A 110,921-nucleotide genomic window follows, 5' to 3' on the forward strand; every position below is an offset into this window, starting at 1 on the left:
CCCGCGGCCGTGGGACATGGCGGCCGTGGTGATCGTCACGAACGGGACCACCCACCGCAGCCTCACCCCGCACCTCCCTCAGGACCTTCCAGTATCGAATGCCGCCTTCGCCGAGGCGAGAGGCGAACGGCCCAGCGGCGCTCCGCCCTCCGAGGCGGTGCGGAGCAGGACCACCGCGGACGCGCTGATCAGCAGGCCCAGCAGGGTGGTGGGGTGGACCGGCTGGTCGAACATCGGGGCTGCCCACAGGGCCGTGGTGGCCGGGGTCAGGTAGAGCAGGGTGCTGGCTCGGGTCGCGCCGTCGCGGGTCGCGACGAGGTAGTACAGGCCGTAGCTGCCGATGCCCGCGACGACCGCCCACGCCACGGCTGCCCAGAAGGCGGTGCTCGACGGGGGCGTGAGGTGGCCCGCGGTCGCGGTGGACGCGGTGAAGAAGACGGCCGTGAAGAGCGCCTGCACGGCCAGGGTCTGCCCGAGCGGCGGTGTGGGCCACCGCTGCTGGAACAGGGTGCCCGCGGTCAGGGCCAGCATCGCTCCCAGCGGCAGGAGCAGGGCCGCCGCGGTGACGCCCGCGCGCAGGTCGCCCACCGCGGTCAGCGCGACCCCGGCCGTGCCGAGCGCCAAGCCCACCAGGTGGCTCACCCGCAGGCGCCGTGCGTCGAGCAGCACGGCCGCGACGAGCACCAGCGCGGGTTGCAGCGAGGCGATGAGGGCGGAGGTGCCCGCGGGCACCCCGGCGGCAGCGGCCCAGAACACGCCGCCCAGGTAGAGGCACTGGCACAGCAGCGCCAGCACGGCCTGGCGCGCCCACTCCCGCCGGTCCGACCGGGCGGCGGCGCGGACGGCCCACGGGAGCAGGACGACGGCGGTGACCAGGCACCGCCACGCCAGGACGGTGTCCGGTGCCGCGTGCCGGGCACCGAGTTCGGCGCCGATGAAGCCCGAACTCCACACCACGACCAGGGCGGCGGCGCTGATCGTCGACACGGCCCTGGGACTGGGGAACTTGGTGACCATCGAGCCAGGTAACCATACCGGTTGGTATACTCGCAGTGCACCAACCCAGGAGGCGAACCGTGCTGCCCACGCTCACCAGGCTCGACGAGTCCACCCCCGCCGCGCTGCGCCCGGTGCTCCAACCGCTGCCACCGCTGACCAGCGCGGGAACGCGGCTGCTGGAGGCCGCCAGCACCCTGTTCTACGACCGCGGGGTGCGCGCCGTGGGCGTGGACCTGATCGCGGAGTCCGCGGGCACGACGAAGAAGACCCTCTACGACCGGTTCGGCTCCAAGGACGCCCTCGTCGCGCTGTACCTGCTGCGGCGGGCCCACCGCTGGCGCGAGCACCTGCTGGCCCGGCTCGCCGAGGTGGACGGGCCGGACCAGCGGGTGCTGCTGGTCTTCGACGTGCTGGAGACGTGGATGGGCACCCAGCGGCGCGGCTGCGCCTTCGTCAACGCCTACGCCGAACTCGGGGACGGCGACCACCCGGCCGTGCCCGTCGTCCGCGCGGAGAAGGCGTGGATGCGCACCCTCTTCGACACCCTCACCGGCGACCCGGCCCTGGGCGCCCACCTGCACCTGCTCTACGAGGGCACCCTCGTCGTCCTCACCGCGGGCGCCAACCCCCTGGCGGCGGAGGAGGCGCGCGGCGCGGTCCGGGTCGCGCTCGGCCGCGGCGCGTGACGCGCGGCGTCCGGGGCGGGGTCGCGCGGTGGGGTCACCGCACGTGCGGGGCGACCTCCCGCTGCCAGAAGGCGAAGAACTCCTCCTGCTCCGGGCCGATCTGCTGCACGTACACCTCGTCGTAGCCCGCGTCCGCGTACTCGCGCACGCTCTCCACGTACCGCTTCGGGTCCGGGCCCGCGGGCAGCACGTCGGCCACCATCCGCTCGGTCACGAGGGTCGACGCCTGCTCGAAGTGGCGGGGTGTCGGGAGGACCTGCGCGAGTTCGCCGGGCAGGTGCTCGTTGGGCCACAGGCGCAGCGCCGTCCGCACGCCCTCGGCCTCGGTCGCGGCGTGGCAGACCTTGAACCCGCCCTGCGCGGGCCCCTTCCCACCCGCCGCGCGGTACCGCCCGATCAGGTCGCCGTCGGGCTTGGTGCTGCACAGCCCGTCGCCGATCCGGGCGGCCACGTCCACGGCCTTCGGCCCGAACGCCGACACGTAGATCGGCACGGGCTGCTCGGGCAGCGTGTAGAGGCGCGCGTTCTCAACGGTGTAGTGCTTGCCGTGGTGGTCGACCTCCTCGCCGGTGTGCAGGGCGCGGATGACCTCGACGGCCTCCTCCAGCATCTCCAGCCGCACCGGCGCGGGCGGCCAGGCGTCGCCGAGCACGTGCTCGTTCAGCGCCTCCCCCGAGCCGACGCCGAGCGTGAACCGGCCCTCGCACTGGACGGCCGCGGTGGCGGCGGCGTGGGCGACGACGGCCGGGTGCAGGCGCACGGTCGGGCACGTGACCGCCGTCGTGATCGGCAGGCGGGTCACCTCCGACAGCGCGCCGATGACCGACCACACGAACGGGCTCTGGCCCTGCTCGTCGTTCCACGGGTGGAAGTGGTCGGAGATCCACAGCCGCTCGAACCCGGCCTCCTCCGCCCACCTGGCTTGGCGGACCAGCTCACGCGGCCCGAACTCCTCGCAAGACAGGAAATATCCGATGCTGACCATGGTGGACGGCTACCCACCGGCGGTCCGTCGAACCCTCCGTCGACCGGGGCCGTGGATGTCATGCCGAAACGGGTACCCGTGCCCCGAACGGGAAACCCGATCGAGGAGGAGACATGCCCGGACGCCAGGAGCTGCCCAGCACCGTCGAGCGCTCGTCGAAGAAGGCGCAGCGCACGTGGATCAAGGCGCACGACTCGGCGGTCGAGACCTACGGCGAGGGCGAGCGCGCGCACCGCACCGCGTTCTCGGCGTTGAAGCACTCGTTCGAGAAGGTCGGCGACCACTGGGAGGCCAAGCGGGAGAAGGGCCCGTCGGACGCAGGGACCGGGAAGACCCACGGCGGTGTGGACACCAACGCCAGCAAGGCGCACCTGTACGACGTGGCGAAGAAGCTCGACGTGCCGGGCCGGTCGTCGATGACCAAGCAGCAGCTCGTGGAGGCGATCGGGAAGGCGAACGACCGGAAGACCGCGAAGGCGCGGTCCTGAGCGCCGCGGCTGACGACCCAAGGGGATCGGGGAGGAGCCGCGGCTCCTCCCCGATCCCGTTCCGCCGTCAGCCGCGCGCGTCCCGCGCGACCGCCTGGCCCGAGTCGCGGGCGTGGCCCGCCACGTCGGCCGAGGCGTCCTTCGCCTGCTCCGTCGTGGCGCGGGCGGCCTCGCCCGCCGTCTGCTTGACCTCCTGGACGGCCTCCTGCACGGTGCCGCCCACCTCCTCCTTGAGCCTCTGACCGGTGTCGGCCAGGGCTTCCTTGAGCGGTTCCACGTACTCCGAGGCGCGGTCGCCGACCTGGCGCACCGCGTCCTGCTCGACGCGCGTGGCGGGCAGCAGCGACGCGGCGAGCAGGCCCGCCCCGAAGGCCACCAGCCCGGCGGCGAGGGGGTTGCCCTGCGCCTGCCGCCTCGCCTGCTCGGGAGCTTCCCGAACGGCCTGCGCCGCCTGACCAGCGGCGTCCGACACAGTCTCGGCGGCGCTGTGCGCCCTCTCCTGCACGGCCTGCGCCGCGTCCTGAGCGGTGTCCCGCACGCCGGTGGTGGCGTGGTGCGTCGCCTGCGGCACGGTGCCCATCACTTTCTCCCTGAGGGTGGTCAGGCTTCGCCGCACGGTCCTCGTGCGGCGCTGCGCGATGCGCTTCGGGCTCGTGCGGTCCACGATCCGGTTGGTGTCGGCCACCAGTTCGGCGCGCGTCCGGTCGATCTCCTGCCTCAGCCGGTCGGGTGACGTGCCCATTCCGCGTCCTCCTTCAGGGTGTCGATGGTGCGTTCGGGTTTCGGGGACACGGTCTTCAGCCGGGAGCGGCCCGCGCTGAACAGCACCGCGCCCGCGATGCCCCACAGCACGGCGACGATCAGGGTCGCCCAGGCGAGGCCGACGGCGTGCGCGAGGCCGAACGCCAGGGCGAAGCTGAGCAGCACCGCGGTCATGTACCCCGCGAAGCCTGCCGCGCCGAGCATCCCGGCGGCCTTCCCCGCCTTGGCCGCCTCCTCGCGGATCTCGGCCTTGGCCAGTTCCAACTCCTGGCGCAGCAGCCGCGACAGGTCGTTCGCCAGCTCGCCGACCAGGTCACCGAGCGAGGCTCGGTCGTCGTCGACCGGTGGTGTCCCGAGGTGATCAGGGCTGGACATGCGCGGCACCCCCACCCGTGGCGGGCTGCGGCGTCCGCGGCACCGCCGGGTCCTCGTAGGGGGTGACGGTGGGCGGCACCACGGCACCGGCCGGGCCCGGCGCGGTCGCGGGCGTCGGCAGCGGCGAGTCGTACGGCGTGCCCGTCGGGGTGACGGCGGGCGGCGTGCTCCGCCACGTCTCCGCCTGCGCGGTACCGGCGCGTTCGGTCGTGCCGTCCGACGACCCGTTCGCGCTCTTCACCACGCGGCCCACCAGGAACCCGGCCAGGGCGGCGCCGACGAGGAACGTGCCGGGCTTGCGGCGGGCGAAGTCCTGGGCGGAGTCCAGGAGACCACCCGCTCCGCGCTCGTCGAGGAACCGCGCGGCCTGGCGGCCGGTGTCCGCGACCTGGCGCAGCGCGCCCGCCGCCTGCGACCCCTCGGAGGAGTGCTCGGCCATGGCGGACAGCTCGTCGGCGAGCCTGGTGATGCCCTGCGACACGCGTCGCGCCTGGTCGTCGGCCTCCCGGCCGATGCGCTGCCGCACGTCGTCCACGACCTTGCCGGTCTGCTGCTTGGCCTCGTGCGCGACCTGCTGGACCTGGTCCTTCGCGGTGGACGCCACATCCGCCGCCGCGTCCTTCGCGTGGTGGGCGACGGCGGTGCCCTCCTGCGACGCCGTGGAGGCCACCGCCCCCACCGTGCTGTCCGGCCCAGTGGACCGGCCTTGGATGTCAGTCACCGGTTGCTCCTTCAGTAGTTTCTCTCGGTCCCGCATGCGTCTACCCGCCGTCCGGCGCGGGACAACCGATCCCGACGACATCGCCGCAACCGGTTGAGCCGCCGCAGAACGGGCACCCTCCGCGGTCGTGCGCACTCAGGGACGGCACGCCGAGCACGAACACCGAGCCGCCCTCCCGGCAGTCGGGGACCGCCTCGCGGACGACAACCGGCCGGTCGGTCTCCGGGCCGACCGCGCCGCTGCCCCGCGAGCTTCCTGGACCGGGTCGGGTGGGAGGTGCGGGTCATCGCGGGCGTCCTCCGGGCAGGCGATCGGGTCTCGTTCGGACGGTGTGCCGCGGTCCGCGTTTGGGGGTGTGGCGGCGAGGCAACTCACGCCGCATGTCCACGACAGGGATCTTCACGCGCGTCCGGTCGAACTACTCGGGGGACGAGGTGCGCCCGCTGGGCGGCTACCTCCGGGCGATGGGTGGGTTCTCCGGCCTCGTCGGGCTCGCGGCGCTGGTGGGAGGGGCGCGCGGCGCGCGGCTGCCGGAGCGCTTCTCGTGGAGCGACACCGTCCTGGTGTCCGTGGCCGTCCACAAGGCGAGCAGGCTGCTGACCAAGAGTTCGGTCGCGGGAGCGCTCCGGGCGCCGTTCACCCGGTTCGAGGGCTCCACCGGTGAGGGCGAGGTCGCCGAGTCGGTGCCGCCGTCGGGAACCCACCGGCACGCCGTCGGCGAACTGCTGACGTGCCCCTTCTGCTCCGACGTCTGGCTGGCGACGGCCTTCACCGCCGGGCTGGTGCTGGCTCCGCGCGCGACCCGCCTGGTCGCCACGGCCCTGGCCGCCGTCGCGGGGTCGGACTCCCTGCACCTCGCCTACGACGCCGCCAAGTCCGCCGTCGCACGGGCTTCGGAGGGCTGAGCGGTCCGCCCCGAAGGCGCGTCCCGCGAACGGGACGCGCCTTCGTCGTGGTCACGACAGCGCGGGACCGGACTCGTCGGTGCCCGACAGCCGCGCCGGGAACCGGTGGCACTGCTCGGCGCGCTCCGAGCCCTCCTCCATCACGCGGCGGAAGAACTCCGCGATGTGCGGCTGCCCGCCGGTGGGGTGGTTCCCCGGACCCTCGACCCGTCCCACCGCCGCTGCGCCCCTGGGTGTCCACCAGCGGGCGGGCCGGGGCTGATCCGCGGAGCTGGGACGTCGTGCGCGCTGGTAGGTTGACGGCCGTGTCCAGCCCCGAGGCAGCCAGTAGGTAGCCACCGGCTCTCCCCGGTGGCGCACCCACCAGTCGCGCGCGTTCCGCGTCTCCCCGCGTGAACCCTCCCCCGCCCGTCGTGCGGGGTTCTTCGGCGACTCGTGCCACCGTCCGGGAACCGTTCTGACGTCCGGCCTCCGCGCCGGACAGCGTCGCGCCCGGCGCCCGCCGCGGTGCGCACCACCGAACGCACACCTCTCGACCCCTCGCGGAGTCCTCCCATGCCCTTCGCCGTCTACGTCCTCGCCCTCGCCGTCTTCGCCCAGGGGACGTCGGAGTTCATGCTGTCCGGCCTGGTGCCGGGCATCGCGCACGACCTGGCCGTGTCCATCCCCGCCGCGGGATCGCTGACGTCGGCCTTCGCCCTCGGCATGGTCGTCGGCGCACCGCTGGTGGCGCTGCTGAGCCTGCGGTGGCCCCGGCGCACCGCCCTGCTGGTGTTCCTGGTGGTGTTCCTGCTGACGCACGTGGTCGGCGCCCTCACCACCAGCTTCCCGCTGCTGCTGGCCACCAGGGTGCTCGCCGCGCTGGCGAGCGCGGGGTTCCTGGCCGTGGGCCTGGCCACCGCCACCGGCCTGGTCGCGCCCGACGCCAAGGGCAGGGCCACCTCGGTGCTGCTGAGCGGCGTGACGATCGCCTGCGTCGCGGGTGTGCCCCTCGGCGCGGTCATCGGCGACCTCTGGGGTTGGCGCGCGGCGTTCTGGGCCGTGGCCGCCCTCTCCGTGCCGCCGTTCACCGCGGTCCTGCGCGCCGTGCCCGCCGCCGCACCGGACCCGAACGCCCCGAGCGCGCGCCACGAGCTGCGCGCGCTGCGCACCCCGCGCCTGCTGGTGGTGCTGGTCCTCGGCGCACTGGTGAACGGCGCCACGTTCTGCACGTTCACCTACCTCGCGCCGGTGGTCACCGACGTGGCCGCGGTGTCACCCGACCTGGTGCCGGTGGCGCTGCTGCTGTTCGGCGTCGGGTCGTTCGCGGGCGTGGCGCTCGGCGGTCGGTTCGCCGACACCGCGCCGACGCGGCTGCTGGGAGCGGGCTCCGTCGCGCTGCTGGTGGGCTGGGTGCTGTTCGCCCTCACCGCGGGCGACCCGGTCGTGGTGTTCGTGTTCGCGTTCGTCCAGGGCGCGCTCTCGTTCGCGGTCGGGTCGACGCTCATCGCCCAGGCCTTCTACTCCGCCTCCGCCGCCCCGATGCTGGCGGGCGGGTTCGCCACCGCCGCGCTCAACGTCGGCGCGGCGGCGGGCCCCGCGCTCGGTGGTCTGGCCATCGACGCCGGGGTGGGCTTCCGGGCGCCGATGCTGGTGAGCGCGGCGCTGGTCGCCACCGCGCTGGTGGTCGGCGGTGCGGCGCTGCTGGTGGCCCGGACCCGGAAGGCGGTGCGGGCCACCACGACCTGACGGCAGGTGGTCAGCGCGGCAGCGGTATCTCCCCCGGTAGCGGAGCCAGGTCGGATTCCGCCCTGTCCAGCAGGGCCCACGCCTCCGCGAGCCCGGCGGCGACGCGGTCGCGGTGCCCGCGCAGCTCGTCGACGCGCTTCCGGGCGGCCGTGATCATCGCTTCCGAGCGTTCGGCGGCCTCCCGCAGCAGGGCGTCGGCGCGAGCCCGTGCCTCCGCCTCCTGGCGGGCGAGGGCGCGGGCCGCGTCGGCGCGCCTGCCCGCCATGGCCAGCTCGAAGTCGGTCCGCACGCGCTCCCGCTCCGCGGCGGCCTGCTCGTCCAGCTCACGACGGCGGCGGGCCGCCTCGCGGACCGTCGCCTCGACGTGCTCGCGAGCCCGACGCATCAGGGCGCGGTGCTCGACCTCGGCCTCCCCGCGGCGGGCGTCCAGTCCGGCGACGAGTTCCTCGTACCGCAGGCGCAACCGGGTCGCGGCCTCGTCCGCCGCCGCCCAGGTGCGGTCGGCGGCGGCCTCGGCGCGCGTGGTGATCTCGGTGGCCTCGGCCTCGGCGAGTTCGACCCTGCGGCGCGAACGCTCGTCCAGGGTGGCGGGGTCGACGGGTGTCCGGCACAGCCGGTCGAGGCGGTCGTGCAGCTCCCGCACCTCCGCGCGGGCGGACTCCAGTGCGCGGGCCAGGCCGTCGGCACGGGCGACCGCCGCGTCGCGGTCGACGGCGAGCACCCCCAGGTCCGCCTCCACCGCCTGCACGAACCGCATGACCTGCCCAGGGTCGAACCCCCGCCACACCACGTCGAAATCGGTCCGCAACGGCACCAGTTCTTCTCGGCTGTCGACCGCCGTCACCGTTCCTCCTCCTTGCACCGCACCGCATCGCCACCGTGATGACGAACGCGGGCAGGCCGGAGTTCCCGGCTCGGGGATCGTTCCGGCGGAGCACGGGCACCAGTCCTCAAAGGACTCGAACTACCTCGGTGGACTCACTCCCGAAGATCGTCCGCGGCGCTCGGCGTGCGCACGGCCTCGGCGACCGAACCGCCGGGCTCGTCCGCGAGCTGGCCCCGTTCGACGGCCTCGCGGTGGACCTCCTCGCCGTAGACGTCGCGCGCGTCGGAGCTGATGACGTCGTCGCGGGACAGCTCCTCGGCGTCCGGCTCGCCCGCGGGCGGCTGGACGTCGGGCTGCTCCTCCTCCAGCCGGTCCTCCAGAGGACGCGGGTGGGCCTGCTCGTAGGCCGTCATCCCGTACTTGTCGGCCGCGGTCCACCGCTCGGGCGGGTCCATGCCCGCTTCCAGCGGGTCGAGCTTGAGCCGGTCCTCGTCGAGGTCCTCGGCGCTGTTCAGCGCCGCCGGATCCATCTCCGCGGAATCCGGCGACCCCGTGTCGTGGGGTGCGGTCGGGCTCTCCCGGTCGTCGGCCATCGGTGTTCTCCTCCTCGTGCGGCGGACGTGATCACGCCCGAGGGCGCGGACCCTGGGGTGTCCACAACGGCCGGACCCAAAACGCCCGGCCTGCGCGGGTCCGCGTTTCACCGGCCCTTCGCCGGGCACCCCGGACACCATGCGAGATCACCGCGGCACGCTCCTCGACCAGACCGTCCCACTGGCGCTCAAGGGCTACGGCTGGTTGCCCGACCTGCGCCGCGCGACGCCCGGCGAGACCGTCCGCACCCGCGTGGCGGGTCGGCGGGCGATCGGCCTGTGCGGCCCGGACGCCACGCGCTTCTTCTACGACGAGGACCACGTGCGGCGGCACGGCGCCCTGCCCGGTCCCGTGCGGAGCACGCTGTTCGGGCACGGCGCGGTGCACACGCTCGACGGCGACGCCCACCGCCACCGCAAGGACCTCTTCCTGTCCCTCATGACGCCGGGGAGCGTGGCGTACCTGGTCGAGCACGTCACGGCGGCGTGGGACGACGCGGTCGCGTCCTGGACCCCCGACCGGCCCGTGGTGCTGTTCGACGAGGCGAGCCGCGTCCTGACCCGAGGGGTGTGCCGGTGGGCCGGTGTCCCGCTGGCCGACGAGGACGTGCCCGCCGTGGCGAGCGACCTCACGGCGATGGTGGACGGCTTCGCGACGGCGGGTCCGCGCCACTGGCGGGCCCGGCGGGCGCGGGCGCGCCAGGAGGCCTCGTTCGCCGACCTGGTCCAGCGGGTGCGCCGGGGCACCACGACGGTGGCGACCCGCTCGGCGGTCGACGTGGTCTCCCGCCACCGGGATTCCGGTGGAACGCCGCTCGAACCACGCGTGGCCGCGGTGGAGCTGCTCAACGTGGTCCGCCCGACGGTGGCCGTCGCCTGGTTCGTCGCGTTCGCGGCGCACGCCCTGCACCGGTGGCCCGACCACCGCGAGGCGCTGCGCTCCGGTGACGCCGGGTTCGCGACGGCGTTCACGCACGAGGTCCGCCGGTTCTACCCGTTCGCCCCGTTCCTCGGCGGTCGCGCCGTCCGAGACCTCTCGTGGCGCGGCGAACCGATCCCGGAGGGGTCGCTCGTGCTGCTGGACGTCTTCGGGCAGAACCACGACGCCGCCGTGTGGGGCGATCCCTACGCGTTCCGCCCGCAGCGGTTCCTCGACCGGCCCGCGAGCGCGTTCGACCTGATCCCGCAGGGTGGCGGCGATCCGGCCGCCGGTCACCGGTGCCCCGGCGAACCCGCCACGATCGGCCTGCTGGAGGCGCTGTCGGCGCGCCTGGCCCGCCTCGACCACACCGTTCCCGAGCAGGACCTGACGATCTCGCTGTCCCGTGTGCCCGCACGGGTGCGCAGCGGTTTCGTCCTCACCCCGACCGGCTCGACCGCGCCGCGGCGCGCCGACGTCCTCGCCGCTTCCCGCGACCACGGGTGACACCGGCCGATCACGACCTGGCGACCACCCGGATGGAGTCGAGCGCCGCGTCGACGGGGTCGGGGAGCTGCACGCCGGCGGCGAGACCGCTGCGCGGGTAGTCCACCACCGGCCTGCTGACGACCTCGCCGGGCAGCACCGCTGGTGCGCCCGGCGGGTACGGCGTGATCATCTCGGCCGCGATCCGGCCGACCGCCGCGTCCACGTCCACCTGCTCGGTCTCGCCGGAGAACGCGTCCCTGGGCGGCATCGCCGTCTCCAGCTCCACCCGCTCGGGCGACGGGAGGTCGACGGGCTTCGGCGCGGGCAGGCTTCGGCGCGGGCAGGCTCCGGCCCGCCCGGCACAGGGCGTCCAGCGCCGCGACCAGGATCGCGCCGGTCTCCTCGTCGTCGGCGGTGGTGAGCTGCGCGACGACCCTCCGGTGGTCGGACAGGCCGACGGCGACCCGCTGGTGCTCGCGCAGCCAGTCGGCGGCCTGGTAGCCGCTGATGCCGAGCGGGGACACGTCGACCACCACCTTCAGCGGGTCGATCGACGACGAGAGGTCGAGCAGCTCCTCCCGCATGACCCTCAGCCCCGGTACCCGGTCCACGCGTGCCCGCACGGACTCCGCCAGCGCGAGCGTCGCGTCGAGCAGCCCGTGCCCGTGCCGCGCCATCTGCCTGCGCCAGCCGTCCAGGGTCGCGTGCACCAGCGACGTGGCGCTGGTCGTGCCCAGCAGGTCCTCGCGCGCCTTGAGCACCGCCGGTCCACGCGGTCGCCCTGGAGGTGGAACACCGAGCTCTGCTCGACCGCCGAACCGGCCTTGTGCACGCTGGTCACGCAGAGGTCCGCGCCCGCGTCCACCGCCCACGGCGGCAGGTCGGGGTGGAACGGCAGGTGCGCGCCACGCCTCGTCCTCGATCAGCGGCTCGCCGAACTCGTGGCGCACCTCCGCCACGGCCGCGATGTCGCCGCACGTGCCGTGGTCGGTCGGCGTGACCAGGAGCGTCCGGTTCGGCCTCGAAGGCCTCGCGCACGTCCTCCGCGGCGGGCGGGTTGGACAGGTGCAGGTCGGCGTCCCAGCGGGGGCGCACCCGCACGGCCGCGACACCGCTGAGGATCAGCCCGGACACGACGGACTTGTGGGACTGGCGGGCCACCAAGAGCTTCTCGTGCGGGCCCGCGACCGGCAGCACGGCGCTCCTGACCGACAGCGAACTGCCGCAGGTGGAGAAGAACGCGTGCTCGGCGCCGACCGCGTCGGCCATCAGCTCCTGCGCGTGCTCGATCACGCCGCGGCTCACCCGCCGGTCGTCCAGGCCGTTCGACGAGATGACGTCGGCCTCGAAGACCTGCCGTCCACCACCTCGGAGTCGCCTGGCGCGGATCGGGCCGAACACCCTCCCGGAGCCGCGACGTTTGCCCACCTCCCGCGGGGGAATCCCACCGGACCGGGCATCGGTGCCCGACCGGAGCGAGGAGCGAACGTGGTCGAACAGGCGCGGGACGTCGACACCGCGGGCATGGAGGAGCGGCTCGCCGAGTCGCAGCACGCGATCGACGAGGCCAAGGCGACGGCCGAGGAGCTGGCCGAGACGAACCCCGACCCGTACGAGACGGAGGCCGAGGACGACGAGCCCTCCGGGTTCGAGTCGCCGGAGGACGGTGGGCGCGGCGAAGCGCCGGGTGCCGTGCGGGCCACGCCCGAGAGCTGACCGGAGCCCTGGGCCCGCCGGTCCCCACCGGTGGGCCCAGGGCCGGTCGTGGCGGTACTACGGGTTGCGCCACTTCTCGTCGGTGAGGCGGTCGCTCGCCTGCGGTCCCATGAGGAGCATGCCGCCGTCCACGACGTAGGACGCGCCGGTCACGTAGCTCGCCGCGGGCGACGCCAGGAACGCGACCACGGCGGCGACCTCCGCGGCGTGGCCGGTGCGTCCCAGCGGCACGCCGGGGCGGCGCTGCTCGCGGGGGTCCTCGTCGGTCTGGCCGGTCATCGGCGTGGAGATCTCCCCCGGTGCCACCGAGTTCACCGTGATGCCGTGCTCGGCCAGCTCCAGCGCGAGCACCTTCGTCAGCATCCCCAGGCCCGCCTTGGCCGCGCAGTACGGCCCGGCACCGACGCGCGGCGCGTGCTCGTGGACGCTGGTGATGTTGACGATCCGGCCACCGCGCCCGGCCTCGACCATGTGCCGGGCCGCGCGCTGGGAGCACAGGAACGCACCGTCCAGGTCGACCGACAGCACGGACCGCCACGAGTCGAAGTCCATGTCCAGCAGCTTCTCCGCGCTGCCCGTCCCCGCGCAGTTGACCAGGACGTCGATGCCGCCGAGGTCGGCCACCAGGTCGTCGACGACGGTGGCCGCGGCGGGCAGGTCGGTGAGGTCCAGGTGGCGGACCGCGGCACGGGCACCCGCCTCGCGCACCTCGGCGGCGGTCCGCTCGGCCCCGTCGGCGTCCCGGTGGTAGGTGACTCCGACGTCCGCCCCCGCGCGGGCCAGCGCCACGGCGACGGCCCGGCCGATGCCGGAGTCCGAACCGGTCACGACGGCGCGCAGGGGCGTGTCCGCGCGGTCCTCGGGCAGTGGGGCGATGGTCGCCATGGGCGGTCCTCCGGGGGTCTCTGGGGTCCGGGGGTACCCGTGGCCGCCGCGCCGACACACCGGGTCGCGCGGTCGTTCACGGCTGGGCGGGCACCAGCACGCCGTCCTTGAGCAGCCTGCGCACGAGCACCCGCTGGTCCTCGACGGGCAGGCCGGGCAGGGTCCCCAGCACGACGACACCGCCCGCCGCGAGCAGGTCGAGCGCGGCGGCCGTGCCCGCGGGCAGGGTCATCCGGTCGTGCGGCAGGTCCAGCACCACGCGGTCGCCGTCGGTGCGCAGCCGGAACCGCAGGCCCGGACGCCAGCGCACGGCGTCGCCCGCGTCGGCGTTCCGCGCGGCCGTGGCCTGCGCGAGCGGGGCCAGCGGTCGTGGCGCGTTCCCGGACCACACGCGTCGCCGCACCCGCTCGGCCACGTCGCGGGGGTCGGCGTCGGCGAGCACGTCCCCGAGCAGGCCGACCACGGCGGTGAGGTGCGGCGCGAGCTGGTCCGGGTCGGCGACGTCGATCCCGAGCGGCAGCGACGCGCGCAGGTCGGTGTCCCGGCCCGCCAGCGCCAGCAGCGCCTCCACGAGCGCGTACCGCGTCAGGACGTGCACGCCGACCGTGAGGTGCGCGCTGATCTCGCCCTGCGCCACGGCCGAGTGGAGGTAGCCGCGGGGCAGGTAGAGGGCGTCACCGGGGGCGAGGACCTCGTCGAGCAGCGGTTCCCGCGCCGCGCGCTCGGCGACGGCGTCGGCGTGGTCGGCCCACGGCTGGTCGCGCAGCGGGTCCTGGTGCACCGGCTCGTGCACGCGCCACCGCTTGCGCCCCGCGACCTGGAGCACGAACACGTCGTGCACGTCGTAGTGCGCGGAGAACCCCTGCGACTGCGGCGGGGTGAGGTAGGCGTTCACCTGGACCGGGTGGCCGAGGTCCGCGCCGAGGTCGGTCGCGAAGTCGACCAGCGGGGGCCACAGCCGGTGCAGCCCCTGGAACACCAGCGTGCAGCCCTCGGCGAACAGGGAGGCGACCCGGTCGTCCGCGACCTGGTCTGCGATCTCCGCGCCCACCCCTCCGCCTCGGGTGAACTGGGACGACCCGAGCACGGCCCCGTCGCGCGCCACCCGCAGGAACGGGGTGCGCAGGCCGCGCCGGGACAGCAGTTCGTCGGCCCGCTCCAGGTCGAACAGGTCGTCGAACGGCCGGGGCAGGTCGGCCGAGGGGGTCAGCAGCGGGCGGCGGCCCCAGTGCTCGTCGGCGAACCGGTCCGGGTCGACGCCCACGCAGCGGCGCAGCGCCTCCCGGTCCGCGGACCGGGAGGCGCTGCGCTCAGGTGGAACCGCCATCAGGCCCGACCGCTGCCGGCACCGCCGTCGGCACCGCCGTCCTGCTCGGCGGGCACCCCTTCGGCGCCGCCGTCGGCCGGGCCCTCGGGGTCGGCACCCCCGTCAGCGCCGCCGTCCTGCTCGTTCGGCACCGCGTCCGCTCCGCCGTCGGCGGGACCCTCGGGGCCGCCCGTGCCGCTGGTGATGTCGTCGTCGGTGAGTCCCATGACTGTCTCCTGTGGATCGAAGGTGGTCCCGGATGCCCGTTCCGGGCGGTGTCAAACCGCACGTCATCCGTTGGTGGCGTCCGCACCCGGCCGCGAGCGGCTCCTCCTCGCCGGTGGAGGACCCCACCGGCTCGATCCCGCCCACCCCTGGGCAGGCGTCGCGGCGGACCACCTGCGCGCAGCGCGGGAACCCCGGCCCTAACGGCCCAGCGCGCCCCGGATGAGGTCGCGGACCTTGTCCACGACGGCCGTGGGCGGTCCCAGCAGCAGGTTCGCCACGGGCGACTCGACACCGGGGTGCGGGCGGGTGGGGGCGATCAGCTGCGCCGCGCGCAACGCCCCGCCGAGGGCCTTGAGCTGCTCGTCGTCGTACTGGGAGCGCAGCCGGGGGAACTCCTCCCGCTCCTCGTGGCCCGCGTGCGCGAGCACGTCCTCGCGCAGCTGCACCAGCAGCGTGTCGAAGCCCTCGGCGTCGGGGCCGATGCGGTCCAGCGTCACGAGCAGCTCCTTGGCGCGGCGCTCCTCCGCGACCCTGGCGTCCACCACGGCGTCACCGCCCTCGGAGCGGCGGGCGGCGGGGTGCACCAGCTCCTCCTCCGCGGTCTCGTGCACGGACAGGAGCCGGACCAGTTCGCGGAACGCGGTCGTGCGGTCCTTCCCGGTCGTGGTCTCCACCCGCTCGAACAGGGCTCGGATCTCCTCGTGCTGCCGGATGAGCAGGGTGAGGACGTCTTCGTCTTCGCGCGCGGTCGTCATGACCGACGGGATGCCCGTTCCACGCCGAGTCATGCACCCGGTTTGCCGGACGTCCGAGGGGCAACAACCGTCCTATGTGGCTATTGCGACCGCCGGGCGTGTACCGGCCCCAGGACGACACCCGGCTCCTGGCCGGGGCATTGGCGAAGGCGGCCGTTCCGGCGGGCGGGAGAGCCCTGGACATCTGCGCGGGCACGGGCGCGCTGGCCATCGCGGCGGCCCGCGCCGGTGCGGCGAGCGTGGTCGCGACCGACGTGTCCCGGCGCGCCGTCGTGGCGACCGCGCTCAACGCGCGGCTGCACCGGGTCCCGGTGCGCGCGCAGCACGGCGACTTCGCCGACCTGGTCGGCGGGCGGCCGTTCGACCTCGTGCTGGCGAACCCGCCCTACGTGCCGTGCGGCGATCCCGCCGAACCGCGCGGCCGGGACCGGGCGTGGGACGCCGGGCCTCGGGGGCGGGCGGTGCTGGACCGGTTGTGCGCGGTGCTGCCGCTGCTGCTCGCCGAGGGCGGGACGGCGCTGGTCGTGCACTCCGGGCTGTGCGGGACGGCCACCACGCTGGACCAGCTCAGGGGCGGCGGTCTGAAGGCGTCGGTGGTCGAGCGGCGGACCGTTCCCTTCGGACCGGTCCTGCGCGGCCGCGCGGCCTGGCTGGAGGACAGTGGACTCGTCGAACCCGGACAGCGGACCGAGGAACTGGTGGTGATCCGTGCCGACCGAAGCGCACGCCCGTCCTGACCGACCCCGCAGGGTCGTCGTCGTGCCCGGTGGGCCCGTCCTGGTGGACGGGCCCGTGGAGCTGGTCGGGGACGACGGCACCGCCGTCGTCTCCGACCGGTTCGTCGTGGCGGTGTGCGCCTGCCGCCGCAGCAAGCGCTACCCGTTCTGCGACACCAGCCACCGGCGGCGCGTCCGGACCGCTCAGAGCGGTCCGGACGAGTCCGGCAACGGCTGACGCAGCGAACTCCGGCCCGCCGACCACGCCCCGAGCAGGTGGTCGGCGAGCCGCTGTTCGAGCAGTTCGGTGGCCTGGACCCCGAAGACGACGTCGGCGGTCAGCTCGGGCTCGCGCTCCAGCAGGTCGCCGATGACGTCGCGGCGCATGACCTGCTCGTGCACGGCGTCCGCCTCGACGTGCTCGGTGAAGAACCGGGTGCAGGCCTCCCCCGCCCCCAGCCGCTCCAGCGCCTTCGCCATCCGCTGCGCGCTGGGGGCGGTGGTGATCTCGGCCGCGGCGAAGTGGCCCACGAGCGCGCCGCGCAGCCTCCGGTGCAGACCGAACATCGACATCAGGTTCACCGCGGCGGGCACGTGGGCCGTCACCCGGTCGAGGTAGTGCAGGTAGCCGGATGACAGGTCCGCGGCCTCCAGGAGGTCGGCGAACAGCCTGGAGTGCATGTCCTCCGCCCGCCCGCCGCCGAACTCGTCGAACTCCACGGCCACGAGCGCCGCCTTGGCCCTGCCCTGCAACCGCGGGATCACCCAGGCGTGCGGGTCGGCCTCCTTGAGGTGGTAGATCGACCGGTGGACCAGGTACTCGCGAAGCTGCCACCACTCACCCGCGTCCCGCAGGTGGTGGCTCACGCCCGCGCCGTCCACCGGCTCCACCAGCAGCGCGTCCAGCACCCCCGCGAGGTCGTCACCGCCCTCGACACCGGCCCTCAGCTCGCGCTCGAAGCCGCTCTCCAGCACCGATCGCAGCCGCAGCAGCTCCGGGTCCCACTCCCACCCCGGCGGCACCGCGTCGAAGCCGCGGTAGTGCAGCTCGTAGCAGACGTGCAGCGCGAGCTGGGCGTCGTCGCCGAGCGGGTCGGCGGCGCGGGCCCGCTCCAGCGGGAACGGCCGGTCGGACGGCTCACCCCGCAGCGCGGACACGACCGCGTCCGACAGCGGTCCTCTGGGCTCGGGCAGGACGGCCTGGCCCGAGCTGATCACGACGGTCTCGCCCACGGTGCCTCCGGGTTGTGCGGGTCAACGGCCCGCCGGGTACCCGGTCCGGTCCGGGTCATGCGGGCGACGCCGTGCGCCCCGCCACGTCGGGGTCATGCGGGTGACGCCGTGCGCCCGGCCACGAGGTCGACCGCGGCGGGCAGCCCGTGGACGGCCGCGGCCCGCTGCCGCTCGGCCCCGGTGCCGTCGGCGAGGACCTCCTTCACCAGCCTCCGCAGCGGCACGTCGTCACCGGTGTCCTCCATCGCCTCCGCGACGTGGTCCAGCAGCGCCGACACCAGGTCCTCGGCGGGCACGGCACGGGCCTCCAGCACGTCGACGCCCGGCCCGGTCGTCCCGTACCGCGCCGCCGACCACACGGCGGACGCCGCGACCTGGGGATCGATCTCGGGGCCCTCCACGCCGCGGTCCAGGTCGGCCAGCGCGGTGCGCACCAGCGCACGGGTCAGCCCGGCCTGGAGCACGGCCGCGCCGACCGTCGGCGCGGTGTCGGCCGCGCGCACCTCGACCGTGGGGAACGCGGGCGACGGGCGGGCGAGCCAGAAGCTCATGCGCGGGTCGACCAGCACCCCGCAGTCGACCAGCCGCGCGACCTCGGCGTCGTGGTCGGCGGCCGACGCGAACCGCGGCGGCAGGCCGGAGCCGGGGAACGCCGCCTGGCGGACCATCCGCCAGCTCCCGTACCCGGTGTCGCGCCCGCCGCCGAACGGGGAGTTCACCGACAGCGCCAGCAGCGTCGGCAGCCACGGCCGCAGGTGCCCGATCACGGCGACCGCGGTGTCGCGGTCGGGCACCCCCACGTGCACGTGGCAGCCGCACGACTCGTAGCCGTCGACCACGCCGCGGTACCGGTCCGCGACGGCGGTGAAGCGGGCTCCGGGGGTGATCAGGACGTCGGGTCCGGGCAGGGGCGGTGTCCCCGCCGCGAGGAGCAGGGCGTCCTCCTCGCGGGCGGCGAGCCCGAGGCGCTCCCGGCCCGACAGCAGGTGCCCCCGCAGCTCGCCCAGGTCGCGGCAGACCCCCGTGGAGGCCTCCACCTGGGAGTTCAGCAGCTCGGCGTGCACCAGGCCCGGTCCGTCGCGGCGGACCCGGCCCAGCACGGCGGGTGCCCTCGGCACGGTCCACCGGGACACCCGGTCCGCGAGCAGGAACTCCTCCTCGACGCCGATCGTGACGCCACCGCGGTCGGTCACTCCGGCACCCGGTCCGGGTCGGGGTACTGGCCCCTCGACCGCTCGGCCGCCGTGCCCGCGACGCCGAGCAGCACCATGCCGGCGCCGAGCCCGAGGTGCAGCCAGTTGTCGGCGACGTTGAACGGGACGACGTTGGCGGCCATGTGCTCGCCGACGGCCGAGCCGTAGACCCACAGCAGCAGGTAGACGCCTCCGCCGACCACCAGGTAGGCCCGCGCGGGGCCGCGGGTCCTGGCTGCGAGCAGCCCGAGGACGCCGAACAGCAGGTGCACCAGGTTGTGCAGGACCGACACGGCGAACACGCCGAACAGCAGCGCGCCGGAGTGGGGTCCCGCGAAGGTCATCTCGCCGAAGTCCGCCGTGACGCCGGGCACGAAGCCCAGCACGCCGACCAGGAGGAAGACGGCCCCGACGAACAGGGCGAACGACTGGACGGGGCGGCGGCGCTCGCGCGTGGCCGCCGCCACGCGCGCGTGGGGTGTGCGGTTCTGGTCCATGGTCCGGGGATAACCCGGAGCGGCGGCTCGGAACCCGGCGGGCGACCTGTTTGTGCCGACGCGATCGGGGTAGCCGCCCGCCGTGCGCACCGAACGGGATCGAGACCCGGAGCAGGCCTGCCGCAACGCGGGCCGGGCCGCGCCCCGCCCGCGGAGGAGGGCACGAGCACCGACGACGACGCGCCGCCGGGCCGCGCCGACACCGGGTCGACGCGCTCGGAGGCCGGCCCCACCGGGACCGTCGGCGCCTCCGACCACCCGGTCGCCGACGACGCCGACCGCGGGTGACGGCGGCGCACCCGGCTCCGGGCACAGGCGGACGTCACCCCCGGTCACCGACGACCCCGAACGCCGGTGACGCCCTGGAGCACCCGGCTCCGGGCACGCGCGGACGTCACCCCCGGTCACCGACGATCCCGACCGCGAGCGACGGCGGCGCACCCGGCTTCAGGCACGCGCGGGCGTCACCCCCGGTCGGCGGTGAGCAGCTCCAGCATGTCCGGCAGGTCGAAGAACCGAGCGATGTCGAGCGCCGACCGACCGCCGAGGGCCGGGTCTGCGCCCGCGGCCAGCAGCGCGGTCACGCTCTCCGTGGACCGGCGGAACACCGCGGCGCCGAGCGCGGTCTGGCCGCGGTCGTTCACCCGCGCGGTGTCCGCGCCGCGGTCGAGCAGCGCCCGGACCGACTCGGGGTGGTCGTGGTAGGCGGCGAGGATCAGCAGGGAGTCCCCCGCGCCGCTGGTGAGGTTGACCGGAACGCCCCCGTCCACGGCCTCGGCCAGCCGGGCGGTGTCGCCCTCGCGCGCGAGGTCGAGGATGGAGCGCAGGAAGTCGAGTTCGGCGTCCGTCAGTGCTTCTGCCACGGGGAAACCTTACTGGACAACGACATTCGGCGCCGCTTGAGTTGCACGATTCCAGTTCTTGCGTTTCCATCGGGGTATGCCGGAAAGGACACCGGACTCCCGATTGCGCACAGCGGGCCTGCGCGTCACCAAGCCGCGCACGGCCATCCTGCTCGTGCTCGACGGAGCTGCGGTCGAGCACGAGCACCTGACCGCCGCGCAGGTGGCGGAACGGGCCAGAACCCTGCTGGGGCGGGGTTTGTCGGTCCAGGCCGTCTACGACTGCCTGGACGCGCTGACCGGCAGGGGCGTCATCCGCCGGATCGAACCGGCGGGGCACCCGATGCGGTACGAGGCGAGGGTCGGTGACAACCACCACCACCTGGTCTGCCGGGATTGCGGCAGGACGACCGACGTGGACTGCGCCATCGGTGCCGCACCGTGCCTGTCCCCGTCGCAGCACTCCGGTTTCGTCGTCGACGAGGCGGAGATCACGTTCTGGGGCTCCTGCCCCGACTGCGCGCAGTCGGCCGGTGAACGACACCGGTGACCACCGAGAATCTCCACGAGAGGCGCACGATGACCACCGCATCCTCGCAACAACCCCGGTCCGGTGCTGATCGGCCGGTGCTGACCAACCGCCAGGGGCACGCGGTCCACGACAACCAGAACTCGCGCACCATCGGCGCCCGCGGACCCGCGACCCTGGAGAACTACCAGTTCCTGGAGAAGATCAGCCACTTCGACCGCGAACGCATCCCGGAGCGCGTCGTGCACGCGCGCGGTGCGACGGCGTTCGGCTTCTTCGAGGCCTACGGGACCGTCGGCGACGAGCCGATCTCCCGCTACACCAGGGCGAAGCTGTTCCAGGAGAAGGGCAAGCGCACGGACGTGGCGGTGCGGTTCTCCACCGTCGCGGGTGGCCGCGACTCCTCCGAGGTCGCCCGCGACCCGCGCGGCTTCGCGGTGAAGTTCTACACCGAGGACGGCAACTGGGACCTCGTCGGCAACAACCTCGGGGTCTTCTTCATCCGCGACGCCGTCAAGTTCCCGGACTTCATCCACTCGCAGAAGCCCGACCCGGTGACGTTCGAGCGCCAGGACCCGAACCGCGCGTTCGACTTCCTCAGCCAGACGCCGGAAGCGCTGCACATGGTCACGCTGGTGTTCAGCCCCAGGGGGATCCCGGCGAGCTACCGCACCCAGCAGGGCTTCGGCGTGAACACCTACCGCTGGGTGAACGCGGCGGGCGACACCAAGCTGGTGAAGTACCACTGGACGCCCGCGCTGGGCGTCAAGTCCTACACGGCGCAGGACGCGGCGAACGTCCAGGCGACCGACCTCGGCTCGCACACCCGCGACCTGTACGAGGCGATCGAGCGCGGCGAGCACCCCGAGTGGGAGCTGTCCGTGCAGCTGATGGACGACCACGACCACCCCGAACTCGACTTCGACCCGTTGGACGACACCAAGGTGTGGCCGGAGGAGGTGTTCCCGCTGCGCAAGGTCGGCCGCATGGTCCTCGACCGGGCACCGGAGAACTTCTTCACCGACAACGAGCAGATCGCGTTCGGCACCGGTGTCCTGGTCGACGGGCTGGACTTCTCCGACGACAAGATGCTGGTGGGCCGCACGTTCAGCTACAGCGACACCCAGCGCTACCGCGTCGGTCCGAACTACCTGCAACTGCCGGTCAACGCCCCGAGGACCAGGGTCGCGACGAACCAGCGCGACGGGCAGATGGCCTACGGCGTGGACCTCGGCGAGGGCCAGAACCCGCACGTGAACTACGAACCGTCCATCCTGGGTGGACTCCGCGAGTCGGAGCGCCCCGCCCACGACGAGATCGGCCCGGAGATCAGCGGCAGGCTCACCCGCGCGCGCATCCCGCGCACCAACGACTACCAGCAGGCGGGCGAGCGCTACCTGCTGTCCGAGCAGTGGGAGCGCGACGACCTGGTGGCCAACCTGGTCGACGCGCTCGGCCAGTGCGACCGACCCATCCAGGAGCGCATGGTGTGGCACCTGCTGATGGCGGAGGACGAGCTCGGCCTGCGCGTGGGCGAGGGCCTCGGCATCACCCCGGACGACGTCCGGGGGCTGGAGCCGCTGGCCACGCAGGTGCTGTCCGAGGAGGAGCGGAACCGCGCGGCCAACCTCGGCAAGAACGGCCCGCGTGACGTGACGGGCCGGGAGATGACGCACTGCGTGCCGAACGAGCACGTCGAGGTGACCCGCTAGCGGCGGAGGACGCGGTCGCCGTGCGGGGAGGGTGGTCCTCCCCGCACGGCGCCCTCACGCGTCCCGGCTCTCGTCGATCGCGACCGCTCCCAGCACCTCGTCGAACGACCCGTAGACACCGTCCGGAACGGACCTCAGCGCGTGCACGGTGTCCTCGTCGCCGTTGTTGCGCGAGGCGTGGTCCGTCAGGTGGTCCTTGGCCGCCGGGTAGGTGACGTCGGCGAGCACCGTGCGCAGCCGGTCCACCGTGGTCGTGTCCTGCATCGCTGCCTCCTCGTCGTCGGGCTTGCCGGTCGCACCCCGCTCACCCGCGACCGCGGTTCCACCGTGCGGTCCAGCGCCAGCGAGGGGCGCACACCGAGTTCACCGCGCGGCGGCTTCTCAAACAGGCGGAGCGCCTCCGCCGGACCAGGTGCGGCGCGACCAGCCCGCGGTGCGCGCTCGCGCTCGGCGGTCCCGTAGACAGCGCCACCAGCCCGACCCGCGGCGGGCGTGGAGTATTCCCGGCCGCCGGTGGTGAGCGCACAGCGCGTCCAGCGGGTCCCGTTCGTGACGGGCTGACCGGTTCGCAGGTCCGTTCGGTCGTTTGTCCGCTTTCGCGGCGGGTAGCCGGACGTCAGCCGTTCAACACCTTCGACGCAGAACGAGGTGACGGGCCATGGCCCAGCGCAACCCCACTCCCACCACCCGCGACCGCAGTCCCGTGCGCACTGCCGCACAGGCGGTGGCAGCGGTGTTCCTGCTGGTCGGTGTCCTCGGGTTCATCCCGGGCATCACCACCGACTACGACACCATGACGTTCGCGGGCCACCACTCCGACGCCATGCTCCTCGGCATCTTCAAGGTGTCGGTCCTGCACAACATCGTGCACCTGCTCTTCGGCGCGGCGGGCTTCGCCCTCGCCCGCACGGCGGGCGGCGCCAAGGCCTACCTGATCGGCGGTGGAGCCGTCTACCTGGTGCTCTGGCTCTACGGTCTGATCATCGACAAGGAGAGCGCCGCCAACTTCGTCCCGCTGAACGCCGCCGACGACTGGCTGCACCTCGTCCTGGGCGTCGGCATGGTCGGGCTCGGCGTCCTGCTCGGCAAGCGGGTCGCGGCGACCCCGCGCTGACCCGGTGAGGGGCACCGTCCGTCCACCGCGGGACGTCCGCGGTGGACGGACGGTCCGTCAGGACCGCAGCCGTCGCGCGGCCAGCCGCCCGGAGATGAGCACGGGCGGGATGCCGACGCCGGGCGTGGTGCCGCTGCCCGCCAGGACGACGTTGCCGTTGCGGAACGGCAGGTTGCGCGGGCGGAACGGGCCGGTCTGCGCGAACGTGTGGGCCGCGGAGAACGGGGTGCCCGCCGCCTGGCCCGCGGCGGCCCAGTCGGCCGGGGTCGCCAGTGCCAGCCGGGTGACGTCCGAGGTCGACCCGATCAGCTTGCGGGACACCAGTTCCCCGACCAGCTCGTCGGCGTAGCGCGGGCCGACGGCGGCCCAGTCGAGCGGGGCGGCGTCGAGGTTGGGGCAGGGCGCGAGCAGGAACTGCGTGTGCCTGCCCGGCGGCGCCAGGTCGGGGTCGGTGAGCGAGGGGGTCGTCAGCAGCAGCGACGGGTCGCTCATCAGCGACCCCCGGTGGATGATCTCGTCGAACGTGCGGTCCCACGCGCCGCCGAAGGAGATGGTGTGGTGCGCGACCTCGTCGGTGACGCGGTCCGCGCCCAGGTGGACCACCACCGCGGACGGCGACCAGCGCAGCGCGACGGGGCGGCGGGGCCGGCCGCGCAGCAGCCGGGCGCTCTGGCCGGGGCCGGTGGCCAGGACCACGGCGTCGCACGGGAAGCGGTCGGTGCCGGTGCGCACGGCGGTGACGCGGTCGCCGGAGCGTTCGAGCCCGACGACCTCGGCGCCGTGGACGAACCTGACACCGGCGGCCTCGGCGGCGGCGGCGAGCGCCCTGGGGACGGCGTGCATCCCGCCGCGCGGGAACCAGACCCCGGCGACGGTGTCCATGTACGCGATGACGGCGTAGGCCGCGAGGGCGTCGCGGGGCGCGACCCCGGCGTAGAGCGACTGGAACGTGAAGACCCGGCGCAGCCGGGGGTCGTGGAGGTACCTGCCCACGGCGCTGTCGAGCCTGCCGAAGCCGCCCATGGTGGCGAGGGCGACGAGGTCGCGGCCCACCAGGTCGAGGGGGCTGTCGAAGTTCGCGCCGATGAACCGGTCCCGCTGCACCTCGTGCAGGCGGGTGAGCCACGCGCGCAGCCGCCGGTAGCCGTCGGCCTCGGCCCCGCCCGCGAACTCGTGGACGGCCTGCTCCATCGCGGCCTGGTCGGTGTGCACGTCCAGCGAGCTGCCGTCGGCGAACGCCGCGCGGTAGGCCGGGTGCAGCGGCAGCAGCTCCAGGCGGTCGGCGAGGCGTTCGCCGACCGCGCCGAGGGCTTCGTCGAGCAGCTCGGGCATCGTGAGGACCGTGGGCCCGGTGTCGAGGTGGTGCCCGGCCACGTCGAGCCTGCCCGCGAGACCACCCGGCCGCTCGGCCTTCTCCAGCACGGTCACCTCGTGACCGTCGCCGCGCAGGTGCAGGGCGGCGGACAGCCCCGCCAACCCCGCGCCCACCACGACGACCGAGTCGGTCCGGCCGCGGACCACGTGGACCAAGGGGTTCTCCTACCGTCGGCGCGCGGTGACCTGCGTGGCCAGCCGTCGCAGGGTGGTTCGGGCGGACGCGGTCATGGTGGTCTGGTCGAGGGCGTGCAGGGCGCTCGTGGTCAGCACCGCGATCTGCTCCTCCACGGCGCCCACCGCGCCCAGGTCGTGCAGCAGTTCGCGGACCTCGGCCAGCGCCCCGTCGGTGAGGTTCCGGCCCTCCAGGCACGACCTGAGCCGCCGCACGGCGTCGTCGCGGCCGGACGCGCGGGCCAGTCCGATCGCGACGGCCATCAGCGGTGTGCGCTTGCCCTCCCGCACGTCGTCGCCGACCGGTTTGCCCGTGACGGTGCTGTCGCCGAACACGCCGAGCAGGTCGTCCCGGAGCTGGAACGCCACCCCGATGTCGCGGCCGAACTCCCGCAGGGCGTCGACGAGGTCGGGCGGGGAGTCGGCGAGCGCGGCGCCCAGGTGCAGGGGCCGTTCCACGGTGTAGGCGGCCGTCTTGTAGCGCGCCACGCGCAGCGCCTGCTCCAGCGACTCCTCGCGGCGGGCACCGGCGAGCAGGTCGAGGTGCTGCCCGGCCATCATCTCCGTGCGCATCGCCTGCCAGGGCACCCAGGCCCGTGCGAGGGCGGGACCGTCGAGGCCCGCGGTGACGAGCGCGTCGTCGGCCCAGGCCAGCGCGAGGTCACCGACGAGGATCGCGGCGGAGTCGCCGTAGAGGCGGCTCTCGCCCGCCCAGCGCGCGCGCTGGTGGCGGGTCGCGAACACGACGTGCGCCGTGGGGCTGCCCCGCCGGGTCGTCGACCGGTCCATCACGTCGTCGTGCACCAGCGCGCAGCCCTGGAGCAGTTCCAGCGCCACGAGGGCCCGCACGGTCGTCCTGGCGCGGGGACCGTCGGCGTCGCCGCCCGCGGCCCGCCAGCCCCACCACGCGAACGCGGGCCGCAGCCGCTTCCCGCCGCGCAGGACGAGCGCGCTCAGCTCTCCGACCAGCTCCGGCGCGAGGTCGGCGTTCGGCCTGCCGTCGAGGAACGACACCAGCTCGGCGTGCAGCGAGCGGAACGCGCCGACGTCGGCAGGCGCGCCGCCTCGGACCCCTGGCGGGAGGCCCGCTGGAGCGTCGGGGGCCAGCGACATCATCGCCTCCTGGGATCGACGGGTGGCCCGTCGAGCTAAGCAGTGCCGCACCGGATCCGCACGACGACGACGTCCGTCGTGCGGAGAAGCCCCACGGGCCATACGGTGGCTCCCGACGTCTTCGGAAGGATTCGCGCCCCCATGTCGGTCCACCGGGAACTCGACGCCGCCGGGATCACCGATCCCCGGCTGCGCCTGGCCTACGAGCGCTGCCGCAGGCTCAACGCCGAGCACGGCCGCACGTACTTCCTCGCCACCAGGCTGCTCCAGCGCGAGCAGCGGCCCGCCGTCCACGCGCTGTACGGGTTCGCGCGGTGGGCGGACGACATCGTGGACGAGGTCCACGACGGCCGCTCCCCCGCCGAGCGCGCGGCGGAGCTGTCCGCCGTGCAGGACCGGCTGACCAGCGGGCTGGCGGCGGGCACCAGCGACGACCCGGTGATCGCCGCGGTGGTGGACACCGCGCGCCGCTACGACATCGACCACCAGCACTTCGCGGACTTCACCGCGTCCATGCGGATGGACCTCACGGTGACGGAGTACCCGACCTACGCCGACCTCGCCCGGTACGTGCACGGGTCGGCCGCCGTCATCGGCCTCCAGGTGCTGCCGGTGCTGGGCACCAGCGTGCCGCGCGAGGAGGCCGAACCGGCCGCCGCGGCGCTGGGCGTGGCGTTCCAGCTGACGAACTTCCTCCGCGACGTGGGCGAGGACCTGGACCGGGGCCGGGTCTACCTGCCGCTGGACGAGCTGGCGGCGTTCGACGTGGACCGGCCGATGCTCGAACACGCCCGCCGGACCGGCAGGACCGATCCCCGCATCCGGCGCGCGCTGGCCCACCAGGTCGCGCGCACCCGTGCGGTGTACCGCGAGGCGGAGCCGGGCATCGCCATGCTGGCACCGCGGTCGAGGCCCTGCGTGAGCACCGCTTTCCGCCTGTACGGCCGGATCCTGGACCTGATCGAGGAGGCCGACCACGACGTGCTGTCCGGCCGCGTCGTCGTGTCCGGCCGCAGCAGGCTGGCGATAGCCCTGCCCGCACTGGCCAGGTCCGTCCTGGCCCGGTCCGCCTGAGCCCCCTGGAGCCCTGCATGGCCGTTCGCATCCCCCTGCGCCTGTTCGACAGCCGCCCGTGGCCGGAGCAGGAGCCGACGTGGCGGGCCGCGAAGCCCGCGCTGATCGAGGCCTCGCTCAAGCGCGCGCTGGCGCGGCCGTCGGGCAACTGGTTCGTGATCGGGGCCAGCCGCGAGGTGACGGCGGACAAACCGTTCGGGCGCACCGTCTCCGGCCGCGAGGTGGTCGTCTGGCGCGGTGCCGACGGCGAGCTGCTCGCCGGGCCGGGGGCGTGCCCGCACCTGGGCGCGCCGCTGTGCGAGGGGGCCGTGCACCGCGGCGAGGTCGTCTGCCGGTGGCACGGATTGGCCTTGAACGGCCGGAGGTTCGGCTCCTGGAGCCCGTACCCCGCGCACGACGACGGGGTGCTGGCGTGGGTGCGGCTGGACGAGGTCGGCGGCGAGGAGCCGCTGCCGGAACCCGTGCTGCCCGTGCGACCGCCCTCGGGGTCGGTCGAGGCGGTCGCGACCGTCGTCGGCCGCTGCGAGCCGGAGGACGTGGTGGCGAACCGGCTCGACCCGTGGCACGGCGCGTGGTTCCACCCCTACTCGTTCGCGAACCTGAGCGTGCTGGAGACCCCGACCGAGGAGGACGACACGTTCCTGGTCGAGGTGGTGTTCCGGCTGGCCGGTCGGGTCGGCGTGCCGGTGGTGGCCGCGTTCACCTGCCCCGAGCCGCGCACGATCGTGATGCACATCGTCGAGGGTGAGGGGAAGGGCAGCGTGGTGGAGACCCACGCCACTCCCCTGGCTCCCGGTCCGGACGGCGCCGCGCGCACCGCCGTGGTCGAGGCGACGATCGCCCACTCCTCCCGCCGCGGCTTCGCCGTGGCCCGCTCCACCGCACCCGCGCTGCGACCGCTCATGCGCTGGGCCGCGAAACGCCTGTGGCGCGACGACATGGCCTACGCCGAACGCCGCTACGCGTTGCGCGCCACCGGACACCTCCCCGGCTGACCCCGCCCACGGGCACCCGGCACCGCCCCGGCGAGCCACCGGACACGTCCGGGCTGACCCCACCGACGGCAGACCGGCACGGCCCCGGCCAACCACCCCGGCTGACCCACCAGCGGGCACCAGACACCGTCCGGGGAGCCACCGGACACCTCCCGCTGACCCCACCCACGGCACACCGACACGGCCGGCTTCAGCGAACCAACCTCCGACTGACCCAGCCACAGGCACCCGACACCGCCCGGGGAGCCACCGAACACCTCCCGCTGACCCCACCCACGGCACACCGACACGGCCGGCTTCAGCGAACCACCCCCGGCCAACCACCAGCGGGCACCCGAGCCCCAGCGGGCCACCGAACACCTCTGGGCTGACCTACCAGCGGGCACCCGGGCCCCAACGGGCCACCGAACACCTCCCCGCCATCCCACCAGCGGGCGCCCGACACCGTCTCGGCGCGCCACCGGCTGTCCCCGCAGGCGGCGCGCCGACACCGCTCCGGCGGCTACCCCTCTCGCACCACCGCACGTCCGCCCGACCGAGCGGGCACCGGGTCCCGGCCCCACCGCCGCGCCGCGGCCCGCAGCAGCGGCCCCCGGCCGGAGGTCGGCACCGTCCACAGTGGAGTCCCGGCCACACCCCACCGGCTGAGCAGCTCGTTGGCCGCGGTGAAGCCCGTCGTCGCCGCGCGCTCCATGAGCGCCACCGGCAGGTCGACGCGGACCAGGTCACCCGCCAGCACCAGGAAGTCGTCCGGGGTGCGCACGGTCGGCCGGTCGGCGAACCCGCCCGGCGGGAACAGCGGGCAGTCCGCCCGCAGCTCGTGGCGCTCGTCCACGATCCCCGCGCCCCTGGTCTCCGGGTAGACCACGTGCAGCTGCTCCAGCAGCCGCGCGCGGGCCGTGCCCTGGTCGACGTCGGCGGGCAGCGCGTACCCGTGCAGCTCCACCACGGAACCGCCGGTGCGCGCCGCCCAGGCCCGTGCCTCGTGCTCGTAGTGGTTGAGCACGGACACGTTGTCGAGCAGGTCGTACCCGCTGGTGCCGAGGAACCCCGGCCGGTCGGCCCGCACGGGCCGGTCCAGCCAGTAGCGCGACACCAGGAAGGGCGGTGTGGTCTCCAGCGCCGCGATGGACCTCCGCCACCCGGCGTCGCCCAGCGGCGCCGAGTCGGCGACGATCCGGCGCAGCCCCGCCACGTCAGCGGCGAGCACGAGCGCGTCCACCTCGACGGACTCGCCCGGCACCCGGACGCTGAACCGCTTGTGCCGCCCCGGTTCCACGCCCTCCACCGGGGTCCCGGTGCGCACCGAGGCGCCGAACCCGGCGAGGTGGCGGCCGAGCGGGTTCCACAGCGCGTGCGGGAACGGGTCGGCCGCCACGTCGAAGAGCAGGCCCTCGGCCGAACCGAGGAAGTAGATGTGGAACATCGTCGCCAGCTCCGCGGCCGACATCCGGCTGGGGTGGGCGAAGAAGCTGCGGGAGAACACCTCGAACGCCAGCGCGTGCGCCGCGCGCGGGAACCGCACGTGCCCGAGGTAGGTCGCCGCGTCGATGTCGTCCAGCTCGTCGTACGTGCGCGGCACCGACACGTCGAGCAGCCGCAGGGCCGCGCGCGTGTTCACCGACGGCAGGTCGCTCCACGCGAAGGTGGGGCTGCGCCAGAGGAACGCGGTCGCGTTCCACGGCACCGCGCGGGGCAGCCCGGCGAAGCCCTCGCGGTGCCCGCTCGCGTGCCACAGCGGGTAGTCCGGCAGCCCGACCAGCGCGGTCCCCGCCGGGTCGACCCTGTTCAGCAGCGACCGCAGGTTGTAGTACTGCCGGAAGAACGCGTGGAAGCCGCGGGTCATCGTGGCGCTGCTGCCGTCGGCCAGTTCCGTCGCCCACCCGCCGACCCGGCCGCCGAGGTAGTCCTCGCGCTCCCACAGCACGACCCGCGCCCCGCGCTCGGCGAGGATGGTCGCGGCGGCCAGGCCCGCGATGCCGCCGCCGACGACACCGACCACCGGCGCGTCGTGCTCGAACGCGAACCGGCCTGCCGGCCCCGGCACGCGCACCGCCTTGCGGTCACGTCCGATCATCGTCCCCGCTCCTCAGGGGTAGTGGTCTCCCGCGCCCGCTCCCACAGCAGCAGGGTGAGGGTGACCATGGCGAACCCGAACAGGAAGTCCTCGACCGGGATGTCCCAGGGCACGCGGACCCCGCTGATGGCCCAGTCGGCGTACAGCACGATCGGCGCGTACAGCTTGGTCAGCCACCCGTCCACCAGCACCTGGAAGGCGAACACGATCCCCATGCTGGTCCAGTACGCCTTGCGGCGGAACAACCCGGTGCGCAGCACCACCAACTCCACGAGCACGGTCAGGACCGCGGCGACCAGCGCCGCTACCAGGTACTCCCTGCCCACGGGCGTCCTCTCACGTTCGCTCCACCTCGACGCTCCGGTCCACCGCGGGCCGCTCACCGTGCAGCGCCGTGACGGCCTCGTAGGTCAGCACGGCGCAGATCGGGATCACGACGAAGAACACCAGCTCCTCCAGCGGCAACGCCCCCGGCAGCCGCACCCCCGTGACGAACTCGGGGTTGTAGTCCCAGTGCTGCCTGGCGATGGCCGCGAGGTCCCACGCGGTGAAGACGGCCACCACGGGCAGGACCGCGCGGGCCAGCCGGGCGGGGCGGCGGTACACCCCGGCACCGCGGAACTCCAGCGGCGCGGTCACGAGCAGGCAGGCGAGCAGCAGGGCCAAGTATTCCCAACGACTGTCCAACGACGAACCTCCCGTGCTGTCCTCCCACCGTAGAGCCGCGCCGGGGTGTTCGCTTGGTGGCCGACGACCTCAGACCTCCACGTCCGGGTCCTCGGACACCGAGCGCAGCGGCGTGAGGGTGGGGTGGCCCGCGGCCAGCAGGGCGGCGTCGCTGCCGGGTTGCAACTCCTCCTCCACGAACACGGCGGCGAGGCTGATCGACCCGTCGTCGGTGTCGTGGAGCTTGCTCCGCACGGCGCCGAAGTCGGCGAGGCCCGCCCTCTCCGGCGGACCGACCTCGGGGCGGTTGGGAACGTTGAGGTTGAGCACGCTGCCCGGTGGCAGCGCGGCGAGCCGGTCGAACAGCTCGGACGCCACCGCGACGGCCGTGGCCCAGTGGTGCTCGACATCGGCGTCCAGCCCCACGTCCAGCGACACGGCCATGGCGCGCGCGCCGTTGATGGACGCCGTCAGCGCCGCGCCGACGGTGCCGGAGTGCAGGACGGCGCGGCCGACGTTCGCGCCGCGGTTCACCCCGGACAGCACGATGTCCGGAGGGTCCCCGAAGGCCCCCTGGCACGCCACCAGCGCGATGAGGCCGGGGTGGGCGGAGACCGCGTGCGCGGGCACGTCCGGCAGGTCCGGCAGCACGCGCCGCTCGACCTCGATCCGCCGGTCGTCCTGCGCCGCGGTCAGTCCGGCGCTGGTGCCGCTGGCCTCCTGGACGGGCGCGGCGACCACCGCGGTCCACCCGTGCTCGACCGCCCCGCGCGCCAGCGCGAGCAGGCCCGGCGAGTCGATGCCGTCGTCGTTGGTGATCAGGACCCTCACGCGGCGTCCTCCCACGGTTCGAGCACGACCCGGCCGACCAGCTCGCGCACCACGTCGCCGCTGCCGGACCCCAGACCGTGCCGGGTCACGTTCACCGCGCCCGCCGCCGCCCCGAGCTTGATCGCGTCCTCCACGGACAGCCCGTTCGCCAGGCCCGCGGCGAGCCCCGCGGTCATCGAGTCACCACCGCCACGGGTGTCCACCGGGCTCAGCGCGGGCGACTCCACGAGGTAGAACCGGTCGTCGACCAGCGCCAGGGTGGCCTCGGCGGCGCGCGACACCACGACCACGCGGGGGCCGAACGCCGCCACCTCGCGGCACCCCGCCACCAGGTCGGGGAGCGAGTCGGACTCGGCCATCCCGTCGGACACCAGCTCCTCGTGGCTCACCTTCACCACCTCCGGGCCGCCCGCGAGCGCCGCGGCCAGCCGATCCCCGGACAGGTCGACCACGACGCGGCAGCCGTGCGCGCCCAGGTCCTTGGCCAGCCGCTCGTAGACGGAGCTGGGCACCGGCTCGTCCTCCTCGGCGGGCCCGCTGAGCACCGCCACCCCCGCGCCGAGCGCCTCGACCAGGGTCATCTCGTACAGGTCGTCCAGCTCGTGCCGCGTCAGCACGTCCGCGGGCATCCGGATCACCTGGTCGCGGTCGCCGTCGCGCCGGTCGTGCACGTACGCGCCGTTGCGGGCCGCGACCTCGCGCACCCGCAGCTCCACCCCGATCAGGTGCCGCAGCACCTGGCCGGTCTCACCGCCCAGCGCCGAGCACAGCACGACCTCGGCACCCAGCGACTCGATCATCCGCGACTGCCACACCCCCTGCCCGCCCGCGTGGACGTGGACGTCGGGCGTCCCGTCCAGGTCCTCCACCGTCACCGTCAGCAGTGGAGACGGTGCGAACACCGCCACTCGTCCCTTGGTCATGTCGACCAATTACCCGCTTTGTCCGCTTTTCACGCCAAGATCGTCTAGGCGTCCACGACGTGGTGGCGCTCGATGTAGCTCTTGAACCCCTTGAGGTAGCTCTGGAGCCGCGCCCCGACGACCCCGACCGTCGTACCCAGCACCTCCAGCGCGCCGTCCGGCTCGAAGTCCAGGCGCAGGTCGACGCACGACCGGCGTTCGCCGAGCGCGGTGAACGTCAGCGAGCCGGTGTGGTGCGCCCCCGCCGTGGCGCGCCAGGCGATCCGCTCGTCCGGCACCCGTTCGACGATCTCCACGTCGAACTCGCGCTGGAACCCGCCGAAACCGGTCATCCAGTGCGTGTGGTCTGCGTCCAGCTCCGTCACGTGCTCCACGCCGGACATGAACCGCGAGTACGACTCCGGCTTGTTCCACTGGCCGTACGCCACGGACACCGGCACGTCGACCTCGATCGTCTTCTCGTAGATCGGCACCGCGACCTCCTCCACCTCGTTGAGCCGTTCGGACCAACGTCCCACGCGGCACGCGGTCGTGCTGGACGAGCGCCTCGGCGGAGGTGGCTGATCATGAACGCTCGACGGTTCGCGCGGCGGCGGTTACGCTGAGTCCACACGGGTAATCCCCCTGTGCGTCAAACAGCCGGCGCGCACTCCACCGGGCGTACGTGGTGGCGATGTGTGCCGAGCAGGAACACCTCGCGCCGTCGTGCGCCGTGCGATCGCCCCTCCTCCCCCGTTCCGGACCCGGCCCAGCCTGGTCGGTGACGGCGGTCGGGCACGGGGCGTCGCAGGCTGTCCGAGGAGCAGAACAGATGACTGACGCGTACACGTCCCCAGCCTTCGCAGAGGGCCGCTGAGATGCGGGTGGCCATGGTGGCGACGGCATGGGAAGCGGAGTCCGACGACCGGAACCGGCACATCGCGGAGCTGTCCGGCGCGCTGAGCGGGCAGGGCCACGACGTGACCCTCTACCGGCGGCGGACGTCCCCGTCCGGCCAGGGGACGACGGAGGTGGACGGGTACCGGGTCGTGCGGGTTCCCGCGGGCCCGCACGCACCGCTGTCGAAGGCCGACCTGCTGGGGCACCTCGACGAGTTCGGGGCGTTCCTCGAAGACGAGTGGAGGGACCGGCGACCGGACGTCGTGCACCTGCACTCCTGGACGTCCGGGCTCGCCGTCGCCGACGGCCGCGGCGTTCCGCTCGTGCAGTCCTTCCACGGCCTCGGCGTCGTGGAGCAGCGCTTCCGGAAGACGGCCGCGCCGGGGCGGGCCACCATCGAGCGGCTGGTCGGCGCGGCCGCGTACCGGGTGCTCGCGGGCAGCGCCGAGGAGGTGTTCGACCTCATCCGGATGGGGGTGCACCGGTCACGGGTGTCGCTCGTGCCCCGCGGCGTCGACACCCGGCTGTTCCAGCCCGACGGCCCGGCCATGCGCGGCGGTGCCCGGCACCGCCTGCTGGCGCTGGGCGACGTGGCGCCGCACAGCGGGTTCGAGACCGCGATCAGCGTCCTCCCCCGGCTCCCCGGCGCCGAACTGGTGATCGCGGGCCCGATCCGGCACACCGATCCCCGGCGCGACCCGGAGGTGGAGCGGTTGGTGCTGCACGCCCGCGGGCTCGGGGTCGCCGACCGGGTCACGTTCACCGGTCGGGTCGACCACGTGAGGAAGCCCGCCCTGCTGCGGTCGGCCGACGTGGTGGTGTGCCCGTCCTGGTACGAACCGTCCGGCTCGGCGGCGCTGGAGGCCATGGCCTGCGGCGTCCCGGTCGTCGCGTCGGCCGTGGGTGCCTTCAAGGACGTCGTCGTCGACGACGTGACGGGGGTGCTGGTGCCGCCGAGGGACCCGCGCGCACTCCTGGTCGTGCTCCGCGGCCTGCTGGCCGACGGCACGCGGCGCGAGATGTACTCGATCGCGGGCGCGGACCGGGTGCACGCCCGCTACGACTGGGACCGCGTCGCGGCTGAGGTGGTGGACGCCTACGACAGGGCGCCCGCCGTCCGCTCCCCCGCGCGCGGGACCTCGGCGAGGGGTCGGTAGTCCGCCGTTCCGGGTCGCGGCCGACGCGGCCCGGAACGGTTGCGCCCCTTCACCTCCGCGGTGCCGACCGGCCCGCGGGCACCAGCGCGATCAGGAGTCCCGAGACGGCCGTGCGGGCGTAGGCCAGCCCCTCCGGTGTCGGCAGGTCGAACACGAGCGGGGAGGCGAAGTCCAGGAGCAGCCGCCCGTAGACGAGCGCGAGGGCCACCCCGTACAGCCGGGCGTGGTGGTGCCGACCGCACAGCGCGACACCCACCAGCCCGGTGCACACCTGCAACGCCTGCACCTCGGTGGGCAGGGGCAGCAGGTGGGCCGCGCCCGCCGCGACCTGCCACAGCCCCGCGACCAGCGCGAGCAACTGGATCCTGCTGAACCTCCGCCGCAGCGGTGGGGCGCCCGCCTCGACGTGTCGTGGACCGGTCATGACAGATCAGTACCCGCACCAGGTGACCGCAGTCCACGGATCGCGGCGGCGATCCGCCCGCCGACCTCGGTGGTCGGCGGGCGGGTCACCCGGCTCCGGCCGTGGCGCGGCCCGGTGCTCCCCGTCTCCCCGTCGCCGTCGGGCTGGTGGTGGTCGCCGTGGTGAAGATCAGCGGCGCGGGTCGTGGAACCCACGACGACGAACGTGCCGGGGTTCCCGTTGGTCCTGCTCGGCGTCGTGCCGGCCGCCCGCCCCCGTCAGCGCGATGTGGGACGGACGACGTCGGCTGCCCTCATCCCGTCGGGGTGACCACCGGTGCCTGCTCCTGCTGGACCTCCGGCGGCGGTGTCGACGACTCCGCCTGCGCGGGTGGTGAGCCGGTGGTCGCCGTGGTGCTCGGCTCGACCGGCTCGGCCGGGCGCGGGGGCGGCACGTAGCCCGAGCTGATCGACAGCGTCACGGTGGTGCCGGTGAGGGCGGTGCCGCGCGGTGACTGCGCGACGACGGTCCCCCTGGCCTGCGAGGAGTTCACCGTCTGCACGGCGAACCGGTACCCGGCCTTCTCCAGCGCGGCGCGGGCGTTGTCCGAGCCGCTGCCCACGACGTCGGGGATCCGGATCTCCGGCCCTCCCTTGACGTAGCGCTCCTCGACGGGCGGCATCGGCTTGGGCGGCAGTTCGGCGTGCACCTTCACCATCGTCGAGAACCACGTCCGCGCGGGCACGGTGCCGCCGTAGATGTCGCCCTCCGCGCACAGCCGGGGCGTGCCCGTCACGCAGATGCCGCGCGGTTCCGGACCGTCGTTGAACGTCTGCACGGCACCCGCGTAGTCAGCGGTCGCGCCGACGAACGCGGCCGACTTGTAGTCCTCGGTGGTGCCCGTCTTGCCCAGCATCGGCTTGTCCCACCCGACCTGCTGCGCGGCCACCGCGGACGTGCCGCTGCCCTGGTCGTCCTTGCTGAGCCCGACCGCGAGCGCGTTGGCGAGCGGCTCGGCCACGACCTGCTCGCACGGGGCTCGGGTGACCTCGACCGGCTCGCCGTTGCGGTCGACCACCTCGCGGACCGGCGACGGCGGGCACCACGTGCCGCCGCTCATCAGCGTCGCCGCGACGTTCGCCAGCTCCAGCGTGCTGACGGGAGCGGGGCCGAGGGTGAACGACGCGTTGCCGTTCGCCTTGTAGAACTCGGCCTGCGACACGCGCAGGTCCTTCTGCTCGGCGGTGGGGTTGGGCTCGTACCCGGCGATCGTGGTGGCCATGGTCCGCCGCATCCCCAGCCGCGACGCCATGTCGACGACGTTGTCCAGGCCGACCTGCTCCTCCAGGATCACGAAGCCGGTGTTCGGCGACGTGGCGAGCGCGGTCTGCAACGTCATCTGCTGCGGGTAGCGGTCGGTGTTGTTCTCCAGGCAGTACCAGCGGGTGTTCGGCTCCCCCGTGGCCGGGCACCCGGCGGCCCCGCCCTTGAAGACCGCGGAGACGTGACGGCTGGGCGTGGAGATCGTGTTCTCGATGCCCAGGCCCTTCTCCATCGCCGCGGCGGCGGTGAAGATCTTGTAGACGGACCCGGCGCCGAACTTGTTCTCCACGCCGCTGGGCAGGTCGAACTGGGTCTGGTTCGCGTCGACCTTCAGGCCGTAGTCGCGGTTCGCCACGAGCGCCACGACCTCGTGGTTGTCCTTGCCCGGCCGGACGACCGCCATGGTGTTGGCGATGCCGGGGGTGTCCTTGGCGACCTGCTCCTCGGCGGCCAGCTTGGCGTGCTGGGTGATCGTGCGGTCGAGCGGCGTCCTGATCGTGTAGCCGCCGGTCTTCAGCTGCTCCAGGCTGAACCCCGACTCGGTCAGGTAGTTCACCACGTACGAGCAGTAGAACCCGTACTCGGGACCCGCGCCGACGCACCCGCTGGGCAGGGTCCGCACGGGCTGCCGCAGGACGATCGGCTCCCGCTGGTAGGCGTCGGCCTCGGCGCGCGCGAGCTTGCCGTTGTCCACCATCATGTCGATCACGTCGTTGCGGCGCTTGAACGCCTTCTCCGGGTAGGCCTCGGGGTCGAGGGCGGACGGGCTGTTCACCATCCCCGCCAGGACGGCGGCCTGCGGCACGGTCAGCTTGTCCGGCGTCGTGTCGAAGTAGGCCTGCGACGCGGCTGCGACGCCGAAGATGGTCGAGCCGAACGGCACCACGTTGAGGTAGCGCGCCAGGATCTCGTCCTTGTCCAGCTCGTTCTCCAGCTGGATCGCGATGCGGGCCTCGCGCGCCTTGCGGGCGATGGTCTGCTCCTGGGCCTTCTGCTGCTCGGCCTTGTTGTTCCGCGCGACCACGTGCACGAGGTAGTTCTTCACGTACTGCTGGGTGAGCGTGGACGCCCCCTGCGACACGGTGCCGCTGGCCTGGTTGGTCGCGGCGGCGCGCAGCGTGCCCAGCCAGTCCACGCCGTGGTGCTCGTAGAAGCGGCGGTCCTCCACGGACGTCAGCGCGTCCTTCATGGCCGACGAGATCATGGCCGCGGGTGTCAGCACGCGGTACTGGTCGTAGAGGTACGCGATGGGCTCACCGCCGCTGTCGGTGATCGTGGTCATCAGCGGCGGGTCCGTCTCCACCAGCACCGTCGAGATGCTGTCCACCTGGTCGCTCATGCGGTTGGACACGACCCCGACGGCCCCGACCGCCGGGAACATGATCCCCGCCAGCACGAAACCACCGAGCAGGGACAGCACACCCAGCTTCGCCAAGCACTCCCAGATCCTCACCTGTCCACGGTAGACCCGAACGGCGGCGGAAGTGCCCGTACGGCAACGGGTTCATCACTTGGGCGGACGAACGCCGCGAGGATGTTTGGACCCGTGGGCTCACCCCGAACGGGGACGATCACCCGGCAGGCGAGCGGCAGCGGCGGTCGCGGTCACGGCGTGCTCCCACGACCGCCTCGCACGTCACCCGGCAGGGTCGACCGCACGACGGTGGGTTTCCCCGGCGTCGGGGCGGGGGTAGCCCCCACCGAACGCACGCACCCCACCGGCTCCCTCCACAGTGGACCATGCCGCTGGGGCGAGCCGCCACCAGGAGAAGGAGGCCACGTGTCGATCCGATCCGGCGCACCGAGGCCGACGTCCCGCGTCAGCGTCGTCGCCATCACCGCGGTACTGCTCACCACGACCGCTCCCGCCCGCGCGGAGACCGTCCTGCCCGCCGGGTCGGCCGACCACTACGCGGGGTCGCAGATCGCCCGGCACGAAGGTCCTGGCGACACGTCGATGTCCGTGACGCCGTCCTCGCAGGACGTGGTGGAGGGCATCGACGTCAGCAGCCACCAGGGCGACGTCGACTGGCCGCTGCACTGGGAGGAGGGCAAGCGGTTCTCCTACGTCAAGGCGTCCGAGGGCACCGGCTACCTCAACCCCTCCTTCGCGCAGCAGTACAACGGCTCGTACGACGTGGGCATGATCCGGGGCGCCTACCACTTCGCCCTGCCCGACCGGTCCGACGGCGCCACGCAGGCCGACTACTTCGTGGACAACGGCGGCGGGTGGTCGGCGGACGGGCGCACGCTGCCCGGCGCGCTCGACGTCGAGTACAACCCCTACGGCAGCACCTGCTACGAGCTGTCCGCGGAGGAGATGGTGGAGTGGATCACGAGCTTCAGCGACACCTACCTCGCCCGGACGGGCCGCAGGCCGGTCATCTACACGTCGACGAACTGGTGGAACCAGTGCACCGGGCGGCTCGGCGACCTGAGCGGCACCAACCCGATGTGGGTGGCCAAGTACTCCGAGGAGGTCGGCGCGCTGCCGCACCCGTGGGAGGTGCACACGATCTGGCAGTACAGCTCGACCCCGCTGGACCAGAACACCTTCAACGGCTCCTACGACCGGCTGGTCTCGTTGAGCACCGGGGCCCCGTCCGTCTGATGTGGATGGACCCGGTCGGCGCGCAGGGCGTGGCGGGGCGCGGTGGTCCCGGACCGGCGGGGCGCCGGCACGTCGGCCGGGGCCTCGTGCTTCGGCGACCGCGACGCGCCCTCCCGGTGCGCGGTCTCGACGACGACCGCGATCAGCCTCGCGAGGCGGAGCAGCCCTCCGGTGTGCGCGAGCCGGGTCCGGACGGCCTCGGCGCGGAGCGCGACGAGCTGCCGGGTCGCGTCCTCCGCCGCGGCCAGCGCCGCGTCGCGGTCGGAGCGCGCCAGGTCGACGTCCCGGTCGGCGGCGGCGAGCGCGGCGTCGACCTGGTCCCGGTCGTAGCCGCGCCACCTCGTGTCGAACTGCCGGTCACCCAGGTCCAGCATCTCGTCGAGCATGGCGACTCCTCGGACGGTCGAAGCACTTCCCTGGGGGCACGGATACCCGAGGCCCCCTCGACCAGTCCGCACACCGTGGAATTCACCCGTTCTCGTGACACCACTCACCGCGAGTGACCCACGCCCCCGACTGACCGGATGACCGATCCGGTCAGTGTGGTCGACGGCATGAGCGACAACGAGCGCGAGCGGGTCCTGGTCGTCGGGACGGGCATCAGCGGGATCGCCACGGCGGGGCGGCTGCACCGGGCCGGGCGGGGTGGACGTGACGCTGCGGGGCGCGGTGGCGCGCACCTCGACCACCGAGCGCTTCGAGCTGGTGGTGGGCGCGGACGGGCTGCGCTCGACGGTCCGGTCGCTGGCGTTCGGCCCGCACGAGCGGTACCCGGAACGCCTCGGCTTCATGGTCGCCGCGTTCGAGCACCCCGGCACACCCGCCGGGCTCGCACCCGGACAGGGCGGCCACGCTGCTGGAGCCCGACCGCTCGATGTGGGTGTTCGCCTTCGCCGACCACGACCCGACCGTGCCGCTGAGCCGGCGCACCGACGACGTGGACGCCCAGGTCACCCGCCCGCCGAGACGGCGCGCCGCGTTCGGGCCGCGGGAGCCGGGCAGCGCGCTCGGCGCCGCGCTGGACGCGATGGAGAACAGCGACGCTGCCCGACGACCCCCGCTCGGCCGGGCTGCTCGACGCCCCGTGCCCCGACGCGGTGATGCGCCGGTTCCCGCCGATCTGGCGGGCGAACGACCTGGCCAGGACCGACTGGCCGTTCGTCGACCCGGCGTTCGCCCCGCGGCCCCTCGTCCCCCGGTTCCCGGTGGCCACCGCGGACCCCCACCCCCGATCGGGCGTCGACGATCCCGAACGGGTCCTCGCCCCGGCCGTCACCGCGCTGCTCGGACCCGGACGGGCGACCCTGGAGCAGGTCGGGGCGACCGCGGAGCAGTGCCCGCGAGCGCGCCACCGTGCTGGACCTCGTCGGCGGCCCGTCCGGTTCGGACTGGGGGCGGGCGGTCACCCCGCGGTGCCGCGCCGGAACGTGTGCAGCACGGCCACCACCAGCACCACCCCGCTCAGGAACACGGCCAGGACCCCGCCGAGCAGCAGCGCCGCGGCCGTCGGCCCGAGCGCGGGGACGCTGGCACGGGCCGACAGCCGGGTGTCGACCACCCGCGACCCGTCCGGGTTCAGCACGACGACGGCCCACTCCCCCTCCTCCGCCTGCCACGCCAGCGTTCCGGTCCCGTACGCGACCCAGATCGGCCTGGCCGCGGGCGCGCTCGGCGCCGGGCCGCCCTCCCGGTGCCGGTAGCCGATGTCCGCCCCGTTCGTGCGCACCTCGTCGTAGGCCACGCCGGAGAGGTAGTCGGCCACGTCGGCGGCGGCCCCGATGCCGACGAACACGTCGGGGTCGGCCCGCAGTTCCACGATCCCGAGCCAGTCGTGCCCGATCGTCACCCCGGTCCTGGTCCACCGCATGTCGACGGTGCCGAACGACAGCGCGTACCCGCTGGTGCGGAACGACTTCGAGCCGGTGGCAAGGAAGCCGTCGGCGTCCCGCCGGGTCGTGTCCGCCCAGAGCCCGACCGACCCCGCCGCCGAGAGGACCGAGCCGAGGACGAGCAGGAGCGCGCAGAGCACGACGGCGGCCGTGCGAGCACCGGACCGGCGGTCGGCGGTGGGCGGGAACGGGTCTCGGTCGCTGGTCGTCACGGCGGGCTCGTCGTCACCGGTCCCCCGGCGGAACGGCGGGTACACGTCGCTCATCAGGCCAACGTACGCGCAGCGGGAGGACCGCAGAGGGCGAGTTCTCGGCGTTCGGCCCAGTGATCACCGGCCTCCCGCGCCCTTCCGTCCATTCGAGACGGACCTCGACCGCGATCGGGCAGAAGGCGCTCGGGGTTGATCCGTTCGGGCGCGGTGACAAGGGCCGCCGGGTGCGCGACGCTCAGGGGGACACGTCCGTTCGCGCTCGGAGGTGGTGGGTGACGGGCTGGGAGCAGCAGGTCGCCGAGAACGCGGTGCGCTACCGGCGGCTCCACGAGCGCCTCGCGCGGACGTCGATCACCGAGTCGTCCGGGGACGGCACCGTGAAGGTGACGGTGTCGGCCAGCGGCCTGATCACCGACCTCGTGCTCCGGGAGCGCCGGCGCCCCGAGCCGCTGCCGCGGATCGCCGCGGAGATCATGGACTGCGTCCGCCGGGCCCAGGCGCGGATCCCGGACCTGTTGCGGCAGGCGATGGTCGACACCGTCGGCCCGCAGGACCCGAGCACGCACCTGCTGGTGTCGGAGGCCAGGCAACGGTTCCCCCAGCCCCCTGGCGGCACCTCCGACGCGCCGGACCCGGTCCGACCGCGGACCGTCCACGAGCAGCGACCGGCGGCGCGGCGGGCGGTCGCCGACCCCGACGACGACTGGGCCGACCCGGTGGTCATGGACGAGGGCTAGGGCCTGGACAGGGGCAGCCGGACCGCGGGCGGCAGCGCCGCCGGGACGGGGTCGGCCTGGAACGACTGGATCATCAGCGCCGCGAAGCGGCGGGACGCGGCCACCCTCATCGCGGGCGACTCGGCGCGGATCCCCTCGTTCGCCATCAGCGCGAGGCTGATGTCCTCCACCACGAAGTCGCCCCGCAGCGAGCCAGCCTCCTTGGCGCGCCGCACCAGTTCGAACAGCTGCCGCAGCGTGCGGTCGCGCTCGGCGACGAAGTCGACCGCGCGGTCCACCCTGGAGGTGAACGCGCGGGCGAACCCGCGGTCGAGGGCGTGCACCTCCATCAGCCCCTCGACCACCAGGCAGAAGCCGCTCCACGGGTCGGCCGCCGCGAGCCCCTCCCGCACGATCGCCGAGCACGAGGCCATCTGCTCGGCGAACGCCTCGGTGAGCAGGGCCTCCTTGCTCCGGAAGTGCCGGTAGACGGTCGCGACACCGACCTCGGCGCGCCGGGCGATCTCCCGGATCGGCACGTCGAGGCCGTCGGCGGCGAAGGCCGCGCGGGCGACCGCCAGCACCCGCAGGCGGTTGTCGCGGGCGTCCGAGCGGAGGCTCGCTACCACTTGGGCCGTCACCGTTCTCACTTTAGCCAAACGGACGGGGTGCTCCGTTACGGTCCCGCCGCATGAGAGCAGTCCAGTTCACCAGGTACGGCCCGCCCGACGTCGTGCACGTCGCCGAGGTGCCCGCGCCGCACGCCGGGCCCGGCGAGGTCCGCGTCGCCGTCCGCGCCTCCGGCCTCTCCTCCGGGGAGACCCTCATCCGGTCCGGGGCGCTGCGCGACGTCGTGCCGACCGCGTTCCCCCACCGGACCGGGTACGACGCCGCGGGCGTGGTCGACGAGGTCGGCGACGGCGTGACGGGTGTGGCCGTCGGCGACGAGGTGTTCGGCATGACCGACCCCGCCAGGCGCGGGTCCAACGCCGACCACGCGGTCCTGTCCGCCTGGGCGCCCAAACCGGCGGCGTGGAGCTGGGAGGAGGCGGGCGGCGCGGCGGGTAGCGTCGAGACCGCCACCCGCGTCCTCGACCGGCTGGCGGTCGGCGCCGGGCACACCGTGCTCGTGCAGGGCGCGGCGGGCGGGGTGGGCACCGTCGCCGTCCAGCTCGCCCTCGCCCGCGGCGCCACCGCCGTCGGCACGGCGTCGAAGCGCAACCACGACTTCCTGCGGTCCCTCGGCGCGCAGCCCACGACGTACGGTGCCGGGCTGGTCGACCGCGTCCGCGCGCTCGCCCCGGCCGGGGTGGACGCGGTCTTCGACTGCGCGGGCGGAGCGCTGCCGGACCTCGTGGCGATCGCGGGGGACGCGGCCCGCGTCGTGACGATCGCCCCGGACCTCACCGCGGCGGCCCACGGCGTGCACGTGTCGCACGGCGCGCCCGCCGACGGCACGGCGTCGGCCGTGGGGACCCGTGCCGACCCGCTCGCGCTGCACGGCTTGGCGCTCGCGGTGGCGCTCGCGCGCGAGGGCAGGCTGCGGGTGCCGGTCGCGGCGGCGTTCCCGCTCACCGAGGCCGCGGCGGCGCACGAGCTGAGCGAGAGCCGCCACGCACGGGGTCGGATCGTGCTGGTGCCCTGACCACCCCGTCGTCCGCCGCGGAATTCGCGGACCACCGTCGTCGAATCCGCCCGGTCCACCCGGAAGTGGACCGGGACGGGTTCGACGACAGACCCGTTGCGGTTATCGAGGTGGCCGGAAAAGCACCGGCACGCGGCTCCCACCCCACCGACCGGGGAATCCCACTGGTCCATTCAGGTAATCCCGACCAGCGCCGAGACCACCGGTTATGCGCTGTCGATCACCATGACCATTCGCATTCGAGCGACCTCCCACATGCCCCGAAAGTGTCATTGCACCGACAGATCAACTTGCTATGTTCGTCCAAGCGACATCGACTCCGGTGAATTCGACAATTCGAGCCCGGACGGTTCCCCACGCCGCGATCGTCCCGTCGCACCGGCCCCCAGGAAGGGATCCACTCCTGTGACCTCTGTCCGCACCGCTCCCGCCGAGGTTCTCCGCACCGACTACCAGAAGTCCGTCGCGTCCTACTGGAACGCCGAGCAGGACCCGGTCAACCTGCGGCTGGGCGACGTCGACGGGCTGTACCACCACCACTACGGGATCGGCGAGGTCGACCCGTCCGTCCTGGAGGGGCCGGAGGCCACGCGCGACGAGCGGATCATCGCCGAGATGCACCGGCTGGAGACGGCGCAGGCGGAGGTGCTGCTCGACCACCTCGGCGACGTCCGGCCGCAGGACCGGCTGCTCGACGCGGGGTGCGGGCGGGGCGGCAGCAGCATCATGGCCAACCAGCGGTTCGGCTGCGAGGTCGACGGCGTGTCCATCTCGCAGAAGCAGGTCGACTTCGCCAACCGGCAGGCGGCCGCGCGGGGCGTGGGCGACAAGGTGCGCTACCACTTCCGCAACATGCTGGACACGGGGTTCGAGACCGGGTCGCGGCGGGCGATCTGGAACAACGAGAGCACGATGTACGTCGACCTGTTCGACCTGTTCGCCGAACACGCGCGGCAGCTGGAGTTCGGCGGTCGCTACGTCACCATCACCGGCTGCTACAACGACGTGACCGGCGGCCGGTCCAAGGCGGTCGCCCAGATCGACCAGCACTACACCTGCAACATCCACCCGCGCAGCCAGTACTTCAAGGCCATGACGGCGAACGGGCTCGTGCCCATCTCGGTGGTCGACCTGACCGCGCAGACGATCCCGTACTGGGAGCTGCGCGCGAAGTCGTCGGTGGCGACCGGGATCGAGGACCCGTTCCTCACCGCGTACCGGGAGGGCAGCTTCCACTACCTGCTCATCGCCGCCGACCGCGTCTGACCCGATCCCGTCGCGGCCGAGCCCACAGGAAGCGAAGCGATGCCGGACCCGCACCACACCACGTCCACGTTCACCGGCCTCGGCACGTCGGCCGCGCGCTTCGCCGCCCGGCTCGGCGGCGGCGGTCTCGAACTGGGGTCGCACCACCCGGAGGCCGGGCACGACCCGGCGTACGCGTACCGGCGGTGGGGTGGCGGAACGGCCTCACCGCTGTACTGCCCGCTGCCGGAGCGGGTGGACGACGCGCTGGCGGAGGAGGTGGACCGGCGGCTGGTCGCCTGGGCGGAGGGGTGCGGCTTCTCCGAGGAGGAGGCCGCCCAGCTCGGCAGGGCGGAGTTCGGGCGCCTGGTCGTGCTGGCCCACCCGGACTGCGACGACCTGGAGCGGCTGCTCATCTCGGCCAGGCTCAACGCGGCGTGGTGGGCCGCGGACGACCTCTACGCGGACGACACCGCGCTCGGGGCCGTCCCGGCCGAACTCCCCCAGCGCCTCGCGCTGGCGATGGCCGCCATGGACCCGCTGCCGGGCGCGGGCGAGTTCACCCGCGACCTCGACGAGGCACTGCGCGCCGACCGGGTGCTCGTCGCGCTGCGCTCGGGCATGGAGCACCTGGCCGACCACGGCACACCCGCCCAGTGCCAACGGGTCTGCCACTCGACGTTCACGATGTTCGTGAGCTGGACCGCCTACGCGGCGTGGAAGCACAAGGGCGTGCAGCCGCCCGCGTGGGAGTACCTGGCGGCCAGGCAGCACGACAGCTTCTACACGTCCATGACCCTCGTCGACGTGCTCGGCGGCTACGAGCTGCCCGCGAACCTCTTCTACGAACCCCGCGTGCGGAGCGCCGCCATCCAGGCGGGCACGGCGGCCGTGCTCGTCAACGACCTGTTCTCGGTGACCAAGGACCTCGCCGACGAGAACCCGCCGGGCAACATGGTCCTCCAGGTCGCCGCGGACCGCGGCTGCTCGGTCGAGGAGGCGACCGAGGTGACCGTGGACCTCCACAACGGTCTGGTCCGCGACTTCCAGGCCACGCACCGGACACTGCGGACGGTGGCGTCCCCGCAGTTGCAGCGGTTCATGCACGGCCTGCGGGCGTGGATGGGCGGCGGGTTCGAGTGGCACTCGACCAGTCCGCGCTACCGGACCGACGCCACGACGTAGTTCAGGTCCGTGAACCCGTGGGGCGCCACGGGTTCACGGCGGCGCCACCGCCGTCCGCCGGGCCGACCGACCACGGCCCCGCGTTCCCGCCTCCTCGCGCCGCGGGTCCGCCCGACCAACCGCGCCGCCGACATCCGGCCGCGGGCCCTGGCCAGGACCGCCGAGACCCGCCGGCGCACCGAGCACCACCGCGAACCCGAGGACGGCTCGGCCCGGACCGGTGTCCGCCACACCCGCCCCTGCTAGGCCGACGTGGCGATTGACACCCACACCTCGAACATCACTCTGAGAGCGCTCCCAGTCGCCTGTGTCACCGAGGACATCCGACGAAGCGCACACGTCACGCGGTCCTGCCCGCCCTGGTCCTGGTCGGCGCACAACTGTTCGCACCGGACACGGGAGCGCTGGCCGGGCCCGGCGTGAGCGTCTCGGCAACACCCGTGCCGGGCTGGAGACCGTCAGCGACACCGCCATCGGCGCGAACCACGCCATCTGGGACACCACCCTCGGCACGCCCGAGGTCGCCGACCTCGTGAAGGGCGCGGGCGTGCGGGCGCTGCGCTACCCCGGCGGCTCGTACTCCGACATCCACCACTGGCGCGACCACACCGCCCCCGGCGGCCACGTCGCGCCCTGAAGCACTGGGAGATCGGCAACGAGCTGCACGGCAACGGCCACCACGGCGCCGCGTGGGAGGCCGACGACCACCCCGAGAAGACCCCGGCGGAGTACGCGACCATCGTCCGGCAGTACGCCGAGGCGATGAAGGCGGTCGACCCGACGATCGAGGTCGGCGCCGTGCTGACGACGCCGGGCGACTGGCCGGACGGGATCGTGGCGAGCGGCGACGCGGGCACGTGGAACGAGGTCGTGCTCTCGATCGCGGGTCCGGTGGTCGACTTCGGGATCGTGCGCTGGTACCCGACCGGGTCGAACGGCCCCGAGTCGCTGTCCAGGACCGACCGGATCGCCAACTTCGTGAGGATGGTCCGCGAGCAGGCGACCCGCCACGCGCACAAGGACCTGCCGATCGCGCTGACCGAGGTCAACACGTCGTACGGGATGAACACCCAGCCGGGCGCGCTGTTCGCGGCGGACGCCTGCGCGACCCTCATGGCGAACGGCGTGTTCACCACCGACTGGTGGAACGTCCACAACGGACCGACGAGCTTCTCCACGATCGCCGGGCAGCCCGACTGCGCCGGCTTCGGCCTGCTCTCCAGCGCGGGGTGCCTGGCCGGGGGCACGATCTGCCAACCCGCCCTCAACACCCCGTTCGCGCCCTACCACGCGCTGGCGATGACCTCGACGTTCGCCGCTCCCGGCCAGGACCCGGACGCCGCCAAGTCCGTCACCCTCGACTACACCGGCTACACCCCGGCCGCGACCGCGCAGGTCCTCGGCTACACCAACGGCGCCACCGGCATCACGACCACGACGGGCGGCAGCGCGGCCACGACGCTCCCGCCGTACTCGCTGACCACCCTCGTCCTGCGCCCCGAGGCCCGGTCCGCGACGCCCGCCGCGCCCGCCCGGCCCACCGCCATCACCGACCACGAGGCCACCATCGCGTGGACGCCGTCCGCTCCCGGCGTGAAGCACGAGGTCCACCGCCCGGTCGGCGCGACGACCCAGCAGTGGGGTGAGACCACCGGGTCGTCCTTCACGGTCCACAACCTCGCGCCCAGCACGCGCTGCACGGTCAACGGCTGGAGCGGGACCTGGACGCAGACCGGCACCGCCGTGCGGGTCACCAGACCGAGGACAACCACACCCTCGCCCCCGGAGCCACGGCGACGACCGGCTTCGTGGGCGCCTACCAGGGCCCCGACGTCCTCCCGTCCGCCTTCACCCTCAACGGCACCCGCTGCACCACCCGGTGAACGCCCTCAGGAGCCACCCGCGAGGCGGTCCACCCAGGACTGCCAGGCCGCCGTGCGGGACGCGCGGTCCACCGCGACGCCGTAGCGGTAGTGCGTCACGCTCACCATGCGGTGCAGCTCGTCGACCACGAACCGCGAGAAGCCGTGCGCGGTGCGGACACCGAGGACCGTCCCGCCGCGCAGGTCCACCACGCCCTCGACGGGGTCGAGGCCCTCCGGGGTGAGGCGCACCCGCTCGCCGAGCGCCGGGTCGGCGCCGAGCCGGGCGAGCAGCTCCGCCCACACCGCGTCGCCGGGCAGGCCGGTGAACGCGGTGGCGACCACGCCGGTCACCGGCAGCCCGGCGAAGTGGCGGAAGTAGCCGTCCAGGTTGTGCAGGAACACGTCCCAGCCGCGGCCGAAGCCGTCGTACTCGGCCTCCCAGTCGTCGCCGCCGAAGAATCCGCTCTGGACCAGGCGCAGCACGGTGGTGCCGCCCTCCCTGCCCTCGACCAGGAACTCGATCGCCACAGCGGGTTCACCGTCCGGGCCGGGCGCCCCGTAGACGATCCGCCTGCCCGGCTCCTGCTCCAGCACCAGGCCCGCCTGGGTGTTGCCGCCGCCGAAGTCCGCCTCCACCGCCCCGTCCGCGGGCTCGTGCGGCACGAACCACACCGACATGCCCTCCGGGGTGGAGACGGCCCGCCAGACCTCCTCCGGGGTGGCGGCGAGCTCGACCTCCCGCTCCAGCCGTCGGCGCTCGTCCACCGCGGTCAGTCCTGCTGGACGAGGACGATGAGGTTGCCGCAGGTGTCGTCGAACACCGCCACGGAGCCGAAGTCGGTCTCCGTCGGCTCCTGGGTGAACCTGACCCCGAGGCCCGCCATCCGCTCGTGGTCCTTGCGCAGGTCAGTGGTGCCGAGCATGGTGAACGGCATCCCCGCGTCGTAGAGCGTCTTCTTGTACACGCGCGCGGCGGGCTCGCCGCCGATCTGGACGCCGGGGTTGCCGTCGGGCTCCAGCAGCAGCTCGACGCCGTCCGGCGCGTCGGGCGAGACGACGGTCAGCCACCTGGCACCGCCCGCCGGGACGTCGGTCTTCTTCACGAAGCCCAGCACGTCGGTGTAGAACGCCAGAGCCTTCTCCTGGTCGTCGACCAGGATGCTGCTCACCGGAACGAACATCATCGACCCTCCTCTTCTCGGTTGACCGTCGGGTGCACGGCGAGCACGACCCGGTGCGCCCGCCCGCCCGCCGCGGCGCCGTCGTGGTACTTGGAGATCAGCGACGCCACCGCCCCGGCCAGCTCCTCGGCGAACGCGGCCCGGTCGGCCGCGGAGGCGAACCGGACCTCGCCGTCCACGGCGAACGTCGCGAGCCGCTTGCGGGCCCTGGTGGCGCCCGCGAGCAGCTCGCCCACGTCGCGCACCAGCCGCGCGGCCACCGCCAGCAGCCAGCGCGCGGACATCCGGTCGGGGTCGCGCCCCGGATCGGGCTCGACCGCGGCAAGCGCGCTGGGCGAGATCACGTACGAGGCCGCGGTCGCCCGCAGCACCCGTTCGGTGACGTTGCCCCTGCGCCGCTCCTCGACCAGCTCGACCAGCCCGTGCCGCTCCAGCGTGCGCAGGTGGTAGTTGACCTTCTGCCTGGTCAGCCCCACCTGGCGCGCCAGCGTGGTCGCCGAGCCCGGTTCCGACAGCTCGGCGAGCAGCCGGGCCCGCACCGGGTCCAGGGCGGCCTCGGCCGCGCCCGCGTCGTCGATCACCGCTACGTCGTGCACGGGAGGACCCTCACACCGACAACTTTTTTTGTCAAGGCGAGACCGGTCAGGAGGGGCCGCTCCGGCGGTGGCGCTTCTGGCTCACCACGAGGTCCGCCATCGACGGCACCAGGTCCTCCGCGGGCCAGCCGGAGGGGTCCCACAGCGACGAGCGGCGCAGGGCCTGCCCGCAGTGCAGGAACAGCTCCTCGACCGCCAGCACCACGCCCAGCCCGGAGCCGCCGGCGTCACGCAGGAACGGCGCGTCGCGGACGAGCGTGGCACTGCCGTTGACCCGCAGCACCTCCTGGCGTCCGGCGACCAGGAACAGCATCCCCGTCCGCGGGCGTTCCAGCACGTTGCGGAAGCTGTCCAGGCGCCGGTTGCCCGGCCGGTCGGCGAACGCGACGGTGCGCTCGTCGAGCACGCGCACGGATCCCGCGGGGTCGCCGCGCGGGGAGACGTCGACGGTGCCGTCCGCGCCGGTCGTCGCGAAGAGGTAGAACGTCGACGCCTCGAGGAACCGGCGCGATCCCTCGTCCACGACGGTGATGGCCTTGTCGCGGATCTCGGGGAGCGGGTCACCCACCAGCGCGCGGAGTTCGGCCAGGTCGGCGATCGGGATCCCGTGAGCGCTCACGGGCGGGCCGCGGTGGGGCGGAATCGGACGGTGCTCATGCGCGACGGCTCCAAGGGGGTTGATCAGGATTGCCCACCCCCAGTAAATCAGCCACCAATGGATCGTTCGGCCGGGACGCGGAGCGCCGGCCGAGAGTGTCGTCACCTCACGCCTGTTAGCGTTAACAGACTGTGTGCTTGTTCGACGTGGATCGCTGATCAGCCGGCTCGGCCATCCAGGTGAGCGATCACATCCGACACCGCGAAATCGTTGACGGCGCTTCCGCGCGGTCGCTACCTTTCGGCCGGACCCGTCGCCATCGGAGTCGACCGAGGGAGTCCCATGTCCTCACGGTTCAGCCGTCGCACCCTGCTCCAGGCCGCCGGTGTCGCCGCCGTCGCGAGCACCGCGCCCGGCCTCCTCGAAGGGACGGCCTCGGCCGACGCGGTGCCGCCGGTCCGCGCCGACCTCGGCGTCTCGGCCCACCCGTTCGACCTGGGCCAGGTGCGCCTGACGGCGGGGCGCTGGCTGGACAACCAGAACCGCACGCTGTCCTACCTGCGGTTCGTCGACGTGGACCGGCTGCTCTACAACTTCCGCGCCAACCACCGCCTGTCCACGAACGGCGCGGCGGCGCTGGGCGGCTGGGAGGCGCCGAACTTCGAGTTCCGCACCCACAGCCAGGGCCACTTCCTCAGCGCGTGGGCGTACGCCTGGGCGCTGCTGGGCGACACCGCGTGCCGCGCCAAGGCCGACCACATGGTGGCCGAACTGGCCAAGTGCCAGGCGAACAACGCGGCGGCCGGGTTCACCGCGGGGTACCTGTCGGGGTTCCCGGAGTCCGACCTGGACGTGGTGGAGACGGGCACCCGCAAGGGCGTGCCCTACTACTGCCTGCACAAGACCCTCGCGGGCCTGCTGGACGTGTGGCGCTACACGGGGAGCACGCAGGCGCGGGACGTGCTGCTGCGGTTCGCGGGCTGGGTCGACTGGCGCACCGGGAGGCTGTCCTACAGCCAGATGCAGACCACGCTGCGGACCGAGTTCGGCGGCATGAACGCCGTGCTGACCGACCTGTACCAGCAGACGGGCGACAGCCGCTGGCTCACCACCGCGCGGCGGTTCGACCACGCGGCCGTCTTCGACCCGCTCGCGGCGAACCAGGACCAGCTCAACGGGTCGCACGCCAACACGCAGGTGCCCAAGTGGATCGGCGCGGCGCGCGAGTACAAGGCGACCGGCACCACGCGGTACCGCGACATCGCGACCAACGCGTGGACCATCACGGTGGGCGCGCACACCTACGTCATCGGCGGCAACAGCGAGGCCGAGCACTTCCGCGCACCCCACGCCATCGCCGCCCACCTCGACCGCGACACGGCCGAGGCGTGCAACACCTACAACATGCTCAAGCTCAGCCGCGAACTGTGGCTGCTGAACCCGAACACCGCGGCCTACTTCGACTTCTACGAGCGCGCGCTGATCAACCACCTGATCGGCCAGCAGAACCCGGCCGACCCGCACGGCCACGTCTGCTACTTCACCGGCCTCAACCCCGGCGGACGGCGCGGCCAGGCGGGCCCGGTGATGGGCGGCGGCAGCTTCAGCACCGACTACGGCACGTTCTGGTGCTGCCAGGGCACGGCGCTGGAGGTCAACACCCGGCTGGCCGACTCGATCTACTTCCACGACGGCACCACGCTGACCGTGAACCTCTACGCGCCCTCGGTGCTGACCTGGTCGCAGCGCGGCACCACCGTCACGCAGACCACGAGCTTCCCGGTCTCCGACACCAGCACGCTGACCGTGACCGGCGGCGCGGGCGGGTCGTGGACGATGCGCCTGCGCATCCCGTCCTGGACCAGCGGCGCGACGGTCAGCGTCAACGGCGTCCCCCAGAACACCGCCACCACGCCGGGGAGCTACGCCTCGCTGACCCGGTCGTGGGCCTCCGGCGACACCGTCACCGTCCGGCTGCCCATGCGCGTGGTCCCGTGGCCCGCCAACGACAACCCCGCCGTGGCCGCGATGACCTACGGCCCGGTCGTGCTGTCGGGCAACTACGGCACCACCGCGCTGACCGCCCTGCCAGCGCTGGACACCGCCTCCGTCACCCGCACCAGCACCTCGGCGCTGGCGTTCACCGCGAGGGCGAACGGCGCGGCGGTGGACCTGGGCCCGTTCCACGACGCCCACGGCCACAACTACACCGTCTACTGGAACACCGGCGGTGCCGCCGCCGCGGGCCACCGGCTGGTCAACGCGGGCACCGGTCTCGTGCTCGGCGTGCGGGACATGTCGACGGCCGACGGCGGCCTCGCGGTGCAGTGGAACGACACCGGCACCCCCGACCACACCTGGCGGCTCGTGGCGGACGGCTCCGCGGTCCGGCTGCGCAACGGTCACAGCGGCAAGGTCCTCGGCGTGGAGAACGCCTCCACCGCCGACGACGCCCGCGTCCTCCAGTGGTCCGACACGGGCACGGCGGACCACCGGTGGACCGTCGTCGACCACGGCGACGGCACCCACGGCCTCCGCAACGCCAACAGCGGCAAGCTGCTCGGCATCCTCGGCGGCTCCACCGCCGCGGGCGCGCAGGCCGTGCAGGACCCGGACAACGGCAGCGCGGACAACCGCTGGAGGTTCGTGCCCGTCGGCGCCCGCCGGATCCAGAACGCCGCCAGCGGCCTCGTGCTCGGCGTGCGGGACATGTCCACGGCCGACGGCGGTGCGGTGGTGCAGTGGGAGGACAACGGCACCGCCGACCACCTGTGGACACCCGTCGTCGACGCCGACGGGTACTTCCGGCTGCGCAACGGCCACAGCGGCAAGGTCCTCGGCGTCGAGAACGCCGCCAACGCCAACGGCGCCCGCGTGCTCCAGTGGTCCGACACCGGCACGGCCGACCACCGGTGGCGGCTGCGCCACGGCGGCGGTGACGCCTTCCGCGTCCAGTGCGGCAACGGCGGACGGGTGCTGGGCGTCACCGGGGCGTCCACGGCTCAGGGCGCGCAGGTCGTGCTGTGGGACGACAACGGCACCACCGACCACCTGTGGCGGTTCGTCTGACCTCAGTCCACTTCGGACGCCCGATCAGCGGTGAGCGCGGCGACGAGGTCGTCCGGCCTGGCCACGGTGACGGTCAGGCCGGGGTGGCGGACCAGCCCCCACGGCTCCAGGCCCCGCACGGGCTCGCGGAACGCCACGCACACGCCCGACCGGGTGGACGAGCCGAACGTGAGACCCCTGTCGCCCATCGACACGCGCACGCCCACGGCCTTCCACCACCGGTAGGGCCCGCCGGTCGACGCGCTGACGACGTTGGTCAGCGGGGTGCGGACCGTCCACCGTCCGAAGTGGGCGGTGAACCACTCGTCGTCGACCAGGACGGCGGAGTTGCGCCGCGTGATGCCCGCGAGGTGGAGGACCCGCTCCGGAACCTGCTCGAACGCGAACTCGAATCTCATCCGGGGACCTTCCCGATCAGCGGCACGTTGCCCGTCGGGTACCGCGAACGGGACCCGGCCAACCCTGTTGCGCCCCAGCGGTCCCGTGGACGCCCGTCCACTCCGGACGCCTTCCCCCGGTCGGCCGCGCGGAGCTGACGCCGGGTGGCCCAGCGCGTTGATCCACGCACCCGTGAGCAAAAAATGTCACCAAATAACCATCTACCCAGGTCAGCGTGTCACCGGGCAACCTCTCCGGCCGTGGTACCCGTTTCCACCGGTCCTAAACCGGTAACGAACCCGCGTGCCGGGTCCGATGTTCCAGGAGTGATGGACGACTTGTGACCGCGGTCGGCGCCACGGGCCAGGCCCGTGGCAGCCGGACTTCCGCCGTCCAGGTGGGGTTCGCCGCGCTCCCGCGACGACCCGCTCCCGCCGCCCCCGACCCGGTCAGGGCGTTCGCCGTGCCCACGACCCCCGAACCGCGCCCAGCAGGACGCCACCGTCCGCCGGCGAGACGAGGTAGAGGAGGACCGCCCGTGATGGCGCAGTCTGAGGATGCATTCTCCGTGGACGTGGTCCGCGTACCCGGAGCGGTGCTCGTCACCGCCACCGGCGAACTGGACGCCGACACCGCCCCGGTGCTGGCCCACCACCTGGACGACGCCGTGGTCGACCCGTGCGTGCTGGTGATCGACCTGCGGGCCGTGCCGTTCTGCGACTCCGTGGGCCTCGCCTCCTTCATCGCCGTCGTCAAGCGGGGCGCGGACCTGCGCGTGGTCGGCTCGCCCCAGGTGGTCCGGCTGATGAGGCTGACCGGGATGGACCGGCACGTGGTGCTCGCGGCGTCGGTCGAGGACGCGCTGCTCCCCCGCGAGCTGAACCGCTGACCGGCCGGGAGAGCCCTGTCACGGCGGGATCACCCGAAGCCACCGCGGGCCGCACCTCGGAGAACTCGACCCCGGTGACCTCCGGGCGCACCAGCCGGTGCGCCCCGTCGTCGGTGGGGACTCACGTTCGGGTTTTCGCCGCGAACCGCTGTCGTCGCCCGATACTTTTTCCCGATGAACGCAGGAGCCACCTCGGCGCGGCGGGTCGTGATCGTCGCCTACGACGACGCGCAGATCCTGGACGTCGCCTGCCCGAGCGGAGCGCTGGAGATCGCGAACGAGCACGGTGCGGCGCCGCCCTACGCGGTCGAGCTGGCGACGGTCGGCGGGCGCAGGGCGCGCACGTCGTCCGGGATCCAGCTGGCGGGCGCGCGGCGGCTGGCCTCGGTGACCGGGCGGATCGACACGGTGCTGGTGGTCGGCGGGCACGGCACGCGGGCGGTCATGACCGACCAGCGGATGCTGACCCAGGTGCGGCGGCTGGCGGAGCGGAGCAGGCGGGTCGCGTCGGTGTGCACGGGCGCGTTCGTGCTGGCCGCCGCCGGGCTGCTGGACGGGCGGCGCGCCACCACCCACTGGGGGTACGGCGACGTCCTCGCGACCGTCTTCCCTGCGGTGACCGTGGACCTGGCGCCCCTCTACGTGCGCGACGGCAACGTCTACACCTCGGCCGGGGTGACGAGCGCGCTCGACCTCACGCTCGCGCTGATCGAGGACGACCACGGCCCCGCGCTGGCCCGCGCCGTCGCCCGCGAACTGGTGACCTACCTGCAACGGCCCGCGGACCAGGCGCAGATCAGCATGTTCCTGGCCGCCCCGCCGACCGGTGACCGGCTGGTGCGCGACGTGCACGGCCACATCGCCGCCCACCTGGCGGACGACCTGAGCCCGCCCGCGCTGGCGGCGCGGGCCGGGGTCAGCACCCGCCACCTCACCCGGCTGTTCGCGACGCACCTGGGCACCACCCCGGCCCGCGCGGTCCGCGCGGCCAGGGCCGAGGCCGCCGTGCACCTGGTGCGCGGCAGCGACCTGCCGCTGGCGACGATCGCGCGCCGGTGCGGGTTCCGGTCGGCGGAGACGCTGCGGCAGGCGTTCCTCGACCTGTACGGGGTCACCGGGGACAGGATTCGCAGGATGCCGGACATGCCCCGACCGCTGGAACCGCCGCACCAGCAGACTCCCGGCCGTGGAGATCCGCGGACGAACGGAGCGACCGCGGACTGACTGTTGGGGGTAACCCGTGAAGACGATCACCGGTCTCGCCGCGGCGGCGATCACCGCGGCCTTCCTCGTGCTGCCGGGCACGGCGGCGCAGGGCGCACCGACCTCGCCGCGGACCGCGGTCGAGTACGACTACTACGCGACCTACGCCAACCGCGACCTGTGCGAGAAGGCGGGGAAGAGGTACCTGAACTTCCTCTGGCGCGACTACTACTGCAAGTGGACGGGCGGCGGGACGTTCCACGACCTCTACGTCTGGTGGAACGCCTGACATGGCCGCGGGTGGAGGGGTCCCGCGGAGGTTGGCGGTGCTGGTGGCGGCGACAGCGGCGGTGGTCGCGTGCTCGACCGCGCTCGCGGCGCCCGCCCAGGCGAGTTCCGCGAAGTGCCAGGAGTACCTGAGGGCACGGAACTACGTGGTCGGTCCCAAGGTGCGGGCGGCGTGCGACGTCGGTCAGAACGGCGGCGCCTCGGGCCCGCTCGCCTGCTACGTCTCGCTGCTCGCGATCGAGGTGGAGGCGGCGCACGCCTCCACCGCGTGCAACGCGGCGAGCGACTAGCACCGTCCCGCTCGACGGGGCCCGCCAGGAACGGTCCGATGTGGACTGTCCCGGCGGACCCCGGTCGGGCGGCCTGGACACCGCTCGCGAGGTACGCCCGCACGTCGGCGGGCGGTGACGGGCAGGTCTCCGACGACCTCGGCGGCGACGGCCGTCGCCTGGTGGGTGCGGAACCGCGCCCGGTCGGGGTAGCCCTTGGCACCGGGCGTGAACGCGGCGATGACGCGCAGGTGGTCGAAGAACGCCCCGCTCGTCGCTGACGACCTCGATCCCGTGCGTCGGGCACCGCGCCAGGTCGCCCTCCCCTTCGAGCTCGTCACCGTTCCCGTCGACCACCAGCGGACCGATCGACCTCGAACCCGATCACGACGCGCTCCCTCCTCGACGTCCCCCGACGCCACCGCACCTGGCGCGCCCACCCAAGTTCATGTTACCGTTGGTAACTGTAACTTTGGGTTACATACAACTAGTCATCAGGGAGCCCTCATGACCAGCGCCGAGACCCACGACCGAGCAGCTCAGCCGCGGCGCGACCGCGACGCGGTCGCGCGCAGGCTGCTGGACTCCTCCGAGGCGCTGTCCTACGACCCCGTCCGGGAGGTCGACTGGGACACGCCGCTGGACGAGGGGTTCCACGGCACGAGCCCGGAGTGGAGCACCCTCTACGGGACGCCGTACTGGCAGGAGATGACGCCCGAGCAGCAGCGGGCGCTCACCCGGCAGGAGGCCGCGTCCGTCGCGAGCACCGGGATCTGGTTCGAGATGATCCTCCAGCAGATGGTGCTGAGGGACTTCTACGCGAAGGACCCGACCGATCCCGCGTTCCAGTGGGCGCTGACCGAGATCGCCGACGAGTGCCGCCACTCCATCATGTTCGCCCGCGGCGCGCAGAAGCTGGGCGCTCCCGCCTACCGGCCGCGCAGGCTCGTGGTCGAGCTGGGCCGCGCGTTCAAGACCGTCGCCGTCGGCGAGGCCGCCTACGCGGCGATCCTGGTCGCCGAGGAGGTGCTCGACGTCATGCAGCGCGACTGGATGCGCGACGAGCGGGTGGCGCCCTTCGTGCGCACCATCAACAACATCCACGTGATCGAGGAGTCGCGCCACATGGAGTTCGCCCGCGAGGAGACCAGGGCCAGGCTGGCAGGCGCGGGTTGGCCGCGCAGGCAGTTCAACGCCCTGGTGGTGGCCATCGCCTCGTACTGCATCGTCACCAGCATGGTCAGCGAGAAGGTCTACGCGAACGCCGGGCTCGACCCCGAGCGGGCGATCCGCGAGGCCAGGGCCAACGAGCACCACCGGTCGATGCTGCGGTCGAGCTGCGCGGGGCTGATGGGGTTCCTGCACTCCGCCGGGCTGCTCACCAGGGCGGCCACGTGGTTCTACCGGCGCGCGAACCTGATCTGACCCATGGCCTACGCGATCACCCAGACCTGTTGCAGCGACGCGTCCTGCGTGGCGGTCTGCCCGGTCAACTGCATCCACCCGACGCCGGACGAGCCGGACTTCGGCACCACGGACGTGCTGCACGTCGACCCGCGCGCCTGCATCGACTGCGGGGCGTGCGCGGAGGCGTGCCCGGTCGACGCGATCTTCCCGGTGGACGAGCTGACGGGGCCGCTCACGGCCTACGCGAGCATCAACGCCGACTACTACGCGACCGCGGACACCGCCGGGGCGGACGCCGACCACGGGCCGAACTTCCACGCCTGGGGTCCGCCGGTGTTCGCCCGCACCACCCCCGGCGGCCCCGAGCCGCTGGACGTCGCGGTCGTGGGCACCGGCCCCGCGGGCATGTACGCGGTCCAGGACCTCCTGCTGCACACCAACGCCCGCGTCACGCTGCTCGACCGGCTGCCGGTCGCGGGCGGCCTCGTCCGCTACGGCGTCGCGCCCGACCACCCGTCGACGAAGAGGATCGGCGAGACCTTCGCGCGTCTCCACGACCACCCCAGGCTCCGGTTGCGCCTGGGTGTGGAGGTCGGGAAGGACGTCACCGTGCGGGAACTGGCCGCGCGGCACGACGCGGTGGTCTACGCGGTCGGCGCCGCGTCGGCCAGGAGCCTGGGCGTGCCGGGTGAGGACCTGCCGGGCAGCCTCGCCGCCACGACCGTGGTGGCCTGGTACAACGGCCACCCCGACGTGGCCGACGACGCGGTCGACCTGTCGTCCGAGCGGGTCGTGCTGGTGGGCAACGGCAACGTCGCGCTGGACGTGGCGCGGATCCTGACCGCCGACCCGGCCACCCTGGCGGGCACGTCCATCGCTCCAGGGGCGCTGGCGCGGCTGGCGGCGTCGGAGGTCCGCGAGGTCGTCCTGCTCGGACGGCGCGGTCCCGAGTCCGCCGCGTGCTCCAGGGCGGAGCTGCTCGCCCTCGTCGAGCGGGACGGCGCCGGCGTCGTCCTCGACGTGGGCGATCCCCGCACGGCCACGACCGTCGACGCCCTCGGGGCGAGTGCGTTCCAGCGGGTCGCGCGGGAGGTCGTCGACTGGTCGGCACCGCCGCCCGCCGGGCGGCGCGTCGTGTTCCGCTTCCACTCCGCGCCCCTCGCCGTCCTCGGTGACGGCGCGGTGCGCGGCCTGCTCGTCACCGGTCCCGACGGCGACGAGGAGATCGCCGCCGGGCGGGTGGTCCGAGCGGTCGGCTACCGGGGCGCGCCGCTGCCGGGCCTGCCCTTCGACGAGGCCACCGGCACCGTGCCCCACGAGGGCGGACGGGTGGTGGACCGGCCGGGGACCTACGTCGTCGGCTGGATCAAGCGCGGGTCCACCGGGGGCATCGGCGCCAACAGGACGTGCGCCGCGGAGACGGTCGGCACGCTCCTCGCCGACGCCGCGGACGGCAGGCTGCCCGCCCGGCCCCGGCGCGGTGCGCTGGCGCGCCTGCTCCGCCGGGCCTGACCCCGCCGGTCTGTACGCTGGGAACGACCGGGTTTTCCGGACGGAAGGGGTTGGCGTGCCGGGAGTTCGGCGATTCGCGCTCGTCGGTGCGCTGCTGCTGCTCGCCTCCTGCACCGCGGGTCCGGTCGAGAACCCGGTGTCGACGTCCACCACCACCAGCGGCGGCGGTGCGCCGCCCGTCGACCGCGTGCACGTGTCGCTGGGCGACTCCTACGCGACCGGCTACCGGCCCGCGGGCTCCGGCGCGCCCGCCGGTCCGAGCCGGGACGGCTTCGCCTACCTGGTGGCCGAGCGGGCGGACCTGACGCTCGTCAACCTCGCGTGCAGCGGCGCCACGTCCGCGCAGATGCGCGACCAGGCGGGCTGCGCCGTCGGCAACCGCGCCGCCGACGCGGCCGACCCGGCGGGCCTCACCCAGGTCGACGCCGCCGTGCGGGCGCTGCGGGAGAACGAGGGCCGCGTCGGCCTGGTGACGGTGGTGATAGGCGGCAACGACCTCGCGCCGTGCGCGCTGGCGTCCGACCCGGTGGTGTGCGCGTCCCAGGCGGTGGAGGGCATCCGCGCGGGTCTGGCCGCGATGCTGCCCGCGCTGCGGGAGGCCGCGGGTGACGCCCCGATCGTCGGCCTGACCTACCCCGACGTGTTCCTCGGGGCGTGGGTGTCACCCGCGTTCCCGAACGGCCAGAACCTCGCGCGCCTGTCGGTGCCGCTGTTCCGGGACGTGCTCAACACCGCCCTCAAGGCGGAGTACGAACGGGTGGGGGCGACGTTCGTCGACGTCACCGCCACCACCGGCGGCTACGGACCGCTGACGGAGGTGACCCAGGACCCGACCTACGGCCCGATCCCCACCCCCGTCGCGAAGGTGTGCGCCCTGACGTACTTCTGCACCCGGACCGACGTCCACCCCACACCCGAGGGCCACCGGGAGATCGCCGACGCGGTCCTGGCCGCCACCGGCCGCTGACCGACCGCTCAACCAGGGGCAGGCGGCCGAGCAGGCCCCACTGCTCCTCCCCGGCCACGCCGCCGACCTCAACCCGCGGCAGCACCGAACCAGCGCGGCAGGTGGTCGAGCAGGTCCCGCTGGTCCTCCCCGACCCACGCCACGTGCCCGTCCGGCCGCAGCAGCACCGCGGGCACGTCCAGTTCCTCGCTGACGTCCACGACGTGGTCGACCCGGTCCTCCCAGCCCGCCACCGAGAGCCCGCCGGTCTGGTCGAGCAGCAGCCCCCGGCCCGCGTGCAGCAGCCCGTACAGGCGTCCGCGCTTGAGCCCGACGTCCCGCAGCCGCCTGCCGACCAGGTCGTGGCCCCCGCCGAAGTCGTAGCGCAGCCCGATCGCGGTGATCTTCTCGGTCAGGTGCCGGTTCACGTCCTCGAAGTCCATCAGCTCGGCGATCAGCCTGCGCACCGCCCTGGGCCCCGGCTCGGTGGACATCAGCTCCATCTGCGCGCGGGTGTTGTCCAGCACGTCGGCGGCCACCGGACGCCGTTCGGCCTGGTAGCTGTCCAGCAGCCCCTCCGGCGCCCAGCCACCGACCGCGGCGGCCAGCTTCCAGCCGAGGTTGAACGCGTCCTGGACGCCGAGGTTGAGCCCCTGCCCGCCCGTGGGCGGGTGGACGTGCGCCGCGTCGCCCGCCAGCAGCACCCGGCCGACCCGGTAGCTGTCCGCCAGCCGGGTGGCGTCGCCGAAGCGGGAGAGCCAGCGCGGCGAGTGAGCGCCGAGGTCGGTGCCCGCGACCCGCACGAGCTGCCGGGTGAACTCCTCGAACGTCGGCGGGACCGACCGGTCCCCCGCCACCCCCTCGGCGGGCACGACGACGCGGTGCACCCCCTCCCCCAGCGGCATCGCGCCGAACCGGACCTGCGTCCTGCGGACCTCCGCCATCACGGCCGTCAGGACCTCCGGCGACGCGGTCAGCTCCATCTCGCCCAGCAGCGTCTCGACCCGGCTCGGCTCGCCGGGGAAGCCGACGCCGAGCAGCTTGCGCACCGTGCTGCGACCGCCGTCGCAGCCGACGAGGTAGCGCGAGCGCAGGTGCTCGCCGTCGGCCAGGTCGACGGTGACCCCGTGCTCGTCCTGGCTCAGCCCGACCACCTCGCGGCCCCGCCGGACCTCGGCCCCGAGTTCGACGGCGCGCTCGGTCAGCAGGCGGTCCGTGGTGGTCTGCGGGATGCCGAGGACGTAGGCGTGCGCGGTGTCCAGCCGCTCCGGCGACCGCTTGGGGATGCCCGCGAAGAAGCCCCCGACCGGGTGCGTCGTGCCGACCGCGAGGAACCGGTCGAGCAGACCGCGCTGGTCCACCACCTCGATGCTGCGCGCGTGCAGGCCGAGCGAGCGCACGACCCTGGTCGGCTCCTCGTCCCGCTCCAGCACGAGCACCCGCACGCCGTGCAACCTCAGTTCGCACGCCAGCATCAGCCCCGTGGGCCCGCCGCCCGCCACCACCACGTCGATCAACCTGATCCCCCGCCCATCCGAGTCAGCACGTCCGGCCGCAGAGTCTGCGGCAGCACCCCGGTCTTGCCGCAAGCCCCCCGGTGAGCTATAAATTGAGTGTGGCGAGGAGTGTTGAACTCCTCGCCATTCGTCGTTTCAGGACCACTGTGGACAGACGCTGGCATTGCCGCACCGCGTTCGTCGCGATCGGCGACCCGTCCACCCCGGACTCCTCGGCGACCGCGTGACCGTCGTCAGCGCCGACCCTCGCCCACGGCCCCTCCACCGGCTCGCGGATCCGGCCGTCGGAGATCCGGGGTGGGCGGGAGGTCGCCGTGCCGTCAGGATCGTCGACGCTCTCGGTCGGCACCGACCGGGAACAGGCCCGCCAGCACGTGGTCCACGATGTCGGCGGAACCGGCCGTCGGGGCGACCGCCGTGCGCAGGGCGAGGCCGATGCCCAGCGCCCCCAGCAGGACCACCGCCTGGGACAGCGGGATCGCGGGCGTCACGCCCAGCCGCTCCACGTGGGTGTCGAGCAGGGCGACGACCTGGTCGTCGTGGCGCCGCTGGACCGCGGCGACCGCCGCCGCCGTCACGGGCTGCCGCGCCGTCGCGGCGAGGACCTCCGCGGCGACCGCGCTCCACTTCGCCGCGTCCTCGTCCAGCACGGTGGCCGGGAACAGGGCGGCGACCAGCTCGTCACGGGTGGTGGCACCCGCCAGGGCTGCGCGCAGCCAGGTGAGGTGCGCCTCCGCGTGGCCGTCCACGATCGCCAGCCACAGGCCCTCCTTGCCGTCGAAGTGCTTGTACACCGCGCCGCGGGTGTAGCCGGCGTCCGCCGCGATCTCCTCGACCGTCGCCGCCAGGAACCCGCGCCGCAGGAACACCTGCCGCCCGGACTCCAGGAGCTGGTCGTGGGTGCGCCGCTGCTGCTCGGCGCGGGTCAGCCTGGCCATGCCCACCTACTTCAGTAACAGACCGTTTCTGGATACACGACGTTACTGTACGGTCGGGCGCATGGACTTCCTGGGGCCCTTGGCGACGGTGGCCTGCCTTCCGCTCAGCCTGGCCGTGTTCGCGTGGTTGGCCGTGCGGGCCCGACAGCGCGGCAGCGGCCACTCGCTGGTGGCGCCGTTCGAGGACATCTGGGACCCGAGCTCGCACCGGACGCACATCGAGGTCCAGCGCCAGGAGGACCGGGCCACCCGAGCGCCGTCGCCCGGCGACCCGCCGCTGCTGCCGTGGCGCTACGCCGACGTCGACGACGTGGCCGACCACCGGGGTGAGGTCAGGTGAGCAGCCGGTTCCGCCACGCCCAGATGGCGATCTCGGTGCGGTTGCGCGCCTCCAGCTTCGCCTGGACGCTCGCGAGGTGGGACTTGACGGTGGACAGCGAGATCCGCAGCGCCGCGCTGATCTCCGCGTTCGTCCGTCCTCTCGCGACGGCCAGCACGACGTCCAGTTCCCGCGCCGTCAACGGGATGTCCGGCCTCGGTGGCGTCCGAGCGCCCGCGTCCTCGGTGAAGTGCTTCAGCAGCCGCACGGTGACCGAGGGAGACACCATCGACTCCCCCTTGGCCGCCGCGTGCACGGCTTCGAGGAGAAGCCGGGGCCCCGCGTCCTTGAGCAGGAAGCCGCACGCCCCCGCGAGCAGGGCCGCGTAGACGTTCTCGTCGACGTCGTAGGTGGTCACGACGACGACCCGCAGCGGGTCGACGACCGTGGGGCCGGCGAGCAGCTCGGTGGCGCGCAGGCCGTCGAGCTTGGGCATCCGGATGTCCATCAGGGTCACGTCGGGCCGGTACCGCTGGGCGAGCCGCACCGCGGCCTCGCCGTCGGCGGCCTCGCTGATGACCTCGATGCCGGGATCGGCGTTCAGGATGAGCCGGAACCCGGTGCGCACCAGGGTCTGGTCGTCCGCGATCAGCACCCGGATCGGCATCAGACCCCTTCCTCGCCGCGCAGCGGGAGCCACGCGGTCGTGCGCCAGCGGTTGTCCGGTTCCGGACCGGCGTCGAGCGCCCCGCCCAGCGACGAGACCCGCTCGGCCATGCCCACCAGGCCGTAGCCGTCGCCCCCGCGGTCGCCGCTGACCCCGTCGTTGCGGATGTCCAGCACGAGTTCCCCCTCGTCCACGTAGGCGCTGACCTCGACCGCGGTGGCGCCGGGCGCGTGCCGCCGCACGTTGGTCATCGATTCCAGCACGATCCGGTGGACCGTACTGGACAGGTCCGACGGCACCGGCATCCCGTCCAGCTCCTCCGTCACGTCCACCTCGGCCTGGTCGCCCGCGGCGGCGCGCACCGCGTCGCCGAGGGTGCCGCTGGGCAGCGGCGGCAGCGGGTCGCTGCGCAGCATCCCGACCAGCCTGCGCATGGAGGTGAGCGCCTCGGCACCCGCCTGCTCGACCTCCCGGTAGACCTCCACCGGGTCCTGGTCGGGCACCGACGGGTCCTCCGCGAGGGCGTGCGCGGCCTGGGCGAGGACGACGATCCCGCTGACGTGGTGCGCCACCAGGTCGTGCAGCTCCCGCGCGAGCTGGAGGCGCTCGCTCTCGCGCACGCGGTCCAGTGCGGCGACGTGCCGGGCGTCGGCGTCGCGCAGCACCAGGCCGATGGCGAGCGCCGTGCCCCACAGCAGCGCGGCGGGCACCGCTCCCAGCGCCGCCCTCGACTCGAACCCGTAGCGGACCACGGGCGCGGAGACGACGGTGATCCCCGCGGCCGTCGCGAGCACCGTCGCCCCCACCGGCCGCAGGCGCCTGCACCCCGCACCCGCGACCAGCGCGACGGCCAGGACCTCCGTGACCACCGGGTGGGAGGCCGACCCGACCCCGGTCATCCCCACGAACCCGGCCACCGCCGTGCTCAGCGCCGACAGACCGATCACCGACCAGCCGAGCAGCGCCACGCGGTCCGGGAAGCGGCGGCGCAGCACGGCCAGCACCGCCACGGCGGTGCCCATGTGCGGGACCACCGCCGACAGCGCGGACGACACGACCCCGGAGTTGCCCCCCTGCCGCACCACCAGCACGTTGTCCGCGATCGTCGCCACCACCAGCGCGGTGATCTCGGCGACGAGCACGCCTCGGCGCGCGGGAGGTCCGGTCGTTGCCATGGGGACGATCATCCCGCCGTCGCGCACGGCGTCACCGACCAGGCCCGTGAGCGGAGCGGCCGTTCGGGTCGGGTCATTCGACCAGTCCACCTTCCCAGGCCCAGATGGCGATCTCCGTGCGGCTGCGGGCGCCCAGCTTGTTCCGGGCGCCCGCCAGGTGCGTCTTGACGGTGGACAGCGAGATCGACAGCTCGGCCGCGATCTCGGCGTTCTCCAGGCCGCGCGCCACCGCGAGCACGACGTCGGACTCCCGCGCGGTCAACGGCACCTCGTCGCGCCGGGGAGCGCGGCGGGTGGTGCGGGTGAAGTGCCGCAGCAGCCTCGTGGCGACCGACGGCGACACGATCGACTCGCCCCGCGCGGCGGCGTGCACCGCCTCCACGAGCAGGCGCGGTCCGGCGTCCTTGAGCAGGAAGCCGGCCGCGCCCGCGGACAGGACGGCCTCGACCGTCTCGTCCACGTCGTAGAGCGTCACCACGAGGACCCGCAACGGATCCGGCACGCCCTCGCCCGCGAGCAGTTCCGTGGCGCGGACGCCGTCGATCCTCGGCATCCGCACGTCCAGCACGGTGACGTCCGGGCGCAGGTGCCGCGCCAGCCGCACCGCCGACTCGCCGTCGGAGGCCTCGGCGACGACCTGGATGCCGGGGTCGGCGTCGAGGATCAGCCGGAAACCCGTGCGCACCAGGGCTTGGTCGTCGGCGACCAGCACTCGGATCGTCATCGGGTCCGGTCACCCGGCTCGCTTGACGCCCGCGATGTAGGCGTTGGAGGCGGGCAGGAAGCTCAGCACCACGGCGATCACCGCGATGGCGCAGCTCACGTAGCCGATGGCCGTGTTGCCGTCGGTGGTGAGGATCGACGCGAGCTGGAGCAGCGTGAGCACCGTGAGCACGATCCGCGCCCAGTTGCGGCCCGCCTTGAGCTTGAACGCCAGCCACAGGTCCACCAGCGCGATCAGCGCCGCGACGCCGATGGCGAAGGCGAGCCCGACCGTGGCCGAGCTCTGGAGCTGCTCCTCGGTCATCGACGCGCCGCTGGACTGGCGCAGGGTGTCGACGAGCTGGTCGCGCGACCCGGCGAGCACGGCGATCGACACCAGGCTGGTGACGGTGTTCGCGAGGAAGCCGAAGAAGGCCGCGATGATCGTGGTCGGAGGGGTGGTGTTGTGCGTCGAGGTAACCATGCCCGAAAGCTATGGCCTTCCCGGATGTGGCGCAGTGCAAGGAGGATCCGCCTAGTTCTTTCGGCTGATCCCCTAGTGCGCGGGCACTAGGGGATCAGCCGGCTCCCTATCGGGGCGAGTGCGCGTTGACCTCGCGCAGGTACTCCTGGACGTGGTCGCGCAGCGGCGTCGCGGGCGTCGGGGCCTGCGCCGCCAGGACGGTCGCGGGGGTCTTCACGGGACCCGCGACGGGGTGCACGACGTCCTCGTCGATCAGCGGGACACCGGGGCACACCGCGGTCCCCGGCCGGGAACCGTGCAGCAGGAACACGTTCACCATGCCCTCCACGCACGGGTTGCCGCTCGTGGCGTACTGGCCGTGGTACGGCGCGTCGTCCACCGACACGAACCCGACGCCCGGTGCCGCGCGCACGGCGTCGCGCGCCTGCTCGTAGCCGGTCTGCGGGTCGAACTCGCCCTGCACCACCAGAATGTTGCCCGCCACCTGCGCGGGCAGCGTCGGCAGCTGCCGCCTGGGCGCGTCGGACCAGAACCCGCAGGGCTCGGAGAGCCCGTAGGCCCAGCCGTACAACGGGTTCGCCGGACCCTGGCGGTCGCTCAGCGCGCGGTACCAGGCGGCCGACCGGGTCGGCTGGTCGCCGCACGCGACCGCGTAGCGCGTGCCGGGGACGAACGTGTAGTCCGGCGCGGCCTCGGCGATCCGCGCCGGGGTCAGCTCGGCCGCGGGCACGCCGAACTCGGTGCGGGACAGGCCGTCCAGCCGTTCCCGCAGCTCCGGTGCGACGCCCGCGAGCGACTCGCCGCCGCCGGCGGCTCCGTTGGCGCCGATCACGAACACCAGCGTGCCCAGCAGCCAGCCCAGGGGGCTGCCCATGCCGACGAACGCGCGGTCGAAGCCGTCCGGCGAGATCTGCTGGGACGCGAAGAAGACGCGCGCCCGCTCCCACGTGGCCTTCGCCTCCACCGGGGTGGAGCCGACGACGTCCGGGAAGTTCCGGGCCGCCCACGGCAGGTACTGGTCGTCGAACTGGCGCTGGTCGATCACCGGGAACGCCTCGAACGCGGCCTGGAGCCTGCCCTGCCAGTTCACGCTGGAGTCGAGCACCACCTTCCCGGTGGAGGCCGGGAACAGCGACGCGTACTTGGCGCCGAGCCAGGTCCCGTAGGAGTAGCCGAGGTAGTTGAGCTTCTCCTCCCCCAGCAGCGTCCGCACGAGGTCCATGTCGTGCGCGGTCTGCCACGTCGTGACGTACGGGGCGATGGCGTCGCTCTGGCAGGCCTCGGCGACGGCCCTCGGGACCTGCTGGTGCGCCGCGATGCTCCGCGCACCGCGGTCCCGCGCGTCCAGCAGGCCCTGGGGCAGGCGCCCGGTCGGCACGTGGCACCGGAAGCCGAGGTCGGTCGGCGACGTGCCGCCGGTGCCGCGCGGGTCCATGCCGATGAAGTCGTACTTCCCGTTGACCTCGGGTTCGAGCCCGGCCAGCGAGTTCGCGAACGCGGCGCCCTGCCCGCCGGGGCCGCCGGGGTTCAGCAGCAGGACCCCGGCGCGGTCACCGGTGGCCTTCGTGCGGCTGACGGAGACGTCGAGGTCGACGCCCGAGTCGGGTGCCGCCCAGTCCCTCGGGGCCTTGATCAGCGCGCACTCCACGGCGGGCGCCCCTTCCTGCGGTGTGAAGGGGCACGCCCCCCAGGTCACCTGCTGTTCGGTGTACCGGTCGAGCGGGTCCGCGAGCGCGGTGGCGGGAGCGGAGGTGGTGATGACGGTCAGCACGACCGCCGCCGCGACCCTTGCCTGTCGTCGCATGGTGGGCCTTCCGGATCGAGGATCAAGACCTGCGATCGTGGTGGCCCGCGCGCTCCGCGGCCTCGGTCGCGAGGACGAGATCCGCCGACCGCCTAGTCCTCCGGGACGAGGTGGGGGTCTTCGCGACGCGCACGACGGTGGTCCGCGTCACCAGGTCGCCGAAGCGCTGGTGCTTCGGCGTGACGGCGATCAGGACGGCGCCCAGCAGGCCGAGGAACAGGCCGTCCACCGCGAACAGCAGCCAGCGCACCAGGTAGTCGCGCCTGCTCGGCCGACCGCCGTCGAGCCGGACGACCTTCAGCCCCAGCCAGCGCATCGCGGGTGTGGCGTCGTCCTTCCGGTGGGGCACGAAGACCTCGACGTAGAGGGTGCCGAGCAGGCTGACCCCGATGAGCATCACCAGCGGCAGGAACAGGACCTGCCACGGGGCGCCCAGTCTCACCAGGCCGTACGCCGCGGCGGCCCCCCACAGCGTGGCCGAGGCGGTGGCGACGTGGACCAGCACCTGGTCCACCACGTGCTGGAGGTACCGCCGCAGCACCACGTTCTGCCCGTCGAGCACCCGCCCACCCTTCCAGACCGCGGCCCCACCCCGCCGAGCGGTGTCTCACATGGACGGTCCGCCCGTGAGCGCGCGGCGTTGCGACAGGACCGGGACACGCGGTGGACGGGACGTGGACGCGGGAGGGGAACCGTGGAGGCCATGACCACACGTGCCGCAGTCGTGATCGCCGCCTCCGCGCTGTCCCTGCTCACCGCCTGCTCCGGGGCGGACCCGTCGCCCACCGCCGCCGGGAGCACCGCGTCCCCCTCGGCCCGGCTGCTGTGGATGGGCGACTCGGTGGCCGCGGGCGAGGCCGTCCCGCTGGCCGCCGCCGCGAAGGCGGGCGGGCTGGCGCTGGAGTCGATGGCCTCCGAGGGCGGCGGCAACGTCTCCGGCATCCCCGACCTGACCACGGCCACGTGGGACCGGCTCACCGAGGAGCTGCGGTCGTTCGCGCCGACCGTGGTGGTCTACCAGGTGTCCACGTTCGACTGGGGGACCGAGCAGGAGCAGCGCGCGGCCTACGGGAGGCTGCTGGAGACCGTGTCCGCCGCGGGCGCGGAGCTCGTGTTCACCACGGTGCCGCCCATCAGGGTCGACGACTTCTACGCCCCGCACGTCGAGGAGCTGCGGCGCACCACCGCCGTGGCCAGGGCGGTGGCCGACGGCTCCGGCGGCCGGGCCGCGGTGCTGGACAGCGCGGCGGTCTGGGGGCCGACCTACCAGCAGGACCGCGACGGCGAGCGCGACCGCCACCCCGACGGCGTCCACACCTGCCCGCAGGGCGCGGCCCGGTTCACCACGTGGCTGCTGGAGGAGCTGGCCCGGCTCGTGCCGGGGTTCACGCCCGCCGAGCCGGAGGTCTGGGCCAACACCGGCTGGGCGGGCGACCCGGCGTTCCGGGGCTGCTGACCCCCGGTGGCTGGGACACCGGCGACCCGGATACTGGGCAGATGGCCGTGATCTTGCTCGTCGAGGACGATCCGCGGGTCAGCAGGGCGCTCCAGCTGGCGCTGGCCCGCTACGGCAACGAGGTCAGCACGGCGGGGACCGGCGAGGAGGGCGTGCGCCGGGTCCGCTCCGCCGCGCCGGACCTCGTGGTGCTGGACGTGATGCTGCCGGACGTGGACGGGTTCGAGGTGTGCCGCCGGATCAGGGCGCTGGGGTCGGTCCCGATCATCGTGCTCACCGCGCGCGGGGACGACTTCGACGTGGTGGCCGGGCTGTCGGCGGGCGCGGACGACTACGTGGTCAAGCCCGTGCGGCCCGCCGTGCTGGACGCCAGGATCAAGGCGGTGCTGCGCCGCGGCGGGCTGCCGACCGACGAGGTGCGCACGTCCGGCGACCTGGTGATCGACGCGGCGGGCGCGTCGGTGGCCAAGCGCGGCAGGCCGGTGGCGCTGACCCCGATCGAACTGCGCACGCTGCTCACCCTGTCCGGCGCGCCGGGCCGGGTGTTCAGCCGCGAGCAGCTGCTGCGGCTGGTCTGGGAGCACGACTACCTCGGCGACTCCCGGCTGGTGGACAACTGCGTGCAGCGGTTGCGCGCCAAGATCGAGGACGTGCCTGCCGAGCCGGTGTACGTGCAGACCGTGCGCGGCTTCGGCTACCGGTTCGGCCCGCTGTGAGCCGGTGGTTCCGCCCGCGCGGGCTGCGCTCCCGGCTGGTCGTGGCCTTCGTGCTGGTGACCGTGCTGGGCGCGGCGGCGGCCGCGTGGGCCGGGGCCGCGACGGCGGGGACCGCGCTGGAGGAGGAGAGCAGGCGGCGGCTCACCGAGACGCTGGAGCGCCAGATCAGCGCCGTCACCGCGGACCTGGCGCACCCACCGACACCCGACTCGCTCGACCGGCTGCGCGCCTCGATCGGCGAGGACACCCAGGTGAGCTACCGCGACCTGCGGTCGGGGGACCTGCCGGTGATCACCGACGCCCTGCGGGCCGCCGTCCGGGACCGGGGCGGGCTGGTGTTCCAGACCGTGACCACCGGGGGGAGTCGGAAGCTGCTGATCGGCACCCCGATCGTGCTCACCGGCATCGACCTGCGGCGTTCCCCCTCCGGCGTCGAGGTCTACGCGGTGCGCGACCTCGCCGAGACCGACCGGCAGGTGGGCCGCCTCCTGTGGACGGCGGCGCTGACCAGCGCGCTGGCGCTGCCCGTCGCGGTGCTGCTGGCGCTCGTGGCGGCGGGCGGGGTGCTGCGGCCGGTGCGCCGGGTCCGGGACACCGCGCGGGCGCTGGCGGCGGGTGACCTGTCCGCCCGGATGTCGACGCGCGGCGGGGACGAACTGGCCGACCTGGGCCGGACGGTCAACGGGATGGCCGCGTCGGTGCAGGAGGCGATGGCGGAGCTGCGGCGGTTCGTCGCCGACGTCTCGCACGAGCTGCGCACCCCGCTGACCACGCTGACCGCCGTGGTCGAGGTGCTGGCCGACTCCGTCGACGACCGCGAGCCCGCGGCGAGGGAGTCCGCCGAGCTGGCGCTGGCCGAGACCCAGCGGCTGGTGGCCCTGGTGGAGGACCTGATGGAGGTCTCCCGGTTCGACGCGGGCATGGTGAGCCTGCGGGCCGAGCCGGTGGAGGTGGCCGGGGCGGTCCGCGACTGCCTCGGCGCGCGCGGCTGGCGGGACCTGGTGCGGCTGGACCTGCCCGAGGAGGTGGGGGCGACGCTGGACCGCCGCAGGCTGGACGTGATCATCGCCAACCTCGTCGGCAACGCGCTGCGCCACGGCGCACCGCCGGTGGCGCTGCGGCTGAGCGCCGACGACGAGCGGGTGGAGATCGAGGTCACCGACCACGGGCCGGGCCTGGACCAGGAGGTGGTGGCGCACGTGTTCGACCGGTTCTACAAGGCCGACACCGCGAGGGCGCACTCGGCGGGCAGCGGCCTGGGGCTGGCGATCTCGCTGGCGAACGCGCGGCTGCACGGCGGCGACCTGGTGGCGGGCAACGCCGAGGGCGGTGGGGCGCGGTTCGTGCTCCGGCTCCCGCGCCACCACCGGGAACCGTCGTGAAGCGGCTCGCGGCCGTCGGGCTGGCCCTGCTGCTGACCGGCTGCGGCGCGGGGTCCTCCGAGGTGGTCGACGGGATGCGCGCGCCGACCGGCCTGGCGCCGGGGGTGACGCTGTTCTTCGTCGACGCCGACCAGCGGCTGCGGCCCCAACCGCGCGAGACCGGCAGGCTGGGCACCGTCGTGGAGGCGCTGGCCCTGCTGCTGACCGGCCCCGGCGCCGATCCCGACCTGCACACCGAGATCAGCGCGCGGGGCGAGACCAGGGTGGTCGTGGAGACCTCGGCCGACCGGATCACCGTCCGCCTGCCGCTGACCGGCGCCGACCTGACCGACCTGGGCGTCGACCAGGTCGTGTGCACCGCGCTGGGCGTGCACGTGCAGGGCGGGGGTTCGGCGTCGACCACCGTGCTGGTGGTGTTCACCCTGCCGGGCACCGAGCCGAACCCGCCCCGCCGCTGCCCGGTCATCCCACCCGGCTGACGTGCAGGTCGCCCACGTCGATCCGGGCCGCGGGCGGCTCCGGCACGACGACCCACAGCGCCGCGAGCGCGACCGTGGCCGCCGCGAGGACCGCCAGCCCCGTTCGTCCCCTCGCCCACGGGGCGCGGAACCTGATCGGGTCCTCGACCAGGACCTTCGACAGCACGGCCAGGCCGAGCGACACCGCGCACAGCACCCCCGTGCGCGCCCACCCGTGCAGGCCGAGCCGGTCCTCCGACAGCACCACGAACACCGGCCAGTGCCACAGGTACAGGCCGTAGGACACCAGGCCGAGCCCGCGCAGCGGGGCCCAGCCGAACAGCCGGGTCACCGCCGAGTCCGGCGTCCGCGCGCAGAGCAGGACCAGCAGCGCCGCCAGCAGCGAGTGCGCGAACAGCCCGCCCCGGAACAGCCAGTGCGCGTCCTCGCCGTCGGCGCTGGTCCACAGCACCGCGAGCGCGCCGGTCACCAGCACCTGCGCCGGGACGACCCGGCGGCCGACCGCCTCGACCACGGCCCGGCGGACCGGCGCGGTGGCCGCCAGCGCGCCCAGCAGCAGCGAGGACGCCCTGGTGTCGGTGCCGGTGTAGACCCTGGTGGGGTCGCCGGGGGTGAACAGCAGGACCACCAGCACCAGGGACAGCACCGAGACGACCACCGCGACCAGCGCGACCCCGTGCTCCACCCGCTCGACCGCCCTGGCCACCAGCAGCACGACCACCGGCCACACGAGGTAGAACTGCTCCTCCACTGCGATGCTCCACAGGTGGCCGAACACCCGCCCCGGCCCGAACCCGTCCCAGTAGCCCGCCGACTCGGCCAGCAGGTGCCAGTTCACCAGGTTCGCCTGCACCCACGGGCCGTCCGACAGCGCCGTCGCCCGCAGGTCCGGCTCCCCCAGCGCCCACACGGCCAGCGTGGTGCCCGCCATCAGCAGGGTCAGGGCGGGCAGCAGCCGCCGGAACCGCCTGCCCCAGAACGCGACCAGCGACACCGTCCCGTCCGACCCGACCTCGCGCAGCAGCAGGTCCGTGATCAGGTAGCCGGACAGCGCGAAGAACAGGTCCACACCGAGGAAACCACCGCCGAGGTGGCCCGCGTGGAACAGCAGCACCCCGGCCACCGCGACCCCGCGGACACCGTCCAGTCCCGCCGAGCGCGCGGGACCCCGTTCGAGAACACCCATGGGTCCCGAGCCTGCTGGGCGCGGGTCCCGGCCCTGTCCCGGCCGTGTCGCGGCCGTGTCGCGGACCCGTCGCGGTGATCGGGTTCGGCCCGCCCGCGAGCGGACGGACCGAAAATGTGGGAGCGTTCCCAGAAGCCGCCGCCGCGAGCCTTCGAAAGGAGTTCGATGCTAAGCACCCTCCGCGTCCTCGCGCTGGCAGGTCTGCTGGCCGCGGGCACGATCGCCGCAGTCGCACCGGCGCAGGCCGACACGACGATCTGCGAGCAGTACGGGTCGACCACCATCGGGGGCCGCTACGTGGTCCAGAACAACCGGTGGGGCAGCTCGGCGGCGCAGTGCATCAACGTCACCTCGACCGGGTTCCAGATCACCACGCAGCAGGGCTCGGCGCCGACCAACGGCGCTCCCCTGTCCTACCCGTCGGTCTTCCTGGGCTGCCACTACGGCAACTGCTCCCCCGGCTCGTCACTGCCGATGCAGGTCAGCCGGATCCGCAGCGCGACGTCCTCGATCGACTACCGCTACACCGGGGGCACCTACAACGCGTCCTACGACATCTGGCTCGACCCGACGCCGAAGACCAACGGGGTGAACCAGATGGAGATCATGATCTGGTTCAACCGCCAGGGCCCGATCCAGCCCATCGGCAGCGCCGTGGGCACGACGTCGGTAGGCGGGCGCACCTGGGAGGTGTGGCGCGGCAGCAACGGCGCCAACAACGTCATCTCCTACGTCGCCCCGTCCGCCATCTCGTCGTGGTCGTTCAGCGTGCGCGACTTCATCAACGACGTGCGGGCCCGAGGGGCGATCACCGACTCCTGGTACCTGACCAGCATCCAGGCGGGCTTCGAGCCGTGGAACGGCGGCACGGGCCTGGCGGTGGGGAACTTCTCGGCGTCGGTCTCCGGCTGACACCGACGGCGGTCGCGGCGCGTCCTGCTCGCGCGCCGCGCACCGCGGTCGGCGTCAGGGCTCGCGGACGGCCACCAGGCCGGATTCGTAGGCCAGCACCACGAGCTGGGCGCGGTCGCGGACACCCAGCTTGGTCATGGCCCGGTTGACGTGGGTCTTGGCGGTCAGGGGGCTGATCGCCATGCGCGCGGCGACCTGGTCGTTGGACAGGCCCCGCGCGACCAGGACGACGGCCTCCCGCTCCCGGTTGGTCAGCTCGTCCAGCCCGGCGCTGCTCGCGGGGTCGGGCGGCTGCGCCACGTACCGGTCGATCAACCTGCGGGTGATCGACGGCGCCAGCAGGGCGTCACCGCGCGCGGCGACCCGGACGGCGTGCAGGAAGTCCTCCGGCACGATGTCCTTGACCAGGAACCCGGCGGCACCCGCGCGCAGGGCGTCGAGGACGTACTCGTCCAAGCCGTAGTTGGTCAGGATGACGACGCGCACCGCGGCCAGCTCCGGGTCCGCCGCGATGCGCCGGGTCGCCTCTATGCCGTCCACGACCGGCATCCGGATGTCGAGGAACGCGATGTCGGGCAGGTGCTGCCGGGCGAGCGCCAGGCCCTGCTCCCCGTCGGCGGCCTCGGCGACCACCTCGATGTCGTCCTCGACCTCCAGCAGCGCCCGGAACCCGCCGCGCAGCAGCGGCTGGTCGTCGACGAGCAGGACGCGGATCACGGCGTCCGGTCCACGGGCAGTTCGGCGTGCACGGTGAACCCGCCGCCCGCGCGCGGTTCCGCGCTCAGGCGACCGCCGAGGGCCGTGACCCTCTCCCGCATCCCGAGCAGCCCGACACCGGGCGCGGGCGCGGAGTCCGGTGCGGCCGCGCCGTCGTCGTCGACCCGGATGGCCAGGACGTCGGGCCGGTGGTCGATCCGGACCGACGCGGTGGCGGCCCCTGCGTGGCGGGCGACGTTGGTCAGCGACTCCTGGACGATCCGGTAGGCGGTCCGGTCCACCGCGGCGGGCACGGCGTCGCGGTCCCCCTCGACCGCCAGCCTCGCGTCCAGGCCGTTCGCGCGGGCCCGGCGCACCAGGTCCGGGACGTCGTCGAGCCCCAGCGGCGGGCTCCGGTCGTCGTCCCGCAGCGCCTCCAGGGTCGCGCGCAGCTCGCGTGCGGCCTCCCGACCCGCCTCGCGGATCGCGAGCAGGGACTCCGGCACCTCCTCCCCCCGCTTGAGGGCGAGGTGCACGGCGACCTCGGACTGCACCTTGATCACGGAGATCTGGTGGGTGAGCGAGTCGTGCAGCTCGCGCGCGATGTGCAGCCGCTCCTCGTCGGCCCGGCGCCGCGCGGTCTCCTCACGGGTGCGCTCGGCCTCGTCCGCCCGGCGCTCGGCCTGCCGCAGCGCCTCCCCCGCCGCGCCGGCGGCGACCAGCCAGGCGATCTGGAGGACGTCCCGCGCCTGCGCGACCGCCTCGCCGACCGGCCAGTCGTGGGGCGACACCAGGATCGCGAGCGGGACGGCCACCAGCATGGCCACCGCCCCCACCACCGCGACGAGCCGGTGGCCCGCCCGCACCGCCGCGTACACCGCGAACAGGAACGCGACGACGGGCACGTCGAACCCGAGGGCCTGGTGGGCCAACGCGCACACCCCGGTCACCGCCAGCACCGCGACCGGTGCCCGTCGGCGCGCGGCCAGCGCCAGACCACCGGTCGCCAGCACCACGTGGCCGAGCGGGTCGAGGAGGGTGGAGGGGTGCCGCCCGGACAGCCCGGCCACCAGCAGGGCCGCCGCCACGCCGACGGCGATCCCCCAGTCCCCGACACCGATCCGCGGCCCGCTCATGCGTGCACAGTAGCCAGCGGTGGGCCCTGGCGAGTCCTGCTCGCGGACGACCTGCCGACTACCGCGAACGCGGTAGTCCCGCCGTTCCCACGACATCCGCGGTAGTCCCCCGCGACGACGGCGGCAGCGCGGATCTCCCGCGCGGGCACGACGACGGACGGCGCTCCGACGGACATGCTCTGCGGGGAAAACCCGTCGCAGTGAAGGAGCACACCATGTCCGCTCTCCGGTTCACCACGTCCGCGCTGGCCCAGTCCTCCGCCCTGACCACCGGGCGGTCCTGGTCGCTGGTGGCCGCGCTGCTGGGACTCGTCGGCGTGGCCCTCGGCGGGCTGGCGCTGGCCCGCCGCGCCGGGAGGCGAGGCGCTGTCGCCGCCCTGGCGACGGGTCTGGTCGGCGCGCTCGTCGGCGGACTCGTCGTGGGAGCGGCGCGGGGCGGGCCCGGCACCGGCTACGGCATCGTCGGCGGCTGCGTCGCCGTCGTGGTCGGGTTGGTCGCCGTGCTCCTCGGCGGGCTGGCGCTCGCCCGCTCCCGGCGCCCGGCGCCGACCCGGTGACCGGCGCTACCGGACGCGGTAGACGGAGACGTGCGAGTCGGACTCGGCGGTGAACTCCGCACCTGCCCAGTCGGCGTGCCGGGACTCCAGGTCGAACCCGGCCACGCTCGCCATCAGGTCGAGTTCGGCGGGCCAGACGTAGCGGTGCGGGCTGCGGGCCAGTCGGACCCGCCCGCTGCCGTCGAACGTGAAGTGGTGGGACACCAGGTGTTGGCGCACCAGGTCGTAGGTGTCCACGCCGAGGTAGCCGGGTTCGGAGTGGAACACCGCGGCGTCCCGCCCCGGTGGCAGCCTGCGCAGGTCTGGCACGCCCAGCTCGACCACGAACCGGCCACCGGGGTCGAGGTGGCGGGCCGCGTTGCGGAAGCAGTCGATCTGCTCGGCCTGGGTGAGCAGGTTCGAGATCGTGTTGTAGACCAGGTAGACGAGCGAGTAGCGGCCGGGGGCGGTGGCGGTCGCCATGTCCCCGACGACGACCGGGATCGTCGATTCGTCCACTGTGGACCGCAAGCGGTCGAGCATCGGCCGTGACAGCTCGATCCCGGTGACCGACACGCCGCGCCGCGCGAGCGGCACGGCCACGCGACCGGTGCCGACGGCGAACTCCAGCGCCCGCCCGCCACCGGCCAGCTCGACGAGGCGGTCCACCGTCGGCCCCAGCACCTCGGGCGCGAACATGCCGGTGCCCGGTGTGTCGTACCGCTGGGCCGCCTCGGTGTCCCAGACCTCGTCCTGTCGCATGGTGACGACCATGCTCGGGGCGGTCCGCGTTGTCCACCGAGTTTCCGACCGGTGCCGCGGGACGGGGAGCCGACCGTCTCAAGTGGAGTGCGACCCCTAGGGGTGGAGTGGGCTCCACCCCGGACCGGGTGGGCCGCACCACTGATCTCCGGCCGCGGATCGCGCAGGATCTCCCCATCGACCAGATCAACGGAGGAGATCCACGATGAGCAGAACCATCGCGACGGTGCGCAAGGGTGCGGCGGTCCTGACCGTGGCGGGGTTGGTGGGCGCCTGCTGGACCGCGAGCGCGGCGGCGGGCCCGTCCGGGCACCCGGCCGTCCAGGACAGCCTCAACTCCCTGGTGAGCCAGGAGAGGTTCCCGGCGGCGCTCGCCTCGGTGAGCCGCGACGGCCGCACGACCTCGCTGGTCGCCGGTTCCGCGCGGATCGACCGCCGGGTCCCGGTCCCCCGCGACGGCTACGTGCGGGCGGGCAGCGGCACGAAGACGTTCACCGCGGTGGTGGTCCTGCAACTGGTGGCCGAGGGCAAGGTGGACCTGGACGCGCCGATCGAGACCTACCTGCCGGGCGTGGTGCGCGGCGAGGGCGTCGACGCCACCAAGATCACCGTGCGGCACCTGCTCCAGCACACCAGCGGGCTCCCGAACTACACCGCGCACATCGGGCTGGACCACTTCCAGAAGATCCAGCACCGGTTCTTCCACCCCCACGAGCTGCTCGCGGCGGCACTCGCCCACCCGGCGGACTTCGCCCCCGGCACCTCGTGGAAGTACAGCAACACCAACTACCTGCTGGCGGGCTTCCTCGTCGAGCGAGTCACCGAGCGCCCGGTGCAGGAGCAGATCACCGAGCGGGTCATCAAGAAGGCGGGGCTGCGCCACACGTACTGGCCGCAGCCCGGTGACCAGACCGTCCGCGAGCCCCACGCGCAGGGCTACGGCACCGTCAGCACCACCGACAGGACGGTGATCGACGTGACCGAGATGGACCCCTCCTGGGGCGGGGCCGCGGGCCAGCTCATCTCGACGCCGAGCGACCTCGCGAAGTTCAACCGCCTGCTGCTGGACGGCAAGCTGCTCCCCGCGGCGCAACTGGCCGAGATGCGCAGGACGGTCGACGCGCCGGTGTACCCCGGTTCGGAGTGGCGCTACGGCCTCGGCCTGGTCAGCATCCCGCTCACCTGCGGCGGCCTGTACTGGGGCCACGGCGGTGACATCGACGGGTACGAGACCCGCGGCGGCGCCACCGACGACGGCCGTTCGGTGGGGCTCGCGGTGACCGCGCTGCCGGGCACCTTCGGCGACGAGCTGAAGGCCGTCAAAGCGGTGCTGAGCAGTGTGGACACCGCGTTCTGCGCGTGATCGGCGCGACGCGGGTGCCCGGACCCCGGTCCGGGCACCCGCCGGTGGGTGATCCGGATCATCCACACCGGAAACCACGGGCGCGCATCCGGGTGACAGCACCGGAGAACCGCTGGTCACCCGGTGCGGCCGAGGGGTACCACCCGGTCGCGGCCGAGTCGTCCGCCGAACGCGGTTGACCCTTTCGGGGGTCGACAGGAGAGGGTGAACGGGTGCTGGATAGGAGCGGAGAACCGCTTCCCGGCCCCTGGAGGACCGAGCACATGCCCGTTCCCGCACCACCCGTCCCCACCTGCGACGTGTACTCGCCCGAAGCCGCGGACGACCCCGTGGCGATGCTGCGCGGGATCCGCGCCGAGAGCCCCGTCAGCTGGATGCCCGACCTGAACTCCTACCTGTTGACGCGCCACGCCGACATCGTGGCCGCGTTGCGGGAGCCCCGGTTCATCAGCGGCAACCTGACGCAGGGCCTCGACAGGCTCAGCCCGGCGGAGGTCGCCGAGCTGAGCCCGATGCGGGAGTCGCTCGAACGCTGGATGGGGCACACCAACGACGTCGACCACGTCCGGTTCCAGCAGCTGCTCAAGCGGTACTTCACCCCGGCGATGGTGAACGGGTTGCGGCCGCGGGTGCGGGAGCTGACCACCGAGCTGCTGGACGCCGTGGCGCCGCTCGGCCGGATGGACGTGGTCGCCGACCTCGCGTACCCGTTGCCCGCCAACGTGATCGCCGAGATGCTGGGGATGCCGACCAGCCACCGCGAGCAGTTGCAGGCCTGGTCGCGCGACATCACCGCGGTGTTCACGATCGCGGACGTCGACAACCTGCGGGCGGGCCAGCGCAGCATCCTGGAGATGGAGGAGTACCTGCGGCCCATCCTCGCCGACCGCAGGGCGGAACCGCGCGACGACCTGCTCAGCATGTTCGCCGCAGCCGAGAGCCGCGGTGCCGTGTCGGAGGCCGAGGCGGTCGCGAACTGCGTGCTGCTGCTGTTCGCGGGCCACGAGACGACCGCCAACCTGATCGCGAACGGCCTGGTGCTGCTGCTGGAGAACCCCGACCAGCTGGCGCTGCTGCGCGAGCGGCCCGACCTCGTGCCCTCGGCCGTGGAGGAGATGCTGCGCCTGGAGGGCCCCGCCTCGGTGATCTCCAGGGTCGCGGAGGAGGAGGTCGAGGTGGCGGGCCACCGGTTCCAGCCGGGTGAGCGCGTCTACCTCGCCATGAACGCGGGCAACCGCGACCCGGAGGTGTTCCCCGATCCCGACCGCTTCGACGTGACGCGCAAGCCGAACCGGCACACGGCGTTCGGCATGGGCTCGTTCTACTGCCTGGGCGCGGCGCTGGCGCGGGTCGAGGCGGACGAGTGCTTCCGCCTGCTGCTGGACCGGCTGCCCGACCTGCGGGCGGGCTACGACCGGGTGCCGTGGCGGAACGTGGTGCCGCTCAACCGCCGCCTGGACACGCTGCCGGTGGAGTTCTGACGCCGTCCCGGCGCCCCGACCGCGGGGCGCCGGGCCCGGCCGTCAGGGCCGGAAGGGTGTGAGGTCCTTCAGCGAGTCGACGAGCTGGGCGCCCCAGCCGAGGACCGCTTCCCGGAACGGGGGCACGAAGATGAGCAGTGCCACCAGCAGCGCCACGTACGGCGCCACGCCCCCCTTGCGCTTCGACGCCACGCACACCCCCTGATCCGTCGTCACGACCAGCATGGCACGAGACCCGCGCGCCCCGCCGCCACGCCGTGCGGTGGTCGACGGGCCTTCGGCATTCCGCCGTCCACTCCCACGCCACCCGATCACCGCCCTTCCGAACCCATCGGTGAAGGCGGTCTCCCGCTCGGTCTCGAACAGCGCCCGGTCGACGTCGTGCACGGCGTTCTCCGTCGCTGTGGTCCGCCGTGCCGTCACCGGGAATGGGTGCACGAACCGTGCCGCTCCCCTGACCTGCGACGATGCGAACGACTCCGCGGTGCGGAGCGCGGGTGAGGTCGCGGTGCGCGGGCGGGCCGTGGTCGAGGAAGGCCGCCTGGTGCTCCACCGCGGCGGTCGCGACCCGGCGCAGCACTCCCGCGCGCAGGTCCAGCCCCCGGACGAGCTTGCGCGCGGCTCGCCCGCGCGGCCGTCACGCCCAACGCCTCGGCGACCCCCTCCCGGTCGTCGGCGGCGACCGCGGGCAGGTGCTCGCGCACGACGTCCACCAGCAGCGCGGACGCGACGCCGTCCTCGACCAGCGCCCGTGCCCCGGCGGCGAGCAGGTCGACGACCGTGCGCTCGACGATGCCGGACGGCCGCGACGCGCACCGTCCGCACCGCGTCCTCGACCAGCGCCCGTGCCCCGGCGACGCACCGCCAGCACCGCTTCCTCGACCGCGGCCACCGCCAGGCCGTGCAGGTCGGCGATGTCCTCGGGATCGGCGTCGAGCAGGCCCCGGTCGGTCAGGTGCGCCACCACGGCGGGCAGCGCGTGGCGGCAGTCCGAGCGGCCCTCCAGCCCGGCCGCGGCCCCACCGTCCCGAAGGGCCGCGTCACGGCCTCGACGGCCTCCCGCGGCGCGCTCCCCGGACCGCGGCAGCGCGGACAGCGCGCCGCGACCAGGTGCCTGCCGCGGCCGGGCGCGGCGCCCCGGCCCGCCGCGCCGGCGCCGGGTTCTCCGCCAGCTCCCGCTCCACCCGGCGGGTCACCTCGTCCCGCGCCAGCGGCAGGAACTCCAGCCTGGAGCAGTTCCGGCAGCGACCGCGGCTCCAGCGCGGTGTGCGGCCCGAACGCGGGCGCTCCCCCGTGCGACACGTCGCCCTCCCCGACGGCGCTGCGATCCCGGTGCGCCGCCGCCCCTCCCTCACCACCGGCGGGCGGACCCCGCTTTCGCCGAGAACCACACCGTCCGGGCGTCCCCCGTTCGCGGTATCGGACCGCCCCCGTTTGAACCACAGGTCCCGCTGCGCTACGTTCAGTCACCGATCTGTCACGCGACCACTCTGGGGAGATGCGGCGCAAGTGCTCCAGCTGTCGAGGTACGCGCCTCGCACCAGGAACGGCGCGGTGCTCGCGGTCAGCGCCCTGGTCGACTCCATCGGCACCGGCCTGTTCCTCGCGATAGTGCCGGTGTTCGTCGTGCTCCACCTCGGTGCCGATCCCGTCCAGGTCGGCGTGGTCGTGGGCGCCGCGAACCTCATCGCGCTGCTCTCCCCCCTGCCCGCGGGGTGGCTGACCGACCGCGTCGGCCCCGGCCCCATGTGGACGGGGCTGCTGGTGGGCCGAGCGATCGGCTACTCGGGGTTCCTGTTCGTGTCGTCGTTCACCGGGTACGCGGTGCTGCTGTGCGTGCTCGGCCTGTTCGACCGCGCCAGCGCGCCCGTGCAGCAGGTGTTCCTGCTCCGCATGGAACGCCCCGAGGACCGCAGCAGGTCGATGGCCGTGCTGCGCACCGCCCGCAACATCGGGATGAGCGTCGGACTGCTGCTCGGTGGCGTGGTGATCTCGATCGGCACGCGCACGGCGTTCACCGTCGGGTTCGCGGCCAACGCGCTGTCGTTCGTGGTCCTGCTCGTCGCCGTCCGCCTCCTCTCCCGCACGGCACCCCCGGTCGAGCCCACGCCCGAACCCGGCGTGCGCGTCCCGTCGAGCGGAGTCGTGCTCAAGGACCGCCGCTACCTCACCCTGGCCACGGGCAACGCGATCCTGCTGCTGCACGACGCCGTCCTGTTCACCCTGCTCCCCCTGTGGATCATCAGCAGGACGGAGCTGCCACCCGCGTGGATCGGCCCCCTGCTGGCGGTCAACACCGTGCTGACGGTGGCGTTGCAGGTGCCGCTGACGAAGTGGGCGAACACGATCCCGAAGGCCCGCACGACGATCCTGCGCTCACTGGTCCCGCTGCTCGTCTCGGTCGTCCTGTTCCTGACCGCCGAACACGTGGGGGCCTCCATCGTGCTCCCGCTGGTGGCACTGGCGGTCGTGCTCCTGACCCTCGGCGAGAACATGCACTCGGTGTCGGCGTTCGAGCTGTCCTACCGAATGGCCCCGGAACGATCGATGGGCTCCTACCTGGGCGCCTTCGACTTCGGCCACGCCGTGCAACTCGCCGTCGGACCACCGTTCATGACCGTCGTGGTGCTGCGGGGCGCGATCGGCTGGAGCGCGCTCGGAGGAGCGTTCGCCCTCGGAGCGGTCCTGATGGCGGCCAGCTCGGCCAAGCGGGAACAACCGACCGGAGAGGGCTGAAACCCGCTGGGCGCTGTCGCGACCCGCACGACACCCCGCTCCGCCGAAGACCGTCCACCACCGTCCGCGACGGCCTCCACGAGGCGGTCCCGCACCCGGCCCGCGACGTCGCCGCCCGCGCAACTCCCGTCACGTCCGGAGTTCCGGGGCCGTTCCCACCCGCCGAACCGGTTCTCGGGCGGTCAGCCTCGGGTCACGGCCAGGTGGTCCACGAAACCGTCGACCGTGGTCACCTGCTCCGACCAGCCGAGTTCGCGGCCCAACCGCACCACCTGCGGCAGGCGGGCGACGCGGTCGCCCGCGAACACCTCGGCCGGTGTGCCGTCCTCGACGATCCTGCCGTCCGCGACCAGCACGACGCGGTCGAAGTTCTCCACGCAGAAGTCCATGTCGTGCGTGATCGCGATGACCGTGCGACCCCTCAGGGAGAGGTCGGCGATGATCGTGGCGAGCGCGTCCAGCGCGACGGAGTCCTGCCCCGTGGTCGGTTCGTCGAGCACGACGACGGGGGTGTCCATCGCGAGCACGCCCGCGATGGCGACCATCTTCCGCTGGGCCAGCGAGAGGTGGTGGGGGTGGGCGTCGGCGAGATCGGTGAGCCCGGTCGACTCCAGGGCCCGCTCGACCAGGTGGCGCGCGTGCTCGGGCGGGAACCCGAGGTTGCGCGGTCCGAAGTGGACCTCGGCGGACACGGTCTTGGCGTGCAACTGGTCGTTCGGGTTCTGGAACACGAACCCGACCTTGGCCGCCAGCACCGCGATCGGGTGCTCCGCGGTGTCGAGGTCACCGACGAGCACCCGGCCGGACGTGGGCTTGACCATGCCGTTGAAGTGCTGGGCCAGCGTGGTCTTGCCCGCGCCGTTCGGCCCGATGACCGCGACCCGCTCGCCCTGCCGCACGACGAGCGACACGTCGTCGAGCGCCGTCACGCGCTCGTCGTAGCGGAACGTCAGCGACTCGACGCGAATGTCCGACCGCACGGTGGAAACCTCCTGGGAGTGCCCTGGCAGAACGGTCACGGCGTGTGCTCCACCGACAGGCCCGCACCGAAGCCGCGCACGGCCTCGGGCAGCAGCACGGGCAGCGGGAGGGATTCCGGCCACAGGCCGCGTTCGGCGGCGCGACGGGCGGCGCGGGTGTAGCGGGTGCTCGACACGCCGAGATCCGGCAGGAGTTCGTCGGTGAACACGTCGTGCGGGGACCCGTCGAGCACGAGCGACCCGTGCGAGAGCACGAGGACCCGGTCCGCCAACTCGGCGAGCTGCTCGATCCGGTGCTCCACGAGCACGATGGTGATCCCGTTGCGCCGCAACGCGTCGAGCGCTCCGAAGACCAGTGTGGCGCTGGCCGGGTCGAGCTGCGACGTGGGCTCGTCGAGCACCACCACCCGAGGCCGCATGACGAGCACCGACCCGATCGCCACCAACTGCTGCTGGCCACCGGACAGGGCGAACGGCGAGCGGTCCGCGAGGTGCTCGATCCTCAGGTCCTCCAGCACCTGCTCGATGCGGCGGACCATCTCGGCCCGGTCCACACCGAGGTTCTCCAGCCCGAAGGCCAGTTCCTCGCGCACGGTGAACTTCGCCCCGGACATCTGGTTGAACGGGTTCTGCACCACCAGGCCGACCTCGGTGACCAGGTCCGCCAGCGGGGTGGTCGCGACCGGCCGCCCGCCCACCCGAACCTCACCGGAGAGCCGACCGCCCGACACGTGCGGGATCATGCCCGCGACCGCGCTCGCCAGCGTGGACTTGCCCGAGCCGCTGGCCCCGACGACCCCGCACACCTGGCCCGCGGGGATGGCGAAGCTGACCGGACCGAGCGCGTCCTCGGCGGTGGTCGGGTAGGCGTACGAGACGTTCTCGAACTCGATCATCGCACCACTCCGAGGACGTTGACGACGATGGCGGTGACGGCTGCCGCGCCCATCAGCAGCCGGGCCCACCGCTGGGCGGAGGAGTCGGCGACCGCGACCAGCGACGTGCGGCGGGTCGTGGAACCGAACGCGCGGGCCTCCATGGCGACCGCCCGCTCCTCCAGGTCGGCCAGCGACCCCAGCAGCAGCGGCCCGACCAGCGGCAGCAGCGCGCGCACCCGACGCCGCAGGCCCGTGGTGTCGAGACCTCTGGCCTGCTGGGCGCGCAGCACGTTCTGCGCCCTGGCGCGGAACGCGGGCACGATCTGGAGCGTCGCCGAGATGACGTAGCTGGTGTTGGGTGACATGCCCCGCTCGACCATGGCGCTCATCAGCACTCCGGGGTGCGTGGTGAGCAGGAGGAACAGGAACGAGCCGAGCATCACGACCAGCCGCAGCGACGTCTGCGCGGCGAACAGCAGGCCCTCGGACGTCACCGTGGCCGGGCCGAACTCCGCGAGGACGGTCGTGCCCTCCGGGAAGAACAGGCCCTGGAGCAGGAAGATGACCAGCACGACCGGCGCGGAGAAGAGGAGCAGCAGCCGCGCGTACGGCCGCTGGACCCCCGCGACGAGGACGGCGGGCACCAGCACCACCAGCAGGAGCACGAGCGGCGCCCACACCACGGGGATGGCGAACGCCGTGGTCGTGACGGCCAGCGCCATGACCAGCTTGGTGGTCGGGTTCAGCCGGTGCACCGGCGAGGCGCCGGACTGGAAGAACATCGTGGTCATCGGACCGCCTCCGCTCGCACGGGCGGCACCGCGGCGGGCCGGTCGATGCCGAACACCGAGTGCTCCCGCACGAACGAGAACCGCTGGCGCAGCCTCGGCGGCAGCGCCACGAGCACGCTGTAGGCGATCAGGCACGACACGACCTTGTCGAGCGGGTCGGCGATGAGACCCTGGATGCTCGCGGCCTCCAGCATGCTGTTGCCGTACACCTGGAGCGTCGCGATGAACGCGGACTGGCCGAGCGAGCCTCCCGCGTTGCCGAACACGAACGCCGTGATCGGCGCGGACACCACCCCGGCCACGACGCCGATCAGCACGCCCGCGAGGACCACCGTCGGCACGCGGCGGAACAGCCCGAACCGCGCGAAGGTGCCCGCGAGCAGGCCGATCGTGGCCGCGGTGACGGCGTAGGGCAGCGAGCCGGGGTTGATCGTCATCCCGACCGTGATGCTCGACAGCGCTCCCGCCGCCGCTCCCGCCGCGGGCCCGGCGAGCACCGCGACCAGCACGGTGCCGATGGAGTCGAGGTGCACCGGCAGCCCGCTGATCCGCACGAGCTGGCCGATGACGATGTTGATGGTGATCGCGACGGGGAACAGCGTCACCGTGGACGTGGTCAGCTTCGACATCGCGCCGCTGATGATCAGCACGGAGCCGAGCAGGTAGCCGACGAGCGCCAGCAGCGCGGCGGAACCGCCGACGCCGTGCGGCGAGGTCGGCCGGGTCGCGATCAGGTAGGCGTAGGTGATGATCACGACCGCCGCGCCCGCGGCGATGCGCGCCCACGGTGGTAACCGGGTGAGGAGGGTGAACCGCGGAGCGGTCATCGAGGGCCTGCTTTCCGGGGAGTTCGGGGCGGAGTCAGGCCTGCCACAGCACCGGGCAGAACTCGGGGTCGGCGTAGTCCGGGTCGCCGTTCGCGGTCTTGCGGACGAGTTCGTCGTGCTTGTAAGGGGTCTGCCTGCTGTCCGTGGCCAGCCGGTGGTCGCGGTAGGCGTTCGCGCCGTCCTGCATGTGCAGGGAGATCGCGCGCCTCGGCCGGTCGGTGAGGTTGGCCGCGCTGCCGTGGTAGAGCCGGCAGTGGTGGAACGTCATGTGCCCCTTGGGGATCGTCATCGGGAGCTTGACGACCTCGGCGGCGTTGCGCCGCGACGTCTCCAGCAGCAGGTGCTCGCGCTCGTGGTCACCGGGCACCGCGGCGTAGCCGTTCCTGCTGTCCCAGCCCCGGAACTCGTTCCACCGGTGGCTGCCGTCGACCATCGTGATGGTGCCGATGGACTCGTCGCAGTCGTGGAACGGGATGAACGCCGTGATCATGTCCTCGGAGCTGGACGAGGCCCAGTAGTACTTGTCGAAGTGCCAGGGCACGATGTTGGACTTCTCGTCCGGCTGCGGCGGCTTGTACAGCAGGGTCGCCTGGAACAGCCGGATGAGGTCCACGCCCGCCAGTCGGGCCGCCGTCGCGGCGATCACCGGCTTGCGCAGGATCGCGCCGATGGTGTCGTTCTCGTAGTGGATGTAGTCGTTGTTGCGCTGGATGTCGCCGTCCTCCGGCGTCCAGTACGAGATCTTCGACGGGTGCATGGGCAGCTCGCGGTCGCGCTTGCCCGCGTAGTAGTCCTCGCTGGCCTCGACGAGCGCGTCGGTCTCGTCGTCGGTGAGCAGCTTCGGGGAGAGGTACCAGCCGTGCTCGGCGTAGAACCGGACGTCCTCGTCGGACGGCAGCAGCTCCAGGTCGCGTGCGGACAGGATCGCGTTGTCTGGCACGGGTTTTCCTTTCACGGGTCGCGCCTGGCCGGCGAGGTCACGCGTCGGCGGGCGCGGTGGTGACGCGCAGGAGTTCGCGCACGGTCTTGAGCGTCTGCTCGCGGTCCTCCGGTGACGGGGCGTCGACCAGGACGAAGCCCGCGCGCTGGTCGGACGAGCGCAGCGGCGCGACGACGTCGCCGACCGACACCGCGAGACCGGCGCGGGTGACCATCGGGTGGGCCTTGACCTCGTCGAGGCCCGAGATGTCGACGACCGTGCCCGGCGCGCAGATCGGGAACCAGGCGGCCGCGTAGGACACCGGCTCGGGGGAAGCGGGCAGTTCCGGCGGCACGCCCATCGCGAGCTGCACGGCGGCGCGGTACGGGTCGAAGCGGTAGGACGCCGCGACGAGGTCGAGGATGAAGTCGCCGGGGGTCCGCACGGCGACCTCCATGATCGCCGGACCCCGCTCGGTGAGCCGGAACTCCAGGTGCACGAGCCCGGTGCGCACACCCGCGCTCCGCACGACGCCCTCGGTCAGCTCGCGGACGGCGCGCTCGGTCTCCGGGTCGTCGAACCGGTGGCCCGCGCGGTGCGCGACCTCCACGAAGCGGGGTGGACCGGTGGTCTCCTTCGCCGTGATGTTGCCGAACAGGACCTCGCCGTCGCGGGTGAAGCCCTCCCAGCTGAACTCGGGCCCCTCGACGGCCTGCTCCACGAGCAGGCGCTCGGTCCGCCGCGCCGCGAGGACCGCGCGCAGCTCGTCCACGCCGGACACGAGCTGGACGCCCGTGCTGCCGAAGGAGGAGAACGGCTTCACGACCACGGGCAGTCTCGGTCGTGCCCACTCGACGGCCCGGTCGTGGCCAGCCACGACGTGGAACTCCGGCTGCGGCAGGCCGTTCGCCGCGAAGCAGGCGCGTTGCAGCGCCTTGTTCCTGGACAGGGTCGAGGCGTGCAGGGACGGGCCGGGGAGGCCGAGGCGGTCGCCGACCACGGCCGCGCCGAGGACGTGCGGCTCGGAGAACGCCAGCACACCGTCCACCGGCGACGCCGCGGCGACCGCGTACCCGCCGACGGCCCACAGCTCGTCGACCGCCCAGCCGTCCTGGCCGAGGTCCGGCACCCGGTGCACCTCGACACCGTCGGGCACCTCCCCCGACCACGCCTCGGTCTCGACGACGTGGACCCCGAACCCGAGGTCGCGCGCGGCCTCCAGGTACGGGCGGCCCATGAAACCGACACCGACGAGCGCAAGCCGCTTCACTGGTTACCCGCCTTCACGCAAAGAGCACCAACAGCACATCCCCAGACGGCACGAGCATCAGCGCCGGATATTTTCGAAGCTAGCACCGCCGCATTCCAGCGGCAAGCAGATATCGGTCCGGACCCGCTCCGGGACCACTCGCCGCTCGGCCACCGGGGAGGCGAGCAACACGATCCCTCACACCCACCACACAGAAGACCAGCCAAACCAGCTACCCATGACGTTCACTCGAATGGAGTAACTATTCACGAAGTCAAGCGACTATGAGCACAGAATGCTACCAATGTCTCTTCCATCCCTCTTTCGAGGGATACCCCCAGCTCAGGGCCGGTCTGAGGGGCCACACCAGACCAGTTGCACCGGATTGGAATCGCCGGTAGTGTCGGGTCTTGATCGGCGGCTACGAGCGTTGTCCTGGGGACACTGGATCCAACGCTCCGAAGAACTGATTCGCGGTGTGACTGGGGAAGTATCGCACAGCGGCGCACTTTTTCGTGCGCACGAAAGAGTCGATTAGCAGTCGACGCTCCATAATCATCAGCCCGCCCAGCAGGGTGGGCCCAATCGGTGTGCCTAAATATTGTTTCACCGCCCTTCGCTCGCTCACACCAAGGTTTCGAAGAGGAGAACCGTGTCTGAATACGACTCTTTCGCGGACGCGTACGCGGCCGGTCTGCGCGACGTCCTGGTCGACGGCTCGCACGTCCCGTCGGTGCGCGACCCGCTGTCCAAGGCATCGGACTTCGGGACGAAGGACCGCCCCTACCGCGAGGTGATCGCGCACTCCTTCCGCGTTCGAGACCCCCAGCAGTCCCTCGCCGTCAGCTCGGCGCTCCCGGTGAACCTGCCGTACTGCTTCGGGCTCCTCGCCTGGTCCCTGGACGGCCGCAACGACGTCGACACCCCGGCGTACTACCGGCGCGGGGCGCACGAGTACTCCGACGACCAGCACACCCTCAGCGGCGCGTTCGGCCACCGGCTGCTGTCGTCGGCCGCGGGCGGCGACCAGTTGGAGGCGATCATCGGCCGGATCCGCAAGGATCCCGCGCACCGCAGGGCGTTCGGCCTCGTGCTCGACCCCTCGGACAACTTCCGGGAGTCGCGGGAGTACCCGTGCGCGGTGGGCGTGCAGCTCTTCCTTCGCGACGGCGCGCTCACGTGGCTCACCGTGATGCGCGCGCAGCAGGCGCTCACCGTCCTGCCCTACGACGCGTTCCTCTTCCTGCTCATGCACCAGTGGGCCGCGGCGCTGCTGGGCGTGCCCTGCGGGCCGTACATCCACCAGTCGGGCACGTTCCACTTCTACGACAACGAGATCGACCTCGCGCGGAAGGTCGTCGAGGCCCCCGTGACGTCGGCGCAGCTACCCGCCCTGCCTGACAGCCCCGAGGAGGCCCGCGAGGCCGTCGCGGAGCTGATCGCACTGGAGCGGACGCTGCGCGAGGCCGGGGTGGCGGGCAACACCGCCGCCGTCGACGAGATCGCCTCGACCAAGGCGTCGACCGACTTCACCGACGTGGTGCGCGCGTGCCTGGCCACGCAGGCCTACCGCAAGCTCGGCGACGCGGAGACCCGTGTCGACTCGCCCGCGGCGTCCCCCGAGGTGGGCGGGCTGATCGCGGCCGTCTGACCGCTCCCCGCCCTTTCCGAGGAGGAGTTCGTCGAACTGCAAGGGGGACCACACGTGGACGTCTCGGTGCGCGACACCCTGAAACCGGACCGAACACCACCCATCGACGGCGACGACCGCCTCACCCGGCTCGTCGAGGACAGACGAGCGCGGTTCGCCGCGGTTCAGCACGCGGGCGGCGACCAGGACGCCGTCTACCGCTTCCCCGTCATGGCGGCGCTCGTGCCCGTCGCGACCAACCGCGGGGGTGAGGTCGCCTACCCCGGCGACCCGATGTGCCTGTACTCCGCGCTCATCAGCACGATCCTGCGTTCCGTGGAGCGCAGGGCGTCCGGGCTGCCCGCGGTCCCGCACGTCGACGACGTGTACCCGGACTGGGGCCTCTACCCGGACGCGCACTACCGCTTGGCCGAGTCCGGCCCGCGGACCGGGTTGATCGTCGACAACCCGACGACCGACGGGAAGGTCTTCGACCCGCGGATCTGGGACGAGGCCGCGCGGGACCTCTTCGTCGAGCAGTTGCGCACGCTGCGCCCGAAGGTCGTGATGCTCAGCGCGGTGTCCGCCGCGCACCGGTACGCGCTGGAGATGGCGGAGCTGGCCAAGGAGCACGTGCCGGACTGCCTGGTCGTGCTGGGCGGCAGGCACGCGGACGAGACGGTCCGGGTCGACCGGGGCTCCGGTCTCGTCCAGCTGTCGTGGAGCAGCACGGTCGAGGTCGTGCGCGACGGCAGGGCCGACGGCGACGTCGACTTCGTCGTGGCGGGCGACGGCGCTCCGCTGCTGGACCTGCTGATGCGGGCCATCGGCCTGGTGGCCGAGCCGGGTTTCGGTCCGACCGACGTCGACCGGGTGATGGACGCGCTGCGGCTGATCGGCGAGCGGCACGAGGACCTCGCCGGGGTGGGGCGCGTCGTGGGCTTCGGCCGCGACGTCGTCATCCAGCCGGTCGAGGGCCGGGCGCTGAGCAGGTCCGAGCTGCCCTCGCCCTACGACGCGTTCTCAGTTCGGGCGCGCTTCGGCGTGTTCGACCGGGCGGGGTCGTCGATCCACGGCAGCCGGACCGGCCACATGATGACCCTCGACTCCTGCCCGTTCAAGTGCACCTTCTGCTCGGAGAGCAGCGCGGTGAAGGGCACGCCCACCCGGTTCGCGATCACCGAGACGCAGGAGGTCGCCGCCAGGGTCCAGCGGTTGGTGGACTGGGGCGCCGAGGCCGTGTTCTTCGACGACCCGGTGTTCTGGGGCGGCAACTGGACGGCCATCACGGCGTTCTGCCGCGACCTGCTCGCGCAGGCCGACCAGCCGTGCGCGGGCCACCTCCCCGGAGACCCGGAGCACCGGTCCCTGCGGGACCTGGAGTGGGGCGCGCAGCTGACGGTCGACGTCGTGCTGAACCGGGCCAGGTGGGCCGAGGTCGGCGCGGGGCTCGACCTGATGCGCGAGGCGGGGTGCTCCTACGTCTACATCGGCATCGAGAGCATGGCCGAACCGGTGATGAAGCACGTCAAGAAGAACCTGCTGCGCCGCAACCCCGAGCCGTGGGTCGGCAAGGTCAGGGAGGCGCTGGAGAAGATCAGGTCGCACGGCATCCGCGTCGGCAGCTCCGTCCTGTTCGGACTGGACGGCGAGGACCGCACGACGATGGAGGAGACCATCGAGCAGATCGGCAGGCTCATCGACGACGACCTGCTGATCATGGCCAGCCCGAACATCCTCACCTACCACCCCGGCACGTCGGTGTCCGAAGAGCACGGCCAGGACAAGCTCGACTACCACTCCCGCAAGGAGAACCGTCCCCCGTACACGTACTTCGAGGAGGCGTACCCGGAGGTGGTCTCCAAGTTGTTGGCGGAGGACGACATCTGGTACATCCACGAGACGGCCGCCAAGAGGTGGGGCACGGTGCGCAACAGCGCGGCCGAGGGAGCGGGCGTCGCCGACTGAGCGCCGACCGCACGACAGCATCCGACAGCCGCCCAGGAAGAGGAACACCATGCTGGAACCGACGTTGAACCCGCCGCTCGCGGTGGACCCGAAGAGCTACTGGGCTCCGTACTTCACCTACTTCCCCGCGCTGTCGCGGTACATCCCGCTGGGCGACTACGCCAAGCGGGTCCGCCCGAGGGCGTGCGTGCTGGGCGCCTCGGACGGCAAGTTCGCGCTGCCGCTGCTGCGCGCGGGCTGGGAGGTCGTCGGGGTGGAGACCGACGAGACGTTCCTCGACGGCGGTGTGCTCGACCTCGTCGACGGCCCGCACGAGATCGTCGGCCTGCGCAAGCGGCTGGCGGACGAGGGCCTGGAGGACCGCTGCACGATCGTCGAGCAGGACTACATGACGCTCGACGCGGCGGGCGACTTCCAGTTCGTCATGGGCAGCGGCCTGTGGTCGATGCCGCCCAACCGCAAGCACACCCTCCAGGCGCTGTTCGACCACGCGATGGGCATGGTGGCGCCGGGTGGGGTGTTCTTCGCCGACTACCTCGTCGGGTTGACGCCCGAGGACCAGGCGTGCGGCTACTACCCCGGTGTCGAGGAGATGGGCGGCATCGTCGCGCGCGACGGGTGGGAGCTGTTCGAGAACGTCGACCTCGGCATCTACGGCGAGAGCCACGTGGGGTTGGAGGAATGGCACTACCACCGCTACGCGGCCGTGATCGCGCACCGGTTCCCCGCTCCCCCGGCCGCAGGGTGATGTCGGGCTCCGCACCGTGCCGGGTCTGGGTGCTCGGCGGTTCCGCGAGTGGCAAGACCACGTTCGCGCGGGAGTTCTCGGCCGCGGCCGGGGCCCGGCACGTGGAGCTGGACCGGCTGTACTGGCAGGAGAACTGGACCCCGAAGGAGGACGCCGCGTTCCGCGAGGAGCTGGGCGTCCTCCTGCGGGAGCCGCGCTGGGTCGTGGACGGGCAGTACGCGGCGGCGGTCGACGACTTCGTGGCCGAGGCGGACTGCGTGGTCTGGCTCGACACGCCGCTGCGCGTGGCGTGGCCGAGGCTGCTGCGGCGCACCGTCACCAGGCTGGTGCGCAGGCAGGACCTGTGGGCGGGCAACCGCGAGTCCTTCACCAGCGTCGTGGGGCCCAGGTCGATCCTCTGGTTCGCGCTGCGCCTGCGGAAGCCGCAGCAGGAGGCGAACCAGCGGTTGTTCGACCGCCTGCGCCCCGGTGGCGCCGTGCTGGTGCGCAGCCGGACAGGTGACCCGGCCGCGCTCGCACGCGGTCTGGCGAACGGGGTGGGGTCGAGTGACCACGGCTGATCTCAAGCCGGTGCCCGGCTCTGCGCTGGCGGCCGACCCGGCGGTGACGGCAGACCCAGCGGTGACGGCGGATGCGGCAGCCACGGAAGTCACGGTGGATCCGGCTGTGGCAGCGGACACGGCGGTCACGGCAGACCCGACGGACGTGGCAGGTCCGGCGGCCACCGCAAACCCGACGGACCCGGCGGTCACGGCAGATCGGACAGACGCGGCGGTCACGGTGGATCCGGCAAAACCGGCAGTGGCGCCGGATGCGCCGGTCACCACAGACCCAGCGGTCACGGCGAGCGCGGCAATCGCGGCGGACGCAGCCGCGAGGACAGCCCCGGCGGCGGCAAACCCGGCAGACGCGGCAAACCCGACAGTGAAGGCGGTCACCGCGGACACGGCGGCCACCGCAGGCCCGGCGGCCCCGGCGCTGGTCGTGACGGACCTGGACGGCACGCTGCTGCGCTCGGACGGTTCGCTGTCCGGGCGGTCGGTTGCGGCGCTGGTGTCGGTGGCTGAGGCGGGTCTGCGGGTCGTGTTCGCGACGGCCAGGCCGGTGTGGGCCGCCGTGGGTGTCGTGCAGGCCGCACGATCGGGTGACTTCCTGATCTCGTCCAACGGTGCCGTGGTGTCCGAGGTGGCGTCCGGTCGGGTCGTGCGCACCACGGCGATGTCCGCCGAGGTGGCGGGGGCGGTCGTGGCCGCCCTCGCCGCGCGGTGCCCGGAGGCGGTGTGGGCGGTGGATCGGGTCGCTGACCGGATCGTGTCTCCCGCCTGGCCGAACGTGCTGGCCAGCACCTCCGCGCGGCTGTCCCGCGCCGACCGGGTGCCGCCGGGCGCGGGAGTGCTCTGCCTGATGGTCGTCGGCTGTCCCCGCGAGCTGGGGCACGAGGTCGCCCGCGAGTTCGGGGTCGGCTGCACGTCGTCGAGCGCGGGTCTGCTGGAGTTCTCGGCGCCGGGGGCGGACAAGAGGTCCGCCCTGCTCTGGGTGCTCGACCGCCTCGGGCTGTCCGCCGAGCGGGTCGTGGCCTACGGCGACGCGCCGAACGACCTGGCCCTGCTCGGGGTGGCGGGTACGGCGGTCGCCGTCGCCAACGCGGACGCGGCCGTGCTGCTGGCGGCGGACGCGGTGGTCGCGTCGAACGACGAGGACGGCGTCGCGCGGCACCTGGAAGAGTTGACGCGGCAGACCGGACCCCGCCGCACACCAGAAGGGCAATCGATGATCCTCTCCGCCTACGACTCCGCCGCCGAGGTCCCCGCGACCGAGTGGGACTCGCTGCGGGACCGGGCCACCACCTACTCGGCGTCCGGCTGGCTCGGCGTCCGCGAGGAGGAGCTGCCGGGCAGCGGGGTCGGCCGCCACCTGGTCGCGCGGGACGCCACCGGCGCGGCGGCGGGTCTGGAGACCTACGCGTTCACCGAGCCGCCGCACCGGCTGTACGCCCCCACGTTCCTGTTGGAGGGCCTGGTCGACGAGGACCGGGCCGTCGCCTACGAGCGCGAGCCGTTCGTCTTCGGCGCGGGCTGGTCGGAGTTCCGCGGCCAGGTCCCGGTGCGCCCCGGCCTGCCCGCGGCCGACCGGGCGTCCGCCGTCGGCGCGCTGGCGGCGGACACCCTGGCCTGGGCCGCCGATCGGAACGCGCACCTGCTGTCCTACCTGTACCTCCCGCTGGAGGAGGCGCTCGACGTGGCCCGCGCCCACGCCGACGCCGAGCCGGTGGTGGTGCTCCAGGACGTCGAGAACGTGCTGAGGACCGACTGGGCCGACTTCGCCGACTACCTGGCCTGGCTGCCCCGCAACCGCAGGACGCGGGTGCGCCGCGAGCTGCGCGACTTCCAGGAGAGCGGCCGGAAGGTGCGCGAGTGCGCGCTGGCCGAGGTGGTCGACGTGATCGCCCCGCTGAACAACGCCCTCATGCAGAAGTACGGCCACACCTGGTACAGCCTGGAGCGCGCGCTCGCCGTGTACGACCGGCAGGCGCGGCACCTCTCGGCGGACAGCTCCGTGCTGCTCGTCGAGGACGAGGGCAGGCCCGCGGCGTTCGCGCTGCGCTACCGCCGTGACGACCGGCTGTACTCCAGGGTCGTGGGGTTCGACTACGACCTGCCCAACCGGTCGGACTACTTCAACATCCTGATGTACGACGCGGTCCGCACCGGTGCCGAGCGCGGGATCGCGGAGATCAACCTGGGTGTGGGCACGTACGAGGCGAAGCTGGGGCGCGGTGCCCTGCCGGTGCCGCTGTACAGCGTGTTCGTCGGGGTGCGGGAGCCGCTGCCGGTCACGGCGCGGGCGGTCGAGGAGCACAACCGGCGCAAGGTCACCGCGTTCGCCGAGGAGTTCGGCCGGTTCGTGGTGGGCGGGCTGGACGCCGAGGCGTGGATGCCGGAGAGGGGAAGCGAGTGACGGTCCGGGTGCTGGGGAGCCTGGAGGGGGTCGACGCGCGGGCGTGGGACTCGCTGGTGCGTCCGCTCGGGTTCTACGCGAGCTACGACTGGCTGCGGTCGCAGGAGCGGTCGGCGGCGGCCACGGTGACGTACGTCCTCGTGGAGGAGGACGGCGAGCTGGTGGCGGCGACGCCGGTGTACGAGTTCGCGGCGTTCGCCGAGCCCGCCCCGCCCGCCTCGGCGGGGGCGGCCGGCCTGCTGCGGGCGGGGCCGCGCACCGGCTACCACAACCAGCTCCTCGTGCGCGCCGAGAACGAGCCCGCGGCGGGTGAGCAGGCCGCGCTGCTGGTGGGCGCGCTCGCGGACCTCGCGGTCGAACGCGGACGTGAGGCGGTGCTGTTCGACCACCTGACGACGGCGGACCTGGCCCTGCTGGACTGCGGCTTCGAGGCGCGGGGCGAGCTGCGCGGCGCGGAAGGCGTGGTGCACAACGACGGGGGGACGTTCGAGTCCTACGTCCGGCTGCTCGGGCGCAACGCGCGCAAGAAGGAGTACGAGTGGCGGCGCTTCGCCGACGCGGGCTTCCGGGTCGACGTGGTGCGGCTGTCGGAGTGCGTGGACGAGGTCGTGCCACTGATCGCGAGCACGGGCGACCGGTACGGCTCCGGGCTGCCGGAGGAGGAGATCCGCCGGTACCTGGGTGAGCAGGCGCGGTGCGCCGACGACGCGAGCGCGGTGTTCCGCTGCTTCGACGCCGACGGGGCGCTCGTCGGGTGCTCGGTGTGCTTCCGCTGGCAGGACACCCTGTACGCGCGGGTGGCCGGGTTCGACTACGCGAGGCTGCGGGACGCGTTCGAGTACTTCAACACCGTGTACTACGAGCCGCTGCGGTACATGGAGGCGAACGGGCTGCGCACCCTGCACCTGGGGGTGGCCTCGCTGGAGGCGAAGGTGCGCCGGGGGGCGGCGCTGCACCCGCAGTGGGCGTGCGCGATCCCGGTGCCGCTGACGCCGGGGGTGCTGCGGGCGCACGACCCGGCCGCCGACCGCGCGCTCGCCGACTCGATCGCGGAGGGGGCGAAGAGCGGCATGGGCGACCACGAGTGGTCGGCCGACGCGTTCGGCAAGGCCACCCGGCCGAGCTGACCACAGCGGACCGCTCCGCCACCGCCGACCTGACCGCGAGGCGGGTTCGGCGGGGCGGACCGCGGACCTGACCACGACGACCGTTCTCGGGGGGACGAGGAATGCCAGCAGGGACCGACACCGACGCGCTGCGGGACGAGTTGCGGCGCGCCACCAGCGGGTCGTGCCGTCACGCCGACGCGTTCGTCGAGCGGTACGCCCACATCGCGCTGCGCCACGTGGGCGGGCGGACGGCCGACCTGATGACGACCCGGCGCGCGGGCACGTCCGTGCGGCGCGTCGACGGGGACGGCGTGGCGTACCAGGCTGACGACGACCCGGCTCGGGTGCTGGAGGTGCTGGGGGCCGAGCAGGCCGCCTTCGACCTGTCCGCCGGGCACGCGCACCTCGACGACCTGGTGCTCGCGGTCGAGGAGGCGGCTCGTTCCGCGGACCCGCGGATCACCCAGGTCCTCGTCGACGCCGAGCTGAGCGCGCAGCAGATCGCCGTGGTCGGTGTCGACGAGGTGCGCCGCGACCAGCGGAGCCTGCTGTACCTGACGATCCGGGTCATCGCGGAGGAGAACGGCAGGCGCGCCACGGGTTTCCTCACACCGGGCACGTCCGCCGCCGACCTGTCGCTCGACGCGGCGGCGGCGGGCAGGGCGGCGGCCGACCGCGCGCTCATCGCACTGGCCGCGCGGCCCGCCCCGGTGGCGCACCTGCCGGTCGTGGTCGGGCCGGGGCGGGGCATGGTGCTGGTGCACGAGGCGTGCTGCCACCCGCTGGAAGCCGACGAGGTGCTGCGCGGCTCCGTGTACGCGGACCGGTTGGGAGAGCGGATCGCCGCGCCAGGGGTGTCCATCGTGGACGATCCGACGCTGGCCGGCGCGGTGGGGTCGTACGGGGTCGACGACGACGGGACCGCGGCGCGGCCCACCACCCTCGTGGACGACGGGACGCTCGCGTCGTTCCTCAGCGACCGGGTGACGTCCGAGCGGCTGGGGCTGCCCATCACGCCGAACGGGAGGCGGGACGGGTTCCACCACCGGCCCATCCCCCGGATGACGAACACCCGCGTGCTGGCGGGCGGCGTGACGCCGGAGGACATCATCGCCGACACGCGCTTCGGGCTGTACGCGCCGCACGTCGGCGGTGGCGAGGTGCTGGAGTCGACCGGCGACTTCGTGTTCCGGGTGATGAACGGGTACCTGATCGAGAACGGGAGGATCACCGACCCCATCGGGGAGACCACGGTGCGCGGCAACGGTGCCGAGGTGCTGCGGTCCATCGACGCGGTCGGTGACGACGTGGAGCTGGGTGTGGCGAAGTGCGGCAAGTTCGGGCAGCTGATCCCGGTCGGCGTGTGCGGGCCGACGCTGCGGATCGGTTCCCTGCTGGTGGGAGGGACGGACGCGTGAGGCTCGACGACGCGGTGATCGACGACTACCTGCGGGCGGCGGCCCGGCACGGCGCGACGGCCGAGGTGCGGCTGCGGGTCGACGAGCGGGAGGAGCTGGTCGTCCACTCCGGACTGGTGGACTCCACGTCGACCGTGCGGGCGGGAACGGTGACCGTGCGGCTGTGGCGGGACGGCCGGACAGCGCTCGCCGTCGTGCCGCGCACGGCCGACGCCGAGTCCGTGGTCGCGGACGCGCTGGCGAACTCCTACGAGGCCGCACCGCGGCAGGTCACGGCGGCGGGGGGAACGGGAAGCGGTGGAACGGGAAGCGGTGGAACAGGAGGCGGTGGAACGGGAGGCGGTGGGCAGAGCGGTTCGCCCATGGCCGCACCACCCGCGACGAACGCCGACGACACCACGCCGGGGCAGGACTCGACGGCTGAGACCGACCACACCACACTGAGGCAAGACCCCGCGGCTGGGACCGACGACACCACACCGGAGCAAGACTCAACGGCTGAGACCGACCACACCACACCGGGGCAAGACCCCGCGGCTGGGACCAACCACACCACACCGGAGCAAGACTCGACGGCAGAGACCGACCACACCACACCGGGGCAAGACCCCGCGGCTGGGACCAACCACACCACACCGAGGCAGGACCCCGCGGCTGGAAACGACCACACCACGCCGGAGCAGGTCGCGGTGGGTGGGCCTGGCGGTGGTGGGCGGAGTGCCAGTCGGTCGCTTGCGGAGTTGCGGGCGGAGGCGGCGGCGCTCACCTCCGCTGGCGACGTGCTGACGGAGCTGTGGATCAACCAGGTCAGCCGGTCGGTGGTCGTCGCGAGCACCGGAGGTGGCCGCCGTGGGTACCGGACCAGTTCCGGGTCGTTGCTGTACCGCGCTACCCGTGACGCGGCCGGTCGGAGGACGCACGTCGACCGGGAGGACATCGGGCCGGACGCCGCGTTCCTGCTCGGGCGGCTGCCCGCGCTGGTCGCCGGGCGGTGCGGTGCCGTGTTGCGCGCCCCCACGACGACGTCCGCTCCGCCCTCGGCCGTTGTGCTCGACGGGGCCGTGGCGGCGCGGTTGGTGTTCCTGTTCGCGCGGAGCCTGTGCGCGGACTCGGTGGCGCAGGGGCGCAGCAGGCTCGCCGGCCTGGTGGGGACGCGGATCCTGTCGGCGTCGTTGACGCTGGTGGACGATCCGCTCGCGCGGGACGCGCCGCTGCACGCGCCGTTCGACGACGAGGGCACGCCGACGGCTCGGCGCGTGCTGGTGGACCGGGGTGTGCTGACCGGTTTCCTCGGCAGCCGCGAGCACGCGTCGCCGGTGGCGGGCAACGCGTGGCAGGAAGGTCCGTCCGTGCCGCCCCGGCCGATGCCGGGGAACCTGTGGATCGAACCGGGGTCCGGGGCGGCCGTGCCGGACGGCGCGTTCCTGAGGGTGGTGCAGGCGTACGGGATGCACCTGTCGAACGACATCACCGGCGACTTCTCGATGGGGGTGACCGCGCTGGTGGAGCAGGGTGGCGAGGTGTGCTCGGCCGAGGGGCTCACGGTGGCGGGCAACGTGTTCGCGATGCTGGAGCGCGCGCACCCGCTGGCCACCGAGCTGACCTGGTCGGGTGGCGGGTCGTCGTACTGCGCCTCGCCGGACCTGCTCGTCGAGGGCCTCACCGTGGGCGTCTGAACCGTTGGGGGAGAAGCACGTGTCGGGTTCTCTGTGGCGCAACAGCGACTTCGTGAAGATGTGGACGGGCGAGTCGGTGTCGCTGTTCGGCACCTACATCACGCAGCTCGCCTTCCCGCTGACGGCGATCCTCGCGCTCGACGCGACGGCGTCCGAGGTGGGGTTCATCAACGCCGCGAGGTTCGCGCCGTTCCTGCTGATCCCGCTGTTCGCGGGGGTGTGGGTCGACCGCCACCGCCGCAAGCCGGTGCTGCTCGCGGCCCGCGCGGGCTGTGCGGTGGCGCTGTGCGCGGTGCCGCTGGCGCAGACGTCGGGTCTGCTCAGCATCGCCCTGATGTGCGTGATCGCGTTCGTGATCGGCTCGCTGGGCGTGGTCGACCAGATCGCCTACCAGGCATTCGTGCCGTCCGTGGTGCCGAAGGACCAGCTCGTGCGGGCCAACAGCGGGTTCATGGGCAGCGAGTCCGTCGCTTCCGTCGCGGGTCCCGGTGTGGCCGGTCTGCTGATCGCCGCGATCACCGCGCCGGTGGCGCTGCTGGTGAACGCGGCGTCGTTCGTGTTCTCGACGGTGATGCTGCTGTTCGTGCGGGCGGAGGAGGAGAAGCCCGCCCCGCCGGACGGCGACAAGCGGGTGTTCGCGCAGATCCTGCTGGGGATGCGCCTGACGTTGGGCAACCGCGTGCTGGTGTCGCTGATCGGCTGGTCGGGGACCTACAACTTCTTCCACTCCGGCGCGTTCACGCTCGTCGTGATCTTCCTCGTGGACGAGCTGGGCGTGGGTGCGGGGTCGGTGGGCGTGGTGTTCGCCGTCGGCGGTGTCGGCGCGCTGCTCGGCGCGGTCGCGGCCCGCCGGGCGGGCGACCGGTGGGGTGTCGGCCGCACGATGGTGGGCGCGATGGCCGTGGCCGCCGCACCGTGGCTGCTGGTCGCGTTCGCCCACGACGCCCTCACCGGTGTCCTGGTGTTCGGTGCCGTGCTGTTCGTCAACGGGCTCGGCGAGACCGCGTCGAACATCCACTCGCTGAGCCTGCGCCAGAGCGTCATCCCGCCGGAGCTGCTCGGCACCGTGATGGGCGGGATGCGCTTCCTGATCTGGGGCCTCATCCCCGTCGGCTCGCTGCTGGGCGGCGTGCTGGGCACGGCGATCGGGCTCCGCCCGGCCCTGCTCCTGTGCGCCGCGGGCATGATCGCCGCCTGCGCCTGGCCGCTGGCGACGAAGCTGTTCCGGATCCGCTCGGCGGAGGACGTGACCCTCACGCTGACCCGGTGATCACCCCGTTCGGCTCCGCCAAAGGAGACGGGATCGGTGTGTCCACTGTGGCCTCGGTGAAGAAGTCGTTTCACCTCCTCTGACCTGCGTTGTTCGTGACCCGCCGAGCAATCTCCACTGTGGATCACCGGAGGTTTCTGGTACGAAGGTTCCCGTCGGAGCCGTTCGGGAGCAGACCCGGGAAGTCCGGGAACTCGTGTTCGGGTTGGTGCGGATGCGGGTACCACCTCCGGGGAAGAGGGGCACCATGAGCTTCTGGGACTTCGTGGCCGACCGGTGGAGCAGGCTCGCGGGTGAGGCGCTGCTGCACGTCAGCGCCGTCGTGCAGTGCACGGTCCTGGCCGCCCTCATCGGTGTGGGCCTGGGGGTCGCGGTGTACCGCAGCCCCGCTGGGTCGGCGGTCGCGACCGCGTTGACCAGCGCCGTCCTCACCATCCCCTCGTTCGCGCTGCTCGGTCTGCTGATCCCGGTCCTCGGCCTCGGCGCACCGCCGACGGTGGTGGCGCTGGTGCTGTACGGGCTCCTCCCCATCGTGCGCAACACGATCGTCGGGCTGGTCGGCGTGGACGCCTCCGTCCGCGACGCCGCCCGCGGCATCGGGATGAGCCGCCTCGGCGTGCTGACCAGGGTGGAGCTGCGCCTGGCGTGGCCCGCGATCCTCGCGGGGATGCGCGTCTCGACCCAGATGCTGATGGGCATCGCCGCCATCGCCGCCTACGCACGGGGGCCCGGCCTCGGCGTGGAGATCTTCGCCGGGCTGACCAGGGCGGGCAGTGCCAACGCCACCAACCAGGCGGTCGCCGGGACCGTCGGCATCGTCGTCCTCGCGCTGGTCCTGGACGGGGTCTTCGCGCTGATCGGCCGCTACACCACCTCCAGGGGGATCCGTGGCCAGTGAGATCGAACTCGTCGACGTGACCAAGCGGTACCCCGGTGCCGACCAGCCCGCGGTGGACTCGGTCAGCATGACCATCCCCGCGGGCGAGATCGTGGTGTTCGTCGGTCCCTCGGGCTGCGGCAAGACCACCACCATGCGGATGATCAACCGGCTGATCGAGCCCACGTCTGGCCGGATCACCATCGACGGCGAGGACACGCTGTCGCTCGACCCCGACCGGCTGCGCCGCGGCATCGGCTACGCCATCCAGCAGGCCGGGCTGTTCCCGCACCTCACCGTCGGGCAGAACGTCGGCATGGTGCCGGGGCTGCTGGGCTGGAAGAAGTCGAAGTCCGCCGACCGGGTCGACGAGATGCTCGACCTGGTCGGGCTGGACCCGGCCGACTTCCGAGACCGCTTCCCCCGGCAACTGTCGGGAGGGCAGCAGCAGCGCGTCGGCGTGGCCAGGGCGCTCGCCGCGGATCCGCCGGTGCTGCTCATGGACGAGCCGTTCGGGGCCGTCGACCCGATCACCCGCGGCAACCTCCAGGACGAGCTGATGAGGTTGCAGGCCGAGCTGCGCAAGACCATCGTCTTCGTCACCCACGACTTCGGCGAGGCCGTCAAGCTCGGCGACCGGATCGCCGTGCTGGGCCAGCAGTCGCGGATCCTCCAGTACGACACGCCCGAGCAGATCCTGGCCAACCCCGCCGACGACACCGTCGCCGGGTTCGTCGGCGCGGGCGCGTCGCTCAAGCAGCTGACGCTGCTGCGGGTGCGGGAGGTGGAGCTGAGCAAGGCGATCACCGCGACGACGGCCGACGACCCCGCCGAGATCGTCCGCAGGCTCGCGGCGGCGAAGCGCGAGTTCGCCCTGCTGCTGGACGCGCGCGGCCGTCCGACCGGGTGGGTGCACGCCCGCACGCCGTCCAAGCCGGTGCCCGTCGGCGACTCCGTGACGCTCCAGTCGACGTTGCAGGACGCGCTGGAGGCGATCCTCACCGAGGGCGGCGCCGCGGTCGTCACCGGTGCCAGGGGCGAGTACGTCGGGCTCGTGGAGATCGACACCGTGATGAGCACGGTGAAGCGGCTGCGCGAGGAGGCGGGCGCGTGACGGCCGCCCTCGCGCGGGAGCGGAGGTCGGAGCGGCTCCGGCTGCTGGTGCAGCCCGTCGCGGTGCTCCTGCTGGTGCTCGGCGTGCTGGTGTGGGCGTTCTCCCAGGACCTCGACTCGATCGAGCGGCAGAGCCTCAACGCCTCGGCGCTGCTGTCGGCGACGTGGGACCACCTGGTGATCAGCTTCGTGGTGACCGCGCTCGTGCTCGTGGTCGCGGTGCCGCTGGGCGTCCTGCTGACCCGCCGGTGGGCCCGCCGCGTCGCACCGCTGTTCCTCGGCATCGCGACGATCGGCCAGGCCTCCCCCGCGATCGGCGTCCTGGTGCTGTTCTTCCTGGCGACCGGGATGGAGGGCCTGTGGGCGGCGGTGCTGCCGATCGCCTTCTACACGCTGCTCCCGGTGCTGCGCAACACGGTGGTCGGCCTCCAGGGCGTCGACCCGGCGCTGGTCGACGCGGGCCGGGGCATCGGCATGTCCTCGGGCGCGGTGCTGCGCCGGATCGAGCTGCCGCTGGCGGTTCCGCTGATCCTGGCGGGCCTGCGCACGGCGCTCGTGCTCGCGGTCGGCGTGGCCACGCTCGCGGTGTTCGTCAACGGCGGCGGCCTCGGACTGCTGATCGACACCGGCTACAAGCTCGCCCGGTTCCCGGTGCTGATCACCGGCGCCGTGCTGGCCGTCGGGCTGGCGCTGCTGGTGGACTGGCTCGGCGCCGTCGCCGAGGCCTACCTGGGACCGAAGGGGCTGCGATGAAGAGGACCGTGCGCCGTCTGGCCGCGCTGGCCGCCGCGACCGGGCTGCTCGCGTCCGGCTGCGGCCTGGAGACCTCGTTCGCGCTGCCGTTCGACGTGGCGCCCGGCTCGATCCAGCGGGTGCCGGAACTCGACGGTCTCGGCGTCGCGGTGGGGTCCAAGGACTTCACCGAGAACCAGGTGCTCGGCTACATCGCCGAGGTCGCGCTCGCCGCCGCGGGCGCCGAGGTGCGGGACATGACCAACATCCAGGGGTCGAACAGCTCGCGCCAGGCCCTGCTGACGGGTGACATCGACCTGTCCTGGGACTACACCGGTACGGGGTGGATCAGCTACCTGGGCAACACCGAGCCCATCCCGGACGAGAAGGCCCAGTTCGAGGCGGTCCGCGACGCCGACCTCGCGGCGAACGGCCTGCGCTGGCTGGACTACTCGGCGGTCAACAACACCTACGCCTTCGCCGTCACCAAGGACTTCGCGCGGGCCAACAACCTCACGACGACCTCGGACATGGCCGCGCTGGTGCGCGACTCCCCCGACAAGGCCGTGTTCTGCCTGGAGACGGAGTTCATCAGCCGCAACGACGGTTTCCCCGGCGTGGCGGCGGCCTACGGGTTCGACGCGAAGACCGCGCAGGTCAAGACCTTCGGCACCGGCACGATCTACACCGCGACCGCGGACGGCCTGTGCAACTTCGGCGAGGTGTTCACCACCGACGGCCGCATCCTGGCGCTGGACCTGGTGGTGCTGGAGGACGACAAGAAGTTCTTCCCGCAGTACAACGCCTCCGTCGTGCTGCGCTCGGACTTCGACACCGCCCACCCGCAGGTGCGGGAGATCATGGCGCCGATCGTGGCGAAGCTCGACAACGACACCATCCGCGGCCTCAACGCCGAGGTCGACGTCGACGGCCGCGACCCGGCGGTGGTCGCCCGCGACTGGATGGTCCGCGAGGGCTTCGTGTCCCTGCCACCGGCCTGACCTCGCCGGGAGCGTCCGTCCGATGTGGATGCCGACGCTCCCGGAGGACGCGCCGCGAGCCGCTCGTCCCCCGAGCGAGCTACCCACGACTGTCCACCGCGCGGTGACGATTCCGGGCGGGTGGATCCCTAGCGTTCTCACCGTAGCCGCGGCACCCCGCCGCGGACCTCGCGGAGGAGACGTCATGCGGTTCGTGAAGCAGCTCTTGGCCGTCGCGGCGGTCAGCCTGGTCGGCGGTCAGGCCGTCGCCGCGGTGCGGGCGACGAGCGACTGGCTCACCCTGGTCCTCGGACTCCTGACAGCCGTGGCCGCGGTCGCCGTCTACCGGTGGGTGGTGCGGCGCACCGAGCACCGGGAGCCCACGGAGCTGGCCGGGGCGGGCGCCGTCGCCCGAACCGGTCGGGGCGTGCTGATCGGGTTCGCCATGTGCGCGGCGGTCATCGTCAACATCGCCTTCCTCGACGGGTACCACGTCAACGGCCTCGGCTCGGTCACCGGGGCGCTGGCGCTGCTCGGGTTCATGTCGGCCGCCGCCGTGGGCGAGGAGCTGCTCTTCCGCGGGGTGCTGTTCCGCGTGGTCGAGGAGCGCACCGGTACCTGGATCGCGCTGCTGCTGACCGGTGTCCTGTTCGGCCTCATGCACCTGGCCAACCCCGACGCCAGCCTGTGGGGCGCCACCGCCATCGCCGTGGAGGCCGGGTTCATGCTCGCCGCCTGCTACGCCGCCACCCGCAACCTGTGGGTGCCGATCGGGCTGCACTTCGGCTGGAACTTCGCGCTGGGCGGCATCTTCAGCGCCGCGGTCTCCGGCAACGGCGCGTCGAAGGGCCTGCTGGACACCACGATGTCGGGGCCGGACCTGGTCACCGGCGGCGAGTTCGGCCCGGAGGGCAGCCTGTACACGGTGGCGGCGGGCGTGGTGCTGACGCTGGTGTTCCTGTGGCTGGCCCACCGCCGCGGCCACATCGTCCCGCGTCGCGGCCGCACTGCCGGCGCTACAGTTTCCCGGTGATCGACCTCCGGAAGGTGTCCGCCCGCTGGCAGGGCTGGGACGTCGCGGTCCGGGACCTCCCGCTCGCGCTGCTGCTCGCGCTCACGTCGCTGCTGCCCGCGCTGCACAACCGCGGCACGCAGATCGGTGAGCTGCCGGGCCGTCCCCTCGACGCGCTGACCTTCGTGGTGATCGGCCTCCAGTGCCTCCCGCTCGCGGTCCGCCGCCGCTGGCCCGCCCTGTGCCTCGCCCTGGTGCTGCTCGGTTTCGTGGTCGACCAGCTCCGCGGCTACCACACGGTCGCGGGCACGGCGGTCCCCCTCGCCCTGATGAGCGCGGCGGCGCACCTGGAGCACCACCGGCGCACCGCCGCCGTCCTCGCCACCGCCGCGTACGTGGCGATGGTCGTCGGACTCTTCCGGCTCGGGTCGCCCGAGACGCTGATCGGGTTCACGACGTTCTACGCGGCGCTGGCCGCCGCGTGGGCCGTCGGGGCCTGGCTGAGGACGACCCGGATCGCCGAGGCCGAACGCCGCGGAGCCGTCGCCGCGGCCACCCGCGTCGCCGAGCGCACCCGCATCGCGAGCGAACTCCACGACGTCGTGACGCACCACGTGACGGCGATGGTGGTGCAGGCCGAGGCGGCCCGCTACCTGACGGCCGCCCCGGAACGCCTCGACCGGTCGCTGACCGCCATCACCGACAGCGGCAGGCGGGCCATCAAGGACCTGCGGAACCTGCTCGACCTGCTCAACCCGGAGCACGGCGCCGAACCGCGCACGCCGTCGGTCGGCGAACTGCGCTCCCTGGTGGAGCAGACCAGGCAGGCCGGGCAGCCGGTGGAGTTCACCGAGGACGGGGCGCCCTCGGCGACGACCGGCAGCGCGGCCATCGCGGCCTACCGGGTGGTGCAGGAGGCGCTGACGAACGCCCTCAAGCACGCCAACGGCAGCCGGACGACCGTCCACGTGCGACACGGCGGGGCGGAGACGACCGTGGAGGTCAGCACCGACGAGTCCGGGTCGCGGTCCTCGTCGCCCGGTGGGAGCGGGCGGGGTCTCGCGGGGCTGCGGGAGCGGGTCGACGTGCTCGGCGGCGAGTTCAGCGCGGGGCCGCGGGCGGGCGGCGGCTTCGTCGTGCGGGCGCGCATCCCCACGGGCAGCGCGTCGTGACCTCCTGGGGGCGCGGTCACCGGAGTAGCCTCTTCCCCCGTGCCACCGTGGAAGACGTTCGAGCAGGCCGAGCCGGAGTTCGCCGCGCGGGTGCGGCGGCTGTTCGACTCGGGCCGCCACAAGACGCTCGCGACCCTGCGCGCCGACGGCTCGCCGCGCATCTCCGGCATCGAGTGCGAGTTCGCCGGGGGTGACCTCCGCTTCGGGTCGATGCCCGGCGCGCGCAAGGGCGCCGACCTCAGGCGGGACCCCCGGTTCGCCCTGCACGGCCCCACCTCCCACCCCGTGGAGGGCAGGGAGGGCGAGTGGCCGGGCGAGGCGAAGATCGCGGGCCGGGCCGTCCCGGTGGCCGAGGAGGCAGGCGGTGAGCAGCCCGCCGGGGAGACGTTCGTCGCCGACGTCACCGAGGTGGTCGTCACGGCGCTCAACGCCGAGGCGACGAGGCTCGTCGTCGAGTCGTGGACGCCCGAGCGGGGACTGCGCAGGGTCGAGCGGGAGTGACGCGCGCCGTGGGGGCTCCGGGCGGAGCCCCCACGGCGGCGTTCGTCACGGACTGGTGCAGGTCACCGTCGGCAGCGAGTTGGTGCCGGAGTAGCTGACCGCGAACCCGAAGTTCACCGATCCCTCGGGTGGGATCGTGCGGTTCCAGTCCACGTTCTTCACCACCACCTCGGCCCCGGACCCGGAGCGCACGCCGTTCCACACGCTGTTGACCGTCTGGCCGTCGGCGTAGGTCCACCGCGCGGTCCACCCGTTGTAGGCGGTGGCGCTGTGGTTCATGACCTCGACCTCGCCCTGGAAACCGCCCTGCCACGCGCTGGTGATCTTGTAGATCGCCATGCAGTGCGCGTCGCCCGGCGGGTTCTGGCCGGTGGTCGTGGTCGTGGTCGTCGTCGGACCGCCGCCCCCGCCGCCGACCCCGGTGACCTCGCCGTTGCCGCCGTCGAAGACGACGTCGGAGCAGTTGTAGAAGGTCTCCTGGCTGTCGGACCTGGTCCACACCGAGTAGACGAGGTGCCTGCCCGACTTGCCCGAGGGCAGGGTGGCGTTCCAGTTGTACTGGCCGTCGACCGTGCCGACCTGGCCGACGCGCGCCGGGTCCTTGATGCTCGCGAACGGCGTGCTCTCCAGGTCGTCCCACGCCAGCGCGCGGGTCGGGCTCCAGCTGTCCTTGGTGATGTACAGGTGGAACGTGCCGGGGTGCGCGGCCCACGCGTTGTACGCCCAGGCGAAGTTCGCGCCGGAGGTCAGGTGCGTGAGCGGGTAGTCGTTCCTGGCGAGGTCGAACCCGGAGTAGGTCGGGTTGCCGCCGCTGCACAGCTTGCCGTCGGGGATGAAGCCGCGGGTCCGGCCCGCGCCGTCGGAGCGCAGCACGCCGAACCAGTTGTAGAGGGCGTTGTCGCCGCCCGCGGACACCGCCGCCGCGCAGCCGGGGTTCTGCGGCACGATGTTGCCCTGCGGCGACAGGCCGTCGCGCCAGCACAGGAAGGTCCGGCTGCCCGGTTTCATCATGGCGCCGTGGGCGGACGCCGCGGTCGGACTGATCACGTTCACGAGCACGGCTATCAGCACACCGGTGACACCGGCCGCGGCCAGCGCGATCCATCGTCGGGCCGTCACGTCGTCCACCTCCTCGTCGAGGTTCTGGGAACGCTCCCAGAACCTCGACTGTAACGGCCATCACGCCGGAGTGTGAACACCCAATCACCCACTGCGTCCACTCGGACGCACGCGCACCCCCGTCCCGCCGAACGAACCGGGCGACCACAGCGGCCACCGCGGCCGCCTCGGTGACGACCAGGCCCGGTCACCCAGCAGGACCACGTCGGCTGGCGAGCGGTGCGTGGAGGCCACCCGAACCCGGTGGCAGTGGTCGACGTGGACGCGATCCGGACCGCGCTCGGCGGGTGAGGCCGGAACGGTCAGCACGGCAGGACGGCGTCGACGATCTCTCGCGTGTCGTGCACCCGCGCCGCCGCTCCCGGTCCGCGCCGGGCGGCACGCTCGGGTGATCAGCCGCCGATCACGCCGATGGCGATGCCGAGCATCGCGGTGTTGTAGACGAACGAGAGCACACCGTGCGCGAGAACCCGCAGCCGGATCCCGGAGGTGCGCGACTCGACGTCGGAGACCGCGAACGTGGTGCCGACGGTGAACGAGAAGTACGCGAAGTCGATGAACGTCGGGTGTTCGGTGCCGGGGAACACCAGCAGCTTCTCGGGCAGGTCGGCGTAGTAGGCCTGCGCGTAGCGGTCGGCGTAGCCGAAGTGCAGGATCCCCCACGCCAGCAGCACCGCGGGCACACCCACGACCTTGCCGTTCACCGCCTCCTGGGTGCCCTCTTCGCCGACCACGATGAGCAGGCCGGACATGATCCCGATGAAGCTGGTGATCAGGGTGAACAGGGTGCCGCTGCGGCGGCCCAGCGCGGTCTTGACCCACGCGCCCTGGTCGTCCCCCGCCCGCTTGCCGCGCCTGAGGCGGATGACGCGGATCGCCAGGTAGACGACCGCGAGGACGTCCCACAACGCGATCCACCTGAGGTCGTCCGAGAAGAAGATCGGGAGACCGAGCAGGACGAGTGTGCCCTCGATGGTCCGGGACAGCACGATTGACGGGCTGAAGCGCATGACTTTCCTTTGTCGGGGCAGCAGGGGTGGCCGGTCGACCCGGTCCCGCGACCCTCCTGGTCGCGGGGCCGGGAAGGCGTCAGCCCGCGGCGCGGAGGATGAGTTCGGCGACCGCGTTCGGACGCGAGACCGCCACGGCGTGCGAGGCTCCGGCGACCGTCGCGGTGGCGCGTGAGCCAGCCCGGTCGGCCATGAACTCCTGTGCTCGCACGGGGATGTTCTTGTCGGCGCCTGCCAGCAGGAACCACGAGGGGATGCTCGCCCAGGAGGGCGTGCCGGACGCCTCGTTCAGGGCGACGTCCCGGATGGGGCGCTGGGTGCTGGCCATGAGCGCGGCCTGTCGCGCCGGGACGTCGGCCGCGAACTGCTGCCGGAAGAGCGCGGGCTTGATGTAGAGGTCCGTCGAACCGTCGGGCAACGGGACCGGTGCCAGCGTCTCACCCAGCGTGCTGCCGGGGTGCTCCGCGGCGAGCCGCGCCGCTGCTTCCCCCTCGGCGGGGGCGAAGGCGGCGACGTACACCAGAGCCTTCACCTTCGGGGAACGTGCGTTCACGTTGGTGATGACGGCGCCGCCGTAGGAGTGGCCGACGAGCACCACGGGGCCGTCGATGGTGGCGAGACGCGTGTCGAGGGCCTCGGCGTCGGAGGCGACTCCGCGCAGCGGGTTGGCCACGGCGACTGCGGTGAAGCCGCGTCGCTGCAACCGTTCGATGACGGGGTTCCAGCTCGCGCCGTCGGCGAAGGCGCCGTGAACGAGGACGATCGTGGGCTTCTGACCGGACGTCGGGTGGGCGGCCACCGCGTTCGAGATGCCGAACGGGGCGAGCCCGGCGGCGGCGGCGAGGACGGCGAGCAGAGCGGTGATGCGGTGTCTGAGCTTGTGCACGTCAGGTTCTCAGTCCGTGAGGAAGGCGATCAGGGCGGTGTTGACCTCGGCCGCGTGGGTGAGCAGCAGGCCGTGCGGAGCGCCGTCGACCTCGACGTAGCGCGCGTTGGGCAGGCGGCGGTGGAATTCGCGGGCGGTGGCGTCGATCGGCAGGATGCGGTCGGCGGTGCCGTGCAGGATCAGCGACGGCACGTCGATGCGCTCCACGTCGGCCCTGAAGTCCGTCAGCCACGCCGGGACGCACGCGTACGCCGCCACGGGTGCCGAGGCGATGGCGGTGGCCCAGTTCGCCCGCAGCGCGGCATCGCTGAGACGGGACCCGAGCGTCTCGTCGGTGTTGAAGAAGTCGACGAAGAAGTTCTCGTACCAGGCGTAGCGGTCGGCCTCGGCCTGCTCGGCGATGCCGTCGAACACCGACTGCGGCACGCCCGCGGGGTTGTCCTCGGTGTGCAGCAGGAACGGCTGGAGCGCACCGAGGAAGGCCGCCTTCGCCACCCGCTGCGAGCCGTAGGTGCCGAGGTAGCGGGCGACCTCGCCCGAGCCCATCGAGAAGCCGACGAGGACGACGTCGTTCAGGTCGAGCCGGGTCAGGACCTTGTCCAGGTCGCCCGCGAAGGTGTCGTAGTCGTAGCCCGTCATGGTCTTGCTCGACCGGCCGAAGCCCCGGCGGTCGTAGGTGATGACCCGGTAGCCGGCCTTCACCAGCGCGTCGGTCTGCTTCTCCCACGACTGCCCGTCCAGCGGGTAGCCGTGGAT

116 protein-coding genes (1 of these 116 running past the window's edge) are annotated in these 110,921 nt (G+C 73.3%); 56 read left to right on the top strand and 60 right to left on the bottom strand.

Translation table 11 applies throughout. The annotated features are described in order from the left end of the window. Positions 1-78 precede the first annotated feature (78 nt). Positions 79-1,017, bottom strand: coding sequence for a DMT family transporter (locus VFZ92_RS03410; RefSeq protein WP_330874189.1), 939 nt, complete (start codon positions 1,015-1,017; stop codon positions 79-81). 59 nt (positions 1,018-1,076) lie between these two features. Here VFZ92_RS03410 and VFZ92_RS03415 point away from each other — a divergent pair, with 59 nt between their 5' ends. Beyond that, entirely contained in the window at positions 1,077-1,685 is a 609-nt protein-coding gene (locus VFZ92_RS03415; RefSeq protein WP_330874190.1) for a helix-turn-helix domain-containing protein, read from the top strand. Positions 1,686-1,719: 34 nt separating this feature from the next. Here the strand turns inward: VFZ92_RS03415 and VFZ92_RS03420 are convergent, their stop codons facing one another. Next, entirely contained in the window at positions 1,720-2,670 is a 951-nt protein-coding gene (locus VFZ92_RS03420; protein ID WP_330874191.1) for a TIGR03557 family F420-dependent LLM class oxidoreductase, read from the bottom strand. A gap of 113 nt (positions 2,671-2,783) precedes the next feature. Here VFZ92_RS03420 and VFZ92_RS03425 point away from each other — a divergent pair, with 113 nt between their 5' ends. Continuing rightward, complete coding sequence (locus tag VFZ92_RS03425; protein WP_330874192.1) at positions 2,784-3,158, top strand: ChaB family protein; 375 nt, start codon at positions 2,784-2,786, stop codon at positions 3,156-3,158. 67 nt (positions 3,159-3,225) lie between these two features. Here VFZ92_RS03425 and VFZ92_RS03430 read toward each other — a convergent pair whose 3' ends face one another. From VFZ92_RS03430 to VFZ92_RS03440, 3 genes are read right to left on the bottom strand one after another with little or no spacing between them, the layout of a single operon-like run. Then, a complete protein-coding gene (locus VFZ92_RS03430) occupies positions 3,226-3,900 on the bottom strand; it encodes a DUF3618 domain-containing protein (protein WP_330874193.1) in 675 nt (224 codons plus the stop codon). Continuing rightward, positions 3,876-4,295, bottom strand: coding sequence for a phage holin family protein (locus VFZ92_RS03435; RefSeq protein WP_330874194.1), 420 nt, complete (start codon positions 4,293-4,295; stop codon positions 3,876-3,878). Before VFZ92_RS03435 ends, VFZ92_RS03430 begins: the two co-directional genes overlap by 25 nt. Next, a complete protein-coding gene (locus VFZ92_RS03440; RefSeq protein WP_330874195.1) occupies positions 4,282-5,016 on the bottom strand; it encodes a hypothetical protein in 735 nt (244 codons plus the stop codon). Before VFZ92_RS03440 ends, VFZ92_RS03435 begins: the two co-directional genes overlap by 14 nt. Positions 5,017-5,396: 380 nt before the next feature. On the opposite strand from VFZ92_RS03440, the gene VFZ92_RS03445 reads away from it, so the two are divergent. Further along, positions 5,397-5,921, top strand: coding sequence for a DUF1360 domain-containing protein (locus tag VFZ92_RS03445; protein WP_330874196.1), 525 nt, complete (start codon positions 5,397-5,399; stop codon positions 5,919-5,921). A gap of 51 nt (positions 5,922-5,972) precedes the next feature. Here VFZ92_RS03445 and VFZ92_RS03450 read toward each other — a convergent pair whose 3' ends face one another. Then, a complete protein-coding gene (locus tag VFZ92_RS03450) occupies positions 5,973-6,137 on the bottom strand; it encodes a hypothetical protein (protein ID WP_330874197.1) in 165 nt (54 codons plus the stop codon). A 339-nt stretch (positions 6,138-6,476) separates the two neighbouring features. On the opposite strand from VFZ92_RS03450, the gene VFZ92_RS03455 reads away from it, so the two are divergent. Further along, positions 6,477-7,649 carry a Cmx/CmrA family chloramphenicol efflux MFS transporter gene (locus tag VFZ92_RS03455; protein WP_330874198.1) on the top strand — a complete coding sequence of 391 codons (1,173 nt, stop codon included), beginning with the start codon at positions 6,477-6,479 and terminating at the stop codon, positions 7,647-7,649. Between the two features lie 10 nt (positions 7,650-7,659). On the opposite strand, the gene VFZ92_RS03460 is transcribed toward VFZ92_RS03455, so the two are convergent. Both VFZ92_RS03460 and VFZ92_RS03465 read right to left on the bottom strand, forming a co-directional pair. Beyond that, positions 7,660-8,493, bottom strand: a complete 834-nt coding sequence (locus VFZ92_RS03460; RefSeq protein ID WP_330874199.1) for a hypothetical protein — start codon at positions 8,491-8,493, stop codon at positions 7,660-7,662. Positions 8,494-8,627: 134 nt separating this feature from the next. Further along, on the bottom strand, positions 8,628-9,068 hold the full coding sequence (locus VFZ92_RS03465; RefSeq protein ID WP_330874200.1) for a hypothetical protein: 441 nt from the start codon (positions 9,066-9,068) through the stop codon (positions 8,628-8,630). Positions 9,069-9,207: 139 nt separating this feature from the next. On the opposite strand from VFZ92_RS03465, the gene VFZ92_RS03470 reads away from it, so the two are divergent. Beyond that, the gene (locus VFZ92_RS03470; RefSeq protein ID WP_330874201.1) at positions 9,208-10,494 is read left to right on the top strand and encodes a cytochrome P450; all 1,287 of its coding nucleotides are present in this window, start codon (positions 9,208-9,210) and stop codon (positions 10,492-10,494) included. A 10-nt stretch (positions 10,495-10,504) separates the two neighbouring features. Here VFZ92_RS03470 and VFZ92_RS03475 read toward each other — a convergent pair whose 3' ends face one another. Further along, the gene (locus tag VFZ92_RS03475; protein ID WP_330874202.1) at positions 10,505-10,744 is read right to left on the bottom strand and encodes a hypothetical protein; all 240 of its coding nucleotides are present in this window, start codon (positions 10,742-10,744) and stop codon (positions 10,505-10,507) included. 569 nt (positions 10,745-11,313) lie between these two features. Then, complete coding sequence (locus tag VFZ92_RS03480; RefSeq protein ID WP_330874203.1) at positions 11,314-11,904, bottom strand: hypothetical protein; 591 nt, start codon at positions 11,902-11,904, stop codon at positions 11,314-11,316. A 60-nt stretch (positions 11,905-11,964) separates the two neighbouring features. Here VFZ92_RS03480 and VFZ92_RS03485 point away from each other — a divergent pair, with 60 nt between their 5' ends. Further along, on the top strand, positions 11,965-12,192 hold the full coding sequence (locus VFZ92_RS03485) for a hypothetical protein (RefSeq protein ID WP_330874204.1): 228 nt from the start codon (positions 11,965-11,967) through the stop codon (positions 12,190-12,192). Positions 12,193-12,249: 57 nt separating this feature from the next. On the opposite strand, the gene VFZ92_RS03490 is transcribed toward VFZ92_RS03485, so the two are convergent. The 4 genes from VFZ92_RS03490 to VFZ92_RS03505 all read right to left on the bottom strand — a co-directional run bounded on the left by VFZ92_RS03490 (position 12,250) and on the right by VFZ92_RS03505 (position 15,399). Continuing rightward, a complete protein-coding gene (locus VFZ92_RS03490; protein ID WP_330874205.1) occupies positions 12,250-13,077 on the bottom strand; it encodes an SDR family oxidoreductase in 828 nt (275 codons plus the stop codon). A gap of 76 nt (positions 13,078-13,153) precedes the next feature. Next, positions 13,154-14,404 carry a cupin domain-containing protein gene (locus VFZ92_RS03495; RefSeq protein WP_330874206.1) on the bottom strand — a complete coding sequence of 417 codons (1,251 nt, stop codon included), beginning with the start codon at positions 14,402-14,404 and terminating at the stop codon, positions 13,154-13,156. After that, positions 14,404-14,610, bottom strand: coding sequence for a hypothetical protein (locus tag VFZ92_RS03500; RefSeq protein WP_330874207.1), 207 nt, complete (start codon positions 14,608-14,610; stop codon positions 14,404-14,406). The genes VFZ92_RS03495 and VFZ92_RS03500 overlap by 1 nt, the downstream gene beginning before the upstream one ends. A gap of 198 nt (positions 14,611-14,808) precedes the next feature. Then, on the bottom strand, positions 14,809-15,399 hold the full coding sequence (locus tag VFZ92_RS03505) for a hemerythrin domain-containing protein (RefSeq protein WP_330874208.1): 591 nt from the start codon (positions 15,397-15,399) through the stop codon (positions 14,809-14,811). Between the two features lie 41 nt (positions 15,400-15,440). Between VFZ92_RS03505 and VFZ92_RS03510 the strand changes: the two genes are divergently transcribed. Both VFZ92_RS03510 and VFZ92_RS03515 read left to right on the top strand, forming a co-directional pair. Beyond that, positions 15,441-16,103, top strand: a complete 663-nt coding sequence (locus VFZ92_RS03510) for a HemK2/MTQ2 family protein methyltransferase (protein WP_330874209.1) — start codon at positions 15,441-15,443, stop codon at positions 16,101-16,103. Continuing rightward, positions 16,075-16,320, top strand: coding sequence for a CDGSH iron-sulfur domain-containing protein (locus VFZ92_RS03515; protein ID WP_330874210.1), 246 nt, complete (start codon positions 16,075-16,077; stop codon positions 16,318-16,320). The genes VFZ92_RS03510 and VFZ92_RS03515 overlap by 29 nt, the downstream gene beginning before the upstream one ends. Here the strand turns inward: VFZ92_RS03515 and VFZ92_RS03520 are convergent. The 4 genes from VFZ92_RS03520 to VFZ92_RS03535 all read right to left on the bottom strand — a co-directional run bounded on the left by VFZ92_RS03520 (position 16,287) and on the right by VFZ92_RS03535 (position 19,868). Further along, on the bottom strand, positions 16,287-17,315 hold the full coding sequence (locus tag VFZ92_RS03520) for an iron-containing redox enzyme family protein (RefSeq protein ID WP_330874211.1): 1,029 nt from the start codon (positions 17,313-17,315) through the stop codon (positions 16,287-16,289). The two genes, VFZ92_RS03515 and VFZ92_RS03520, sit on opposite strands and share 34 nt — an antisense overlap. A gap of 92 nt (positions 17,316-17,407) precedes the next feature. Continuing rightward, positions 17,408-18,508, bottom strand: a complete 1,101-nt coding sequence (locus VFZ92_RS03525) for a glutamate--cysteine ligase (protein ID WP_330874212.1) — start codon at positions 18,506-18,508, stop codon at positions 17,408-17,410. Beyond that, the gene (locus VFZ92_RS03530) at positions 18,505-19,005 is read right to left on the bottom strand and encodes a DUF4383 domain-containing protein (RefSeq protein WP_330874213.1); all 501 of its coding nucleotides are present in this window, start codon (positions 19,003-19,005) and stop codon (positions 18,505-18,507) included. Before VFZ92_RS03530 ends, VFZ92_RS03525 begins: the two co-directional genes overlap by 4 nt. Positions 19,006-19,469: 464 nt before the next feature. After that, positions 19,470-19,868, bottom strand: coding sequence for an ankyrin repeat domain-containing protein (locus VFZ92_RS03535; RefSeq protein WP_330874214.1), 399 nt, complete (start codon positions 19,866-19,868; stop codon positions 19,470-19,472). A 76-nt stretch (positions 19,869-19,944) separates the two neighbouring features. Between VFZ92_RS03535 and VFZ92_RS03540 the strand changes: the two genes are divergently transcribed. Beyond that, complete coding sequence (locus VFZ92_RS03540; protein WP_330874215.1) at positions 19,945-20,397, top strand: Fur family transcriptional regulator; 453 nt, start codon at positions 19,945-19,947, stop codon at positions 20,395-20,397. A gap of 29 nt (positions 20,398-20,426) precedes the next feature. Then, complete coding sequence (locus VFZ92_RS03545) at positions 20,427-22,088, top strand: catalase (RefSeq protein ID WP_330874216.1); 1,662 nt, start codon at positions 20,427-20,429, stop codon at positions 22,086-22,088. Positions 22,089-22,142: 54 nt separating this feature from the next. Here VFZ92_RS03545 and VFZ92_RS03550 read toward each other — a convergent pair whose 3' ends face one another. Further along, positions 22,143-22,352, bottom strand: coding sequence for a DUF2795 domain-containing protein (locus VFZ92_RS03550; protein WP_330874217.1), 210 nt, complete (start codon positions 22,350-22,352; stop codon positions 22,143-22,145). Positions 22,353-22,746: 394 nt separating this feature from the next. On the opposite strand from VFZ92_RS03550, the gene VFZ92_RS03555 reads away from it, so the two are divergent. Beyond that, positions 22,747-23,202, top strand: coding sequence for a DUF4383 domain-containing protein (locus tag VFZ92_RS03555; RefSeq protein ID WP_330874218.1), 456 nt, complete (start codon positions 22,747-22,749; stop codon positions 23,200-23,202). Positions 23,203-23,259: 57 nt separating this feature from the next. Here VFZ92_RS03555 and crtI read toward each other — a convergent pair whose 3' ends face one another. Both crtI and VFZ92_RS03565 read right to left on the bottom strand, forming a co-directional pair. Beyond that, on the bottom strand, positions 23,260-24,732 hold the full coding sequence (gene crtI / locus VFZ92_RS03560; RefSeq protein WP_330874219.1) for a phytoene desaturase family protein: 1,473 nt from the start codon (positions 24,730-24,732) through the stop codon (positions 23,260-23,262). 9 nt (positions 24,733-24,741) lie between these two features. Next, a complete protein-coding gene (locus tag VFZ92_RS03565; protein WP_330874220.1) occupies positions 24,742-25,863 on the bottom strand; it encodes a polyprenyl synthetase family protein in 1,122 nt (373 codons plus the stop codon). A gap of 141 nt (positions 25,864-26,004) precedes the next feature. On the opposite strand from VFZ92_RS03565, the gene VFZ92_RS03570 reads away from it, so the two are divergent. After that, positions 26,005-26,937: a phytoene/squalene synthase family protein gene (locus VFZ92_RS03570; RefSeq protein ID WP_330874221.1), complete on the top strand. Its 933-nt coding sequence runs from the start codon at positions 26,005-26,007 to the stop codon at positions 26,935-26,937. A gap of 17 nt (positions 26,938-26,954) precedes the next feature. Then, the gene (locus VFZ92_RS03575; protein WP_330874222.1) at positions 26,955-27,932 is read left to right on the top strand and encodes a DUF5914 domain-containing protein; all 978 of its coding nucleotides are present in this window, start codon (positions 26,955-26,957) and stop codon (positions 27,930-27,932) included. 502 nt (positions 27,933-28,434) lie between these two features. Here the strand turns inward: VFZ92_RS03575 and VFZ92_RS03580 are convergent. From VFZ92_RS03580 to VFZ92_RS03605, 6 genes are all read right to left on the bottom strand, one after another. Next, the gene (locus tag VFZ92_RS03580) at positions 28,435-30,009 is read right to left on the bottom strand and encodes an FAD-dependent oxidoreductase (RefSeq protein WP_330874223.1); all 1,575 of its coding nucleotides are present in this window, start codon (positions 30,007-30,009) and stop codon (positions 28,435-28,437) included. Continuing rightward, positions 30,006-30,335: a lycopene cyclase domain-containing protein gene (locus VFZ92_RS03585; protein ID WP_330874224.1), complete on the bottom strand. Its 330-nt coding sequence runs from the start codon at positions 30,333-30,335 to the stop codon at positions 30,006-30,008. Before VFZ92_RS03585 ends, VFZ92_RS03580 begins: the two co-directional genes overlap by 4 nt. Positions 30,336-30,345: 10 nt before the next feature. After that, positions 30,346-30,675 (bottom strand): lycopene cyclase domain-containing protein, encoded by a 330-nt coding sequence (locus tag VFZ92_RS03590; protein WP_330874225.1) that lies wholly within the window; start codon positions 30,673-30,675, stop codon positions 30,346-30,348. A gap of 90 nt (positions 30,676-30,765) precedes the next feature. Beyond that, positions 30,766-31,506: a 5'/3'-nucleotidase SurE gene (gene surE / locus VFZ92_RS03595; protein ID WP_330874226.1), complete on the bottom strand. Its 741-nt coding sequence runs from the start codon at positions 31,504-31,506 to the stop codon at positions 30,766-30,768. Then, entirely contained in the window at positions 31,503-32,429 is a 927-nt protein-coding gene (locus VFZ92_RS03600) for a 1-phosphofructokinase family hexose kinase (RefSeq protein WP_330874227.1), read from the bottom strand. The genes surE and VFZ92_RS03600 overlap by 4 nt, the downstream gene beginning before the upstream one ends. Positions 32,430-32,473: 44 nt before the next feature. Then, positions 32,474-32,947: an SRPBCC family protein gene (locus VFZ92_RS03605; protein ID WP_330874228.1), complete on the bottom strand. Its 474-nt coding sequence runs from the start codon at positions 32,945-32,947 to the stop codon at positions 32,474-32,476. 339 nt (positions 32,948-33,286) lie between these two features. Here VFZ92_RS03605 and VFZ92_RS03610 point away from each other — a divergent pair, with 339 nt between their 5' ends. Then, positions 33,287-34,465 (top strand): glycosyltransferase, encoded by a 1,179-nt coding sequence (locus VFZ92_RS03610; RefSeq protein WP_414719800.1) that lies wholly within the window; start codon positions 33,287-33,289, stop codon positions 34,463-34,465. Between the two features lie 49 nt (positions 34,466-34,514). Here the strand turns inward: VFZ92_RS03610 and VFZ92_RS03615 are convergent, their stop codons facing one another. Further along, positions 34,515-34,889, bottom strand: coding sequence for a hypothetical protein (locus VFZ92_RS03615; protein WP_330874230.1), 375 nt, complete (start codon positions 34,887-34,889; stop codon positions 34,515-34,517). A gap of 292 nt (positions 34,890-35,181) precedes the next feature. Beyond that, positions 35,182-37,644: a transglycosylase domain-containing protein gene (locus VFZ92_RS03620; RefSeq protein WP_330874231.1), complete on the bottom strand. Its 2,463-nt coding sequence runs from the start codon at positions 37,642-37,644 to the stop codon at positions 35,182-35,184. Between the two features lie 327 nt (positions 37,645-37,971). Here VFZ92_RS03620 and VFZ92_RS03625 point away from each other — a divergent pair, with 327 nt between their 5' ends. Then, on the top strand, positions 37,972-38,802 hold the full coding sequence (locus tag VFZ92_RS03625) for a lysozyme (protein ID WP_330874232.1): 831 nt from the start codon (positions 37,972-37,974) through the stop codon (positions 38,800-38,802). On the opposite strand, the gene VFZ92_RS03630 is transcribed toward VFZ92_RS03625, so the two are convergent. Together VFZ92_RS03630 and VFZ92_RS03635 are read right to left on the bottom strand one after the other, a co-directional pair. After that, on the bottom strand, positions 38,757-39,188 hold the full coding sequence (locus VFZ92_RS03630; protein WP_330874233.1) for a DivIVA domain-containing protein: 432 nt from the start codon (positions 39,186-39,188) through the stop codon (positions 38,757-38,759). The genes VFZ92_RS03625 and VFZ92_RS03630 overlap by 46 nt on opposite strands. A gap of 1,016 nt (positions 39,189-40,204) precedes the next feature. Beyond that, complete coding sequence (locus tag VFZ92_RS03635) at positions 40,205-40,957, bottom strand: hypothetical protein (protein ID WP_330874234.1); 753 nt, start codon at positions 40,955-40,957, stop codon at positions 40,205-40,207. A gap of 218 nt (positions 40,958-41,175) precedes the next feature. On the opposite strand from VFZ92_RS03635, the gene VFZ92_RS03640 reads away from it, so the two are divergent. Further along, positions 41,176-41,640: a YbaB/EbfC family nucleoid-associated protein gene (locus VFZ92_RS03640; protein ID WP_330874235.1), complete on the top strand. Its 465-nt coding sequence runs from the start codon at positions 41,176-41,178 to the stop codon at positions 41,638-41,640. On the opposite strand, the gene VFZ92_RS03645 is transcribed toward VFZ92_RS03640, so the two are convergent. Continuing rightward, complete coding sequence (locus VFZ92_RS03645) at positions 41,637-42,260, bottom strand: helix-turn-helix domain-containing protein (protein ID WP_330874236.1); 624 nt, start codon at positions 42,258-42,260, stop codon at positions 41,637-41,639. The two genes, VFZ92_RS03640 and VFZ92_RS03645, sit on opposite strands and share 4 nt — an antisense overlap. A gap of 50 nt (positions 42,261-42,310) precedes the next feature. On the opposite strand from VFZ92_RS03645, the gene VFZ92_RS03650 reads away from it, so the two are divergent. From VFZ92_RS03650 to VFZ92_RS42565, 5 genes are all read left to right on the top strand, one after another. Beyond that, entirely contained in the window at positions 42,311-43,264 is a 954-nt protein-coding gene (locus tag VFZ92_RS03650) for an NADP-dependent oxidoreductase (protein WP_330874237.1), read from the top strand. 405 nt (positions 43,265-43,669) lie between these two features. Further along, positions 43,670-44,530, top strand: a complete 861-nt coding sequence (locus VFZ92_RS03655) for a geranyl diphosphate 2-C-methyltransferase (RefSeq protein ID WP_330874238.1) — start codon at positions 43,670-43,672, stop codon at positions 44,528-44,530. A 39-nt stretch (positions 44,531-44,569) separates the two neighbouring features. Further along, a complete protein-coding gene (locus VFZ92_RS03660) occupies positions 44,570-45,694 on the top strand; it encodes a family 2 encapsulin nanocompartment cargo protein terpene cyclase (protein WP_330874239.1) in 1,125 nt (374 codons plus the stop codon). 307 nt (positions 45,695-46,001) lie between these two features. Further along, entirely contained in the window at positions 46,002-46,331 is a 330-nt protein-coding gene (locus VFZ92_RS03665) for a hypothetical protein (RefSeq protein WP_330874240.1), read from the top strand. A gap of 125 nt (positions 46,332-46,456) precedes the next feature. Then, positions 46,457-47,662, top strand: a complete 1,206-nt coding sequence (locus VFZ92_RS42565) for a hypothetical protein (RefSeq protein WP_422664576.1) — start codon at positions 46,457-46,459, stop codon at positions 47,660-47,662. Here VFZ92_RS42565 and VFZ92_RS03675 read toward each other — a convergent pair. Genes VFZ92_RS03675 through VFZ92_RS03690 form a run of 4 tightly spaced genes read right to left on the bottom strand, consistent with a single transcriptional unit; the run spans position 47,584 to position 49,955 of the window. After that, the gene (locus VFZ92_RS03675; RefSeq protein ID WP_330874241.1) at positions 47,584-48,324 is read right to left on the bottom strand and encodes an SRPBCC domain-containing protein; all 741 of its coding nucleotides are present in this window, start codon (positions 48,322-48,324) and stop codon (positions 47,584-47,586) included. The genes VFZ92_RS42565 and VFZ92_RS03675 overlap by 79 nt on opposite strands. Positions 48,325-48,329: 5 nt before the next feature. Then, on the bottom strand, positions 48,330-48,743 hold the full coding sequence (locus VFZ92_RS03680) for a VOC family protein (protein ID WP_330874242.1): 414 nt from the start codon (positions 48,741-48,743) through the stop codon (positions 48,330-48,332). Beyond that, positions 48,740-49,336, bottom strand: coding sequence for a helix-turn-helix domain-containing protein (locus VFZ92_RS03685; protein WP_330874243.1), 597 nt, complete (start codon positions 49,334-49,336; stop codon positions 48,740-48,742). The genes VFZ92_RS03680 and VFZ92_RS03685 overlap by 4 nt, the downstream gene beginning before the upstream one ends. Before the next feature lie 46 nt (positions 49,337-49,382). After that, positions 49,383-49,955, bottom strand: a complete 573-nt coding sequence (locus tag VFZ92_RS03690; RefSeq protein ID WP_330874244.1) for an MSMEG_1061 family FMN-dependent PPOX-type flavoprotein — start codon at positions 49,953-49,955, stop codon at positions 49,383-49,385. 321 nt (positions 49,956-50,276) lie between these two features. Between VFZ92_RS03690 and VFZ92_RS03695 the strand changes: the two genes are divergently transcribed. After that, positions 50,277-53,003, top strand: coding sequence for a beta-L-arabinofuranosidase domain-containing protein (locus tag VFZ92_RS03695; protein WP_330874245.1), 2,727 nt, complete (start codon positions 50,277-50,279; stop codon positions 53,001-53,003). Between the two features lie 2 nt (positions 53,004-53,005). Here VFZ92_RS03695 and VFZ92_RS03700 read toward each other — a convergent pair whose 3' ends face one another. Then, entirely contained in the window at positions 53,006-53,401 is a 396-nt protein-coding gene (locus tag VFZ92_RS03700; protein ID WP_330874246.1) for a hypothetical protein, read from the bottom strand. A gap of 521 nt (positions 53,402-53,922) precedes the next feature. Here VFZ92_RS03700 and VFZ92_RS03705 point away from each other — a divergent pair. The 8 genes from VFZ92_RS03705 (at position 53,923) to VFZ92_RS03740 (ending at position 59,916) form a co-directional block, all read left to right on the top strand. Continuing rightward, entirely contained in the window at positions 53,923-54,270 is a 348-nt protein-coding gene (locus VFZ92_RS03705) for an STAS domain-containing protein (RefSeq protein WP_330874247.1), read from the top strand. Positions 54,271-54,444: 174 nt separating this feature from the next. Further along, positions 54,445-55,494 (top strand): GlxA family transcriptional regulator, encoded by a 1,050-nt coding sequence (locus VFZ92_RS03710; RefSeq protein ID WP_330874248.1) that lies wholly within the window; start codon positions 54,445-54,447, stop codon positions 55,492-55,494. 16 nt (positions 55,495-55,510) lie between these two features. Further along, the gene (locus VFZ92_RS03715; protein ID WP_330874249.1) at positions 55,511-55,762 is read left to right on the top strand and encodes a hypothetical protein; all 252 of its coding nucleotides are present in this window, start codon (positions 55,511-55,513) and stop codon (positions 55,760-55,762) included. A 1-nt stretch (position 55,763) separates the two neighbouring features. Continuing rightward, entirely contained in the window at positions 55,764-56,051 is a 288-nt protein-coding gene (locus VFZ92_RS03720; protein ID WP_330874250.1) for a hypothetical protein, read from the top strand. Between the two features lie 38 nt (positions 56,052-56,089). Next, positions 56,090-56,311: a hypothetical protein gene (locus tag VFZ92_RS03725; RefSeq protein ID WP_330874251.1), complete on the top strand. Its 222-nt coding sequence runs from the start codon at positions 56,090-56,092 to the stop codon at positions 56,309-56,311. 226 nt (positions 56,312-56,537) lie between these two features. Next, on the top strand, positions 56,538-57,455 hold the full coding sequence (locus tag VFZ92_RS03730; protein WP_330874252.1) for a diiron oxygenase: 918 nt from the start codon (positions 56,538-56,540) through the stop codon (positions 57,453-57,455). 3 nt (positions 57,456-57,458) lie between these two features. Next, complete coding sequence (locus VFZ92_RS03735; RefSeq protein ID WP_330874253.1) at positions 57,459-58,949, top strand: FAD-dependent oxidoreductase; 1,491 nt, start codon at positions 57,459-57,461, stop codon at positions 58,947-58,949. A gap of 55 nt (positions 58,950-59,004) precedes the next feature. Beyond that, positions 59,005-59,916 (top strand): GDSL-type esterase/lipase family protein, encoded by a 912-nt coding sequence (locus VFZ92_RS03740; RefSeq protein ID WP_330874254.1) that lies wholly within the window; start codon positions 59,005-59,007, stop codon positions 59,914-59,916. A 68-nt stretch (positions 59,917-59,984) separates the two neighbouring features. Here the strand turns inward: VFZ92_RS03740 and rox are convergent, their stop codons facing one another. After that, positions 59,985-61,412, bottom strand: a complete 1,428-nt coding sequence (rox, locus tag VFZ92_RS03745) for a rifampin monooxygenase (RefSeq protein WP_330874255.1) — start codon at positions 61,410-61,412, stop codon at positions 59,985-59,987. Between the two features lie 320 nt (positions 61,413-61,732). Beyond that, positions 61,733-62,350, bottom strand: coding sequence for a TetR/AcrR family transcriptional regulator (locus VFZ92_RS03750; RefSeq protein WP_330874256.1), 618 nt, complete (start codon positions 62,348-62,350; stop codon positions 61,733-61,735). A gap of 61 nt (positions 62,351-62,411) precedes the next feature. Between VFZ92_RS03750 and VFZ92_RS03755 the strand changes: the two genes are divergently transcribed. Continuing rightward, positions 62,412-62,690, top strand: a complete 279-nt coding sequence (locus VFZ92_RS03755; RefSeq protein ID WP_330874257.1) for a hypothetical protein — start codon at positions 62,412-62,414, stop codon at positions 62,688-62,690. Here VFZ92_RS03755 and VFZ92_RS03760 read toward each other — a convergent pair. The 6 genes from VFZ92_RS03760 to VFZ92_RS03785 form a co-directional block, all read right to left on the bottom strand. Next, entirely contained in the window at positions 62,683-63,336 is a 654-nt protein-coding gene (locus VFZ92_RS03760) for a response regulator transcription factor (RefSeq protein WP_330874258.1), read from the bottom strand. The genes VFZ92_RS03755 and VFZ92_RS03760 overlap by 8 nt on opposite strands. Beyond that, entirely contained in the window at positions 63,336-64,511 is a 1,176-nt protein-coding gene (locus VFZ92_RS03765) for a sensor histidine kinase (RefSeq protein ID WP_330874259.1), read from the bottom strand. Before VFZ92_RS03765 ends, VFZ92_RS03760 begins: the two co-directional genes overlap by 1 nt. 73 nt (positions 64,512-64,584) lie before the next feature. Further along, entirely contained in the window at positions 64,585-65,235 is a 651-nt protein-coding gene (locus tag VFZ92_RS03770; RefSeq protein ID WP_330874260.1) for a response regulator transcription factor, read from the bottom strand. A 9-nt stretch (positions 65,236-65,244) separates the two neighbouring features. Then, complete coding sequence (locus tag VFZ92_RS03775; RefSeq protein WP_330874261.1) at positions 65,245-65,697, bottom strand: hypothetical protein; 453 nt, start codon at positions 65,695-65,697, stop codon at positions 65,245-65,247. Between the two features lie 106 nt (positions 65,698-65,803). Beyond that, complete coding sequence (locus VFZ92_RS03780) at positions 65,804-67,501, bottom strand: alpha/beta fold hydrolase (RefSeq protein ID WP_330874262.1); 1,698 nt, start codon at positions 67,499-67,501, stop codon at positions 65,804-65,806. 22 nt (positions 67,502-67,523) lie between these two features. Further along, positions 67,524-68,063: an RDD family protein gene (locus VFZ92_RS03785; protein WP_330874263.1), complete on the bottom strand. Its 540-nt coding sequence runs from the start codon at positions 68,061-68,063 to the stop codon at positions 67,524-67,526. A 141-nt stretch (positions 68,064-68,204) separates the two neighbouring features. Between VFZ92_RS03785 and VFZ92_RS03790 the strand changes: the two genes are divergently transcribed. From VFZ92_RS03790 to VFZ92_RS03805, 4 genes are read left to right on the top strand one after another with little or no spacing between them, the layout of a single operon-like run. Next, complete coding sequence (locus VFZ92_RS03790; RefSeq protein WP_330874264.1) at positions 68,205-68,957, top strand: SGNH/GDSL hydrolase family protein; 753 nt, start codon at positions 68,205-68,207, stop codon at positions 68,955-68,957. Positions 68,958-68,998: 41 nt separating this feature from the next. After that, complete coding sequence (locus tag VFZ92_RS03795; RefSeq protein WP_330874265.1) at positions 68,999-69,673, top strand: response regulator transcription factor; 675 nt, start codon at positions 68,999-69,001, stop codon at positions 69,671-69,673. Continuing rightward, positions 69,670-71,055 (top strand): HAMP domain-containing sensor histidine kinase, encoded by a 1,386-nt coding sequence (locus VFZ92_RS03800; protein WP_330874266.1) that lies wholly within the window; start codon positions 69,670-69,672, stop codon positions 71,053-71,055. The genes VFZ92_RS03795 and VFZ92_RS03800 overlap by 4 nt, the downstream gene beginning before the upstream one ends. Further along, positions 71,052-71,534, top strand: a complete 483-nt coding sequence (locus tag VFZ92_RS03805; RefSeq protein ID WP_330874267.1) for a hypothetical protein — start codon at positions 71,052-71,054, stop codon at positions 71,532-71,534. The genes VFZ92_RS03800 and VFZ92_RS03805 overlap by 4 nt, the downstream gene beginning before the upstream one ends. On the opposite strand, the gene VFZ92_RS03810 is transcribed toward VFZ92_RS03805, so the two are convergent. Then, positions 71,518-72,720, bottom strand: coding sequence for an acyltransferase (locus VFZ92_RS03810; RefSeq protein ID WP_330874268.1), 1,203 nt, complete (start codon positions 72,718-72,720; stop codon positions 71,518-71,520). The genes VFZ92_RS03805 and VFZ92_RS03810 overlap by 17 nt on opposite strands. Positions 72,721-72,885: 165 nt before the next feature. Between VFZ92_RS03810 and VFZ92_RS03815 the strand changes: the two genes are divergently transcribed. Beyond that, positions 72,886-73,632, top strand: coding sequence for a GH12 family glycosyl hydrolase domain-containing protein (locus VFZ92_RS03815; RefSeq protein ID WP_330874269.1), 747 nt, complete (start codon positions 72,886-72,888; stop codon positions 73,630-73,632). A gap of 54 nt (positions 73,633-73,686) precedes the next feature. On the opposite strand, the gene VFZ92_RS03820 is transcribed toward VFZ92_RS03815, so the two are convergent. Both VFZ92_RS03820 and VFZ92_RS03825 read right to left on the bottom strand, forming a co-directional pair. Then, the gene (locus VFZ92_RS03820; protein WP_330874270.1) at positions 73,687-74,349 is read right to left on the bottom strand and encodes a response regulator transcription factor; all 663 of its coding nucleotides are present in this window, start codon (positions 74,347-74,349) and stop codon (positions 73,687-73,689) included. Beyond that, positions 74,346-75,464 (bottom strand): histidine kinase, encoded by a 1,119-nt coding sequence (locus tag VFZ92_RS03825; protein ID WP_330874271.1) that lies wholly within the window; start codon positions 75,462-75,464, stop codon positions 74,346-74,348. The genes VFZ92_RS03820 and VFZ92_RS03825 overlap by 4 nt, the downstream gene beginning before the upstream one ends. 215 nt (positions 75,465-75,679) lie before the next feature. On the opposite strand from VFZ92_RS03825, the gene VFZ92_RS03830 reads away from it, so the two are divergent. Continuing rightward, entirely contained in the window at positions 75,680-76,021 is a 342-nt protein-coding gene (locus tag VFZ92_RS03830) for a DUF6223 family protein (RefSeq protein WP_330874272.1), read from the top strand. A 6-nt stretch (positions 76,022-76,027) separates the two neighbouring features. Here VFZ92_RS03830 and VFZ92_RS03835 read toward each other — a convergent pair whose 3' ends face one another. After that, the gene (locus VFZ92_RS03835; protein WP_330874273.1) at positions 76,028-76,762 is read right to left on the bottom strand and encodes a class I SAM-dependent methyltransferase; all 735 of its coding nucleotides are present in this window, start codon (positions 76,760-76,762) and stop codon (positions 76,028-76,030) included. Positions 76,763-76,967: 205 nt separating this feature from the next. Here VFZ92_RS03835 and VFZ92_RS03840 point away from each other — a divergent pair, with 205 nt between their 5' ends. Then, positions 76,968-78,125, top strand: coding sequence for a serine hydrolase domain-containing protein (locus tag VFZ92_RS03840; RefSeq protein ID WP_330874274.1), 1,158 nt, complete (start codon positions 76,968-76,970; stop codon positions 78,123-78,125). Positions 78,126-78,388: 263 nt separating this feature from the next. Then, positions 78,389-79,606 (top strand): cytochrome P450, encoded by a 1,218-nt coding sequence (locus VFZ92_RS03845; protein WP_330874275.1) that lies wholly within the window; start codon positions 78,389-78,391, stop codon positions 79,604-79,606. Positions 79,607-79,648: 42 nt separating this feature from the next. Here VFZ92_RS03845 and VFZ92_RS03850 read toward each other — a convergent pair whose 3' ends face one another. After that, positions 79,649-79,822, bottom strand: a complete 174-nt coding sequence (locus VFZ92_RS03850) for a hypothetical protein (protein WP_330874276.1) — start codon at positions 79,820-79,822, stop codon at positions 79,649-79,651. A 1,293-nt stretch (positions 79,823-81,115) separates the two neighbouring features. Here VFZ92_RS03850 and VFZ92_RS03855 point away from each other — a divergent pair. Continuing rightward, entirely contained in the window at positions 81,116-82,342 is a 1,227-nt protein-coding gene (locus tag VFZ92_RS03855) for an MFS transporter (protein WP_330874277.1), read from the top strand. 182 nt (positions 82,343-82,524) lie between these two features. Here VFZ92_RS03855 and VFZ92_RS03860 read toward each other — a convergent pair whose 3' ends face one another. The 6 genes from VFZ92_RS03860 to VFZ92_RS03885 are packed head-to-tail and all read right to left on the bottom strand — an operon-like array spanning position 82,525 to position 88,007. Continuing rightward, positions 82,525-83,322: an ABC transporter ATP-binding protein gene (locus VFZ92_RS03860; RefSeq protein WP_330874278.1), complete on the bottom strand. Its 798-nt coding sequence runs from the start codon at positions 83,320-83,322 to the stop codon at positions 82,525-82,527. Between the two features lie 35 nt (positions 83,323-83,357). Next, positions 83,358-84,218 carry an ABC transporter ATP-binding protein gene (locus tag VFZ92_RS03865; RefSeq protein WP_330874279.1) on the bottom strand — a complete coding sequence of 287 codons (861 nt, stop codon included), beginning with the start codon at positions 84,216-84,218 and terminating at the stop codon, positions 83,358-83,360. Next, positions 84,215-84,991: an energy-coupling factor transporter transmembrane component T gene (locus tag VFZ92_RS03870; RefSeq protein WP_330874280.1), complete on the bottom strand. Its 777-nt coding sequence runs from the start codon at positions 84,989-84,991 to the stop codon at positions 84,215-84,217. The genes VFZ92_RS03865 and VFZ92_RS03870 overlap by 4 nt, the downstream gene beginning before the upstream one ends. Further along, positions 84,988-85,818 (bottom strand): hypothetical protein, encoded by an 831-nt coding sequence (locus VFZ92_RS03875; protein ID WP_330874281.1) that lies wholly within the window; start codon positions 85,816-85,818, stop codon positions 84,988-84,990. Before VFZ92_RS03875 ends, VFZ92_RS03870 begins: the two co-directional genes overlap by 4 nt. A gap of 34 nt (positions 85,819-85,852) precedes the next feature. Beyond that, positions 85,853-86,758 (bottom strand): phytanoyl-CoA dioxygenase family protein, encoded by a 906-nt coding sequence (locus VFZ92_RS03880; protein ID WP_330874282.1) that lies wholly within the window; start codon positions 86,756-86,758, stop codon positions 85,853-85,855. Between the two features lie 37 nt (positions 86,759-86,795). Next, complete coding sequence (locus VFZ92_RS03885) at positions 86,796-88,007, bottom strand: ATP-grasp domain-containing protein (protein WP_330874283.1); 1,212 nt, start codon at positions 88,005-88,007, stop codon at positions 86,796-86,798. 631 nt (positions 88,008-88,638) lie between these two features. Here VFZ92_RS03885 and VFZ92_RS03890 point away from each other — a divergent pair. The 16 genes from VFZ92_RS03890 to VFZ92_RS03965 all read left to right on the top strand — a co-directional run bounded on the left by VFZ92_RS03890 (position 88,639) and on the right by VFZ92_RS03965 (position 107,150). Beyond that, positions 88,639-89,637, top strand: coding sequence for a thymidylate synthase (locus VFZ92_RS03890; RefSeq protein ID WP_330874284.1), 999 nt, complete (start codon positions 88,639-88,641; stop codon positions 89,635-89,637). 66 nt (positions 89,638-89,703) lie between these two features. Beyond that, on the top strand, positions 89,704-91,584 hold the full coding sequence (locus VFZ92_RS03895) for a B12-binding domain-containing radical SAM protein (RefSeq protein WP_330874285.1): 1,881 nt from the start codon (positions 89,704-89,706) through the stop codon (positions 91,582-91,584). Between the two features lie 49 nt (positions 91,585-91,633). Next, positions 91,634-92,332, top strand: a complete 699-nt coding sequence (locus tag VFZ92_RS03900; RefSeq protein ID WP_330874286.1) for a hypothetical protein — start codon at positions 91,634-91,636, stop codon at positions 92,330-92,332. Next, positions 92,332-92,892 carry a hypothetical protein gene (locus tag VFZ92_RS03905; protein WP_330874287.1) on the top strand — a complete coding sequence of 187 codons (561 nt, stop codon included), beginning with the start codon at positions 92,332-92,334 and terminating at the stop codon, positions 92,890-92,892. Before VFZ92_RS03900 ends, VFZ92_RS03905 begins: the two co-directional genes overlap by 1 nt. A gap of 364 nt (positions 92,893-93,256) precedes the next feature. Then, positions 93,257-95,290 (top strand): GNAT family N-acetyltransferase, encoded by a 2,034-nt coding sequence (locus VFZ92_RS03910; protein ID WP_330874288.1) that lies wholly within the window; start codon positions 93,257-93,259, stop codon positions 95,288-95,290. Beyond that, the gene (locus VFZ92_RS03915; RefSeq protein WP_330874289.1) at positions 95,287-96,417 is read left to right on the top strand and encodes a GNAT family N-acetyltransferase; all 1,131 of its coding nucleotides are present in this window, start codon (positions 95,287-95,289) and stop codon (positions 96,415-96,417) included. Before VFZ92_RS03910 ends, VFZ92_RS03915 begins: the two co-directional genes overlap by 4 nt. A gap of 101 nt (positions 96,418-96,518) precedes the next feature. Next, positions 96,519-97,817: a TldD/PmbA family protein gene (locus VFZ92_RS03920; protein WP_330874290.1), complete on the top strand. Its 1,299-nt coding sequence runs from the start codon at positions 96,519-96,521 to the stop codon at positions 97,815-97,817. Next, on the top strand, positions 97,814-99,493 hold the full coding sequence (locus tag VFZ92_RS03925) for a metallopeptidase TldD-related protein (protein WP_330874291.1): 1,680 nt from the start codon (positions 97,814-97,816) through the stop codon (positions 99,491-99,493). Before VFZ92_RS03920 ends, VFZ92_RS03925 begins: the two co-directional genes overlap by 4 nt. Before the next feature lie 19 nt (positions 99,494-99,512). Beyond that, a complete protein-coding gene (locus tag VFZ92_RS03930; RefSeq protein WP_330874292.1) occupies positions 99,513-100,763 on the top strand; it encodes an MFS transporter in 1,251 nt (416 codons plus the stop codon). Positions 100,764-101,010: 247 nt separating this feature from the next. Next, positions 101,011-101,661 carry an ABC transporter permease gene (locus VFZ92_RS03935; protein WP_330874293.1) on the top strand — a complete coding sequence of 217 codons (651 nt, stop codon included), beginning with the start codon at positions 101,011-101,013 and terminating at the stop codon, positions 101,659-101,661. Then, entirely contained in the window at positions 101,651-102,754 is a 1,104-nt protein-coding gene (locus tag VFZ92_RS03940) for an ABC transporter ATP-binding protein (RefSeq protein ID WP_330874294.1), read from the top strand. The genes VFZ92_RS03935 and VFZ92_RS03940 overlap by 11 nt, the downstream gene beginning before the upstream one ends. Next, a complete protein-coding gene (locus tag VFZ92_RS03945) occupies positions 102,751-103,506 on the top strand; it encodes an ABC transporter permease (protein WP_330874295.1) in 756 nt (251 codons plus the stop codon). Before VFZ92_RS03940 ends, VFZ92_RS03945 begins: the two co-directional genes overlap by 4 nt. Then, positions 103,503-104,486: a glycine betaine ABC transporter substrate-binding protein gene (locus tag VFZ92_RS03950; RefSeq protein ID WP_330874296.1), complete on the top strand. Its 984-nt coding sequence runs from the start codon at positions 103,503-103,505 to the stop codon at positions 104,484-104,486. The genes VFZ92_RS03945 and VFZ92_RS03950 overlap by 4 nt, the downstream gene beginning before the upstream one ends. A 184-nt stretch (positions 104,487-104,670) precedes the next feature. Further along, the gene (locus VFZ92_RS03955; RefSeq protein ID WP_330874297.1) at positions 104,671-105,498 is read left to right on the top strand and encodes a CPBP family intramembrane glutamic endopeptidase; all 828 of its coding nucleotides are present in this window, start codon (positions 104,671-104,673) and stop codon (positions 105,496-105,498) included. Then, positions 105,495-106,649, top strand: coding sequence for a sensor histidine kinase (locus tag VFZ92_RS03960; protein WP_330874298.1), 1,155 nt, complete (start codon positions 105,495-105,497; stop codon positions 106,647-106,649). The genes VFZ92_RS03955 and VFZ92_RS03960 overlap by 4 nt, the downstream gene beginning before the upstream one ends. A gap of 39 nt (positions 106,650-106,688) precedes the next feature. After that, the gene (locus tag VFZ92_RS03965) at positions 106,689-107,150 is read left to right on the top strand and encodes a pyridoxamine 5'-phosphate oxidase family protein (RefSeq protein WP_330874299.1); all 462 of its coding nucleotides are present in this window, start codon (positions 106,689-106,691) and stop codon (positions 107,148-107,150) included. Between the two features lie 45 nt (positions 107,151-107,195). Here VFZ92_RS03965 and VFZ92_RS03970 read toward each other — a convergent pair whose 3' ends face one another. The 4 genes from VFZ92_RS03970 to VFZ92_RS03985 all read right to left on the bottom strand — a co-directional run. After that, entirely contained in the window at positions 107,196-108,269 is a 1,074-nt protein-coding gene (locus VFZ92_RS03970) for a lytic polysaccharide monooxygenase auxiliary activity family 9 protein (protein WP_330874300.1), read from the bottom strand. 392 nt (positions 108,270-108,661) lie between these two features. Further along, entirely contained in the window at positions 108,662-109,279 is a 618-nt protein-coding gene (locus VFZ92_RS03975) for a DUF1345 domain-containing protein (RefSeq protein ID WP_330874301.1), read from the bottom strand. Between the two features lie 79 nt (positions 109,280-109,358). Beyond that, entirely contained in the window at positions 109,359-110,078 is a 720-nt protein-coding gene (locus VFZ92_RS03980; RefSeq protein WP_330874405.1) for an alpha/beta hydrolase, read from the bottom strand. Positions 110,079-110,174: 96 nt separating this feature from the next. Then, positions 110,175-110,921 carry the 3' portion of an alpha/beta hydrolase gene (locus VFZ92_RS03985; protein WP_330874302.1) on the bottom strand. It continues 87 nt past the right edge of the window, so only the last 747 of its 834 coding nucleotides appear in the window; its start codon lies off the right edge, out of view; the stop codon is at positions 110,175-110,177.

The organism is Umezawaea sp. (assembly GCF_036375055.1).
GTDB lineage: Bacteria > Actinomycetota > Actinomycetes > Mycobacteriales > Pseudonocardiaceae > Umezawaea.

What these genes read in the sequence shown, in the direction of transcription:
- VFZ92_RS03410 (WP_330874189.1), bottom strand. Translation starts at nt 1,017, where the DNA reads ATGGTCACCAAGTTCCCCAGTCCCAGGGCCGTGTCGACGATCAGCGCC.
- VFZ92_RS03420 (WP_330874191.1), bottom strand. Translation starts at nt 2,670, where the DNA reads ATGGTCAGCATCGGATATTTCCTGTCTTGCGAGGAGTTCGGGCCGCGT.
- VFZ92_RS03425 (WP_330874192.1), top strand. Translation starts at nt 2,784, where the DNA reads ATGCCCGGACGCCAGGAGCTGCCCAGCACCGTCGAGCGCTCGTCGAAG.
- VFZ92_RS03430 (WP_330874193.1), bottom strand. Translation starts at nt 3,900, where the DNA reads ATGGGCACGTCACCCGACCGGCTGAGGCAGGAGATCGACCGGACGCGC.
- VFZ92_RS03435 (WP_330874194.1), bottom strand. Translation starts at nt 4,295, where the DNA reads ATGTCCAGCCCTGATCACCTCGGGACACCACCGGTCGACGACGACCGA.
- VFZ92_RS03445 (WP_330874196.1), top strand. Translation starts at nt 5,397, where the DNA reads ATGTCCACGACAGGGATCTTCACGCGCGTCCGGTCGAACTACTCGGGG.
- VFZ92_RS03455 (WP_330874198.1), top strand. Translation starts at nt 6,477, where the DNA reads ATGCCCTTCGCCGTCTACGTCCTCGCCCTCGCCGTCTTCGCCCAGGGG.
- VFZ92_RS03465 (WP_330874200.1), bottom strand. Translation starts at nt 9,068, where the DNA reads ATGGCCGACGACCGGGAGAGCCCGACCGCACCCCACGACACGGGGTCG.
- VFZ92_RS03470 (WP_330874201.1), top strand. Translation starts at nt 9,208, where the DNA reads ATGCGAGATCACCGCGGCACGCTCCTCGACCAGACCGTCCCACTGGCG.
- VFZ92_RS03475 (WP_330874202.1), bottom strand. Translation starts at nt 10,744, where the DNA reads ATGCCGCCCAGGGACGCGTTCTCCGGCGAGACCGAGCAGGTGGACGTG.
- VFZ92_RS03490 (WP_330874205.1), bottom strand. Translation starts at nt 13,077, where the DNA reads ATGGCGACCATCGCCCCACTGCCCGAGGACCGCGCGGACACGCCCCTG.
- VFZ92_RS03495 (WP_330874206.1), bottom strand. Translation starts at nt 14,404, where the DNA reads ATGGCGGTTCCACCTGAGCGCAGCGCCTCCCGGTCCGCGGACCGGGAG.
- VFZ92_RS03500 (WP_330874207.1), bottom strand. Translation starts at nt 14,610, where the DNA reads ATGGGACTCACCGACGACGACATCACCAGCGGCACGGGCGGCCCCGAG.
- VFZ92_RS03505 (WP_330874208.1), bottom strand. Translation starts at nt 15,399, where the DNA reads ATGACTCGGCGTGGAACGGGCATCCCGTCGGTCATGACGACCGCGCGC.
- VFZ92_RS03510 (WP_330874209.1), top strand. Translation starts at nt 15,441, where the DNA reads ATGTGGCTATTGCGACCGCCGGGCGTGTACCGGCCCCAGGACGACACC.
- VFZ92_RS03530 (WP_330874213.1), bottom strand. Translation starts at nt 19,005, where the DNA reads ATGGACCAGAACCGCACACCCCACGCGCGCGTGGCGGCGGCCACGCGC.
- VFZ92_RS03540 (WP_330874215.1), top strand. Translation starts at nt 19,945, where the DNA reads ATGCCGGAAAGGACACCGGACTCCCGATTGCGCACAGCGGGCCTGCGC.
- VFZ92_RS03545 (WP_330874216.1), top strand. Translation starts at nt 20,427, where the DNA reads ATGACCACCGCATCCTCGCAACAACCCCGGTCCGGTGCTGATCGGCCG.
- VFZ92_RS03550 (WP_330874217.1), bottom strand. Translation starts at nt 22,352, where the DNA reads ATGCAGGACACGACCACGGTGGACCGGCTGCGCACGGTGCTCGCCGAC.
- VFZ92_RS03555 (WP_330874218.1), top strand. Translation starts at nt 22,747, where the DNA reads ATGGCCCAGCGCAACCCCACTCCCACCACCCGCGACCGCAGTCCCGTG.
- VFZ92_RS03565 (WP_330874220.1), bottom strand. Translation starts at nt 25,863, where the DNA reads ATGTCGCTGGCCCCCGACGCTCCAGCGGGCCTCCCGCCAGGGGTCCGA.
- VFZ92_RS03570 (WP_330874221.1), top strand. Translation starts at nt 26,005, where the DNA reads ATGTCGGTCCACCGGGAACTCGACGCCGCCGGGATCACCGATCCCCGG.
- VFZ92_RS03575 (WP_330874222.1), top strand. Translation starts at nt 26,955, where the DNA reads ATGGCCGTTCGCATCCCCCTGCGCCTGTTCGACAGCCGCCCGTGGCCG.
- VFZ92_RS03580 (WP_330874223.1), bottom strand. Translation starts at nt 30,009, where the DNA reads ATGATCGGACGTGACCGCAAGGCGGTGCGCGTGCCGGGGCCGGCAGGC.
- VFZ92_RS03600 (WP_330874227.1), bottom strand. Translation starts at nt 32,429, where the DNA reads ATGACCAAGGGACGAGTGGCGGTGTTCGCACCGTCTCCACTGCTGACG.
- VFZ92_RS03610 (WP_414719800.1), top strand. Translation starts at nt 33,287, where the DNA reads ATGCGGGTGGCCATGGTGGCGACGGCATGGGAAGCGGAGTCCGACGAC.
- VFZ92_RS03615 (WP_330874230.1), bottom strand. Translation starts at nt 34,889, where the DNA reads ATGACCGGTCCACGACACGTCGAGGCGGGCGCCCCACCGCTGCGGCGG.
- VFZ92_RS03630 (WP_330874233.1), bottom strand. Translation starts at nt 39,188, where the DNA reads ATGCTCGACGAGATGCTGGACCTGGGTGACCGGCAGTTCGACACGAGG.
- VFZ92_RS03635 (WP_330874234.1), bottom strand. Translation starts at nt 40,957, where the DNA reads ATGAGCGACGTGTACCCGCCGTTCCGCCGGGGGACCGGTGACGACGAG.
- VFZ92_RS03650 (WP_330874237.1), top strand. Translation starts at nt 42,311, where the DNA reads ATGAGAGCAGTCCAGTTCACCAGGTACGGCCCGCCCGACGTCGTGCAC.
- VFZ92_RS03660 (WP_330874239.1), top strand. Translation starts at nt 44,570, where the DNA reads ATGCCGGACCCGCACCACACCACGTCCACGTTCACCGGCCTCGGCACG.
- VFZ92_RS42565 (WP_422664576.1), top strand. Translation starts at nt 46,457, where the DNA reads ATGAAGGCGGTCGACCCGACGATCGAGGTCGGCGCCGTGCTGACGACG.
- VFZ92_RS03680 (WP_330874242.1), bottom strand. Translation starts at nt 48,743, where the DNA reads ATGATGTTCGTTCCGGTGAGCAGCATCCTGGTCGACGACCAGGAGAAG.
- VFZ92_RS03695 (WP_330874245.1), top strand. Translation starts at nt 50,277, where the DNA reads ATGTCCTCACGGTTCAGCCGTCGCACCCTGCTCCAGGCCGCCGGTGTC.
- VFZ92_RS03700 (WP_330874246.1), bottom strand. Translation starts at nt 53,401, where the DNA reads ATGAGATTCGAGTTCGCGTTCGAGCAGGTTCCGGAGCGGGTCCTCCAC.
- VFZ92_RS03705 (WP_330874247.1), top strand. Translation starts at nt 53,923, where the DNA reads ATGGCGCAGTCTGAGGATGCATTCTCCGTGGACGTGGTCCGCGTACCC.
- VFZ92_RS03710 (WP_330874248.1), top strand. Translation starts at nt 54,445, where the DNA reads ATGAACGCAGGAGCCACCTCGGCGCGGCGGGTCGTGATCGTCGCCTAC.
- VFZ92_RS03720 (WP_330874250.1), top strand. Translation starts at nt 55,764, where the DNA reads ATGGCCGCGGGTGGAGGGGTCCCGCGGAGGTTGGCGGTGCTGGTGGCG.
- VFZ92_RS03725 (WP_330874251.1), top strand. Translation starts at nt 56,090, where the DNA reads ATGTGGACTGTCCCGGCGGACCCCGGTCGGGCGGCCTGGACACCGCTC.
- VFZ92_RS03730 (WP_330874252.1), top strand. Translation starts at nt 56,538, where the DNA reads ATGACCAGCGCCGAGACCCACGACCGAGCAGCTCAGCCGCGGCGCGAC.
- VFZ92_RS03735 (WP_330874253.1), top strand. Translation starts at nt 57,459, where the DNA reads ATGGCCTACGCGATCACCCAGACCTGTTGCAGCGACGCGTCCTGCGTG.
- VFZ92_RS03750 (WP_330874256.1), bottom strand. Translation starts at nt 62,350, where the DNA reads ATGGCCAGGCTGACCCGCGCCGAGCAGCAGCGGCGCACCCACGACCAG.
- VFZ92_RS03755 (WP_330874257.1), top strand. Translation starts at nt 62,412, where the DNA reads ATGGACTTCCTGGGGCCCTTGGCGACGGTGGCCTGCCTTCCGCTCAGC.
- VFZ92_RS03760 (WP_330874258.1), bottom strand. Translation starts at nt 63,336, where the DNA reads ATGCCGATCCGGGTGCTGATCGCGGACGACCAGACCCTGGTGCGCACC.
- VFZ92_RS03765 (WP_330874259.1), bottom strand. Translation starts at nt 64,511, where the DNA reads ATGGCAACGACCGGACCTCCCGCGCGCCGAGGCGTGCTCGTCGCCGAG.
- VFZ92_RS03770 (WP_330874260.1), bottom strand. Translation starts at nt 65,235, where the DNA reads ATGACGATCCGAGTGCTGGTCGCCGACGACCAAGCCCTGGTGCGCACG.
- VFZ92_RS03775 (WP_330874261.1), bottom strand. Translation starts at nt 65,697, where the DNA reads ATGGTTACCTCGACGCACAACACCACCCCTCCGACCACGATCATCGCG.
- VFZ92_RS03780 (WP_330874262.1), bottom strand. Translation starts at nt 67,501, where the DNA reads ATGCGACGACAGGCAAGGGTCGCGGCGGCGGTCGTGCTGACCGTCATC.
- VFZ92_RS03790 (WP_330874264.1), top strand. Translation starts at nt 68,205, where the DNA reads ATGACCACACGTGCCGCAGTCGTGATCGCCGCCTCCGCGCTGTCCCTG.
- VFZ92_RS03795 (WP_330874265.1), top strand. Translation starts at nt 68,999, where the DNA reads ATGGCCGTGATCTTGCTCGTCGAGGACGATCCGCGGGTCAGCAGGGCG.
- VFZ92_RS03810 (WP_330874268.1), bottom strand. Translation starts at nt 72,720, where the DNA reads ATGGGTGTTCTCGAACGGGGTCCCGCGCGCTCGGCGGGACTGGACGGT.
- VFZ92_RS03815 (WP_330874269.1), top strand. Translation starts at nt 72,886, where the DNA reads ATGCTAAGCACCCTCCGCGTCCTCGCGCTGGCAGGTCTGCTGGCCGCG.
- VFZ92_RS03825 (WP_330874271.1), bottom strand. Translation starts at nt 75,464, where the DNA reads ATGAGCGGGCCGCGGATCGGTGTCGGGGACTGGGGGATCGCCGTCGGC.
- VFZ92_RS03830 (WP_330874272.1), top strand. Translation starts at nt 75,680, where the DNA reads ATGTCCGCTCTCCGGTTCACCACGTCCGCGCTGGCCCAGTCCTCCGCC.
- VFZ92_RS03835 (WP_330874273.1), bottom strand. Translation starts at nt 76,762, where the DNA reads ATGCGACAGGACGAGGTCTGGGACACCGAGGCGGCCCAGCGGTACGAC.
- VFZ92_RS03840 (WP_330874274.1), top strand. Translation starts at nt 76,968, where the DNA reads ATGAGCAGAACCATCGCGACGGTGCGCAAGGGTGCGGCGGTCCTGACC.
- VFZ92_RS03845 (WP_330874275.1), top strand. Translation starts at nt 78,389, where the DNA reads ATGCCCGTTCCCGCACCACCCGTCCCCACCTGCGACGTGTACTCGCCC.
- VFZ92_RS03865 (WP_330874279.1), bottom strand. Translation starts at nt 84,218, where the DNA reads ATGATCGAGTTCGAGAACGTCTCGTACGCCTACCCGACCACCGCCGAG.
- VFZ92_RS03870 (WP_330874280.1), bottom strand. Translation starts at nt 84,991, where the DNA reads ATGACCACGATGTTCTTCCAGTCCGGCGCCTCGCCGGTGCACCGGCTG.
- VFZ92_RS03875 (WP_330874281.1), bottom strand. Translation starts at nt 85,818, where the DNA reads ATGACCGCTCCGCGGTTCACCCTCCTCACCCGGTTACCACCGTGGGCG.
- VFZ92_RS03900 (WP_330874286.1), top strand. Translation starts at nt 91,634, where the DNA reads ATGCTGGAACCGACGTTGAACCCGCCGCTCGCGGTGGACCCGAAGAGC.
- VFZ92_RS03905 (WP_330874287.1), top strand. Translation starts at nt 92,332, where the DNA reads ATGTCGGGCTCCGCACCGTGCCGGGTCTGGGTGCTCGGCGGTTCCGCG.
- VFZ92_RS03920 (WP_330874290.1), top strand. Translation starts at nt 96,519, where the DNA reads ATGCCAGCAGGGACCGACACCGACGCGCTGCGGGACGAGTTGCGGCGC.
- VFZ92_RS03935 (WP_330874293.1), top strand. Translation starts at nt 101,011, where the DNA reads ATGAGCTTCTGGGACTTCGTGGCCGACCGGTGGAGCAGGCTCGCGGGT.
- VFZ92_RS03950 (WP_330874296.1), top strand. Translation starts at nt 103,503, where the DNA reads ATGAAGAGGACCGTGCGCCGTCTGGCCGCGCTGGCCGCCGCGACCGGG.
- VFZ92_RS03955 (WP_330874297.1), top strand. Translation starts at nt 104,671, where the DNA reads ATGCGGTTCGTGAAGCAGCTCTTGGCCGTCGCGGCGGTCAGCCTGGTC.
- VFZ92_RS03975 (WP_330874301.1), bottom strand. Translation starts at nt 109,279, where the DNA reads ATGCGCTTCAGCCCGTCAATCGTGCTGTCCCGGACCATCGAGGGCACA.